The sequence below is a fragment of the Clostridium aceticum genome (assembly GCF_001042715.1).
GTDB lineage: Bacteria > Bacillota > Clostridia > Peptostreptococcales > Natronincolaceae > Andreesenella > Andreesenella acetica.
In genome coordinates this window covers 2,074,344-2,189,686 of record NZ_CP009687.1, presented here as the reverse complement: position 1 = coordinate 2,189,686, position 115,343 = coordinate 2,074,344, and the positions used below count along the sequence as shown (strand labels likewise).

Sequence of the window (115,343 nt, the reverse complement as noted above, 5' to 3'; positions counted from 1 at the left end):
AACTTTGAACTATTCTGTCATTATTATTATGTCAAGATTTTACTGTTGTGTCAAGTTATATAAGTTGCAATGAAATTTTTACAACACCCCACGGTGACAATTCTCACGCAGTCTGACAGTTCAACTGGCACGTATGTTTTTCATATACCTAAGAAACTCCCTCGTGACATAATGAAAATAATTCCTAACAAAAAAACTTGCAAGGATGTAGAAGAATTTGTAGAATACTGATACAATAGAAATAGATACATAATTTTCTTAGCAACCTTTATAGATGATCTTAACTTTTCTTTAATATAGATGTTTAAAACTATTTCATGCAATTAATATAGATCAAAAGAAAAAATTGTATAGACTGGAGAGATTGAGATGAAAAAATTGACATTAGTGTTTATAATAGGAATATTTACTTTAAGTATTGTTTGGGGAGCACTATCTTTTTTTCAAGCAGAAGAAACCTTGGCAGCCGTAGATATGGAACAAGTGATATCCCCTGAAGCGGAGATAATAGGAGACGATGAAGAAGCAGTAGACAATGAAGAAAAGGAGATCAAGAGGGAAGCAGATAACCCAAATGATAGCGAAGAAGTTGATACGGTAGAGGATGTAGACTTAAAAGAGGAAAAAAATCAAGACAAAAACAATACAGCAAAGGGTAAAAAAGTATTCCTTACCTTTGACGATGGACCAACTTCTTTGACGCCTGAGATACTAGATATTCTAAAAGAGCATGATGTACAAGCTACTTTTTTTGTTATAGGAAGACTAGCAGAAAAGGATCCTGATATGGTAAAACGAACCTATGCTGAAGGAAACATGATATTGCCTCACTCCTATACCCATGATTATGCTATCTATAGCACCTTTGAAACATTCTACGATGATTTCTATAGAGCTGAGGAAGTAATTCAGGATATACTTCAAATGCGGCTTCCTCCCATTTTTAGGTTTCCTGGAGGATCTTCTAACCATAGTTCCTTCGCCTATGGAGGACAGCAATTTATGCCTGAACTTACAAAAGACATCATAGAAAAAGGCTATTACTATATCGACTGGAATGTATCCTCTGGAGATGCTAGTCCTGACTATAAAAGTAAGGAGAAGATGCTGCAAAATATTTTTAATGGTTTACAGAACAGGGATGTTGCAGTTGTATTATTCCACGATGTAGCTCGTAATACTAAAATGGCACAAATTTTACCTGAAGTAATAAGTAGATTGCAAAATAAAGGTTATGAATTTAGGACTTTTAAAGATATCACTAAAGAAGAATTAGACAGGATGGTACAACTTAAAATTGCCAATAAACCAATTGTAAGATAAAAAATTAGACGAGTTCGTCTAATTTTTTTTTGTGAAGAAGTTGGTGAGAAATATATGGATCTGTCATATTGTACTTATCCGCTACGCTACAGGGTGACAATTCTCACGCAATCTGCCGTCCCCATGATTCCCCTCTTAAATTTCACTCTACTAAGGCTATATTTGCACCCATTAGTCTGGGAAAATTGTAGACTGTGTATATTAAAATTTTTAATCACATATCTATATAGTAAGTTCTAATAAAGTTGTAAAAATTTTATTGCAACTTATATATTAAATAAAGGAAAAGTCGATATGAAAAAGGGGGAGAAGGATGGTTGATTTTTTAGGATGGTTAAATATTTTTCTTATACTTTTTGCGATAGCTCTGTACCCAGTGAAAAAAGCAAGTATGATTTTCTTAAGAAAAAACATAATAAAATCGATAAAATGGATAAAATACTACAGAATAATGAGTACTTTGCACCCTTATGTAGGAGGACTGATTGTTTTAGTCGGATGTTTACACAGTTATTTAGCTATGGGAGGTTTCAAACTCCACAGTGGTAGCTTTATTTTAGGTACCGTGATCTTAATGGGCATGATTGCTATACTAGGGAGGAAGATTAAGGGTTTTAATAAAAGTTGGAGATTAACCCATAAAATATTAGGGGTTTTTGTTTTTGCTTTTATCATTAACCATCTTCTATAGAGGATAACTTGTGCAATTTTTTTAGCTATGTTTGAGAGAAAATTAAATATATTAAGTAAGGGTATATATTTAATTTTTATCACCACATTAAGTGATTGCACAATTCAAGTATTTAGTTATTTATGATAGATAGACAACATCAGGACCTAATTTTGATATACTAAGGGCTACATTTGCAGCCCACGGTTTTTGGGCGAAACCGTAGACCGTGTATATCAAAATTAAAGTTTGAACTTGCTTATCTATAAAAAGAGAGACAAGCGAAACATATTATAAGTAAAAGCATCATATAATGGTTGTACAAAAACAAATAGCTTAGGAGAATAAGCTTATGACTAGGAAAGAATCTTATGAAAAAAAAATGACGATACAAGAAATGAAAAACAAACAAAATCAATTTATTTATGAATCTATTTTAAGTATTGTAGAATTCTCTTTATTAATTGGATGCCTTTTTGGTTTATTGATGCTATTACTTGAGATATAAGATAAAAAATCCACTCATTGCCTATGGGTGGATTTAACTTTTTCGTAAAATAGTGCTGGGACATTATAAAATTTATTAGATTCTATGAAGGAATTCAAAGGAAAATGAAGAATAGTTATATAATAATTAAGCAGGCAGGTGAAGTTTGTGAAAACTAAAAGAAAAAAAAGAAAAAGTTTATCTATAGGTAAACTTATAAAAATATTTGCTGCCACCATTATATTAGGATACTTTTTATCAAGAGTCACTCCTTTTTTTAGTCAAGCAACTAATAAGACTTATATAGCAGAACATGGGAAAATAGAAACTACTGTATCCACTGAAGGTTATATTGTGAGAGACGAAAAGGTGATGAAAAACTTAGGAGAAGGAAAAGTAGTTCTTTATGTATCGGAGGGGGAAAAGGTAGCGAGAAACCAGAAACTAGCAGAAATACATTTAGGGGAAATAGATGAAAAAACAACCAGAGATTTGGAAATAATTAATTTAAGGATACAAAATATTAAAGATAAGGAATCAGAACAGCAGGTTTTTTCTAGAGATATAGAAAAAATTGATGCAGAAATTACAGCGATATTAGGAGAAATACAACAGTATATAAATGAGGGACCATATGAAAAAATTTCATTACTAAAGGAAAATCTGTCTACTTTAGTGGAAAAAAAGAGTATTATTAGTGGAGAAAGAAGTTTTTCCGGCAAAAACTTAGACCAGTTAGAAAGGCAGCAACAATCTTTACAGAGTAAAGTCAATGATTCTATTGAAATTGTCTATAGTGAGTTCCCAGGAGTTTTTGCTATAGGTAACGATGGGTTAGAGGAACTTTTAAATTTAAGAAACATAGAAAATATTACAGAGCAAGAATGGCAAACCATAAAAAATACTTATAAATCTAAAGGTGATTCTCTAGAACAAAACAGTTTAAGAATTATTGAGAATCATCGTTGGAGCATTGTTGCAAGGTTAAAGGAACTGGAGATAGAGGGCGTAGAAGAAAATAGGAGAATCATGATTCGGTTACGAGGAGATAGTAAAGAGTATAGTGCTGTTGTAAGAAAAATCCTACCGGTCGATGAAGAGGAAGTAATTGTTATACTGGATTTAACAGATTTTATAGAAGGCTTCTATAATAAACGTCTTATTGCCTTTGACATGATTAAAAGTAGTTTTGAAGGCATTATGATTCCTAACTCAGCTATTGTAGAAAAGGAAGGACAAGAAGGAATTTTTAGATTAGATGTTAATGGTTTTGCTAGGTTTGTACCTATAAAGGTGAAGGGAAGCAATCGTGAATATTCTATTGTACACTATGGATATTTTGATGATACTAGAAATAATGAAACAAAAAGGGTGAACACGATGAATTTTTATGATGAGATTGTAGTAAATGCTCAGCAGGTAACAGAGGGTGAAAAAATACGCTAAAATGATATGATGTAAGGAGGAATATCTTTGGCATTATTAGATATTGAAAATAACTTAAAAATAATAAAACAAAGAATTTCTGATGCTGCCACAAAGGCTGGGAGAAGTCCCCATGAGGTACAGTTAATAGCTGTTACCAAAACAGTAGAACCCGAAATAATTGAAAGGGCTATTGACTGTGGTGTTACAGATATAGGAGAAAACAAAGTTCAAGAAATTATAAGAAAGTATGAAATCATAGGGGAAAAAGTTAAGTACCATATGATTGGACATCTGCAAAAGAATAAAGTAAAATATATTATTGATAAAGTAGATATGATTCATTCTTTGGATTCTTATGATTTAGCTAAAGAAATAGATAAAAGAGCAAAAAAAATTCAAAAAGTAATGAAATGTTTATTGCAAATTAATATTTCTGGGGAGGAATCAAAATATGGAGTCAATCCTTTAGAGGCACAATCTTTGCTAAGGCAGATCAGTGAACTAAAGAATATACAAATAGTAGGTTTAATGACGATGGCACCTTATACCGATAATCCAGAGGAAGTAAGGAAATATTTCAAGGACTTAAAAAACTTGTCTTTAGAAATAGATCAGCTTAGCCTTAAAAACATAGATATGGGTCATTTATCTATGGGGATGTCCAATGATTTTGAGGTTGCTATTGGAGAGGGTGCTAACTTAGTAAGAATAGGCAGTAGTATTTTTGGAGAACGTAATTATTAAATTTGGGAGGGAGAAAAATGTCAGGGAAGTTGATAGATAAAGTAAAGTATTTTATGGGATTAGACGTTTTTGAAGAAGAAGAAGTAGAGGGTGAAGAGGAGTTAATGCAACAACAGGATGATATGACACCTATTGTCAGTAATAATAAAAAGAATAAAATATTAAATATACATACGACTACGCAAATGAAGGTGGTTCTTTATGAACCCAGTTCTTTTGATGAAGCATCAGGAATTGTTGACAGCCTTAAAAATCGAAAACCAGTTATTATCAACTTAGAAAGTGTTGAACCAGAACTGGCTAGAAAGTTTTTTGACTTTTTAAATGGGGCAATTTATGCCTTAGATGGGAATATACAAAAAGTATCTACAGGTATTTTTATACTGGCTCCTAATAATGTAGATATTTCGGGAAATATTAAAGAAGAACTAAAAAATAAAGGTGTATTTCCTTGGCAGAAGTAATGAAGGGAGTGTGATTTTATTTGTTTTCTACCTTAGATATAGTAGGGGCACTATATTATTTATCAAGACTGATTAATATCTTTATTTTAGTTAGAGTAATTTTTTCATGGGTAAATCCAAACCCACATAGTTCGTTGATACAGTTTATTTATGCAGTAACAGAACCTATTCTTTCACCTGTAAGAGAACTTATTTATAAACTAGGATATACTGGGATGATAGACTTTTCACCAATTGTAGCAATCTTATTAGTAAATATGGGATATTCTCTATTAGCAAGGTTGGTAATGGGACTGTGGTAAACAAAGAAACTTACATACAGCATATAAAAGATCAAGACTTAAAACAGTTATTAGTAAAGGTACTGGATCAAGTAGAAATTGTTCTAAAAACCCATGATGTTAAGTCAACTGATTTTTTAAATCCCTATGAGCTAAGGACCGTTACTCAGATGTTGTCTGATTTTCAGGATATTGGCTGGATTGCAACAGGAGGGCACAAAGAGGCGGAAAGAAAAGTATTAGTTATTTTTCAAGATTATTTAGCAGAGGAAACTATAAAAATGCCTTTAGGTGCTTTAGAACTCACAGGAAACATTCAATTCAAGACTTTAAATCATAGGGATTATTTAGGAAGTATTCTTTCCTTAGGAATAAGGCGTGAAAAAATTGGAGATATCATAATTAATCAAGATAAATGCCAAATAATTTTAAAAGAGGAATTGAAGGACTTTCTTCAACTCCACTTAAATAAAGTAGGAAATACGTCTATAGATGTTAAAGAAATAGATTTGAGAGAAATAAAGGCTTTGGAGATTAGCTATAAGGAGATAAGCGGGACTGTTGCATCTTTAAGATTGGATAGTATTGTCAGCCTAGGATTTAAGGTTTCAAGGGCTGAAGCTCAAAACCTAATAGCTAAAGAAAAAGTTTATATAAATTGGGGTATTGCTAACAAAAATTTCTTTGAAATAGGTAATGGAGATGTTATTTCGGTTAGAGGCAAGGGAAGAGTAATTGTGGAAGATCTTCAAGGTAAAACCAAATCAGGTAGGGTGCACATTAAACTGAAGAAACCAATATAATGATGGAGGTGATTTACATGCTTACGCCTTTAGATATCCAAAACAAGGAGTTTAAAAAGGGGTTTAGAGGTTATAAGGACAATGAAGTAGATGAATTTTTAGATGAAGTTATGGTACACTATGAAAAACTATTTAAGGAAAATGGTGAACTGAAGGATAAAATGGAAAAGTCACATCAACAGGTGGAACAATATAAAAATTTGGAAGAAACCTTAAAAAACACCTTGGTAGTGGCACAGAACACAGCAGAAGAAGTAAAAAGTAATGCTGCTAAAAAAGCTCAATTAATTATTGAAGAAGCTGAGATGCAGGCAAAAGAAATCATTAATGGCGCTAAGAAGGATGTAGAACATGTAAGACATGAATATGAAGAAGTTAAAAGACAAATGGAAATATTCAAAACCCGATATAAAACCTTATTACAGTCTCAATTAGAAGTTTTACTAGAAACAAAGGAAGAATTACAAGAGGGCTAAGAAGTTATGGTTCTTTTTATATTAGACAAAAAGTCTCGTTCTAAATCTTTGTGGAGAACGAGATTTTGGCTTTGTATAAACGATCATATAAAAACTTATACTTTAAGAAAAACTAAATAGAAAAATGACTTTGCAAATAAAAGGAGGTAAATAGATGAGCAAGATAGGAATTATTGGAGCAATGGATGAAGAAGTAGATATTTTAAAAGAAGAGATGGAGATTAAGGAAGTTAAGCATATAGCCAATATGGATTTTTATATAGGCACTTTGACAGGTAAGGATATTGTATTAGTACGATGCGGTATTGGCAAGGTAAATGCAGCAGTTTGTACTCAAGTATTGATTGGACAACTGGGGGCAGGTACCGTCATTAATACTGGTGTAGCAGGGGCCATTCATGGTGATTTAGAAGTTTTGGATGTAGTGATTTCAACAGAAGTACAGCAACACGATTTTGACGTTACTGGTTTTGGATATGGCATAGGAGAAATACCACGAATGGAAACCTCTATTTTCAAGGCAAGTGAGGTCTTGATGGAAAAAGCTTATGAGGCTGCAGCTAAGGTTTTGAAGGCTCAAAAGGTATTTAAGGGAAAAATTGTATCTGGAGATGTTTTTGTAAGCAGCAGTTCTTTAAAGGACCGCTTACAAGAGGTATTTCAAGCTTATTGTACAGAAATGGAAGGAGCTGCTATTGGACATACTTGTTACCTGAACCAGGTTCCCTTTGTTATTATAAGGGCTATGTCAGACAAAGCTGATGGCTCTGCCCATGCTAATTTTAGTGAGTTTGTCGAAGCAGCATCTGAGAACTCTAAAGAGATTGTGATGCATATGTTAAGACAAATGTAGTGAAAAGTAGTCAGTCCTTCTCATCATAAAGCCCTCCTTCCGATGATTAATATAGGCCTTCAAAGACGTAGATTATGCTTCCAAGGAAATAATAGAAATAAAATTTACTGAAAAGGATAAAATATATTAACAGAGGAGAATAAGCCATGCCTAGTAGTAGAAAAAAACCTAATTTAGGAGAAAAATTAGAGAACCTATCTCGAAAAATGGATAATATGCGGGTGGCGGAATACGTAGAATTAAACTCCAATCCTAAGAGACTTATTTTTATGAACTTTTTATTAGGAGTCGTTAGAGGTATAGGTATGGGCATAGGATTTACCCTACTAACAGGGCTTATTGTGGCTCTTGTGGCCTATGTTTTACGAGGATGGGTAAACCTGCCCTATATAGGGAGAATTATAGCAGATTTAATAAAAATTATTGAAAACTATAATTAACAATAGAGGAGGAGTGGCAACTTGGATATACAAAAACAAAATCATTTTAAACAGGTACTTTTGCAGGAAAGAAAAGCAGTTTTGGATACCCTAAAACGCATGGAGGAACATCAGCCCCATAGTGCCTCTATGCGGGAGTATACTGAAGAATTATCTGCTTATGATAATCATCCTGCGGATTTGGGAACTGAGATGTTTATGACTGCTATGCAAGGACATCTTGAAGATAATGAAAAGTATAGACTAAATGAAATTGATAGAGCTTTGGAAAGAATAGAAAATGGAGAATACGCCATATGTCGAGGCTGTGGCAAGGAAATTTCTGAGGAACGACTAGAAATTTTACCAGAGGCGGATACCTGTATGACCTGTGAAAAAGGAGAAGTAGCACTATATGATTCTGATGCTAACCGTCCTGTGGAAGAAAGGCTACTTAGGGCCCCTTTTGGAAGAACCCATAAAAATACAGATGACTATACTGGTTATGATGGAGAAGATGCCTACCAGGAAGTTGCAAAGTATAATGAAGTGAAGAATGATCCCTCTTTTTCTACAGGAGACAATCAAGGAGTATTCGATGATTTTGCTCCAGGAATTGTAGAGGATGTTGATAATATAACTGAAGATTATTATAAGCGACAGTTGCCTACTACGAGAAGAGAGAGAGAAGAAAGAGAGGGAGAATAGCACCCAGGGAGAAAGGTACTTTTTGTATCTTTTTTCTATTTATAGTGGTATAATCATTAAAGTGTTAAATGGAAGGGGGTTAGATGATGAACTATATAATATCCTTTGTTGTATTTATATTAGATCAATTAAGTAAGATATTGGTATTAAACTACTTAAAAGATGTTGGAGAAATTCCTATTATAAAAAATGTTCTGCATTTTACCTATGTAGAAAATAGAGGAGCAGCCTTTGGGGTTTTGCAAGGTCAGAGGTGGTTTTTTATCATTATGACTGTACTTATTGTTGGATTTATTGTAATTTATTTTAGAAAAAACAAAAACTATCCTAAGCCTATGATGTTGGGATTAAGCTTAATTGTAGGTGGTGCCGCCGGAAACTTAGTGGATAGAGTGTTGTATAACTTTGTAGTAGATTTTATCGATTTTAGGATATGGCCAGTATTTAATATTGCTGATTCAGCTATTGTTATAGGACAAATATTAGTCATCTATGTGATCTTAAAATATGATGATTTGAGCCAAAAGGAGATGTAAAGTTTGGACAGAGAAATATTTTTTGTATCAGAGGAAGAAGAAGGTGTTAGATTAGATCTATATATTTCAGAGCAGTATGAAGATCTAAGCAGAAGTTATTTACAGAAACTTATCAAAGAAGAACTAGTAAAGGTAAATAAGAAACTTGAGAAAAGTAAATATATCGTAAAAGAGGGAGATGAAGTAGAGGTTTTAGTACCACCCCCTAGAGAGCTGGATATTAAACCACAAAATATTCCTATTGATATTATTTATGAAGATGAAGATATGGTTATTGTAAACAAACCTCAAGACATGGTGGTTCATCCTGCTGTAGGTAACTATGAAAATACCCTAGTAAATGCTCTGTTATATCATTGTGAAGGCAAGCTGTCTTCTATTAATGGCGTGATTCGGCCAGGGATCGTACATCGTATTGATAAAGATACCTCTGGATTATTAATGGTGGCCAAAAACAACGTTGCCCATAGAAAATTGGCGGAGCAATTAAAAGAACATTCCATTACTAGAAGGTATCACGCTATTGCTTTAGGGAATATAAAAGAAAGTAAGGCTACCATAGATGCCCCAATTGGTCGTCATCCTACCCAGCGACTTAAAATGGCGGTGGTAGAGAATGGTAGAAATGCTGTTACCCATATACAGGTATTAGAAAGGTTTAAAGGCTATACATATATTGAAGCGAAATTAGAAACTGGACGGACCCATCAGATCAGGGTACATTTATCCTATATAAAGCATCCCTTATTAGGGGACGAAGTTTATGGTGGGAAGAGCACAAAATTTAATTTAGCTGGTCAGGTTCTTCATGCGAAGGTTTTAGGATTTATTCATCCTACAAAAAAAGAATACATGGAATTTGAAGCTCCTTTACCCCCTAGCTTTGAAAAAGTATTGCGTTTTATGAGAAATAGTCCTTTGGACTGAAGTGAGGTGTGAAAATGAAAAATCAAGTACATTTAATGGACGAAAAGGCTATAGGTAGAGCCATTACTAGAATTGCCCATGAAATACTGGAAAAAAATAAAGGGGCAAACGATATAATTTTGGTAGGCATTAAAACAAGAGGTGTACCTTTAGCGAAGCGTTTGGCTGAGAAAATTAAGCTGATAGAAGAAACGGCTGTTCCTGTAGGAATTTTAGATATTACATTGTATCGTGATGATTTGACTAAGGAAAGTATTGATCCTATTATCTACGACTCTAAAATTACTACAGATATTAATGATAAAAAGGTGATTTTAGTAGACGATGTGCTGTATACAGGAAGGACTGTGAGGGCAGCTTTGGATGCCCTGGTAGATATAGGACGCCCTAAGACAATACAATTGGCAGTTTTAGTAGATCGAGGTCATCGGGAATTGCCTATAAGGGCAGATTATGTTGGAAAAAATGTACCTACATCAAAAGATGAGGTAGTAAAGGTAAATCTTGAAGAAGTAGATAATCAAAACTTTGTTGTTATAGAAAAATTGTAGGGGCGGTCTTTGACCGCCTTTGTCTTTTAAATTTGTTTAAGATGAGAAATGGCTTGCTCAGTTCCATCCACCAGTAGTGTCGTATAATAATCATAGATCACCATACCAGGCTTAGCACCTTTAGGTTTCCGTACGTTTTTTCTAGCAGTATAGTCCACAGCCACCTTTGTAGCGTTTTTTGCCTTGCTATAGTAGGCAGCTAAAGTAGCTGCTTCTAAAACGGTTGTTTCGCTGCAGGGTTTTCCAGCCGTTTTCAAAAGTACGTGAGATCCCGGCATGTCTTTGATATGGAACCATAAGTCTTCTTTATCAGCAATTTTTAGTGTGATTTCATCGTTTTGCTTATTGTTTTTCCCTACTAAAATTTCAAGGCCATCAGAAGAAATATATTTTAGATAACCTGTTTTCTTAAAAGTGGCTACACTTTTTTTGGTTAATCTTTTTTTCAAGTAACCGGTCTCTATTAATTCGCTATGAATTTCTTCTAAGTCTGAAAGGTAGGTGGACTGATCTATATTGATAACAACCTGCTCTAAGTAGTCAATTTCTTCCTTAGCTTTTTTTAGTTGTTTATCAACTTCCAAAAGGGCGTTTTTTGCCTTATTGTATTTTTTATAATAGCTTTGAGCATTTTGAGAAGGCGTTAATCTTTTATCCAGTTGGATTTTTAGGATATTTTGATCCTCATCATAATAATTGACTACCTCTACAACTTCGTCACCTTTTTGAATTTGATACAAATGAGCGGTTAGGAGATCACCTTTAAGTCTATAGTCATCTGCTTTTTTTGCATTTTTCAAATCTTGATGGAGGTTTTGTACCTTATTATATAAGCGATCTAATTTTGTGGTAATACTTTTTCTTAAATCATAGGATTTTTGTTTAATCCGTTGATGAGCATCACGATTTTTATAAAAAACCTCTAACATTTCGCTGGCAGAGGAAACTTCTTGTTTTTGATAAAGAGAAAGATGTGTCATTTCTAAAATGCTAAAATCAACATACTTTTGACCATCAGTATCAAAAAATAAATATGGCCTATAGTCATGGGATTGAAGACTTTGAAATATGGAGGAAAAACCTTTGTATAGACAATGAAAATCATCTATAGATAACTGACCCAAAAGACCACTTCCTTCAATCATGGTAGCAAAACATATTTCTCTTGCTACTAAAGGAGAGACCCCGATAAAGGTACTATATAGACCTTTTTCTACAGAGAGTTGCAGATCATGAGAAAGAGCTGTTTGAAACTCTTCAAAACCCTTAATCTCCAAAGGGTTATATTTATCTTTTGAGGGGGGCATAGCATACTGCAATCCCGGAAGCACCTGACGGTAGCGACTTACATCGAAGGAGATCCTTTTAATACTGTCTAAGACTTTGTTGCTCTCACAGTCAATAAGAATAATATTACTATGACGTCCCATCATTTCAATAATCAGTTCCCTGGATTTTACCATGTTTAATTCATCTAGTGTTTCGATTTTAAATTTAATGATTCTCTCAAAGTTTGGCTGAGTGATGGCAACAATTTTGCCGCCTTGCAAATACTTTCTTAATAACATACAAAAGCTTGGAGGTGTTGTAGGATTTTCCTTATTGACATTGGTAAAATGCACTCTAGGATAATTACTATTAACGGATAATAGCAACTTTAAATTTTTTCCTTGCCCCCTTAATAATATGATAATTTCATCAGCCTCTGGTTGATAAACTTTCTCTATTCTATTAAAGCTCAATAAACTTTGAAATTCAGATAGTAAAGCATAAGTAACTAACCCATCTAAGGCCATAATAAAGCCCTCCTATTGATATAGTAATCATACATAATATAGCATAAAATAATAGTAAATGCAAAATTAACAAAGAAACTTATAGAATTTATAAAGGAAACTATTGCATTATACACTTATTATTAGTATGCTTTTAATATTAAAAGAAATTTTATGAATTACATATTTATGGTAAAAAGAAAAAAATCTTCTAGTTTTATTGTTGACATCTTTTACACAAAAATAAATTTAATAAAAAATGTTAACACTTTAAAATAAAGCGAGGTGTAAAAATGATGAATATTCCTTTTAAAAAATTACATGGTGCAGGAAATGATTTCATTATTATAAAATATGAAAGCTTTCCCTATGAAGAAAAATTTAGTGAACTGGCAATCCGAAGTTGCCATAGGCGCTTTGGTATAGGTGGGGATGGTTTGATGATGGTAGGCACATCACAGAAAGCTGATTTTAAGATGTACTATTATAATAGTGATGGATCTAAAGCCAATATGTGTGGTAACGGTATAAGATGTTTTGCAAAGTTTGTATATGACGAGGGTTTGGTGAAAACAAAGCAATTTAACATTGAAACCTTAGCTGGCATAAAAACTGTCCATATAAAAGAAACCAGCAGCAGGGTGGATACTGTTAATGTAAATATGGGAAAAATGATTTTTGAGCCTGAAAAAATTCCTGTCAAAACAGAAGAAATAACTAGTTTTATTAATCAAGAATTAAAGGTAGAAGATAAGACTTTTCTTATTTCAACAGTTTTAATGGGTGTGCCTCATACGGTGATTTTTACAGAGGATCTAAGTTTGGATATGGTAAAAACCATAGGACCCATTATTGAGAAACATTCTATATTTCCTGAAAATACCAATGTTAACTTTGCTAAAATACTGGATGCTACCCATATAGAAGTAAGGACTTGGGAACGTGGTGCAGGATATACCTTAGCTTGTGGCACCGGCGTTACTAGTGTATGTGGTATAGCCCATCACTTAAAGCTAGTAGAGGAAGAAGTGTGGGTAAACACAGAAGGAGGAAAATTAAAAATCACCATAGATAAAGAAGGAAATATTGATATGGAGGGACCGGCAGAGGATATCTGCTGTGGGGTATACTCTTTTAATCAGCGGGATTAGAAACTATGAACTTTTATAAAGTGAGGTTATAAAACGGAAGGATGAAATTTATGTTAAGAAGCATGACAGGGTTTGGACGAGGAGATGTACAACTCGAAGGAAAGCATTTTCAGATAGAGTTAAAATCAGTAAATCACAGGTACGTAGATATAAGTGTTAAAATGCCCAAAAGTTTCACTTATCTAGAGGAACAGATCAGAAAGATCATTAAAGAAAAAGTTTATAGAGGTAGAGTGGAGGTATTTATTGGCTATAAAAACATTGGTGAAAGTGACATAAAAGTAATCACAGATATTGCTTTAGCACAACAGTATGTAGAGGCGCTGAAGGAGATTCATCATCGTTTTGATCTAGAAAAAGATATAGCTGTATCTACAATTGCTAAGTTTCCTGATGTGCTGAAATTAGAAAAAAAAGAAGAAGACCAAGAGATGATATGGAATCTTTTAAAAGAAGGTTTAATGGATGCATTAAACAGTTTGTTAGAAATGCGAATTGAAGAAGGATGGAAACTTAAGGAAGATTTACTAAAACGCTTAGACATACTTCTAGATTTAATACAGAAAATAGAAGAAAGAAGTCCTGAAGTAGTAAAAGAACATAAAAAACGATTAACAAAACGTGTTAAAGAAATGTTGGAAGAAGAATTAGAGATAGATGAGGGCAGGATTGCTTTAGAAGTCGCCTTGTTTGCCGATAAAAGCAGTATTACTGAAGAAATTGTAAGATTTAATAGTCATATAATCCAATTTAAGAAATCAATGGAACAGCAGGAGGCAGTAGGTAGGAAATTAGATTTTATTATTCAAGAGATGAATAGAGAGATCAATACAATAGGTTCAAAGGCCAATGACTTAACTACTGCTAATATGGTAGTAGAGGTGAAAAGTGAACTAGAAAAAATTAGAGAGCAGATTCAAAATATTGAATAGGAGGCAAAACAATGAATATTAAACTAATCAACATTGGTTTTGGTAATATTGTATCCGCCAGTAGAATTGTAGCTATTGTTAGTCCAGAGTCGGCACCTATAAAGAGAATTATTCAAGAAGCAAGAGATCGAGGTATGTTGATTGATGCCACTTATGGACGTAGAACTAGGGCTGTGATCGTAACAGACAGTGATCATATTATTTTATCTGCGGTACAGCCAGAGACAGTTGCTCATAGACTAAGTGCCAAAGAAAATAAGGATACAGAGACAGTTGTTGAAGGCGAGTAGTGTAAGAAAGAGGAGATACGTATGAATAAAAAAGGATTGTTAATCGTTGTTTCAGGACCTTCAGGAGCTGGAAAGGGAACGATTTGCAAAAACTTACTTAAGTTAAATAAGCAAATAAAAATTTCTGTTTCTGCCACTACAAGAGATCCAAGAAAAGGAGAAGTGGAAGGAGAAAACTATTACTTTATCTCAAAGGACCAGTTCGAAGAGATGATTAAGCAGGATGCTCTTTTAGAGTATGCAAAGGTATACGATAATTATTATGGTACGCCTAAAGAATATGTACTGAAAAACCTAGAAAAAGGGAATGATGTTTTACTAGAGATTGATATAGTAGGTGCACTGCAGGTGAAAGAAAAGTTTAAAGATGGTGTATTTATTTTTATTTTGCCACCTTCATTAGAAGAGCTAAAAAATAGGATTGTTGCTAGGGGAACAGAAAGTCAAAAGGATATTGAAAAGCGCTATGGATGTGCGATAGAAGAAATAGAACAAGTAATAAAGTATGATTATGCTGTTTTAAATGATGATCTTCAAAGAGCTACAAAGGATGTAGAATCTATTATTACAGCTGAAAAATGCAGGGTAAGTAGAATTCATAAAAATATTAAATCTATATTTTAAGAGGAGTGATCGATATGTTATACCCATCAACCAATGATTTGATGAAAAAAGTAGATAGCCGATATACTTTAGTGGTGGCGGTAGCTAAAAGGGCTAGACAGCTTATAGATGGCAATGAACCTAAGGTGAGAGCGGCTTCATTAAGACCAGTTTCTATAGCAACGCAGGAAATTGTAGAGGATATGGTTACCTACGAACCTGCGGAAGATCATAAGGTTTAATTATAATGCTAAAGGGAAAAAACATTGTATTAGGGGTTACAGGTGGAATTGCTGCTTATAAAGCCTGTGATATTGTCAGTAGATTAAAAAAACTTCAGGCAAATGTGAATGTAATTATGACGAAATCTGCTATGGCCTTTCTTCAGCCCCATACCCTGCAAGCCCTTAGTCAAAATCCAGTGATTACAGAGCTTTTTGAAAGTCCTAGATACTGGGATATAGAACATATATCTTTGGCACAAAAAGCAGATATTCTTTTAGTAGCACCTGCTACAGCCAATATTATTGGTAAAGTAGCCCATGGCATTGCTGATGATATGTTATCTACCACCATTATGGCTTCTACTGCAAAGGTTGTTTTTGCTCCAGCCATGAATACGAAGATGTACCAGAACGTCATTTTTCAATCCAATATTGAAAAGCTAAAGACCCTGGGATATAGCTTTATTCCTCCAGCCTCCGGCAGATTAGCTTGTGGTGATATAGGTGAGGGAAAACTAGCAGAGGTTGATAAAATTATTGAATTTATTCTTGAAATTGCAAAAGAGAAAAGAGACCTAGAAGGAAAAAAAGTATTGATTACCGCTGGCCCAACGATGGAGGCCATTGACCCAGTGCGATTTATTACAAATCACTCCAGTGGAAAAATGGGTTATGCCTTAGCTGAAGCCGCTAGTAAAAGAGGTGCTGATGTTACTTTAATATCAGGACCAACAAAGCTTTCTCCCCCTTCTAATGTTGAATTTGTTCCTATAAAAAGCACCTTAGATATGTACGATGCTGTTATGAAGCATTTTCCTCATCAGGAGGTTATTATTAAATCTGCTGCTGTGGCGGACTATCGCCCCCAATATAGTGCAGAAAAAAAGATTAAAAAGCAAGAGGGCGATTTAACGCTGACCTTGGTGAGAAATCCTGATATTTTGTTTGAACTTGGACAGATAAAGAAAGAAAAAATATTAGTAGGCTTTGCAGCAGAGACAGATCATGTTATAGAATATGCAAAAGGGAAAATTTTAAAGAAAAATCTAGATTTTATTGTGGCAAATGATGTTACTCAAGAAGGAGCTGGGTTTGGTACAGATACCAACATTGTCTATTTAATTGATAAAAATGATAATATAACAAAGATTGATAGATCTTCTAAATTAGAAATAGCTCATCATATTTTGGATAAGGTGAAGCAACTGTTTTAACAAATGAAAGTCTGTATCCTGTTTTAAGAAGGTACTGAAAAAGTAACCGCTTATTTGGATACAGATTTTTTATGCAGGATTTTTTATTTTAATTAAAATTTGATATAATGGATATAAGAAAACTCTTCGTTATTTCAAGATCTTTCACTATGCTCAAGATGACAAATCCACAGGGTTTTTAGAAAAATTAGCTTAAGTTAATGCTTATGAGAGAACATTAAAATTTTTATATAGATAAACAACATTAGGACTTAATTTTGATATACTAAGGGCTACATTTGCAGCCCACGGTTTTGGGGTGAAACCGTAGACCGTGTATATCAAAATGAAAGTTTGAACTTGCTTAGCTATATCAGGAGGTGATGGAGTGAAGGAAAAAAAATATGTAGCTCAAGTAATAGTAAATCATACAAGTTTGCAAATGGATAAAATATTTGACTATAAAATTCCAGAACACCTGCTGGAGATAATAAAAGAAGGCATGAGGGTCATGGTTCCCTTTGGTATGGGGAACAAGAAGTTAGAAGCCTACGTATTAAATATAAAAACAGCAGAAGAAGAACTTCAATATCCTCTCAAAGAGCTTCTCTATCCTATAGAGGATGAGCCGATATTAAATAAAAAACAAATTAAGTTGATCGTCTGGTTAAAAAACAAGTATCTCTGTAAATATATAGATGCCATCCATTGTATCCTTCCTGCTGGTATTGTGAATATAGAGAAAAAGATCGTACATTTAATAGAAGAAGACTGGAAAAAAAGTATTAGTAGCAACGCTAAGAATCAGGTTGAATTTCTAGATACACTAGAGAGTCTAGGGGGTAAGAGTACCTTAGATAAGCTGTATAGCAGACTTTCTATAAAAAACTTAAGCACTGTACTAAAATTAATGGAAGAAAAAAATATGATTAAAATAGATTATGAAGTTTCTTCTAGGGTAAAAATACAAACCCAACAGTATGCAAAATTAAATTTAAAGGAAACAGAAATAGAAAACATAATAAATTCTTTGAAAAATGCAAAAAGGCAGCAAGAAATCATATTATTTTTAAAACAGCATAAAATGTGTACTGTCAAGGAACTAATGGATCAATTGAAAGTCACCAGAGCACCACTAAATACTTTAGTGGAAAAAGGTTATGTGGTAATCATAGAGAAGGAATATAAGAGAGATCCTTATAAAAATGTAGCCTTTGAAAATTTGCCTAAAATGGCGGCAAATCTAGAACAAAATAAGGTGATTCAGGAAATTACAGCAGATATTCATCAGGAGAAAACAAAAACCTTTTTGATTCATGGGATTACCGGTAGTGGAAAAACAGAAATTTACCTACAACTCATGGAAGAAGTTTTAAAAAAAGGAAAGCAAGGGATTATTTTAGTACCTGAAATAGCCTTAACTCCTCAGACGGTAGAAAGGTTTTACGGAAGATTTGGAGATGGTATTGCGGTACTCCACAGTAACCTGTCAGAGGGAGAACGATTTGACGAATGGAGAAAAATTATTGAAGAAAAAGTAAATATCGTGATAGGAGCCAGATCTGCTATTTTTGCTCCTTTTAAAAACCTAGGAATGATTATTATAGATGAAGAGCATGAACATACCTATAAATCAGAAACCAATCCTAAGTATCATGCTGTTGAAGTGGCAAACTATCGAAGTAGAGAAGAAGATGCTATTGTTGTTTTGGGTTCAGCGACACCTTCTATGGAGAGTTATTATAAAGCAAGCAAAGGAGAATTTTCTTTGTTCACGCTGACAAAACGAGCCACCAATGCTCTATTGCCGGAAGTTGAAGTAATAGATATGAAAAACGAATTAGATGAAGGTAACAAAGGAATCTTAAGCAGACGGTTGTATTTTTTGATACAAGAAAATTTGAAAAACAAAAAACAAACCATATTATTTCTGAATCGAAGAGGATATGCTACCTTCATCTCTTGCCCTCAATGTGGTTATGTAGTAAAATGTAGACGCTGTGATATTACGATGACTTATCACAAAACCATGAAGAATTTACAGTGTCATTACTGCGGAGAAAAGGAGGATATACCTAAAGTTTGCCCCTCCTGTTCAGATCCTGAAATAAACTATTTTGGCGTAGGAACACAAAAAATAGAGAGCTTAATAGCATCTTATTTTCCCGAGGCGGTTATTTCAAGGATGGATATGGATTCAACAAGTGTAAAAGGCTCACACCAAAGAATTTTAGAGGATTTTAAAAAGGAAAAAATAGATATACTTATAGGTACCCAGATGATTTCCAAAGGACTGGACTTTCCTAATGTAACATTGGTTGGTATTATTGCTGCTGATGCAACATTAAACTTACCAGACTTTAGAGCCTCAGAGAGAACGTTTCAATTGGTTACGCAGGTAGCAGGAAGGGCTGGTAGAGGATTAGAGGAAGGAAGAGTAGTCCTTCAAACCCATAGTCCAGAACACTATAGCATCTTTACAGCATCAAAACATGACTACAATAGTTTTTATAAGGAAGAACTGAATCTTAGAAAAGAATTTCTTTATCCACCTTTTGTACAACTGATTCATATTAGTTTTAGTAGCAAAAATCTAGATGAAGTATACACAATTTCGCAAAAAATTACGAATAATATAAAGTATATACTAAAAGCCAAAGGTTACACAGAGTATGATGAAGTTGTATTGGGACCTAATCCTGCTATGATTGCAAAAATTAAGGAAAAATATAGATACCAAATACTATTAAAGGATCATGGGGTACCCTATACATTATTAAAATCTATTGTAAAATATTTATTAATAGATCATAGACAAAAATTTGTTTCTTCAAAGGTTACGGTTGGGATTGATATCGATCCTTTATATATTATGTAGATATGATTAGGAGGAAAATTATGGCGATTAGAATAATTAGACAAGATGATGATCCTGTTTTAAGGAAAATATCAAAAAAGGTAGAGAAAATTGATGAAAAAATCCATATACTATTAGATGATATGATAGAAACCATGTATGATGCCGATGGGGTTGGCTTAGCTGCTCCACAAATAGGGATTTTAAAGCGGATAGTTATTATTGATGTGGGAGAAGGACTTATAGAACTGATAAACCCTGAAATCGTAGAAGAAATAGGGAATCAGTGTGAAACAGAAGGGTGTTTAAGTTTACCTAACAGCTCAGGAGAAGTTATACGACCTAAAAATGTAAAGGTAAAGGGGTTAAATAGGGAAGGTCAAGAAGTTTTTATAGAAGGAAGTGGCTTATTGGCCAGGGCTTTGTGTCATGAAATTGATCATCTAAATGGAATTTTGTTTATAGATAGAATGAAAAATGAATAGGGGTGATGACGGTGAGGATCGTTTTTATGGGTACACCAGACTTTGCAGTACCGTCTTTAGAGGCATTAATAGAAGAAAATTATAATGTTGTAGGGGTTTTCACTCAACCAGACAGGCCAAAGGGAAGAGGGAAGAAGCTGGCGATGCCTCCAATAAAGGAAAAAGCATTAGAGCATAACTTGCAGGTATTCCAGCCTAGTTCGTTAAAGGATATAAAGACAGTAGAGCTTATCAAGGAAATGAATCCTGATGTAATTGTGGTGGTGGCTTACGGTCAAATATTGACAAAAGAAGTGCTGGAAATTCCAGCTTTGGGTTGTATTAATGTACATGGTTCCCTTTTGCCAAAGTATCGAGGGGCAGGACCTATACAGTGGGCCATCATTCATGGAGAAAAAACAACAGGGATTACCACCATGTATATGGAGGAAGGTCTAGATACAGGAGATATGATCTTGAAGGAAGAAGTTTCTATAGGTGAAAATGAGACTGCAGGAGAGCTATACCATCGTCTGGCACTTGTAGGCGGCGATCTTCTTAAAAAAACGTTAATACAAATAAGGCAAGGAAACGCACCTAGAGAAAAACAAAGAGAGGAATTGTCCAGCTACGCCCCTATGCTGACAAAGGAATTAGGAGAAATTCAATGGCATAAAACAGCTGAGGAAATTCATAATTTAATAAGAGGGACAATTCCATGGCCCATGTCTTATACCACTTACTTAGGGAAAACAATGAAGATTTGGAAAAGCAGTGTAATGACTGATGAGATAAGTCATGAACCGGGAAAAATTGTAGAAGTACTGAAGGACAAAATCTATGTAGCCACGGGAAAAGATCTATTGGTCATAGAAGAGGTACAGTTTAGTGGAGGAAAACGCCTAAGTGTTAAAGATTTTTTAGTAGGAAACACCATAGAAAAAAACGTCGTATTGGGTAGAGGATAGTATGGAGTTAAAAAAAGGTTTTACAAAAGATGCTTCAGGAAAAGCGTTTACTCTTTTATTAGCGATTATGTTGATGTTTGTACTAACCCTGCTGGGTCTATTGTTCTGGCTAGCCTTCAAAGGAAGCACACTTTTTTATCAACTGATTATTTTAAGTAGTATGGTATTGCTAATAATATTTAGCCTATCCATAGCTCTAACGATTTATGCCGTCATCATGCTATGGAAGAAAAAGACAATACCTTTTGTTATTAAAAGCGTGATGGAGATGTTTATAGGGTTTTCTTATCCTTTTATCATGATTTTAGGAAGAACCTTAAAGTATGACAAAAACATGATTAGAAGAGCCTATACAGACTTAAACAATCGATTAATTTTAAGTGGGGTATATGATTTTAAAGGAGAGGATATATTAATTCTAACACCTCACTGTATTCAAAAGTCTTTTTGTCCCCATAAGATTACAAATGATATCTATAACTGTAAGAGATGTGGCGAATGTGATGTAGATGATCTTATGGCTTTGAAAGAAAAATACCATTTGCACTTTCATCTTGTTACAGTAAATTCGCCTGAAAGCCCACGGTTTCAATCGTGGGATGAAAGGCGTTTCTTTTAATCTTCTTGTTGCAGTTTCAGTTTAAAACTGATACTATAAATATATGGGACAAGATTATAGAAGAACACAAACAACAGTATCTTTAATAAACTATCATTTTGTTTTCTGTCCAAGGTACAGACGTAAAGTTCTAGTTGGAGAAGTTGAAATAAAATTTAAACAGCTTCTCAATGAGATTTGTAAAGACATTGAAATAGAAATTTTGGCAATAGAATGTGATAAAGACCACTGCCATCTTTTTGTCAATGCACTTCCTCATTTAAGTCCAGCAGACATAATGGCAAAAGTGAAAGGAGTGACTTCTCGATTATTAAGGCAGGAATTTAAACATCTGCGACATTTGCCAAGTCTTTGGACAAGAAGCTATTTTGTATCTACCGCAGGAAATGTATCAAGTGAAACTATAAAACGATATGTTGAAGAACAAAAAACAAGGGGGTGAAACAATGCAGATAACAGTAAAATTTAATATTATTTTGACAAAAGAACAAGTACAACTAATAGAATCTATATCAAAAGAATATATCCATACTGTTAATAGCCTTGTTTCATCTACGCTCCAATCAGAAGAAAGAGTAAAGCTATCATCTAAAGATGTTTTTGCAAATATGCCAAGTGCAGTGAAAAATCAATCTATTAGAGATGCCAAAAGTATCTGTACTAAGTACAAGAAAGCTATCAAGGCTAATTCCAAACTGCCTACTGATAAACAAAAAGTAATCAATGTAGCTACCCTTAAAAAACCTGTCTGTATATGGAATAATCAAAATTATTCACTTAAAGACGGTATTCTTAGTTTTCCCGTTATTATAGATGGGAAATCGCAGCGTATTCAAACTAGAACTATCATGACAGACTATCAGCTAAAACAACTAGAAGGTCATTTGGGAGCATTGCGTATAACTAAGAAAAGCAATAAATATATCGCTCAAATAAGTGTTGAAAAAGTATCTCATATAGTTAAAGGTGATGTTGTAATGGGTGTTGACTTAGGCCTAAAAGTTCCTGCTGTAGCTGTAACCGATTCAGGAAAAACGTTTTTTTTTGGAAACGGTAGGCAAAATAAATACGTCAAACGTAAATATAAAGCGAAACGTAAAAAACTTGGAAAAGCCAAGAAGCTTAAAGTCATTAAAAAGCTTGATGATAAAGAACAACGTTGGATGACAGACCAAGACCACAAAGTAAGTAGAGAAATAATTAATTTTGCAGTAAATAATAATGTTTCTGATATTCGGCTTGAAAAATTAACGAATATCAGAAACACGGCAAGAACAAGCCGTAAAAACGAAAAAAATCTACATACATGGTCATTCTATCGTCTAGCTCAATTCATAGAGTATAAGGCACTATTGAAGGGGATAAAGGTTGAATATGTTGATCCTAAATACACTTCTCAAATATGCCCTGAATGTAAGAAACTAAATAAAGCAAGAGATAGAAAATATAAATGCTCCTGTGGTTTTAAAACACATAGGGATAGAGTAGGTGCTATAAATATAATTAATGCACCTGTAGTAGATGGTAAAAGTCTACTAGCCTAGGGTACTATATGTACTGCTCTAGGAGGGGTAATGGCATACCCTAAGCTTGAGGTCATACTCCGATAGCAGAAATGTACTTCGGTTTAATCACTCAAGAATCCCACTGCTTTAGCTGTGGGAGTGTCAAAGGAGGGACTTTGGCAAGAAAAACGATTGTGGATTTAAGACCTAAGGCGGTAATTGCTATTGCCTGTGAGAGGGATTTGTTCAGCGGCTTGATGGATGTAAAAAAAATCCCTATACTGGCTATTATAAACAAGAGACCTCAAGGACCTTGTATTAATACGCAGGTGGATATAAAAGAAGTGGAGGAGGCAATTGCACACTTTATAAAGGAGTGATGTTCTATGTTATATGGTTTGGGTGATACGACAATAGTATTTTTGATTCCAGCAATTATATTCGCTTTATATGCACAAAGTAAGGTGAAGTCAACCTTTAGTAAATATTTGCGGGTGCCTACCCGTAAAGGCTATTCTGGCTATGATGTGGCCAGAAATCTTTTGGATCAAAATGGTCTAAAAGATGTACCTGTTGAAATGGCCAAAGGTTATTTATCCGATCACTATGACCCAAGAAAAAGAATTTTGAGGTTATCCAGAGAAGTTTATTATGGAAACTCTGTTGCCTCTGTCAGTGTAGCAGCCCATGAAGTAGGTCATGCTATACAACATGCTAGAGGATATGTGCCCTTAACCTTTAGAAATGCTATTTATCCAGTGGCAAGCTTTGGTTCTTCAGCGGCATGGATTTTTGTATTTGGTGGTTTTATTTTTAATACAGTAGGTTTAATCGATTTAGGTATATTCCTCTATACAGCAGCAGTATTGTTTCAAGTAGTAACATTGCCAGTAGAATTCAATGCCAGTAGCAGAGCCTTAAGGCTATTGGATAGCAATGGTTTTATTACAAGCCAGGAAATCGGATCTTCTCAAAAGGTGCTGAAGGCTGCAGCACTAACTTATGTAGCGGCAATGGCAACTGCTTTGGCACAATTGTTTAGGTTAATAGCTATTAGAAATAGGAGAAGTTAGTAAAGGCGTGAAAACGCCTTTACTTTTTTGGTAAAAATAAATATAAAAGGATGTATCATTACAAAATTTATTTATATTAATTTTGTAATGATATATAATAAGTAAAAATAGGAGGTTGCTTAGATGAATGCTAGAGAAAGTGCATTAAAAGTTTTATATAAGATTGATGTAGATCAAGCTTATTCTAATATTGCATTAAATCATGAATTGAAAAGCCAACAATATAATAAGTTAGATAGAAATTTCATTACAGAGTTGGTGTATGGAACTTTGGAAAATTTTATATTTGCTGATTATATTATTCAACAGTTTTCTACAGTGAAGTTAAATAAAATGGACCCGTGGACATTAAATCTACTTCGCCTTAGTATTTATCAAATTTTCTTTTTAGACAAGGTGCCAGATTTTGCTGCAGTAAATGAATCAGTGGATTTATCAAAGAAGTATTGTAAAAGAGCATCGGGATTTATTAATGGTGTATTAAGGAGTATTATTAGAAGTAAAGAAAAGATAAAAATGCCTGATAAGAAAAAGGATTTTTCCAAATACCTATCCATCAAATATTCTCACCCTCAATGGATGGTAGAAAGATTTTTGAGCTACTTTTCTGAAGATTTTACTGAGGACCTTTTAAAAACAAACAATGAAACCCCTAAACTCTATATAAGAGTCAATACATTAAAAATTACTGTAGAAGAAGTTTTGCAGCTGCTTTTAAAAAATGAAATAAAAGTAGAAAAAAGTCCTCTTATTCCAGAAGCTTTAATTGTAGAGGGTGGATTTAGTGAGCTGGAGACATTAGAGATCTATAGAAAAGGTTTTATACATATTCAAGATTTTAGCTCTATGTTGGTAGCAAAAATTTTAGACCCTAAAGAGGACCAATTTATTATAGACGTATGCAGTGCACCGGGGGGAAAAACCACACATATAGCTGAACTAATGAAAAATAAAGGAAAAATTTTAGCTAGAGATATTCATCAGCATAAACTAAGTCTTGTAGAAAAAAATGCTAAAAGATTAGGTGTAAATATCATCAAAGTAGAAAAATTTAATGGTAAAGATTTGGACCATGAACTGCTAAATACAGCAGATAAAGTACTGGTGGACGCCCCTTGTTCTGGTCTAGGGATCATTAGAAGAAAGCCTGAAATCAAGTATCGTAAGGAAGCTGATGTTATTGATGTTATTACAGAAATGCAATTAAAAATTCTTATAAATGCTTCCAAGTATGTAAAAAGTGGTGGGGAGTTACTGTACAGCACTTGCACCATTGATCCTAATGAAAATCATAAAGTTATAGAAAAATTTCTAAACATATCTTCAGAGTATGAGTTGATAGATATAAGCCAACAGTACGCATCCATGCTTCCAGGAAGTCATGAAGAGAAAATGATACAGTTATATCCTAATGTTCATGGCACGGATGGTTTTTTTATTTGTAAATTGAAGAAAAAATAGTTTTGTTGTAAAATGTAATGTTAGGAGGTATATGTTTGACAAAAATAGATTTACTAAGTTTAAGGATCGATGAAATAGAAGATCTGCTGGAAAAAATGGGAGAGAAGAAGTTTAGGGGAAAGCAAATTTTTCAGTGGGTAAATAAAGGCATAAAACAGTTTGATGACATGACCAATATTGGAAAAACCCTAAGAGAAAACCTACAGCAAAATACTTTTATTACCCATATAAAAGTTGAGAAAAAGATGGTTTCAAAAATAGATGGGACAACAAAATACTTATTTATTTTAGAAGATAAAAATGTTATAGAAGCAGTGGTAATGAAGTATAAACATGGTCTTACTGCCTGTATATCTTCTCAAGTAGGCTGTACTATGGGATGTAGTTTTTGTGCATCTACCATTGGTGGGCTGGTGAGAAATCTAAGAGCAGGAGAAATGATGGATCAAATTCTGCAAATGCAGCAAGACTTAGGTGAAAGAATTTCTAACATTGTTTTAATGGGTAGTGGCGAACCATTGCACAATTATAAGGAAGTGATTAAATTTTTAGAAATCGTCAATAGTGAAGAAGGACTCAATATTGGCAATCGGCACATTACATTGTCTACATGTGGTTTAGTACCTGAGATAAGAGATTTAGCGGACCTAGAAATTCCTATTAACCTAGCCATATCTCTTCACGCACCTAATGACGAAATTAGACAAAAAATGATGCCTATTGCAAAAAAATACACCATCAAAGATCTTATGGGAGCATGTAAGTACTACTTACAAAAAACCAACAGAAGACTCACCTTTGAATATGCATTAGTGAAAGAAGTGAATGATGAAGAAGTTCATGCAAAACAACTGGGTCAATTGTTAAAGGGATTGTTATGCTATGTAAACCTGATACCTGTTAATATTGTAACAAAGGGGAAATTCCAAAAACCTAGGGAAGATCAGGTGAAAAGGTTTCAAAAAGTTTTAAAGATGCAAGGGGTTGAAGCTACTATACGGAGAGAAATGGGTGCAGATATCAATGCAGCCTGTGGCCAGCTGCGAAATAACTACTTAAGTAAAGAAATGGAAAAGTAGAAAATCAAGAATGTAAATTTATGGAGGGTTTGGGATAAACATGTCGAATATGTATTTGGATGGGAGGGGAGTCAAGTGACAGTAGCGGCAATTACTGATATTGGAAAGGTAAGAGAAATTAATGAAGATAATTATTGTATTTATGAAAAAGATATCAAACTATATATGGTGGCGGACGGTATGGGAGGACATAAAAGTGGGGAAGTGGCTAGTTTTATAGCGATAAATACAATAAAAGAGCATATTAGCCAGTTTATCACAGAAGAACTGGAGAAGCCATCCGTGGAGGGGATTATCTTTGAGGCTTTTCACAGGGCAAACAAAGAAATATATAGCAAGTCAATAGAAGACTTTAATTGCGAAGGTATGGGGACTACTGCTACCATGGTTTTAATGATGAAAGATAAGGTGTATATAGGGCATATTGGTGATAGCAGGGCTTATATTTTGAGAAATGGAGAGCTAGAACAAATAACGCAAGACCACTCCTTAGTGGCAGAATTAGTGAGAAATGGAAGTATAACAGAAAGAGAAGCGATGAAACATCCTCAGAAAAACATTATTACTAGATCGTTAGGTGCTGATAAAAAAGTAAAGGTAGATATTTTTTCTATAGATTTCTATGAAGGAGACCTTCTTTTATTATGTACGGATGGTCTGACAAACTTTGTTGACAACTACGAGCTCCAAAATATCTTACTAGAAATGAAGGATTGTGTGGAAGGGTGTAACAAGCTAGTTTCCTTAGCAAATCAACGAGGTGGGTACGATAATATTACAGTAGTTATTGCAAAAAACAGTCCCACTGGTTTAGAAGGTAGGTGAAAAGTATGATTGGCAAAATACTAGGTGGTCGATATGAAATTGTTGAAAAAGTCGGAGGCGGCGGTATGGCTTTAGTTTATAAGGCCAAGTGCAACTTATTAAATAGATACGTAGCGGTAAAAATATTAAGATCAGAATTTACTAGTGATAAAGACATTATAGAAAAGTTCAAGAGGGAATCTCAAGCCGCTGCAAGCTTGTCCCATCCGAATATTGTAAATCTGTATGATGTTGGAGAAGAAGATGATATTTACTATATTGTTATGGAGTATGTCAAGGGAAAAACTTTAAAGGAAGTAATAAAGGAAAAGGGCATATTAACTTTGCATGAAATTATTAATTATACAAAGCAAATAGCTTCAGCCTTGCAACATGCCCATTATAACCATGTAGTTCATAGAGATATTAAACCCCATAATATTCTAGTCACAGAAGATAATAGAGCAAAGGTAACAGATTTTGGGATTGCTATTGCTGCCACTTCTTCTACCATTACCAATATGGGTAGTGTTATAGGCTCTGTTCACTATTTTTCACCAGAGCAGGCCAGAGGTGGGTATACAGATGAAAAATCCGACTTATACTCATTGGGGATTGTTATGTACGAAATGGCTACAGGAAAAGTACCTTTTGAAGGGGAAAGTCCTATAGCAGTAGCATTAAAGCATATTCAGCAGGAGCCGGTTCCTCCCTCGGAGATTATTCCAGAAATTTCTAAGTCTTTAGAGGAAATTATACTAAAACTGATGCAGAAGGATCAAGCCTCCAGGTATCAAAATACACAAAGTTTAATAGAAAATTTAGGTAAATTAAAGGAAGATGTTGTTAGTAGTGAGATGACGATGATGATCAATCATGAAGACTCACCTACGCAGATCATACCTCGTATTAAGGAAGAAGATATTGAGACACCTAAGGCACCATTGCCTAAAAATAAAAAAGGTAATAATAAGCTAATGATTGCTGCTGCAGTTGCGGCTGCTTTAATTGCAGCATTGTTATTTATGTTTGGACTTTTTTATGTGAGTAACTTAAACTTTTTCAGAACAGAAGATGTGCAGGTTCCAAGTTTAGTAGGCAAGGATATTCTCGAAGCTAGAGAAATGGCTAGCCAATTAGGCTTAGAATTAAGTGAAAGGTCTATAAATAGTACGGAAGTACCAAAAAATGAAATTATTAATCAGGAAACTGATGCTGGTATGAAGGTAAAGAAGGGCTATCCCATCAGAGTAGTGGTAAGTGCAGGTCCAGATATGGCACAGGTGCCGGACTTGCGATTTAAAGAGGCAGCAAACGCCCCCTTGATGCTAAGAAATGAGGGGTTGAGTGAAGGGCGTGTTACAGAAAATTTTAGCGAATTTCCTATTGGTGTTGTAATAGAGCAAAATCCTAGAGCAGGGTCTTCAGTACCGGCAGGATCTACGGTGGATTATGTTATCAGCAAAGGGCCTCAAGTAGTTACTTTTCCAATGCCTAATGTAGTAGGCAATACTAGGGAAAGTGCTGAAGCCACATTAAGACAGTTGCAATTACAAATAGGTGCTATTACAGAAGCACCTAGCAACGAACATGCAGAAGGTCGTGTGATCTTCCAAAGTATTCCTCCAGAAACGCCGATAGCACAAAATGCAGTGGTTAATTTAACGATAAGTACAGGACCAGAAGTAATCGATGAGCCGGAGGATGTAACACCACCAGAAGATGAAACACCAGAAACACCAGAGGAGGACCAAAGCGCGTCAGCAACTTTATCTACTCAAAATGTAAGGATACAATTACCAGGTCATAGCGGGATTGTGGAAATTGCCATCAAGAGGGTATCTGATGGAGAAGAGGTATATAAAAGAAAGCACGACTTGGATAAAGACGGGCATACGGTAGTAGTCCCTCTCACTGGTTATGCAAAACAAGAATTTGAACTGTTTGTAAATGCCCAAAAACATAAGAATAATATTGTACTAAGATAAACTTTTAGGAGGGAATGAATGAAAAGAGGTCGGTTGATAAAGGGAATAGGCGGGTTTTACTATGTCGATGTCGATGGGGAAACCTATGAATGTAAAGCTAGGGGTATATTTAGGCAGATGAAGATTACACCTTTAGTAGGAGACTATGTAGAAATCTCTATTACAGATGAACAGAAGAAATTAGGAGTTATGGAAAAAATAATGGAAAGAAGTACGGAGTTAATCCGTCCTACTGTTGCAAATGTAAATCAAGCGATCATCGTCTTTGCTGTTACTCAACCAGAGCCAAATATCATGCTGCTAGATCGTTTTTTAGTGCTGGCAGAAAGTGAGGAATTAGAAGTTGTTATTTGTTTTAACAAAGTAGATTTGCTAGCTGAGGAAGACTATCTTCCGATTGTAGATAGATATCGTGCTATTGGTTATAAGGTATTGTTAACTAGTGTTAAGAGGGATGTAGGCATAGCTGATTTAAAGGAGGTACTGATTGGAAATACCAGTGTTTTTGCAGGACCATCAGGGGTAGGAAAATCCACATTGTTAAATAAAGTGCATCCAGAACTGCAATTGAAAACCGGTGAAATCAGTGTGAAGACAGCCAGGGGTAAACATACCACAAGACACGCGGAGTTAATTGCTATTGAAAAAAACAGTTGGGTGGTAGATACTCCAGGGTTTAGTGCTCTAAGTCTAGATTTTATGGAAGCAGAAGACTTAGCTTTATACTTTCCGGAATTTAATGAATATAGGGAGGAATGTAAATTTTCCTCCTGTCAGCATATTGATGAACCAAAATGTGGTATAAAAAACGCTTTGCAGAAAAACCTGATAGCAGAGGAACGTCATAATAGTTATCAACAATTTTTACAGGAAATTAAAAGCAATAGGAGGTTTTAACAAATGATAAAATTAGCCCCTTCTATACTAGCAGCAGATTTTGCAAATTTAGCTAATGAGGTAAAAAGGGTAGAAGAAGTTGGATGTGATTTATTGCATATTGATGTAATGGACGGACACTTTGTGCCCAATATTACATTAGGGCCCCCCATCGTGCAAAGCTTAAAGGAGAAAACCAAAATGCCCTTTGATGTGCATTTAATGATAGAAAATCCAGATCAGTATATTGGGGACTTTGTCAAGGCAGGGGCAGATATTATATCCGTTCACAGTGAGGCATGCAGACACTTGCACCGTACCATACAACATATAAAAAGCTATGGTATTAAAGCTGCAGTGGCCCTTAACCCTGCCACACCATTAACAGATATTGAATATGTATTAGAGGATCTAGATATGGTACTGATTATGACAGTAAACCCTGGTTTTGGGGGACAGTCTTTTATTCCTGGTATGCTGAATAAGATTAAAGAATTAAGAGGGATGATTAACAAAAAAAAACTAGATTTAGATATTCAAGTAGATGGAGGCATTAAGCCAGACAATGTTGGCTTAGTGACTGAGGCTGGAGCCAATGTTCTTGTTGCAGGATCTGCTGTTTTCAACAGTGTAGATATGGAAGCCACCGTAAAAGAAATCAGAAGAAATGCTAAATAGTGAGGAAGATTATGGAGATTGTTATTATTGCTAATGGAAATATTGACAACTTGGCCTATATTGAAAACATCATCAAAAATAAATACCTTATATGTGCTGATGGTGCGGCTAAGTACTTAAGAAAAATAAATGTTGTCCCTAATTTATTGGTGGGAGACTTTGATTCTATCGATTCTGAAGATTTACTATGGATGAAGGAAAATAAAGTACAATATGAGAAGTTCCCCTCTAGAAAGGACCAGACAGATACAGAACTGGCATTGGAATATGCCTTTCAATTAAACCCTAAAAGTATTACCATGATCGGAGCCCTAGGATCAAGGCAGGATCACAGTATAGGCAATATCATGCTGTTATGGAGAATTTTGCAGCAGGGAGTAGAAGGAAAAATAGTAGATGAAAACAGCTATATTACCATTACCAATAGCAGAATTTATGTACAAGGAGAGATAGGAGAGCACATTTCCATTATTCCTTTGACCAATCCTGTTAAAGGTGTTACTCTTGAAGGTTTAGAATACCCTCTAAAGGATAGAGACATAGATCAAGGCAGTACTTTAGGAATCAGTAATGTCTTTATACAAAAAGAGGCTGTGATCTCTCTTAAAGAAGGTGTGTTATTAGTTATAAAATCAAAAGAATGAATACTTAAATTAAGTATAAAGAATAAAAAAATGCTATTGAATTTTTCATGATTCAGTAGCATTTTTGTTTTTTTTGAATATGATATTAATAATAATGAACTTAGGCAGGTGATTCGATGTTTCGAAGGAAGCGAAGAACGTCTTTATCAAAACTCATTGGTTTAGTGATATTTATAGTAGGTTTTTGTATATTTCTTTATGTAATCCCCTTTACATTATGGATTTTTATATTTGCTTTTATGTGCATGATTGTAGGAATTGTGATTTATCACTTTTAAAGCAAAAAAAGCCTACCCGATTTAGGTGGCTTTTTTTATTTATATAGCTCTTTCTACTTTACCAGAACGTAAGCATCTTGTACATACGTTAATTCTTTTAGGCGTACCATCAACGATAGCTCTTACTCTTCTTAAGTTAGGTAACCAAGTTCTTTTGCTATGACGGTTGGAGTGGCTGACCTGATTGCCATGTACTTTTCCTTTTTCGCATATTTCACATACTCTTGCCATTATGAACACCTCCTTCAAGCTCATGTTCAAGCTTTAAAAACATTATAATATTAACATATTACTAGGGATTTTGCAATGAAAATATGAAAATAATTCAATAAAAAATGTAAACTTGTTTTTTATTGAACTATTTTATAGATTCATATACAATAGTTATATACATTTTATGTACAATTTGAGGAATTACATACATTATTCTATACTATAAGGAAAAAATATTTGAAATATTATTTTATAGATAGAAATATCGAAGGAGGGTAACTAATGCCAGGAAAATTAACAAATGACATTGGCACAATTGTTATTGATGATCATGTATTAGCTTCTATAGCCGGTGCTTCAGCTATGGAGTGTTATGGATTGGTAGGGATGGCGGCAAAATCTGCTGCAGGAGGCTTAGTGGAACTTTTAAAAAGAGAACATTCCAGTAAAGGGGTGAAAGTAGTTACAGAAAGTGATGAAATTACTATTGAGCTATTCGTTATCGTGGAGTTTGGTACAAGGATCTCTGTTGTAGCCAACAATATCATTGAAAAAGTAAAGTACAATATAGAACATCTAACAGGTATGAATGTAAAAAAAGTAAACATCAATGTACAAGGAGTCAGAGTCCAAAAGTAACTTAAGGAGGTACGAAACTTGAAAGTTGAATACATAGATCAGCAATTACTAAAACAGATGCTTATCGCTGGAGCACAATCTTTAGAAGCTAACAAAGAAGTAGTAAATGCACTAAATGTATTTCCAGTTCCTGATGGAGATACAGGAACAAATATGTCTTTAACGATGCAGTCGGCAGTAAAAGAAATTAAAAGTAATAAGGGAGATACTTTGGAAGAAGTAGCTTCCTTAGCAGCTAATGGCTCTCTTATGGGGGCCCGAGGGAATTCAGGGGTTATTTTATCGCAATTACTCAGGGGTTTTGCAAAGGGCATAAAGGGGAAAGAAAAACTTACAACAAAAGATTTGGCTATCGCTCTAAAGACAGCTTCTGATACTGCTTATAAAGCTGTTATGAAGCCGGTAGAAGGCACTATACTAACTGTAGCCAGGGAAAGTGCTGAAAAGGCAGTAATCATCGCTAAAAAAGAAAAAGATATCATTGTTTTTATTGAAAAGATAATTGTTGAGGCAGAAGAAATTTTGAAAAGAACACCTGATATGCTAAAGGTACTAAAAGAAGCAGGCGTGGTAGATTCAGGAGGAAAAGGACTGATCTATATTTATCTAGGGGCATTAGGTGCCCTCACTGGAAATATTCCAACAACGGAAGACTTAGAAATTATACAACAAACGGTTCAGCATGAAGATCATGTAGAAGGCGCTATAGAATTTGGCTACTGTACAGAATTTATTATTACCGTTGCAGAGGCTAATATAGAAGAACTGAAAAATGCCATCAAGGATTATGGAGATTCTATGTTGGTGGTGGGAAATGAAAATGTTGTAAAGGTACATATCCATACAAATCATCCAGGAGAAGTGTTAGAACATGGTTTGAAACTAGGGGATTTAAGAGATATAAAAATAGATAACATGAGACTACAGCATAGAAATGAAAACTTTGAGGAAGTGGCAGAGATAAGATCTAAAAAACAAAACAAGCAGTATGGTTTTGTTACCGTAACGATGGGGCAGGGCTTAACAAATATATTTAAGGATTTTGATGTTGATTATGTGATCGAAGGGGGGCAAACGATGAACCCCAGTACACAGGACTTTGTAAAAGCTATTAATACGATTGATGCTGCAACCATCTTTATATTACCTAACAACAGCAATATTATTATGGCGGCAAATCAAGCAAAAACTATTTCAAATAAAGATATTAGGGTAATCCCAACAAAGTCTGTGCCCCAAGGAATTACAGCGTTAATGGCATTTAATTTAGAAAACTCACCAGAGGATAATGAAGTTGAAATGCTAGAAGCTATTCAAAATGTAAAAACAGCACAGGTTACCTATGCTGTCAGAGACACTAGTTATAATGATATTGCTATTCGTGAAGGAGATATACTAGGAATTGGAGAAGGTGAGATTCAAGGAGTAGGTAGAGAGTTATTAGATGTTTCCATTGAACTTTTAAATAAAACTGTGACAGAAGAGGATGAAATTATTACAATTTTTTATGGTGAGGACACGGAGGAAGAAGCTGCTAGTCTCTTAAAAAACCGAGTAGAAGAGCTTTTTCCCGACTGTGATGTGGAATTATATTACGGAGGGCAGCCTTTGTATTACTATATATTTTCTATAGAATAAGTTAAGGACTTATGATAAGGAAAGTCGGTTTGGAGTGAACAAGAGAATGGAAATGCTTAAAAAAGATATTCAGTATATCAAAGGGGTTGGTCCTAAGAGGCTGTCTTTACTAAAAAAATTAAAAATCTATAGTGTCGAAGATATGCTCTACCATTTTCCTCGGGACTATGAGAACCGTAGCATTTCTAAAAAAATCGTTGAATTGCAACCAGGAGATCAAACGACGGTGTATGGTTTTGTGGTGGGGAAGTGTCAATCTACTTATGTTAGAAAAGGATTAAATATCAATAGATATTTGTTAAAAGATGCTACAGGCTCTATGACTATCACTTTTTTTAATCAGTCCTATATGAAAAATAAATTTAATCATAAGGATTATTTAATGCTTTATGGTAAGGTAAAAGGGTGTCCAAAAGGTTTGGAGATGGTAAATCCTACTTATGAAGTAATTACACCCAATGAAACACCTATAAAGGAGGGTATTGTACCCATTTATCCATCTACTGAAGGACTTAATCAAAAACAGATGATGCATATTCAAAGAAACATCGTTGAAGCATTAGAGAACCTAGATGATTATCTTCCAGAGGATATGATTAAAAAAAATAAGTTGTGCAGCTTACAATTTGCTTTAAAAAATATACACTTTCCTACTTCACTACAGCAGATGAAGATTGCAAAGTATAGATTAGTTTTTGAAGAGCTATTATTACTACAATTAGCATTAATAAAAATAAAGAAGAAGACAATAAAGCAACAAAAAAGCATCCCTCTTACGATGAAGGATGGCATCGCTTCTTTTATCCAAGGGCTTCCTTTTCGTCTTACTTCGGCACAACAAAACGTGATAGGTGAGATTTTAAAGGACTTAGAAAGGGAAGTTCCTATGAACCGATTGGTCCAAGGAGATGTAGGTTCTGGTAAAACGATTGTAGCTATTATTGCATTATATAAAGCTGTCATGAATGGTTGTCAAGGTGCCTTCATGGTGCCTACAGAAATATTAGCAGAACAGCATTATACTTCTCTAAAACAACTTTTAGAGCCTATGGGAATAAGGATTGGTCTACTAACCGGTAGTTTAACAAAAGGAAGAAAACAGCAATTATTAAAAGAAATACAAGAAGGTCAAATTGATATTATTATAGGTACACATGCACTTATTCAAGAAACTGTAAATTTTCACAGACTAGCCCTAGTCATTACTGATGAACAGCATCGCTTTGGAGTTGCCCAAAGGGCGATACTTGCGGAAAAGGGAGACAATCCTCATATTTTAGTTATGACAGCCACACCTATTCCTAGAACGTTGGCACTGATTTTATATGGAGATTTAGATATATCTATCATTGATGTGTTGCCTCCAGGGCGAAAAGAAATTAAAACCCATAGCTTAATTATAGAAGAAAAGGAAAGAGCTTATGCTACTGCTAAAAAAGAACTAGCCTTAGGTAGACAAGCCTATGTGGTATGTCCTTTGGTGGAGGAGTCAGAGGCAATAGAAGCTAAGGCTGCTACAGAGATAAAAGAAGAACTGGCTGCTACTTATTTTGTTGATTATGAGGTGGGGCTACTACATGGTAAAATGAATTCTAAAGAAAAAGAAACCGTAATGAAATTATTCTTGGAGAATAAAATACATGTATTGGTATCCACTACCGTCATAGAGGTAGGGGTAAATGTGCCTAATGCTACCATGATGATTATAGAAAATGCTGAACGCTTTGGTTTGGCTCAGCTACATCAATTAAGAGGTAGAGTAGGAAGAGGAGACTTCCAATCCTACTGTTTGTTAATACATAATAATAAAAGTAAGATAGCAAAAGAAAGAATGAAGATCATGGAAGAGACTACAGATGGTTTTATTATATCTGAGAGGGATCTAGAAATTAGAGGACCTGGAGAATTTTTTGGTGTAAGACAGCATGGATTACCGGATTTAAAAATAGCGAATTTATTTAAACATATAAAGGTTTTGAAAAAAGTACAAGGTCAAGTAGAGGAATTGCTGCAAGAAGATCCGTATTTGATGTTGGAACAATATCCTTTATTAAGAGAAAAGCTAGAGGAAAAATTTAATGGTTTTCAAGGTACTTAACTGATAAAAGGGACAGCTGAGATTGTTCCTTTTATTGTTAGTATAAAAGTAATAAGAAAGTTGTACAATGTGAAATATGGAGGAAATACGGAAGGGAATCTCCTATATATTAGAAAAATATTTTGTTAACCAATAGTTGGTATGTTAAAATATAGATATAGCTGCCTAAGGAGGAAATTTATGAGAGTTATTGCTGGAGAGGCTAGAGGTCTTAGACTTTTTACGCCAAAGGATTTACAGATTAGACCTACCTCAGACCGTGTGAAGGAGTCAATTTTTAACATTGTACAGAACTATTTATATGATAGCATCGTTATTGACTTGTTTTCTGGTACGGGAAACCTAGGTATAGAAGCTTTATCAAGAAAAGCTGAAAAAGTATACTTTGTAGATAAAAACCAAGAAAGTATAGATATTATCAAGAAAAATTTACAAAAAACAAATTTGATTACTAAGTCGGAAATATTACAATCAGATGTAATTTCTGCCATCAATAGACTAGCCGGTAGAAATGTACAAGCTAATATTATTTTTATGGACCCGCCCTATAAACAAGGACTGGCAATTGCTGCCTTGGAAGAAATAGCTAAAAACAAGCTATTGCAACCTTCTGGTATGATTATTGTAGAACATGATAAAGATGAGGATATGCCTGAAGAAATAGGTTCTATTTTACAATTTCGCAGCAAAAGTTACGGAAATACAAGCGCTACTTTTTATAAACTAAAGGAGGAAGTTTAATGAAAATAGGTATTTATCCTGGAAGTTTTGATCCAATTACTAATGGACATTTAGATATCATTGAAAGAGCGTCCAAGTTGTGTGATCAAGTTGTTGTATCTGTACTTCAAAATCCTAGTAAAAATCCATTGTTTTCACTAGAAGAAAGAGTTGCTCTAATAAAGGAAGCTGCAGCCGCTTACGAAAATGTTACAGTAGATTGTTTTTCTGGGCTATTGATAGATTATGCTAAAAAAAATAATGCTAATATCATTATTAAAGGTTTAAGGGCCGTATCTGATTTTGAATATGAATTTCAGATGGCACTGATGAATAGGAAACTAGCACCAGATGTAGAAACAATTTTTTTAATGACTAGCAGCAAAAATTCCTATCTTAGCTCTAGTTTAGTAAAGGAAGTGGCTAAATTTGGAGGATGTATAGAGGGTTTGGTTCCAGAATCGACAAAGGAAGCAATCTTTCAAAAAATTTAAAAATGTATTTTTAAAAAACAGGGGGGAATGATTGTGGATGTACTGAAATTGTTGGAAGAATTAGAAGAAATTATAGAAAGTGGATCGTCAATACCCTTTGCTCATAAAGTGCTGGTGGATAGAGATGAAGTATTGGAAGTGATTAAAGAAATAAGAATACATCTGCCAGATGAAGTGAAGCAAGCTCAATGGATCAAAGAAGAAAGACAGAGAATTCTGGTGGAGGCTCAACAGGAAGCAGATACTATTATTGAAGAAGCTAATGAACATGTTATAGCTATGGTGGAACAGGATGAAATTACAAAGATAGCTCGTAGTCAGGCAGAGGAAATTATTGCTGAAGCACAAATGGGAGCGAAAGAAATGCGTTTAGGTGCTAGAGATTATGCCGATGAAATACTATCTAATGTTGAAGGTGTTTTAGATGGGCTAATGGAAACTGTAAAAACTAATAGAGATGAGTTAAAAGGGATGAAGTAATCTACTTCATCCCTTTTAAGCTTTATTTTTAAAATGATGGGTAATTAAACCCCCAAAACCAATGAATAAAGAGATGAATAGGATGCCAATAAAGAGTAAGATAAAAATTTCTACTGAAAACTTTAAATTGCTAATGATTTTTTCATATAAGGATAACCCTTCACTATAATAAGAAGTAGGAATGGTAAAAGTAAAGAATGTTGTAAATATAGGATAAACTAAATAAACAAGAATATAAGAAAAAATGCCGTGCAGCAGTTTTGAAAATATGTAAAGATAGAGATTGATATCAGTAGTACTCAAAATACTAATAGATTGAGCGTGGATTGAAAAACCACTCCAACCAATGATAAAAGCAGTGGCAGCAATACGATGGATGAGAGCTGTGTTTAAAGTGTCTGCCACCATCTTAGACCCTATTGTTATTTCAAAGAAACCTGTAATGATAGCTCTAATAATAGAAAAATCTATATGGAGGGGTTGAAGTAAAAAGTATAGACAATTCGCCACGATATCGATTAAACCAATAATATCAAGGATATTAATAATTACAGAAAATAAAACAATGAAGCCTCCTACCATCAACATGGTGTTGATAGATTCTCTAACGGCATTACCTAGTAAAATTCCGAAGGGAGGATTTTTTTTGCGTGCAATATTTAACTGCATAAAAGCCTTCTTAATTAAATTTCTATGTGTTGATGGCGAAGAAGGAGAGAAGTTTTCACGATAGCCTCTTTTATAAAAACTAAAAAAAAGGCCGACAATGACAGCTGCTACGTAGTGACAAATAGCTAAAAGCATACCTACTTCAGAGGATTTAAACATACCGATAGAAACAGCACCAATTAAGAATAACGGTCCTGAAGTACTACAAAAGGCAACAAGGCGCTGTGCTTCTATCTGTGACAGTAGACCTTCTGAACGTAGTTTTGTAGTGATTTTCACCCCAACAGGATAACCAGAAGTGACGCTCATAGCAAAGGCAAAAGAGCCTTCTCCCGGAACATTAAAAAGAGGACGCATAATAGGCTCCAACAGCGTACCAATAAACTTAACAACCCCCAAGCCCACCAGCAATTCTGATCCTATAAAAAAGGGAAGTAAAGCAGGTAAAACAACCGCAAACCACACCTTAAGACCCTCGTAAGCAGCCTTTACAGACTGATTTGGAAAAATAATAATACAAACCACTAAAACTGCAACCACCAATATAATTAGGTAATCCACTAAAAGCTTTTGTAGTCTTTTTCTTTGGGCTTTATAGCGGATGAAAAATATACCTACTGCTAGTACTAGTAGTATCATAAAAACACCAAACATAGTATTCCCCCTGTTAAAGTAAATAGTTAAAAAAAACTACCTATGATTTTAAAGGTAGCATCTTTTGATAAGCTGGAGATAAAACCTTAATAATAAATATATATTTGTTATTAAAAGTATATATTCTTTTATTATGATAGCTCCATGAACTTTAACAGACTAGATAATTGCACAACTCAAATTATTAATTATATTTCCTCGTAATAAGGACTTATATAAAAGTCCAAAGGTCCAGCAGCGTAATCATCAGGATTCATTGCTAGAGCATATAGATTGGTGGCTCTTATATCTGTTGCTAACATTTTTTTTGCCAGCTCATTTTGAGGATGATATTGATTAATCTTATTAATAATAGGTATAGTAGATTTGCTTTTACATTTTTTTAAAATCTCCCTACCTTTATTGTTTAAAGCAAGGATACGAAGATACTGAGGCCCTCCATGGAGGGTAAAGTCTATGATATCTGTTTTTTTTAGATTTAGCAACACATGCATACAAATTCTTTGAAGACGGGTTAATGTATATCTTTTGCTTTTCACACAATGATATAGTTCTGTTAAAGAGTTACAACTGTTACTGCACTGAAGAATTTTGTTTTCTAAGCCCTCCGTTATATCAAAGTAAAGGGAAAGACCTTCTTTGCTTTCTCGTCTTAAAAGGGTCAAAATCGTCTTTTCAAAGTCCTCTTTAAAGATAGGTGCTATTTTACCTTCGATGCCTTTTTTTAAAATCCTGAAGGAGGAGGGGGGCATAACATTTTTTAGTTCTTTTAGGTCTTTTTTATTGTGAAGGTGCTCTCTAATAGCAGTGGCACTAGCTATCCTACCATTAAGATCTGTTGAATGATAGGCAGCCTGAACTCTAGGAATTGTATAGGGTAAAATAGGACTATTCAGTTTCTTTAATACCTTCATGTATTCTATAGCTAAAATATTGTTAGGACTATTCATAATAGTTTCTATGGTTTGCAGGTCTGAACTTTTTAGTTTGAAACAAGTATCGATAGTTAGATAATCAACTAAAGCCTTTGACCTAGCTGAAGGAAAAGAAAGACCCTCCTTTAAATAACCTTTGAGAAGAATTTTGAATTCAGTGGGAGATAACAACAATACTTCAGCGATCACTTCTAGTAAGAGGATTTTTCCATATTCGCTTCCAAAGCAAAGGGAATTTACTACACCCATAGAATGTAGCAGACTGACTGAGCCAAAGGCAAATAACTCCGCTGTAGCACAAGCATAGGGGGTAGGAAGCTCAACTACTAAATCAACGCCAGACTGTATTGCCATCTTAGCCCGTTCCCACTTATGTATTAAGGCGGGTTCACCCCTTTGGAGAAAGTTTCCGCTCATTACGGCTACAGTATGGGTACAGCCAGTAAGAACCTTAGACTCATTTAAATGATGTAGATGTCCATTGTGAAAAGGATTGTATTCAGTAATTAAACCTAATACCTTCATAAAAACCTCCATTATTTTATTGAAATTGTTAAGGTTGCTATATATAGTTTTTCTATAAATGATAAGAAACTATGTACTTAATAAAATATAACATGAATGTCTATGTATGTATAGTTTCTAATAAATTAGGTTATTTTAGTAAATGTAATCAACAGACAGCAGATATTTGAAGAAAAAATAGACCGAAATTCATAAATTTTAATAAAAAATCATGGAAAAACTTGAAAAAGCATTAAAAATTTATTATGATTGTAATGTTAAGAGATTTTTTGATAATGATTTATCAAACTATGTTTTACCTAGTATTACCTAATTAGATAAGGAGGTATTAAGTTAAATGAAAGTATTAGTTATGAATTGTGGTAGTTCGTCACTTAAGTATCAGCTTATTAATATGGAAAATGAAGAGTTACTGGCAAAAGGAATAGCAGAAAGAATAGGAATAGAAGGTTCTTTTGTAAAACATGAGACAACAGGTAAAGAAAAAGTTGTCATTGAGGAACCTTTAAATGATCATAAAGCAGCTATAAAAATTGTTGTAGATGCTCTAACAAATAGTGAATATGGTGCAATTGCATCTATGGAAGAGATCACTGCTGTAGGTCACAGAGTTGTTCATGGAGGAGATAAGTTCTCAAGCTCTGTAATCATAGATGAAAAAGTGCAGAAAGCCATAGAAGAGTGTGCAGAATTAGCACCATTACATAATCCTCCAAACTTAATGGGAATTAATGCGTGTAAAGAAATCTTACCTGAGGCACCTATGGTAGCGGTATTTGATACTGCTTTCCATCAAACGATGCCAGCGACTTCCTACATGTATGCTCTACCTTATGAGCTATATGAAAAATATAAAGTAAGAAGATATGGTTTCCACGGAACTTCTCATAAGTATGTTTCAGATAGAGCTGCTGAAATGTTAGGAAAACCACTGGAAGATTTAAAAGTAGTTACATGCCATTTAGGAAATGGAGCTAGTATTGCTGCGGTAAAACATGGACAATCTGTTGATACCAGTATGGGCTTTACACCATTAGAAGGATTAGCTATGGGAACAAGATGCGGAGATTTAGACCCTGCTATTATTGATTACTGGATGAATAAAGAAAACTTAACCATAGCAGAGGCAACCAATGCTATGAACAAAAAATCTGGTGTACTAGGTGTATCAGGAATCAGCAGTGACTTTAGAGATATTGAAGAAGCTGCAGAAAAAGGAAACGAGAGAGCACAATTGGCGCTAGATTTATATTATCAAAGAGTGAAAAAGTATATAGGAGCTTATGCTGCTGAGATGGGTGGCGTAGATGCAGTAGTGTTTACTGCTGGCTTAGGAGAAAACTCTTTTATAGCTAGAAAAGAAATTTGCAAAGGTCTTGAATTTTTAGGTATCAAGATCGATGATGAGAAAAACAATGTACGTGGAAAAGAAACTGTTGTTTCAACTGGCGATGCTGCAGTAAAGGTACTATTAATTCCAACGAACGAGGAATTAGTGATCGCAAGAGATACAAAGAACCTTGTAGGATAAAAGAACCCTGTAGGACAGTAGAGGTAAAAAGGTAGGGAAGAAAGCTCTCTACCTTTTCATCATGAAGAAAATAGTTATTCGCCTCCAATGTATTAAAGTGGCAGGTAAATATTTTAGACTTCTTCAACGTATCAAGATAAAATGCTTGACAAACATTCAATTGATTTGTATAATCATTTTTGTTGATATATTTGTAAAAGGTATTTCCAATGAAATTTTCTGAAATCTTCAAAGGAAAACTTTTGTATACTTAATAGAGGTGAGAATGTTGAAATTTGATTTAAACACCATAAAAAGAGGGGAACATGAGGAAGTACATTTAGATTTTACTGTTGACCTTGACAATATAAACTATTATGGTGATGTTCTTAAGGTGATTTCTCCTATTCATGTTTTAGGAAAAGTATACAGTGTTGGAAAAAAGATTTTTTTATCCTGTAATCTTGAAACAGAACTTCAGGTTCACTGTGGAAGATGCTTAAAACCTTTTACTTATCTACTAAAAACCAATATTGATGTTGAGTTAGTTGGGCAAGAAAAGTTTAAGGAAGAGGAAGACTTAGACGATACAATTGTTTATAATGATAATGTGATTGATTTCAATGAAGTCATAAAAGAACAAATCATCATGAATCTTCCTATGAAGGTAGTATGTAGTGAAAACTGTAAGGGATTGTGTAAAACATGTGGTGAAGATTTGAACATAGAACAATGTCAATGCAATCAAGAGAATGAAGATGATATAGATCCTCGACTTGCTAAATTGAAAGAACTGTTACAACAAGATTAAGGAGGTGTTAAACATGGCGGTACCAAAGCGTAAAACAGGTAAATCAAAAAGAAATATGAGAAGAGCAGCAAATTCTAAATATGTTGCACCAGGGTATGTAAAGTGCCCACAGTGCCACGAACCTAAATTATCACATCGTGTATGTCCTGAATGTGGATACTACAAAAACAAAGAGGTAATTACAGTAAATGAATAGTAACCATAAAAAATAGTAATGAAAAATCATTACTATTTTTTTGTAGATTAAAAGCAATAGGGTGGCAGAGATAAATCCTATAAATTTTTTTTGAAAAAACTTTAAATTTTTAAAATAAGCATTATAAATAATCCAATTTTTTAAATAATAAAGATAAAGTTCTTGATTTTTCATAGGGAATAATATATACTAATTATTAGTATCAGGTACTAAATTTTGGTACTAATTAATGAGGTGATGAGAATGAGAGGGACAGGTAAGCTTACTAAATCTGCTCGACAAAAGAAGTTGCTAGAACTGATTAAGGAGCATCCCTTTTTAACCGATGAAGATTTATCCACTAAATTTAGTGTTAGTATACAGACCATAAGATTAGATCGATTAGAACTAGGCATACCAGAGCTTAGAGAAAGAATAAAGAATGTAGCAGAAAAAAACTATAAAAAAGTGCGAAGTATTGTTGGAGCTGAAATCGTAGGAGAATTAATTGATTTAAACTTAGGAGAGAGTGGCATATCTGTGTTGCAAACTACGCAGGAGATGGCCTTCAGTAAAACGAATCTTGTAAGAGGACATCATATTTTTTCTCAAGCTGAGTCTTTAGCCATGGCAGTAATTGATGCAGAACTTGCACTGACTGGTGTGTCAAATATTAAGTACTTAAACCCTGTAAAGGCTGGAGATAAATTAGTAGCTAAGGCAGAAGTTGTAAGAGTTAGAGGAAATAATCATTTTGTACATGTGCGAATCAAAGTAGATCAAGTACAGGTGTTTAGAGGGAAATTCATTTTAGTAGTTATTGAAGAGGGAGGGGTAGAATGAAATTAGTTGTAGATGCGATGGGGGGAGATCATGGTCCTGCTGTTACAGTGTTAGGAGCTATTGAAGCTGTAAAAGAGCATCCTATAGACATTATCTTAACTGGGGATAAAGATCAAATTGAAAAGGAATTAAAAAAGTATCAATATCCCAAAAATCAGATAGAGATTCTTCACTGCAGTGAAGAAATTACTAATGAAGATAAACCTGTTGCCTCTATAAGAAAGAAAAAAGATTCCTCTATGGTGGTAGGGCTAAACCTAGTGAAGGAGAAAAAAGCTGATGCTATCATTTCTGCAGGAAATACGGGGGGCATTATTAGCAGGTGGATTATTTATATTGGGCAGAATCAAAGGTATTGACCGTCCTGCATTAGCTACTACTTATCCTACAGTAAAGGGAGCTTCTATACTAATAGATAGTGGTGCCAACACTGATTGTAAACCAAGAAACTTTTTAGAATTTGGTGTTATGGGAGAAGTTTATGCTTCAAAGGTGTTAAACATACAAAACCCCAAGGTATGCACTGTAAATATCGGTATCGAAGAAACTAAGGGAAATGATGCTACAAAAGAAGCCTATAAGCTTTGCCAAAAAGCAAATTTCAATTTTGGAGGTAATGTAGAGGCCAGAGATATTCCTTCCGGTTATGCAGATGTTATTATCTGTGATGGATTTACTGGCAACATTATATTGAAGTTGACAGAAGGCATAGCAGGAACAATATTTGGACTTTTAAAAAAAGAGTTTACCAAAAACACATTACGTAAACTAGCTGCTGGGTTTTTAAAATCAGGACTTAGAGATTTTAAAAAAAGATTTGACTATACCGAATATGGCGGAGCCCCTTTTTTAGGTGTAGAGGGGAATTTAATTAAGGCTCATGGAAGCTCTAATGCTAAAGCTATTAAAAACGCCATCAGACAGGCCAAAACTTTTGTAGAAAATAACGTAGTAGAAGAAATTGCTAAGGAAATTAGCGGGCTAGGAGAGGATCAATTTGACTAAAAAATTTGCTGTGGGGATAACCGGCATAGGAAGTTATCTACCGGAGAAAATAGTGACCAACAGTGACATAGAGAAGATGGTAGAAACCTCTGATGAGTGGATTGTGGCACGAACAGGCATTAAACAAAGAAGAGTTGTTGATGAAAGCACAGCTACCTCTGATGTGGCTACAAAAGCTGCAGAAAAAGCCATAAAGGATGCTGGGATAGATGCTGAAAAAATAGACTTGATTATTGTAGCAACTGCCACAGCAGATATGGCTTTTCCTTCTACGGCCTGTATCGTTCAAAGAAATATTGCTGCCATAAATGCAGCTGCTTTTGATATTTCAGCGGCTTGTACAGGATTTGTCTATGCTCTTACAATGGGAGAGCAGTTTATAAAGACAGGTTTTTATAAAAATGCATTAATTATCGGCGCTGAAGCTATGTCAAAGGTTGTTGATTGGCAGGATCGTAATACATGTATATTATTTGGTGATGGAGCAGGAGCAGTAATGCTAGAAAGAACTGAAGAGGGGATGGGAATATTAGCCTCTTATTTAGGAGCAAATGGAGAAGGTGGAGATTGTCTAACCATACCAGCAGGTGGTTCTAGACTGCCGGCAACTTATGAAACCATAGAAAGTAGGCTACACTGTATAAAAATGGATGGCAGCGAAGTGTTTAAATTTGCTGTCAGGGTGATGGCAAGTGCAGCTCTTAAGGCTCTTGAAAAAAGCAATCTAAGTTTAGAAGAAATCGACTTTTTAATACCTCACCAAGCAAATATTAGAATTATAGAAGCTGCAGCAAAAAGACTTAAGCTCCCTATGGAAAAAGTTTATGTTAACTTAGATCAATATGGCAACATGTCTGCTGCCTCTGTGCCGGTAGCTTTGGACGAAGCTGTGAAAAAAGGCCTTATAAAAAAGGGAGATAATGTTGTTATGGTGGCTTTTGGTGGAGGACTGACATGGGGGTCTACCGTATTAAAGTGGTGCAAGGAATGATTAGGAGAGGATGATATAGATGTTACGTACAGATTTGTGTGAGGTTTTAAATATTAAATATCCAATCCTTCAAGGGGGAATGGCATGGGTTGCTACAGCAGAGCTAGCGGCAGCTGTATCTAACGCTGGTGGATTAGGAATTATTGCAGCAGGCAATGCTCCTAGTGAGATTGTAGAACAAGAAATCCAAAAGGCAAAAAACTTGACAACTAGACCTTTTGGTGTAAATGTAATGCTGCTATCTCCTTTTGTTGAAGACGTAATGGAAATTATCTATAAACATAAAGTTCCTGTTGTTACCACAGGGGCAGGGAATCCTGGCAAGTACATTAAGAAATTAAAGGAGATAGGAACAAAAATTGTTCCTGTGGTTCCTTCTATAGCTCTTGCAAAGAGAATGGAGAGTTTAGGGGTAGACGCTGTCATTGTTGAGGGCACTGAAGCAGGAGGTCATATTGGAGAGTTGACTACCTTCGCTCTAGTACCTCAGGTGGTGGATGAGTTAAACATCCCAGTAATCGCTGCTGGAGGCATTGCAGATGGCAGGGGTTTAGTAGCGGCTTTAGCCTTAGGAGCACAGGGGGTGCAAATGGGTACAAGATTTATTTGTTCTAATGAGTGTACTGCACACGACAAATACAAGGAAATGGTGATGAAGGCCAAAGATAGAGATGCAATTGTAACTGCTAGAACTAGCGGACACCCTGTAAGAGTTTTAAAAAATAAGTTTGCCAAAGAAATTGCAAAGTTAGAAAAAGAAAATATTTCTCTAGAAGAGTTAGAGAAAATAGGTATAGGCAAACTAAGGTTGGCAGTAGTAGAGGGAGATGTTGAAAATGGTTCTGTGATGGCAGGACAGATCGCTGCTATGGTAAAAGATATTAAACCTTGTGGAGAAATTATAGATGAGGTAATTCGTGATGCAAAGGTACAATTAGAAAGATTAAAGGGTTTAAGCAAGGAGGGTTTATAATATGGGAAAAACTGCCTTTGTATTCCCAGGTCAGGGTGCACAGTATGTAGGCATGGGAAAAGACATTGCAGATAACTTTAAGGCCGCGGGACTTGCTTATGAAGAAGCTAGTGATGCCTTAGGATTAGATATGAAAAAGCTCTGTTTTGATGGTCCAGACGAAGACTTAGTGAAGACAGAAAATACACAACCTGCTATACTGACAACCAGCATAGCTATACTGAAGGTGTTAGAAGAATTTGGTGTTGAATGTGAAATGACAGCGGGATTGAGTTTGGGTGAATATGGTTCCTTGGTGAAATCAAATGTCTTTCAGTTTGGTGATGCAGTAAAATTGGTGAAAAATCGAGGTAAATATATGCAGGAAGCGGTTCCTGCGGGAATCGGTATTATGGCTGCTATTTTAGGGCTAGAAAAACAAGCGCTAGAAGAGTGTATCAATAGCTGTAAACAGTATGGCATTGTAGAAGCTGCTAACTATAATAGTCCAGGTCAAATTGTAATTTCTGGTGAGGTAGAGGCGGTGAAGATGGCAGTAAAAAAGGCAGTAGAACTAGGTGCTAAAAAGGCAGTTGTGCTTCCAGTAAGTGCTCCTTTTCATTGTAGTTTGTTGAAGCCAGCTGGTGAAAGATTAAAGGCAGATTTACAAGGCTTAAAAATTGATTCTCCTAAAATTCCTGTTGTAACCAATGCAGAGGCAAAAATATTGAACTGTAAAACACAAGTTATACCATCGCTAGTGGAACAAGTAAGCAGCTCTGTATTATGGCAAGATTCCATTGAGCTAATGATAAAAAATGAAATAGATACCTTTATTGAAATTGGGCCGGGCAAAACCCTGGCAGCTTTTATAAAAAGAATAGCGAAAAACTTTGATGCAAAGGTAAATCTTTATAGTATAGAAGATATGAAGAGCTTAAAAGAGCTAATTCCAAATTACTAAGGAGGGGTCAAATTGAACCTTAAAGGTAAGAACGCTATTGTTACAGGAGGTTCTAGGGGGATTGGCAAAGCCATTGCTCTAGGACTAGCAGAACATGGCGCCAATGTTATGATTAACTATACCAGCAATAAAGAGGCTGCCGATGAGGTAGTAAAGGAAATAGAAGCTTATGGTGTGAAGGGTTTGGCAATTCAGTGTAATGTAACCAATAGTGATGATATAAAAAAAATGGTAGATCTGGCAGAAGAAAACTTTGATACGATAGATATTTTGGTAAATAACGCTGGAATCACAAAAGATAATTTACTTCTACGTATGAAGGAAGAAGAATGGCAGCAGGTGATGGATGTAAATTTAAAAGGCGTTTTCCTATGTACAAAGGCTATTATAAGAAAAATGATGAAACAAAAACAGGGTAAGATTATCAATATATCCTCTGTAGTGGGAGTGGTAGGAAACGCTGGTCAGGCTAATTATGCAGCTTCAAAGGCTGGTGTTATAGGTTTCACTAAGTCTATTGCTAGGGAAGTTGCCAGCAAAAATATCCATGTTAATGCCATTGCACCAGGGTTCATTGATACAGACATGACAGCTGTATTGACTGAAGATGTAAAAAGTGCTTTAATTGAAGGTATTCCATTAAAAAGATATGGGAAACCAGAAGACATAGCAGCTCTTGTGGCATTTTTAAGTAGTGATTTATCAAACTACATTACTGGTCAAGTAATTAACGTAGATGGCGGTATGGCAATCTAAGGTGGTAAAAAATTAAAAACATTATTCAAGGAGGAATTTATGATGGTATTTGAAAAGGTAGTAAATATTATTAGAGAACAATTAGGTGTTGAGGATAGTCAGGCAATTACGAAAGAAACTTCATTAATGGCGGATTTAGAAGCAGATTCCTTAGATGCTGTGGAAATTATTATGGCAATCGAAGACGAATTTGGTGTTGAAATAGCAGATGATGAAGCTGAAGGTTTTAAGAATATTGGTGACATTGTAGCTTATGTAGAGAAAAATTTATAAAAAAACTGGGATTCCCTATAAAAGTACAGATATACACAGGTAATTTATTAGTATTTAAAAGTGTAGTTATACCACTACATATCTGTAGGTTTTAGGTTAGGTAGGAAAAGGAGGACCATATGAAAAGAAGAGTTGTCGTAACAGGGTTAGGGTGTATCACTCCTATAGGTAAGGGTAAGGAGGAGTTTTGGAAAGCACTTACTGCTGGGGTTTCTGGAATAGACTATATCACAAAGTTCGATACTACAGACCACCCTACAAAAATTGCAGCAGAGGTGAAGGATTTTCAACCTGAAGATTATATAGATAAAAAAGAAGCAAGAAAAATGGATCGATTCACTCAATTTGCTATTGCTGCCTCGCAATTGGCAGTTCAAGATGCTCAGTTGAATATAGAAGAAATTGAATCAGAAAGATTTGGTGTTATTTTAGGTTCAGGTATAGGTGGAATAGAAACCTTCGAAGAACAGAATCTAAAGTTTTTGGATAAAGGGGTAAAAAGAATCAGTCCTTTTTTCATACCAATGATGATCACCAATATTGGTTCTGGACAAGTGTCTATGTTTTTTAACGCAAGAGGCCCTAATAGTACGGTGGTTACTGCCTGTGCATCCTCTACTAATGCTGTTGGAGAAGCCTTTAGGGTGATTGAAAGAGGAGATGCCGATATTATGATTACCGGTGGGACAGAAGCCTCTATTACACCACTTGCTATGGGAGGATTCTGCTCATTAAGAGCAATGTCTACCTTTAATGAAGATCCTAAAAAAGCCAGCAGACCTTTTGATTTAAACAGAGATGGCTTTGTAATGGGAGAAGGTTCTGGTATGTTGATCTTAGAAGACTTAGAGCATGCTATAAAAAGAGGTGCAAGAATTTATGCTGAAATTGTAGGCTATGGCATGAGTGCTGATGCTTACCATATTACAGCTCCAGATCCGGAGGGAAAAGGTGCAGCTAGGGCTATGGAAAATGCTCTTAAAGATGGTAACATACCTTATAACGAGGTAGACTATATTAACGCTCATGGAACCAGTACCCCATACAATGACAAATTTGAAACGATAGCAATTAAGAAAGTCTTTAAAGAACACGCAAAAGAGATGTGTGTTAGCTCAACAAAATCCATGACGGGACACTTGTTGGGAGGAGCTGGTGGTGTAGAAGGTATGGCATGTGTACTTGCAATTTATCATAGCATTGTACCTCCTACAATAAACTATGAAACCCCTGATGAAGATTGTGATTTGGATTACGTGCCTAATGTAGCTAGGGAAAAAGAAGTTAATTATGCATTATCTAACTCCTTTGGCTTCGGTGGACATAATGCAACCATTGCTTTTAAAAAGTATCATCCTTAAGCATTAAAAAATAATTATAGAAGTCCTAGGATTTCTATAATTATTTTTTGCATTTTAAAGATTTTGATAGTAAAATGTTATTGAATTTAATGAATGGGGTTATGATTTGCTTCAGTGCAGTAAAGTGAATAAGATTTTCGTTTGGATAAAGATATTTTGGTTATTTGCATATAAGAAGCCATTATATTTTAAACTACAGATATAGATAAGCAAGTTTAAACTTTAATTTTGATATACACGGTCTACGGTTTCGCCTTAAAACCGTGGGCTGCAAATGTAGCCCTTAGCATATCAAAATTAAGTCCTGATGTTGTTTATCTATAGAACAAAAATATACTAAGCAACTATTGGAGGGAAAAGGATGCCACACATAAATAGTCATACGGAACAGTATATTTCAAAATTACAAGACACATTAAACTATAAATTTAAAAATATAGATACATTGAAAGAGGCTTTAACCCATAGTTCTTATGCCAACGAGTCAAAAAACAAAAAAATAAAATACAATGAACGACTAGAGTTTTTAGGTGATTCTGTTTTAAGTTTAGTAATAAGTGAATATATTTTTTTAAAGTACAAGCACTTACCAGAAGGAGAACTAACGAAGGTAAGAGCGAATGTTGTTTGTGAAGCTTCTTTAGCAGCACAGGGTAGACAAATAGATATAGGGCAGTACCTATTCCTTGGTAGGGGTGAAGAGTTTACAGGAGGTAGACATAGAGAGTCTATTTTAGCAGATGCCTTTGAGGCTGTTATTGGTGCTATTTATATAGATGGCGGCATTGAAAAAGCTAAAGCTTTTATTTTAAGTCACTTTCTAGAAAGTATAGACCTTGCTACCAAAGGTACATTGTTTAGGGATTATAAAACACATTTACAAGAGCTATTACAAAGTAAAACCTCACAAAAAATCAGTTATAATGTTGTCAAAGAGCATGGACCAGATCATAATAAGAGTTTTGATGTAGAAGTTCTAATAGGAGATAAAGTCATCGGTCGAGGTAGTGGAAAGAGTAAAAAGGAAGCAGAACAAAGGGCGGCTGAGGAAGCAATTAAGCGAGGTTAAAGACGATGTCAAAAAAAAATTATATTATTCCTATTTTTATTCCACATCAAGGTTGTCCTCATGATTGTAGTTTTTGCAATCAAAAGAGGATCGCTGGAGAGATAGACGAGGTTACACAAAAAGACGTTGATCAACTTATACATCATTATTTGCAGTTGTTTCCTAAAGATGCTGTAAACAAAGAAGTAGCTTTTTATGGTGGAAGTTTTACAGGAATCCCCATAAAAAATCAACTTCAATTATTAAAACCAGCTTTTGAAATGAAGAGATTAGGAAGGATTCACGGTATAAGAGTTTCCACAAGGCCTGACTATATTGATGAAGAGAGACTGGATTTACTAAAAAGATATGGTGTTTGTACTATTGAGCTAGGGGTTCAATCTACTGACGATAGGGTGCTTGATTTAAACCATAGAGGTCATAAAAGAGAAGATGTTTTTTACGCAGCAGGGTTAATTAAAAAATATGAATTTAAACTAGGTCTTCAAATGATGGTAGGCTTATTGGGGGATGATAGAGACAGCATACAAAAAACTGCTAAAGATATTCTCTCACTAAAGCCGGATTTTGTTAGAATTTATCCTACCATTGTTATTAAAGACACTCATTTAGAAACCTTATATCGCCAAGGAAAGTATGCACCTTTTTCCTTTGAAGAAACAGTGGTTATATGCAAAGACCTTTTATTACAGTTTGAAGAAAACCATATACCGGTGATTCGTTTAGGTCTTCAAAGTACTGAAGATCTTGCTGACGGCAAGGCTATTGTGGCGGGACCATACCATCCTGCCTTTAGAGAAATTGTTGAAGGTGAGATTTATAAAGAGATCATAGAGAAGAAGCTTAAAACCGTTGAAAGAGATACAGGAACTAGTCTAATCATTTACTGTCATTCCAGTATTGTTTCTAAAGTAGCTGGCTTTAAACAATCTAATAAAAAATATTTGATCAACAAGTATGGTTTGTCTAAAGTCATTATTAAGCATTGTCTCGACATGCCAAAGGGAGAAGTAAAAGTATTGTCAATATTTGATGAAAATCTTTAAATCTTTATAGAGTCATCTGTATATTTTATGATAAAATAGCTTTATGATTATTTTGTGGCAAGTTTGGGAGGGAGATTGTTTGTACTTAAAAAGATTAGAAGTTTATGGCTTTAAGTCCTTTGCAAATAAAACAGAAATGAGTTTCGAAGAAGGGGTTACTGCTGTAGTGGGGCCTAATGGTAGTGGAAAAAGTAACATTTCCGATGCGATCAAATGGGTTTTAGGAGAACAAAGCGTTAAGTCTTTAAGAGGTAGCAAAATGGAAGATGTTATTTTTTCAGGTACCAGTAGTAGAAAGCCTTTAGGTATAGCAGAGGTTTCCTTGACATTAGACAATAGTTCTCAAGCTTTGCCAGTAGCCTATGAAGAAGTAACTATTACAAGGAGAATGTATCGTTCCGGAGAAAGTGAGTATTATCTTAACAAATCCTCATGTAGATTAAAAGATATTAGAGAATTGTTTATGGATACAGGTATAGGAAAAGAAGGATACTCTGTTATTGGTCAAGGTAAAATTGACGAAATATTAAGTAGTAAATCAGAAGACCGAAGGCAGTTGTTTGAGGAGGCAGCTGGAATCGTCAAGTACAAGCATCGAAAGCACGAGGCTCAAAAAAAGCTGGACAATACAAAGGATAACTTAACAAGACTTACAGATATACTACAAGAGCTACAAAATCAGTTGGAACCTTTGAAAAATCAAAGTATAAAGGCTAAAAAATATGAGGAATTAAAAGAAGCCCTATTAAAATTGGAAGTAAATTTGTTTATAAGAGAAATCGATAAAACAGATATAGAATTGAAACAAACCCATCAACAGGTGGAAATGTTAAAAAAGTCCTTGTCCCTTCAAACAAAAGAAAAGGACACTCATACATCGCAATTAGTAGAAGTGCAAAAAAAAATAGATTTAAGAGAAGATGAAGTTCAGATGTATCAGGATGAATTTTATCATACGCAAAACGAAGTTGGTAAGAAGGAGGGGCATATTAACTTAAATCAAGAAAAGTTAGTGCATTTAGCTGAAAATACAGGGCGATTAAAGGGAGAAATAGAAGAAATTCATAGGAATACAGTCAAAAACACAGAGGAATTAGAAGCTAAACTTGAAATATTCAATAAAATGAACACAGAGACTGAGGGTATGAAGAAGGATTTGGAGAAAAAGGTTTCTGAGTATGAAAAAGCAGTTCAGTTAAGTTTATTAAAAGAAGAAGATATGGAGAATTCTAAATCCTATATTATTGATGCTTTAAATGATATTGCAGATAAAAAGAGTGAAGAAAATAGTTTTAAAACCCTAATGAATACAATGCAGCAACGTATAGAACAAGTAGAGCAGGATGAAATTGATTATAAAAGAAAAAAAGAAGAGGGAAAAGAAAAAGCCGATGCATTAGAGGGAAAGTTAAGGGAAATTACAAATGCTTTAAATCACAGGAATGAAGAAATGAATAACGGAACTGCTGAAAAAACTAAACTTGAAGAGAAGAAAAGCCTAGCATATAAAGAACTTGAAAGAATTAAAAGTGAAATAAACCATAAGAGCTCTAAGAAAAGCATCATTGAGGAAATGGAAAAAGGTCACGATGGATACAACAAAAGCGTCAAAAACATTTTGCGAGCTTGTGAGAAGGATTTGACACTGGGAGAAGGTATTTATGGCGTTGTAGCCAACTTGCTTAAAGTATCAAAAGGTTATGAGATTGCTGTTGAAACTGCTTTAGGTCCAGCGATTCAAAACATCGTTACAAGAAATGAGGAAGACGCTAAAAGGCTGATTCGTTATTTGAAAAAACATAACTTAGGAAGGGTTACTCTTTTGCCATTAACCTCTATACAAAAAAAGCATATAAGCCAAGAGGAGTTAAGCATTTTAAAAAGACTTTCCAATGTGGAAGTTGCTATAGATAGAATAGTATTTAATAGTGACTTTACTAATGTTTTTTCTAGCTTGCTATCTAGAGTGTTGATTGTTCCAAATCTAAATACTGCTACTGAAGCTGCCAAAGCACTGCAGTACAGGTTTAAGATTGTAACAATAGACGGAGATGTGATGAATGTAGGTGGTGCCTTAACTGGAGGAAGTTCAGCTTTTAGAGGAAATAGTATTTTAGGACGAAAAAGAGAGTTAGAGGAATTAACGGAATCAATTGCAGCGTTAAAAAAAGAAGAGAAAGACCTTCAAACTAAGTATGATGAATGTGTGGAGATAATTGAGGGTCTAGATAAAAGGTTAAAACTTTTATCCAAAGAGCACCAGGAGGATCAAATACAACAGGCAACATTGAAAAGCAAAGTACAACAGGCACAAGAAGAAAGGAAACAAATTGATGGATTTATTAAACAAATAGAAAGAGAAACGACAGAGCTTATAGCTGCTAAAAAAACTACTTCAGATCAATATGCTAAAGTACATCAAGAAATTTGCGAAATGGAGGAGAAAATTTCCCATACAAAACATACATTGCAGGATGGAGAGAAGGAGTTACTAAAGGAAAAGCAACAAAGAGAAATGTTAAATAATGAAATTACTAAGATTAAAATTAGTCTTGCTTCTACGAAGGAGCAAAAAAAATCCATCTCACAAGACATTGAAAAGATTCAAGCAGCACTTAAACTTAATGAAATACAGTTGTGTGAAAAGGAAGAAGAAATTGCTAAGAATACTAAGGAGGATCAATACCTACAACAGCAGCTTAATGAAAATAAAATCCATTTAGAAACACTACAAAAAAACCTAGAAATACTTCAAAAAAAGCTAGAAGAATTAAAAAATGATAAACAAAATTTATTAGAGGTGCAGGACCAGGGAAGAGAAACAGTAAGTCAAATTGAAGCGGTAATAACAGACTTAAATGAGAGTGTCTATAAACTAGATATGAAGTCTACTAGGTTGGAAATGCAGCAGCAAACCTTCTATAATAAGCTATGGGAGGAATATGAGCTAACTTATATCAATGCAAAGGAAATAAAGCAAGAAATTTCAGAGCATCTTAATATTACAAAAGAGATCAAAATGTTAAAGGATGAAATAAAGGAACTAGGACCTATTAACCTTCAAGCTATTGAAGCCTATGAAGATGTAAAAGAAAGACATGAATTTTTAGGACAGCAAAAAGATGATCTACAAAAAGCGAGGGAAGCATTAGTAAAAGTCATCAAAGATATGGAAGATACCATGCAGAAGCAGTTTTTAGAAGAGTTTAATAAGATTAAGAAAAACTTTAACGAGGTATTTGTTAAGCTCTTTGGTGGAGGTAAGGCAGAGTTGATCTTGCAAGAGGATAAGGATTTATTGAACTGTGGTATTGAAATCATTGCACAACCCCCGGGAAAAAAGCTTCAAAGTTTGTCTCTACTATCTGGAGGCGAGAGGGCTTTGACAGCGATAGCATTGCTATTTGGCATATTGTTGGTGAAACCCACTCCCTTTTGTGTGTTGGATGAAATAGAAGCAGCACTGGATGATGCCAACGTCAACAGATTTGCAAAGTTTTTACAGGACCTTTCCCATCATACCCAGTTTATTGTTGTAACTCATAGAAAGGGTACTATGGAAAATGCAGGTGCACTGTATGGGGTTACGATGGAGGAAGAAGGCATATCTAAAATCGTTTCTGTAAAACTAACAGATGAAATTAAAAAGGAAATAGCTAGTTAGGAGGAATTTTTATGTTTAAAAAACTATGGAATAAGCTACTCAACAAGACCGATGAAGTGGAAGAAATAAAAGAAGAAATAGAAGAAGAAATAGAAGAAGAAATAGAAGAAGAAATAGAAGAAATAGAAGAAGAAATAGAAGAAGAAATAGAAGAAGAAATAGAAGAAGAAATAGAAGAAGAAATAGAAGAAGAAATAGAAGAAGAAATAGAAGAAGAAATAGAAGAAGAAATAGAAGAAGAAATAGAAGAGGAAATAGAAGAAGAAATAGAAGAGGAAATAGAAGAAGAAATAGAAGAAGAAATAGAAGAAGAAATAGAAGGAGAAATAGAAGAAGAAATAGAAGAGGTAGTAGAGAAGGTTAGTCTATTTGCAAGGCTTAAAGAGGGGCTATCAAAAACGAAAAAAGGCATTACTGATAAGATTGATGTATTGATTAAATCTTATCAAAAAATAGATGAAGAACTCTTTGAAGAGCTAGAAGAGATACTTATTACAGCAGATCTTGGTGTAAATACAACAATGGAAGTAATTGATGAGTTAAGAGATACTGTTAAAGAACGAAAAATTACTGATCCTCAGGATATTAAAAAGCTATTACAAGAAAAGCTGGGGGAGATTTTAGATCGATTGGCTTCAAGTGATTTGAATATTGAGCCTACCCCTTCGATTATCCTAGTGGTAGGGGTAAATGGTGTTGGAAAAACCACATCTATTGGTAAGATTGCTCATAAGCTAAAAGGTGAGGGAAAAAAGGTGCTATTGGCAGCGGGGGACACTTTTAGGGCTGCTGCCATTGATCAGTTGAAAATATGGGGGGATAGAGTAGGTGTAGATGTAATTAAACATCAAGAGGGTTCAGATCCTGCTGCTGTTATCTACGACGCCATCCAAGCTGCTAGGGCTAGAAATGTAGATGTATTAATATGTGATACTGCTGGACGCCTTCATAATAAAAAGAATCTTATGAATGAGTTAGGTAAAGTATTTAAAGTAGTAGAAAGAGAATTTCCGCAAGCAACGAAGGAAGTGCTATTGGTGCTGGATGCTACTACAGGACAAAATGCTATACAGCAAGCTAAAACCTTCAAGGAAGTAGCAAATATTTCTGGCTTGGTTTTAACAAAGCTGGATGGTACTGCAAAGGGAGGCATTGTTATTGCTATTAGTAAGGAACTAGACATTCCTGTAAAGCTAATAGGTGTAGGAGAAAAAATGGAGGATCTACAGGAGTTTTCTTCTGAAACCTTTGTGAAGGCATTGTTTGGAGAAGAGTAAAAAAAATGTCAATAAAAAATACTTGACAGCTGGCGTAATTTAGTATAAAATCCTAATGTAAAGCAAATATACTTTACATTAAAGGTATGAGGTGAGCTGTGATGATAGAAAAAAAACTAGAAATATCTATGCTTTATGATTTTTACAGTCAACTTCTTACAGAAAAACAAAGAGATATGATCGACCTGTACTATAATCAGGATCTATCCTTGGGAGAAATAGCTGAGGATCTCCATGTATCAAGGCAGGCAGTTTATGATACGATTAAAAGAACAGAAAAAATCCTTTATGATTATGAGGAAAAATTAAAACTCCTTCATTTATTTCATTCTAAAATGATCAATATAGAAAAAATTCAAGAAAAAGTATTTGCCTTAGAAAAGAAAATTGATGCCAGTGCATCGACAGAAGAGTTAAAAGAAGAAGTGAGTGCTATAAAATTGTTATTTGGTGAATTGTTAAATAACTGAGTCCCCAAGGTAGGTGAAAAAAATGGTTTTTGAAGGATTAGCAGAGAAGCTTCAGAATACCTTTAAAAAGTTAAAGAGTAAAGGGAAGCTTACAGAAAAAGATGTATCGGATGCTATGAGAGAAGTGAAATTAGCTCTTTTAGAGGCAGATGTAAACTTTAAAGTTGTGAAGGATTTCGTGCAAAAAGTAAAGGAAAGAGCTATAGGCGCAGAAGTTTTAGAAAGTCTTACACCGGGACAACAGATTATAAAGATTGTTAACGAAGAGTTAACGGAACTGATGGGACAAACTCAAAGTAAACTCACCTTTGCTTCTAAACCGCCAACAGTAATTATGTTGGTAGGATTGCAGGGTGCGGGTAAAACAACCACTTGTGGTAAATTAGCAGGATTGCTAAAAAAACAAGGAAAAAGACCATTGTTGATAGCGGGAGATATCTATAGACCAGCGGCTATTAAACAGTTACAGGTAGTTGGAGGTCAAGTAGAAGTTCCTGTATTTACGATGGGAGACAAGGTGAGTCCTGTAGATATTGCAAAGGCAGGTTTAGAGCATGGTGTGAACCATGGCAATGATGTTATCATCATCGATACCGCTGGTAGACTCCATATTAATGAAGAACTAATGGAAGAATTACAAAATGTAAAATCAACTATCAAACCTCATGAGATTTTACTGGTAGTAGACTCTATGACTGGCCAAGATGCTGTAAATGTTGCTGAAGAATTTAATGGCAAGTTAGGAATAGATGGTGTAATTTTGACAAAGCTGGATGGCGATACCCGAGGTGGTGCTGCTTTATCTGTTAGGTCTGTTACCCACAAACCTATAAAATTTGTTGGACTAGGAGAAAAACTTGAGGATTTAGAACCCTTTTATCCTGATAGAATGGCCTCTAGGATCTTGGGCATGGGGGATGTTTTGAGTCTTATAGAAAAAGCTCAAGCTTCCTTTGATGCAGAAAAGGCAAGGGACTTACACAATAAAATTAAGACCCAACAATTTACCTTTGAAGATTTTCTAGAACAGTTACAACAGATGAAAAACATGGGTCCCTTGAGTCAGATTTTAGAGATGATTCCAGGCGTTGGCGGTAAGCAATTGAAAAATCTTGAAGTAGATGAAAAAGAATTGTTGCATATACAAGCCATTATCCAATCTATGACAAAGGAAGAAAGAATTAACCCATCTATGATTAATGGTAGTAGAAGAAAAAGAATTGCTCTTGGTAGTGGCACCACAGTACAGCAGGTAAATCGCTTAATGAAGCAGTTTGAGCAAACTAGAAAAATGATGAAGCAGTTTACTGATATGGAAAAGTCCGCAAAAAAAGGAGGGAAATTCAAATTTCCTTTCTTTGGAAAATAAGTAGTTGAATATTTAAAGGAGGTGAAAAAATGGCAGTAAAAATCAGACTTAAAAGAATGGGTTCTAAGAAAAAGCCTTTTTACAGAATCGTAGTTGCTGATGCTAGAGCTCCTAGGGATGGTAGATTTATTGAAGAAATAGGATTCTATAATCCAGTTTCTCAACCAAAGGAATTTAGAATAGATAATGATAAAGCAACAAAGTGGTTAAATGATGGTGCACAACCAACTGACACTGTGAAGGACTTATTCAAAAAGAATGGGATTATTGAATAATAACCTTTAAACTAGGGGGTATACACATGGGTCAATTAGTGGAGATAATTGCTAAGGCACTAGTAGATCATCCAGAAGAAGTTACTGTTACAGAGGTAGAAGGTAACCAATCAATTATTGTAGAACTTAAAGTAGCCCCAGAAGATATGGGAAAAGTCATTGGTAAGCAGGGAAGAATTGCAAAGGCCATTAGAACAGTGGTTAAAGCTGCTGCTACTAAAGACAACAAAAGAGTTATCGTAGAAATTATTTAACCCACAAGGATTAGGTAGACCTAATCCTTGTTCAAATTTACTCTTTACACTAGTTTTAAGAAATGTTTTTTAAGTCAATACTAATGTTATATTAACTTAAAGGGTGTAAGCTTATGAAATATTTAAAAGTTGGTAAAATATTAAATACCCATGGACTAAAGGGTGAAATGAAAATATTTTCTTTGACAGATTATGATGAACGATTTGAGGAGCTAAAATGGGTCTACATAGAAGGCTATGAAGAAAAGTTTTATATTGACAAAGTAAAATACCGGCCAAAAGATATCCTATTATCCTTTAAGAACTATGAAGATATTAATCAAGTAGAAAAGTTTAAAGGAAAGTATCTGCTTATCAATGAAAGTCAAAAGAGAGATTTACCAGAGGATACTTATTATATCGCAGATATTGTTGGATTAGAGGTATACACCCTAAGTGGTGATTACTTAGGAAAAGTGGTTCAGGTATTGCAAGCAGGCTCTAATGAGGTGTATATCATCAAGGATGAAAATGGTAAAGAAGTAATGATTCCTGCTGTGAAGGAATTTATGCCGGAAATTTCTTTAGAGAAGGGTAAAATCATCGTTACTCCAATTGAGGGAATGATAGAATGATTATAAAAGTATTAACGTTATTTCCTGAAATGTTTCAAGGTCCTTTGAATGTAAGTATTATAAAAAATGCACAGGAAAAAGGCTTGCTAGACATAGAGTATATTAATATAAGAGACTTTACCGATAGCAAACATAAAAAGGTAGATGATTACCCTTACGGTGGGGGTGCTGGCATGGTGATGACACCCCAACCTATATTTGATTGTTACGAGAGTACCATAAAAACCCTACATAGTTCTTCAAAACCTAGAACAATTTACTGTTCTCCAAAGGGAAAAACCTTTCATCAGGAAATGGCCATAGAAATGGCAAAGGAAAAAGAATTGGTTTTCATTTGTGGTCACTATGAAGGCGTTGATCAGAGAGTGATTGATGAACTGATAACGGATGAAATTTCTATTGGGGATTTTGTGTTAACCGGCGGAGAACTACCAGTGGCTGTTATAATCGACACCATTGCTAGGTTGATCCCGGGGGTTTTAGGACAGCAGGAAAGTTTTCAAGAAGAGTCATTTTATTCAGGACTGTTGGAGTATCCTCATTATACTCGGCCTCAAAATTTTAGGGGTTTAACAGTACCTTCAGTGCTATTTTCGGGAAATCATAAGGAAATTGAAAAATGGAGAAGAAAAAAATCTCTAGAAATCACCCTTCATAGAAGACCTGATTTAATAGAAAAAGCTGAACTTACTGAAGAAGATAAAAAAAATATAAATGCTTTTAAAAATCATTGTTAGTAACTATTGAACTATTATATTAGTTATGATATAATTGTCAAGGTTAGTACGGACGGTCCTCTATGCAAATCATATGAACGTCTAGGAAGGAAGGAGGTACAACTATGGATTTAATCAGAGCAATAGAAAAAGAGCAATTAAAAAGCGAAGTAGTAGATTTTAATACTGGTGATACAGTAAAAGTGCATGTAAGAATCAAAGAGGGTAACAGAGAAAGAGTCCAGGTTTTTGAAGGAATTGTTATCAAAAAGCAAGGTGGAAGCGTTGCAGAAACCTTTACTGTGAGAAGAATTTCTTACGGTGTTGGTGTAGAAAGAACTTTCCCAGTACACTCTCCTAAGATTGAAAAGATTGAAGTAATCAAGCATGGTAAAGTAAGAAGAGCTAAGCTGTTCTACTTAAGAGACAGAATTGGTAAAGCTGCCTTTAAGATTAAAGAAAAGAAAAAGTACTAGAAAAAAAGGGACTGTTTACAGTCCCTTTATTTTACATAATAATAAATGAGAAATAATATAACATAAGAAAAATACATACACTAACTCAAAACCGCTAATTCTTCACTGATTTTAAAAGGAGAGATAAAATGAATATCAATTGGTATCCTGGTCATATGAAGAAGACTAGGGAGCTGCTAAAGGAACAGTTAAAACTAGTAGATGTGGTATTTGAACTATTAGATGCAAGAATTCCTTTAAGTAGTAAAAATCCTATTATAGACGAAATCATTGGCAATAAACCTAAAGTAGTTGTTTTAAACAAGTCTGACCTTTCAAATGATGCTGTTACTAAAAGATGGATAGATGCTTATAAATCTAAAGGTTTAAAAGCAATTCCTATGAATGTCATCGAAGGAAAAGGAATAAGAGAAGTTACTATAGAAGCTGAAAATGTTGTGAAGGAAAAAATGGAGGCTTTAAAGCTGAAGGGACGTAAAAGTAGAGCTATACGAATTATGATCGTAGGGATTCCTAACGTAGGAAAATCCTCTATTATCAATAGATTAGCAGGAAAGAAGAGTGCTAAAACAGGAGATCGACCAGGGGTTACAAAAGGGAAGCAATGGATTAGACTAAGGGGTAACATGGAACTTCTAGATACTCCTGGAATACTATGGCCTAAATTTGAAGATGAGGAAGTTGCTCTTAATTTGGCTTTTACTGGAGCAATTAAAGATGAAATTATGGATACGGAAACCTTAGCCTTAAAACTAATAGAAAGACTATGGGTCAAAGAAAAAGAAAAGTTAATAGAAAGATATAAATTGGAAGAAACATTAGCCTTACCGATAGAGGTAATGGACAGGATCGCTAAAAACCGCGGCTGTATTATCAGTGGCGGAGAAATAGATTATTCTAGAACTGCGAATATGGTGTTGGATGAATTTCGTGCAGGAAGAATTGGTAAAATTTCTTTAGAAGAACCAATATAGCCATAAAGCAAGTAAGGGGGATAGATAGTAAAATGGAATTAGAAATTGAGAATAGTATATGGAATGAAGGTTATGAGAAAATAGCCTGCTGCGATGAAGTTGGAAGAGGATGTTTATTTGGCTCGGTATTAGCAGCAGCAGTTATTTTTCCAAAGGGTCTTAGGTTAGAGGGTGTAAAAGATTCTAAAAAACTATCTCCTAAAAAGCGAGAGGCGATGTATATTATTATTTCAGAAAATGCTTTAGCGATAGGCATAGGCATTGTTCCACCAGAGATAATAGATAAAATTAACATAAAAAATGCCACTAGACTAGCTATGAAGGAGGCTATGCTAAACTTAAAGGATAAGAAGGGCAATGTAGTAACTCCTGATTACATGCTTATTGATGCTGAAGAAATCGACATCAATATTCCTCAGAAGCCTATTATCAAAGGCGATGATTTAGTTCACGGAATTGCTGCAGCTTCCATCGTGGCTAAAGTCACAAGAGATCAGCTATGTATGGATTGGCATAAGAAATATCCTGCCTATGGCATTGACCAGCATAAGGGTTATGGAACGAAAGTTCATAGGGAAGCTCTTATGAAATACGGAGCTACAGATATGCATAGAAGGAGTTTTTTAAAAAAAATATTGCTTTAAATTGGGGAGAGGCTGCTATGAGGAAAAAAACAGGCCGCTACGGGGAACAATTAAGCAAAAAATATTTAATAGACCAAGGATATTTTATATTGGATAGTAATTATAGAACAAAGTTAGGTGAAGTAGATCTTATTGTACAGCGTAATGATATTGTTGTATTTGTAGAGGTGAAAACTAGGAATACGATGACATTTGGTCTGCCTAGAGAGGCTGTTCATTATAAAAAACAAACTACATTAATAAGATTAGCGGAACAATATATACAGTATAAAAAAATTAAAAATATGGGGTTTCGTTTTGATGTGATAGAGGTTCAATGGAATAATAATAAAGGTCAATACGAAGTAAATCACATTGAAAATGCTTTTTAAAAAACTAATTTTAGAATAATGCAAAATATATAAAGGAAAAAATTTCTATATATAGAATATCTTACTAATACCAATTTGTTTTGATGGGAAGTGTTAGTAAGATGCTTGCAAAAGTTAAAACCTGTTGTATTTATGGCCTTTTAGTTGCGGATATTGAGGTGCAGGTAGATTTAGCCAATGGGTTACCAGTGATGAATATCGTGGGGCTTCCGGATCTTGCCCTGAGGGAATCAAAGGAAAGGGTTAGAGCAGCTATAAATAATAGCCAGCTGGATTTTCCTTTAAAAAGAATCACTGTAAATCTGTCTCCAGCAGATACAAAAAAAGAAGGAACACATTTTGATCTACCTATTGCTCTAGGCATATTAGCGGCTTCAGGGCAAATAGATTTGAAGGACTTTTCAGAGGCTGTAGTATTAGGCGAGTTGTCTTTAGATGGACAGGTTAATCCTGTAAATGGTGTTTTGCCGATGCTGTTGGAAATGTATAAAAAGGGTTTTACTAGGGTAATATTACCATCTGGAAATATTGAAGAGGCTAAACTCGTAGAAGGTATAAAATGTATTGCAGTAGATTCATTAAAACAACTAGTAGATTTCATTAATCATGAGATTCAGCTGGAAGCTTTTATGGGGACGATTTTGCATGACTGGCAGCAGCAGGATTTTTATCAAGATTTTAAAGATTTAAAAGGACAGGAAAGCTTGAAACGTGGTTTGGAGATCGTATCAGCTGGAGGACATAATCTTTTAATGATTGGCCCTCCAGGTTCTGGGAAAACTATGGCGGCAGCAGCGTTGCCTTCTATACTACCGAAGCTTACTTTTGAAGAGGCGATGGAAATAACAAAAATCTATAGTGTTGCTGGGCTGCTAGTATCAAAACAGGGGCTAGTAACACAGAGACCCTTTAGAGGGCCTCATCATACTGCTTCAATGGTTGCACTCACAGGGGGTGGACGAATCCCCAAGCCAGGAGAGGTATCATTGAGTCATTATGGTGTGCTTTTTTTAGATGAATTGCCTGAGTTTAATAAAAATGTGCTAGAGGTTCTAAGGCAGCCATTGGAGGAGGGATGTATTACTATATCTAGAGCCAGTGGTACCTTCACTTATCCAGCGAAATTTATGTTAGTCTGTGCTATGAACCCTTGTCCTTGTGGATACTATGGAACAGATACTCCACAACATCAGTGCACCTGTAGTCCGCAGCAAATACGCAGATATGTTGCAAAAGTATCAGGTCCTCTACTTGATAGACTAGATATTATTGTAGAAACCAATAGGGTTTCCTATAAGGATTTAACCAGCAGTAAAAAAACGGAAACTTCTAAAGAGATTAGAGAAAGAGTAGAAAAGGCTCGTCAAAGACAACTAGAAAGATATAAAAATGCAAAGTTTAACTTCAATAGTGAGTTAACAGCCTCAGCCATCAGAAAGTACTGTCAGTTAGATGATTCATCACAAAGTTTGCTTAATTATGCTTTTGATAAAATGGGTTTAAGCGCTAGAGCCTATACTAGAATGATAAAAATTACTAGAACGATTGCAGATTTAGAAGAAAGCGATGAAATAAAAGAACATCATCTGGCAGAGGCTCTTCAATATAGAAAAATTACCAATATGGCGTGGAGGTAAAGTATGATCAATGAGAGAAATCTACTGATATGGCTTAACTTCTTGGGCAGCATTACTTATGAAATGGTATCAACCCTAATCAACTATTTTGGCAGTCTTGAAGAACTTTGGTATGCAAAGGAAGAAAATTTATATCAAGCGATGAACAATCACCGTATAATAGCAAAAAAAATGTTGAAAACTAGAAATGAGCAGTTTTTACAAAAGTTGATAGAGGGAGTAGAGCACAGTGATTTTGAGGTGATAACTATTTTAGATAAGGATTATCCTAAAAAATTAAAATGTATATATAATCTCCCTTATGTAATATATATGAAAGGAAAGAAAAACTTTGATAAACCACTTATTGCAATTGTAGGGGCTAGAAAGTCAACTGCTTATGGCAGATGGGCTGCTAAGAAGTTTGCTGTGGAGTTGGCAGAGTGGGGTGTAGGTACCGTTAGTGGGTTAGCTTTAGGAATCGATGCAGAAGGACACAAAGGAACACTACAAGAAAAAGGCTATACTGTTGGCGTGTTAGGGTGTGGAATCGATCAATGTTACCCCCAATCCAATTATCACTTATACAAAAAAATGGAGGAGGAGGGTTGCATCTTATCGGAGTATGGTCCTAAAGTACAACCACTAAAACATCATTTTCCTGCAAGAAATCGAATCATCAGCGGGCTTTCCGATGGGGTAGTTGTGATTGAAGCGGGGGAAAAAAGTGGCACCCTAATCACAGTAGATCATGCTCTTCAGCAAGGAAAGGATGTATATGCCTTACCAGGCAATATTAACAATAATCAGAGTAAAGGAACAAACAAGCTAATAAAAGAAGGAGCTAAGATTTTATTAGGGATAGAGGATATTATAGAAGAAATTAAATGTAACTATACTTTAACAAACCTTAGGAAAAAACAGGAGTTACAGGAAGTGTTGAGTAACGAAGAAATGAACATATTTCAGATGATCAAAGAAGAACCCCTTCATATAGATAGGATAGCTTATAAGAGTGGTATAAGTATTTCACAGCTTAATACTATATTAACAATCTTAGAATTAAAGGGTTTTATATGTCAGTTGCCGGGAAAAACATTTACAGCTAATAAATAAATTGATATAATGGATTGAATTAATTTTGTCGAATTATTCCAAAAACAAAGATGCACTGGAGGTGAGGTGATTGACAAAGTCATTGGTAATTGTAGAGTCACCTGCAAAAGCAAAAACAATTAAAAAGTTTCTAGGGAACAATTATGTGGTTAAGGCTTCTGTTGGCCATATTATAGATTTACCGAAAAGTAAGCTAGGTATCGATATAGAGAATAACTTTAATCCTCAATACATCACGATAAGAGGTAAAGGTCCAGTTTTAAAAGAAATCAAGGCAGAGGCAAAAAAAGCTAAAAAAATATATTTAGCAACAGACCCTGACCGAGAAGGAGAAGCAATTTCTTGGCATTTGTCCAATGCACTAAATATTCAAGAAGACATTCCTTGTAGAATTGAGTTTAATGAAATTACTAAAAATGCTGTAAAAAATGCTATAAAAAAACCTAGAGTGATTGATAAGAGTCTAGTGGATGCACAGCAGGCTAGGAGAGTTTTGGACCGTTTAGTAGGTTATAAGATTAGTCCTCTTCTCTGGAGGAAAATGCGTAAAGGTCTAAGTGCTGGTAGAGTTCAATCGGTGGCGACAAAAATCATCAAAGACAGAGAAGAAGAAATTAAGAGCTTTATTCCAGAAGAATATTGGAGCTTAGTTCTTAAAGTACAAACAAGTCAAAAAGAAAAGTTTGAAGTAAAGTTTGCCAGCGATGATTTAGGGAATAAAGATATTAAGTCTCAAGATGAAGTAAATAGAATTATTACTTTAATAGAAAATAAAGACTTGACAGTAACGGTAGTAAAGGAAAGTACTAAAAAAAGGAACCCAAATCTCCCCTTTACCACCAGTACTTTACAGCAGGAAGCCTCTAATAAGATGGGATTTTCTACAAAGAAGACCATGTCTATTGCACAGCAGTTGTATGAAGGGATCGACCTTGAAAAGGAAGGTACTGTTGGATTAATTACCTACATTCGTACCGATTCTACTAGATTATCGGAAGAGGCTACAAAAGGTGCACAGCAATATATATTAGATGATTTAGGTGAAAAGTACTTAAATCAAGCTCCTAAAACAGCTGGGAAAAAAAATCAAGAGATACAGGATGCCCACGAGGCTATCCGTCCTACAGATGTCAATAGACATCCAGATAGCATCAGGGCTTCTTTGTCTAAGGATCAGTATAAACTATACAAGTTGATTTGGGAGAGATTTTTATCCAGCCAGATGACAGCAGCAGTTTACGATACTTTAAGTATTGAATTAAAGGTGGAGAATGTGACCTTTAAAGTTACTGGTTCTAGATTAAACTTTGATGGATTTTTAAGGGTATATTCCTTTGCCTCAGTTTCAGAAGAATTGAACTTACCCCTATTAAAAGTAGGGGATGTAATAAATATCCTTAATATTATTCCTAACCAACACTTTACGCAGCCTCCGCCAAGATATACAGAAGCTTCTTTAGTAAAAACGATGGAGGAATTAGGGATTGGACGTCCTAGCACCTACTCCCCTACTATAAGTACGATTCTTTCTAGGGGTTATGTAGAAAAGGAAGGAAAACATCTGGTACTAACAGAATTAGGTGCACTGGTTACTGAGATTCTTGAAGAATACTTTACAGATATTATTGATATTAACTTTACGGCAGATTTTGAAAAAAGTCTCGATAATATTGAAGAAGGAAAAGAAGATTGGCGTCAGTTGATCAAGAACTTTTATGTTTTCTTTGAAAAAATGTTGATTAAGGCAGACGAAGGTATTGAAGAAATTGATTTGGTAGAAGAAAGTGATGAAGATTGTGATGCTTGTAATGCTAAAATGCTGATAAAGTATGGCCGCTATGGGAAGTTTTTAGCTTGTTCTAACTATCCAGACTGTACATTTACTAAACCTATTGTTCATAAGATAGGGGTTAAATGTCCAAAATGTGAAGATGGGGAAATCATAGAACGAAAATCAAAAAAAGGAAGAACTTTTTATGGTTGTAGCGAGTTCCCTAAATGCAGATTTGTTTCATGGAGTAGGCCTATCAATGAAAAGTGTCCAGATTGTAATAGTCTGCTCACCCATAAGATCAATAAAAAGAGTGAGAAAATTATGTGTACCAATAAGGAATGTAAATATACAAGGGAAGTAAATTCCTAACAAGATTTATATAGTTATTTAAGTACCTATTTTATTGTTTGGTGGTGAAATAAGAAAATGTTAAAGGGTACAACAATTGTAGCAGTAAGAAAAAATGATAAAGACTGTGCCATAGCAGGAGATGGGCAGGTTACATTAGGAGAAAGAACTGTTATTAAGCACCATGCAAAAAAGGTAAGGAGAATTTATAAGGATGAAGTTCTTATAGGTTTTGCCGGGTCTGTAGCAGATGCCTTCACACTAGCAGAAAAATTCGAAAATTTTTTAGAAAAACATGATGGGAATTTAAAAAGAGCAGCGGTTGAATTAGCACAAAGTTGGAGACGTGACAAAATGTTAACAAAATTAGAGGCTATGTTAATCGCATTAAATAAAACCACCATGCTGGTGATCAGTGGTTCGGGAGAAGTGATAGAACCTGATGAGGATGTGATTGCTATAGGCTCAGGAGGTTCCTATGCCTTAGCAGCTGCAATAGCATTGAAAAAAAATACGGATTTATCTAGTGCTGAAATTGTAAAAAAATCATTAGAAATTGCTGCGGATATATGTGTCTTTACAAACAATCAAATTACCGTAGAGACCTTATAAAGGTGGTAGAGCGAGGTGAGAAATATGAAGGAGTTTACACCACGACAAGTTGTAGAGGAATTAGATAAATACATTATAGGACAACAGGAGGCTAAAAAGGCAGTAGCTATTGCCTTGAGAAATAGAATAAGAAGAAGTAAAATTTCTATAGAGTTTCAAGAAGAAATTAAACCTAAAAACATTTTGATGATAGGGCCAACAGGTGTAGGGAAAACAGAAATTGCAAGAAGGTTGGCTAAACTAATAGATGCTCCTTTTATCAAGGTAGAAGCCACCAAGTTTACAGAAGTAGGTTATGTAGGCAGAGATGTGGAATCTATGATTAGGGATCTTGTAGAGGCTTCTATAAGGATTATTAAAGGAAAACATATAGAAAAGAATTATGAGAAGGCTAAAAAGTTGGCAAATCATCGATTGCTGGATTTACTAGACCCTACACCTCGAAAAGAAACTTCCTTTAAAAACCCATTTGACATGTTGTTTAAAACTAGTCATAATGAAGAAGAATCCACCAGTGAAAAAGAACATGAGGTTGATTTAAAACTAAAGAGACAGCAAATTGAAAAGCAACTAACAGAAGGATTGTTGGAGAATGAGTTGGTAGAAGTAGAAATAGAAGATCGTATGCCTAATACATTTGAGATATTTGGTGCTGGTAATGAAGAGATGAATATCAACCTTCAGGATATGCTAGGTGGAATTATTCCTAAAAAAACAAAAAAGAGGAAGGTTACTGTATCTGAAGCTAGAAAAATATTGATAGAAGAAGAAGCACAAAAACTGGTGGATATGGATGAAGTAATAGCAACTGCCATTAATAATGCGGAGCAACAGGGGATTATCTTTATTGATGAAATTGATAAAATTGCTGGTGGACATGGAGGATCTGGTCCAGACGTATCTCGTGAAGGGGTTCAAAGAGATATTTTACCTATTATCGAGGGGTCTACTGTGATGACAAAGTACGGTCCTGTAAAAACTGATCATATTCTTTTCATTGCTGCTGGAGCTTTTCATATAGCTAAAGTTTCAGATTTAATACCAGAATTGCAGGGGAGATTTCCTATAAGAGTAAACTTAAGCAATCTAACCATAGAAGATTTTAAAAAGATACTAACCCAGCCGCAAAATGCTCTGTTGACGCAATATAAGCTGTTATTGGAAACAGAAGGTATAAAAATCCATTTTTTAGAGGAAGCTATAGATGAGATTGCTATGGTTTCTTATATGACAAATGAACAAGGTGACAATATTGGGGCTAGAAGATTACATACAATCACAGAGAAATTGTTAGAAGATATTTCTTTTGAAGCTCCAGAACTATCTGAAAAAGAAATAACAATTGATCAACAGTATGTAAAAAAGAAACTAAATAATACAGTAAAAACCTTTAGTGAAGATAAATATATTATTTAATGAACAAGGAGGAAGTATAATGGCAAGTAACTTACTAGAGAAGACTAGGAGAATTAATAAGATACTACAAAAATCTGGGGAATATGCGGTATCCTTTAATGAACTTTGTAGAATATTGAGTGAAATTTTAGATGCAAACGTATATGTTGCTAGTTCTAAAGGAAAGGTTTTGGGGGTCAGTTTAACAGATGCTTCTGACTGTCCAATTATTGTTGATGAAAAGACGGGAACAAAAAGGTTTCCTGAAGAATATAATGAGCAATTACTGCAAATTACAGAAACGCAGTCTAATATCACACAAGATGAATTACTGAAGGTATTTATATACGATATTGAGAGTTATAATAAGTTAGTAACCATTGTCCCTATTAATGGTAGTGGAAAACGATTAGGCACCATGGTTTTAGCAAGACATGAGGATAAATTTCAAGATGAAGATTTAGTCATGGCAGAATATAGTGCCACCGTAGTAGGATTAGAGATACTAAGAGCTAAAACAGAAGAGATAGAAGAAGAAGCTAGAAAAAAAGCTGTGGTACAGATGGCAATAGATACTTTATCTTACTCTGAATTAGAAGCGGTAGAGCATATATTTAATGAGCTGGATGGCAACGAAGGTCTTTTAGTAGCCAGCAAAATTGCTGATCGTGTAGGTATTACTCGCTCAGTAATTGTTAATGCCTTAAGAAAGTTTGAGAGTGCAGGTGTAATTGAGTCAAGGTCCTTAGGTATGAAGGGAACTCATATAAGAATCTTGAATGATAGGCTGCTAGAAGAATTAAGGAAAATAAAACGATAGTTTAAATAGTAATGTAATATTGTGTAGAAAGAAGCTGTTATAAAAACAAATGGCTTCTTTTTATTTTGCAAAATATGACAGGATTAGGCAGAAAGTCCCAAAAACTATTAACTTTAATTTGCTGCTTGTATATTGGTAGTTCCGCTGTTAAAATAAATAAAGTACATAAATTTTAAAACCTTGAAAATTAGACATTTTTCTACAAAATAGTATTATATAATAGTAGGAAAAACTTATGAATTGGGAGGATTTAGGAAAGTTTCAGTAAAGTTACCAGCACATTTTCAGGAAAAAAACAAAAAAAAGCCATGAAAGTTGGAGGGATTTTGACAAGTATTGTAGAAAGTAGTCATAATAGAGGATATTGTAGAAAAACTACAAGCTAAAAAGCATTACAATTTAAAAAACGTTACAAATTAAGGGAATACATAGAAGTCAGTTCAGTTACCTTATTAAGTAAATTTGAACTACGTCTGAATAATGTGCTAACTTTTAAAGGAGATGTAGATATGAGGGCTTTATTTAAAAATGTAGATATAATGACAAAAACATTAAATGCTTCATGGAAAAGAGATGAGGTTATATCAAATAATATTGCAAATGCAGATACCCCTAACTTTAAGAAGTCTCATGTAGTTTTTGAAGAACTGCTTCAAAATCAATTAAAGGGACGGGGGATTGCAGGGAAAACAACCCATCACAATCATATTGAAATTGGCAGAGGCAATATCAACAATTTGACCCATAAGATTGTTACACCGCAAAACTATCAAACCCGTCGAGATGGTAACAATGTAGATATAGACGTTGAAATGGCGGAGTTAGCTAAAAATACCATTACTTATAACACGGTTTCAACACAACTAAACAATGACATAAAAAGGTTAAAAACAGTGATTAACGAAGGAAGGAGGTAGGGTATGTCGATATTTAATGCGATTAATATAAGTGCATCAGGTTTAACGGCTGAAAGATTAAGAATGGATGTAATATCTAAAAATATTGCCAATGCAACCACGACAAGGACAGTAAATGGAGGACCATATAGAAGACAGGTGGCTGTTTTCAAAGCAAAGGATACTCCTTCTTTTTCACAAGTTTTCAGCCGGACTATGGGAACAAAAAACAGTAATTTAAAAGGAGTAGAAGTTGTAGGGATACGCAATGATCAAACACCCTTTAAAAAAGTTCATGATCCTGGTCATCCAGATGCAGATGAACAAGGTTATGTTTTAATGCCCAATGTAGAAACAGTTACAGAAATGGCAAATATGATTTCTGCTTCACGAGCGTATGAGGCCAATGTTACTGCACTAAATGCAACAAAAAATATGGCGTTAAAAGCTCTGGAATTAGGAAGATAGTGGAGGAGTAGTATAGATGCAGGTAAATCGGTTGAACATAGAAAATAATAAAGTATTAAATAATAATTTAGGTTTATTTAATGATGAGGGCAATACAACGCATACCTCTTTTAAAGAATTTTTAGTCGGTGCAATTGGCGAGGTTAATAAATTAGAGAAAAACTCTCAAGATTATTCAATCAAGCTAGCATCTGGTGATCTAAATAATATTCATGAAGCTATGATTGCAGCACAAAAAGCAGAAGTGTCTCTTCAGTTTATGATGGAGATTAGAAGCAAAGTACTTGATGCTTATAGAGAGATTATGAGAATGCAGATTTAATCATAGCTGAAAAGAGGTGAATATATGGCTGAAGGATTGCAGCAAATAAGAAATCAATTTAACGAGTACTTACAAGGGTTGGAAAAAAAGCAAAAAATTAAAATAGTTGTTTCAGCAGCACTAATTTTACTTACTTTAACGGCAATTATTTACTATTTTACAAGACCACAGTATGTTGTGTTATATAGCAATCTTGATGCTAAACAGGCAGGAGAGATTATGAATACGCTAGAGGGCAGCGGCATAAGAGCAAAGCTTGGGGAAACTAGTAGTACCATACTGGTACAAAAATCAGACTACCAAAGGTCACAGGTAGTGGTTGCTACTGAAGGACTGCCCCAAGCACGTTTTTCTTACGAAGACTTTTTTTCTGGCAATAATTTTATGAAAACCAGTGAAGAAAAGTCAAAAGAGTTTACTGTTGCACTAGGAAATGAACTTAGTAAGATCATTGAGGAAATTCCAGGAATCAACAAATCATATGTGACACTGTCTATACCAGAAAACACAGGATTTATTCGTAATAATCAAGATCAAGGTGCTACTGCATCAGTCTTTTTAAACTTAGATTATAATGCTGCCTTAGATCCAAACAGTGTAACAGGAATTACTCATTTAGTTTCCAATGCTGTACAAGGTTTAAGTCCAGAAAATGTAACGGTGCATGGACCAGATGGACGGGTGCTGAATGCTACATCCTCCAATTCGCCAGAAATCTTTGGGCCAAGTGATCAGTTGTCCTTACAACAGGCAGTAAAGGATGATTTAGAAAAGAGCATTACTGATTTTCTTTCTACAGTCTATGGCTATGGAAATGTAGTAGTGATGACAAATGTGAAGTTGGACTTTAATAGTGAAATTACTGAAATACAAGAATTTTCTCCTCCAATTGATGGGGAAACAGAAGGTATAGTGAGAAGTATGCAGGATTTACAGCAAAGAGTAGTAAATTCAGCAGCGGGAGGAGCTCCAGGAACAGATACAAACACAGAAGATATTCCTCAGTATGTTGTAGAAGACCAAGAAAATTCTTTATATTATGAAGCAAACAGAACGATTAATTATGAAATTAATGAGTTGCGGAAAAAAATTGTAAAAGCTCAAGGACAAGTACAGGATATTACTGTGGCAGTGTACCTAAATAGAAATGCTATAAATGGTGGAGAGCTTACTGATGAAGAAAGAAGGGAATTAGAGAACATTATTTCTGCTGCAGCTGGTCTAGATACCAGAGTAGTACGGGTAGCAGTGCAAGAGTTTAACAATGCTTTAGAGGATCAAATACGTCTGGCTATGGAGGGAGCCGCCACTGGGGGTCAAAGGATACCACTTTGGGCACTAGGATTGGCAGCTGCTGCCCTATTAGGTGGAGGACTGTTTTTAATTGTTAGAACAAATAGAAGAAAGAAAAAGGAATTAGAAGAGGTCATAGGAGAAATTCCTAGCGAGCCACAGGAATTAATGCAGGAGATAGATTTAGAGCTATCGGGCTCTCAGGTGAAGCAGCAACTGGAGAGGCTAGTAAACAAAAAACCTGATGCTGTGGCACAACTTCTTAGAAATTGGCTTAGTGAAGAGTAGAGGTGAAATAAGGGAATGGCTAAAAGAGGGACAAAAGGAGAGCTAACGGGTCGTGAAAAAGCAGCGGTTCTACTAATAAGTTTGGGGCCTGAATATTCAGCACAGATTTTCAAACATTTAAATAATGAAGAGATTGAGGAGTTGACCTTAGAAATAGCCAATATGAGAAAGGTGTCTCCTGCAGAAAAAGAAAAAATCATGGAGGAATTTTATGAAATTTGTGTAGCCCAAGAGTATATCTCTGAAGGTGGTATTGGCTATGCTAAGGAAGTTTTGGAAAAGGCATTAGGCTCACAAAAAGCAATGGATATTATTAATAAGCTTACAGCTTCCTTACAGGTGAAGCCTTTCGACTTTGCGAGAAAAGCAGATCCAGCACAGCTATTAAACTTTATCCAAAATGAGCATCCACAAACTATTGCTTTAATATTATCCTACCTTCCATCCACGCAGTCTTCACAAATTTTATCAGCACTTCCACAGGCAAAGCAAACGGAAGTGGCCCGCAGGATAGCAACGATGGACCGAACATCTCCTGATATTATTAAGGAAGTAGAGATGGTTTTAGAGAAAAAGCTTTCTACACTAGTAAATCAAGATTATACATCAGCAGGCGGCATCCAATCTATCGTAGATATACTTAACTCTGTTGATAGAGGAACGGAAAAAAATATTATGGATACACTGGAGATACAAGATGCAGAGCTGGCAGAAGAAATCAGAAAGAGAATGTTTGTATTTGAAGATATTATTAGCTTAGATAGTACTTCTATCCAAAGGTTTATTAGAGAAATCGATAATAATGACTTAGCTGTTGCTTTAAAAGGTGCAACGGAAGAAGTGGCCAATGTTATTTACACTAATATGTCTAAGCGTATGGCAGAAATGATCAAAGAAGATATGGAATTTATGGGACCAGTAAGGCTTAGAGATGTGGAAGAAGCACAGCAAAAAATTGTTAATGTTATAAGGAAGCTAGAGGAAACAGGAGATATTATCATTGCCCGTGGTGGAGGAGATGAAATCATTGTATAGAGTTTATAAATCTATGGAGGTTATACTAGGAGAAAAAAAAGAGCTTGAGTTTCAAAACCAAAGTATAGCAAAAAAATCAAATCCTCTTTTAATAAAAACCACCAAGCCTAAGGAAACACCAGAGGAAATTGCGCAAAAAAAGGCAAAGGAAACGCTAGAGGCAGCAAGTGTAGAAGCACAAAAAATAATAGAAAACGCTGGGAAAGAAGCCGAAATGATTATAGCGGAAGCCTACGAAGATAGTAAAAAAATTTTGGAGGCTTCTAAAAGCGAAGGATATCAAGAGGGATTTCAACTAGGGCAACAAGAAGGATATCAGGAATACCAACAACTCATTGATGAAGCAGTAGCTTTAAAACAGGAAATTTATCATGTCAGAAAAAAGTTAGCAAAAGAATTAGAACCAGAAATTATTGATCTGACAATCTATTGTATAAAAAAAGTGATGGATCATGAGTTAGAAAAAAACAATGAGATTTTGCTTAACCTTGTGCAAAAAGGATTAGAAAAGTGTACTTTTACAGAGTCTCTAATCATTCGAGTGAGTGAGGAAGAGTACGAAATTTTAGATTCCTATAAAAATAGAATCTATATGATGTTAGAAGGCATTGATACCTTAGAGATTAAAAGTGATGCTGCTCTGAAAAAAGGTAGTGTTATCATAGAAACACTGTCAGGGAAAGTTGACTCTAGTATTGATGTGCAGATGAAACAGATTGAGACACTGTTTGAAGAACTATTGAGAAGTGAGGAATTTGATGAAGGAGATCATGCTTAATAAGTATAAAAGTTCCTTAGAGATTTTAGATCTGATAAAATATACAGGTCAAGTATCTCAGGTAATCGGCTTAACCATTGAATCTATAGGACCAGCTGTAAAAGTAGGAGAGGTATGCAAAATATATACACTGAAAAATGACTGTCCTATTATTGCGGAGGTTGTAGGCTTTAAAGAAAAAAAAGTACTATTAATGCCCTTAGGAGAAATGGAGGGGATTGGTCCTGGCAGCAAAGTAGAAGCTTTGGGTACTTCTCTAGAGGTGAAGGTGGGTAGTTCTCTATTGGGTAGAGTCTTGGATGGACTGGGAAATCCCATAGATAATAAAGGACCATTAAATCAAGCAACTGCCTATCCTGTAGTAGGAAAACCCCTGAACCCTTTAGATCGAACAAGAATTAGTGAACCTTTAACTTTAGGAGTAAAGACGATTGATGGATTATTAACCTGTGGTAATGGTCAAAGAATAGGAATTTTTGCAGGTAGTGGTGTAGGTAAAAGTACTTTGTTAGGTATGATCGCTAGAAATACTCAAGCTGATATCAATGTGATAGCACTTATTGGAGAGAGGGGTAGAGAAGTAAAGGAATTTATAGACAATGATCTTAAGGAAGAAGGTTTAAAGAGATCTGTTGTTATCGTTGCTACTTCTGATCAACCGCCTTTAGTACGGATGAAGGGAGCTCTTTTGGCCACTGCTATTGCAGAGTATTTTAGAGACCAAAAACAAAATGTTTTGCTATTGATGGACTCGCTAACGAGATTTTCAATGGCCCAAAGAGAAGTGGGACTAGCTATAGGAGAACCCCCAGTTACCAAAGGGTATACCCCTTCAGTGTTTGCTGTATTACCTAAATTGTTGGAACGAACGGGGACTTCTGATAGAGGTGCGATTACAGGTTTATATACAGTTCTTGTAGATGGAGATGATATGAACGAACCTATTGCTGATGCAGTAAGGGGTATTCTTGATGGACATATTGTGCTTTCAAGAAAGTTAGCGAATCAAGGCCACTATCCAGCTATTGATGTGATTTCCAGTGTCAGCAGGGTTATGCCTAACATCGTCCCAAAGGATCAAATAAAAATTGCTAATGAGATAAAACAAATTTTAGCAATTTATAAGGATGCTGAAGACTTAATCAACATAGGGGCCTATGCTAAAGGTAGTAATAAAAAAATTGACTATGCAATTGAAAATATAGCTGCAGTAAATAACTTTTTACAGCAGGATGTAGATGAAAAGATTAACTATAGTGAAGTATTAAATTTAATGCGTCAACTAATATAGTAAAGAGGGGATTCTGTTGGCAGAAAACTTTGTTTATCGATTTAACCATATTTTAAGAATAAAAGAAAAAATTGAAGAAAGTAAAAAATATGAGTTTGCTGATCTTCAGAAACACTTAGAAAAAGAAAAATCTGATTTAAACAAACTGATGGAAAAAAAACAGTTTGTTATTGAGCATTGGAATGAGAAAACACAACAAGATAGCATAGTAACAATAAAGACATTGCAGGACTGTTCAAACAACTTTCAGCTGGTGAATAATATGATTGAAAAGCAAGCCATCAAAGTTAAAAGTTATGAATGGAAATTAAATCAAGCAAGAGTGGAACTAGTAGAAGCAAAAAAACAAACAAAAATATATGAAAAATTAAAGGAAAAGGATCGTGAGGTATTTATAAGTGAACAACTAAAAAACGAAGCAAATTTAATAGATCAATTGGTTACTTATAAAAGCACAGCGAACAAAGGAGGTTAAAATGACAGATAGCCTTCAAGAAATCGAAAAAAAAAGCCACATTAAATCAATTATTGCCATTATTGTTATAGCCTTCATGCTTATTCCAATAATGACGATAACTATTCTTTACTTTACTAATGAAAATCTGAGGTATACAATGAATGACTATTTATCCTTACTGCCTAGTAATGTGGGTAATTATTTTAAAGGAATGCCGACAAAGGAAGAAAAGGAGAATGTAAAACAACAAATAGCAAAGCATTATATTACGCTAGAAGAGGATCGATTGGTAGATAAATTACTAATTATCAAAGGAGAAGATAAAAGCCTTTATGACGAACTATTAATACTATTGAATCGTGAAAATCCAATGAAGATGAGAGGTGTACGAGAAAGCTTAAGAAGAACACAACTAACCTCTAATCTCCTGCAAAGAATATTGGGTGAAATTGATGAAGAAAAGGATGAAAGAATCAGTGAGTTGGCTAGGTATTATTCTTCTCTAAGTATAACAGATGCCATAGCAGGAGTAGAAAGGGATTTTCATAGTGGTCAATTAAATAGAGAAGAATTAGCACTGTTGCTTGAAGGTATTTCCTTAGATCAAAGTGCAAGATTTTTGCTTTATTTGGATCCAGCGATAACAGAAACCGTTGGATATCAATTAAGAGAAGCAACAAGAAGAAATATTGAAAAGAAGATGCAGGAAATAAGAAACAAAGAAAAAGAATTAGAAGATTTAGCAAGTATTTACGAAAAAAAATCTCTTGAAGAACAGTTGCTTGACTTAGGCAATGATAACAAATTTAGAGTACAAGACTTAGCAGTTCTATTCAAAAACATGAGTATAAAAACTGGAGGACAAATTTTGGCTTCTGTAGAGGAACAAGCCTTTATCACAGAGCTATATCAGCAAATTCATACGCTGGAAGTGCTTAATAACAGAGAGGCTAACTTACCTGTAAACTTAGCGGAAGCTGTACAAATATATAACAACTATGAAACTAAGGTAAGAGAGCTAGTAGAGGTTTACCAAAGGATGTCGGTGGAGGAGCTAACGGATGTTGTAGAAGAAATGATGGCCACCAATCGCACCTACAGCAGTTACTCAATTGGAGATGAAAATATTACTTTCACAGAAGAACAATTGGTAATTGATGTACTAAATCACTTGAAACCTAATAAGGTAGCACAATTATTAGAAGGATTAAGTACAGAAAGATCTATAGATTTATCACAAAAGTTTATAGTAAATGCCTCCAACTAAAGCTAAAAAATGAGAAAACAGATAAAGGTGCAAATCCATATGCTTTATTTTAAGTAAAAAGAGTAGTGAAATAGAATTGCACTTTAGAAAGGGGGTGAAAAAGTGATAGAGTTCAACAAAATAGCAAATGCAATGAATGCAAAAGCTAGCAAAAATTCCATGCAAGTATTAGGCAGTGACAAAGATAAAAAAGATTTTTTTGAGATCCTTAAAAATGAAAGTCAAACAACTATTGAAGGTGTTAATACTTCACTTCATGGGCTTAAAAGAAACATGCATACCAAGGATATGAAATTTATACAAAATTTAAATGGTCACTCTGCAAATGTTAAAAAAGCATCAGAAAGTGAAAACATAGTAAGTAAAGAAGTAAGCAAAGAAGTAAGCAAAGAAAAAATAGAGAACGAAGAGAAAACAGAGAATGAAGAAAAAATAGTAAGTGAAGAAAAGTTAAAAAATCAAGAGCAGTTAGGAAATGAAGAAAAGCTAGAAGAAGCAGAGAAGGAAGAAGATACTCAACTACAAAACCCTATGGTCTATGAGCTAATAAAAGAGTTGTTTTGCTTAATACAGCAGGAAAATCTTTTAGAAGAAAGCCAATTGAAGGTGTTTCAAGAAGACTTGACAGTATCAGATCTTACAGAAAAGTTAGGAGAGTTGTTGAAGGTACTAGAAATAGCAGAAGATGGTGAGGGTAATAACAAGCATATATTTAGTAAGATAGAAGAAATTAAAGCAGAAATTGAAGAAGTAACTATTCACGGAGATCTTTTAAAGCCTAAAGAGCCTAACTTTATTGAGATGCCAGAAGCTCAAAAAGAAGATGAACACATAGATGAATACATAACTATGAGTACTGAACATCTTAATACGAAAGAAGTACCAAAACAGCAAAAAGGTTTCATAGAAGAAGAAGAGAAAATCTCTTCTCCAAAGCTACAAGAAACTGTGGATACCCATCAGCATTTAGAGACTTTGGGTTTGGAAAAGGAGCTACAAACAAAATTTATACCAATACCTTATGAAACAGTAGCTGTTGAAGAGTTATCTAGCAATGTTTTTTTAGAAGAGATCAGCTATAAAGTTCTAGCTTCATTTAAAAACGGTAAAAATCAAATAAATCTACAGTTACTTCCAGAAAACCTTGGGAAAATCACTATAGACTTATCCAGTAATAATCAAGAGATAAAAGCTAAGGTCTATGTGGAATCCTTACAAGTAAAGGAAGTTATTGAAAGCAACTTAAATGATTTTAGAGAGTCCTTAAAAGAAAAGGGGATAAATGTTTTAAGTATAGAGGTTACAGTAGGACAAGATTCAGATCATTCTCAGCAAAATAAAACTTCTCCTCAGCACAGGACAAAATTTAGAAGATCCAAGGCTGCTAGTCTTGATGGGGTAGCAGGTACCCAAGAGTTAGAGACTATAAGAAGTATCAATCCATATATTGTTACTACAGATTTTGATAAATTTGGATAAGGAGGGAAAGAATTTTGAGTAATGTAAATGATGCAACAAAAACGGAATATTATTATAGGCAACATGATAGCACTAAAAAGAACCAGAAATCCAATGATCTTGATAAGGATGCTTTTTTGAAACTTCTAGTTACACAGCTTCAAAACCAAGACCCACTAAATCCTATGGAAGATAAAGAGTTTATTTCTCAAATGGCTCAATTTAGTTCTTTAGAGCAGATGCAAAACATGAATCAAAATTTACAAGATACAAAGACAACTTTAGCAGAGCATATGACAATGATGAACAATAATATTGTAAAAAGCCATACCTTTATGAGTGAGACATTAGATAACATTAACAAAACACTTGAAAAAATAGCAGATGCTTTACTGCCCAACAATGAAGAAGTTGAAGATATAAATGAAAGTGAAGGTGTTAATGAAGAAGAAATAGAAACAGAAGCTCCTTAGAAAATAGTAAAAATAAGGAGGCATAAATATGATTACATATAAAATTAGCAACAAACCTCTATTGACTGAAAACAACACAGCAAAACCTAAGAACTTGAATGTTGCAACAGGCTTTGGTGGGGTTTTACAGCAACAAATCACTAAAAATAATGAACTAAAATTTTCTAAACATGCTACAGAACGATTGCAGCAGAGGAATATACACTTAACCAAGCAAGAAATGATAAAATTGGATCATGCTATGGATACTGTTGCAAAAAAAGGCATCAAAGAAACTTTAATCATTATGGATCATAGAGTCTTTATTGCCAGTGTGAAAAACAAGACAGTGATTACAGTAGCCGTAGAGGAAGAACTTAAGGAAAATGTATTTACCAATATAGATGGGGCTATAATCATTTAAGCCGGACCAATAATGGAGGCTGATCACTTCTGAATGACTGATGAAGTGCAATACTAAAAAAACAATAAGGGGGCATGAATTATGATGAGATCGATGTTTTCTGCTGTGTCAGGTCTGCGGGTTCATCAAGCAAGAATGGATGTAATTGGTAATAATATTGCCAATGTTAACACTATAGGTTTTAAGGGATCTAGAATGACATTTCAAGAGGTAATGAGTCAGACCATTAAGGGAGCATCATCTGCTAGAGATGGTAGAGGTGGTACCAATCCACAGCAGGTTGGGCTAGGTATTGATGTTGCTGCGATGGATACTTTTCATATTCAAGGTACAATGGAAAGAACAGACTATATGACAGACGTTATGATCAGCGGCGATGGTTTTTTTATTGTCTCAGATGATGCGGATTTTTTAAATCATTATTATACAAGAGCAGGAAGTTTTACCCTAGATGCTGATGGAACCTTATTAACCCCTGATGGGCTAAAGGTATTAGGTTTTAGAGCAAACCAAGAAGGTATTCTTCAGCCTAATTTATCAGATTTGGCGATTTCAAAATCAGCTACATTTGACCCAATGGCAACAAGCAGAATAGGAATGCAGGGGAACTTAGATTCTAAAACAAAGCGGGTAGATTTAGATGATGTTTTGGCGGTGGCAGGTTTAGGGGTGGATGACGACGCAGTTTATAAAGCTGTCTTAAAGGATCCCGAAGCGCCGGCAGGACCAGATAACCCTGTGATCTACCAGCTTAATCCAGAGTATACTGATATGGTGGCTAGAGAGACAACGTATGAAGTCTTTGATGGTTTAGGAGGTATTCATAGAATCAAACAGGTTTATATAAGGATTGAAGATGATGATGATGATAATAGTCGTTTTCAGATAGAGACCTTTTATTTAAACAAAGATGGAGGGATGATTCATGCCACAGCTGGTGCTGATATGCCAGCACCAGGAAATAATATATTAACCTTTGATGCTAGGGGAAAGCTAATAGATCCTCAACCTATGCAGCTAACAATCGGTGCAGGACTAACCAATGGGGCAGGACAAACTACCTTTACAGTGGATAATAGAAATCTAAGTATGTTTGCCAGCTCATCAACTGCCCATGCCAGTGAAAAAAATGGTTTCCCATTAGGTACACTAGAAGATTTTTCCATTGCTCCCACAGGAGAAATTACTGGAATATTTTCCAATGGTGAAAGAAAGTTATTGGGTCAAATTAGACTTGCGAATTTTAGAAATCCAGCGGGCTTAGAAAAAGTTGGGTCTAACATGTACAGAGCTACTTCCAATTCAGGGATGCCGATGGAGGATAATCCAGGGGTAGGAGGATTGGGTACATTAAGTCCTGGTAACTTAGAAATGTCCAATGTTGATTTATCGAGGGAAATTGTTACGATGATTGCTACACAAAGAGGTTTTCAGTCTAATTCAAGAATTATAACCACCAGTGATGAAATGTTGCAGGAGATAGTGAACTTAAAAAGATAGTTTTTAACCATGAGTAGAGGAAACAAATACTCTGCTCATGGTTAAATAAATACTTTAAAAGAAGAAGAGGTTATTTATGATAAGGCTAAAGCGATTAAATCATAGCGAAGTTGTGTTAAACTGCGACATGATAGAGTTGATTGAAGAGACACCAGACACTGTTATTACTTTGGCAAATGGTCATAAGATTGTAGTAATAGACACAGCAAATCAAATTATTGAAAAAGTCATAGCATTCAAGAGAAGAATACATGATCATTCTCAAGATTAAGTTAGGTAAAAGAAAAGAGGTGTAGATTTGGATTTAGCAACGATTGCTGGAATAATTGTAGGGTTAATATTTGTTTTTATGGGTATTATGGGAGGCGGAAGCGTCATAACCTATCTTAATGTTGAATCGCTTTTAATTGTAATAGGAGGGACCATATCTGCTACCTTTGTTGCTTACCCTTTAGCGAAGGTATTGGAAGCAATGAAAATAACATCCAAGGCATTTTCTAAGGAAGTTGTAGAACCTAGGGAAATTATTGATAGTATTAACGGATTAGCTAATACTGCTAGGAAAGAAGGACTGTTGGCTTTAGAAGAAGCGGCAGAGGGAGTAGGAGATGAGTTCTTACGAAAAGGTGTTATGTTAATTGTAGACGGAACTGACCCAGAATTGGTAAGGAATTTATTGGAAACAGAGTTAGTCTTCGTAGAGGAAAGACACAAGGAAGGTCAAGGTATACTAGAGACAATGGGTTCCCTGGCTCCTGCTTTTGGTATGATTGGAACATTGATAGGGTTAATCAACATGCTTAGAACCTTAGATGATCCCAGTACCATAGGCCCCAGTATGGCGGTGGCACTGATTACAACTTTTTATGGTTCTTTATTAGCAAACTTAATATTTATACCTTTAGCAAACAAATTGAAACTTAGAAGTAAAGAAGAAATTTTAAGAAAAGAAATTATGGTTGAAGGGTTGCTATCTATTCAGGCTGGAGAAAACCCTAGAATCATTGAAGAAAAATTAAAAGCCTTTTTACCACCTAAAATTAGGAAAGAATTGCAACAAAAAGAGGAAGGTGTGGAGGCCTAATGGCAAGAAAAAGTCGTAGTGAAGACAGTGCTCCAAAGGGTTCGCCAGAGTGGATGACCACTTACGGTGATATGGTAACATTACTATTGTGTTTCTTTATATTGTTATTTGCCTTTTCTGAAATTGATGTCCAAAAATTTGAAGCAATTATTCAATCCTTTCAGGGGTCCCTAGGGGTTTTAGATGCTGGTAAAACAATAGAATCTAGTGACTACATCTTCAGTGCTTACGATGATGAATTGACTACAAAGCAAATAGAAGAACTGGAGGACTTTAGAAAGCTTCAGGAACGATTACAGGAGTTTTTGGAAAACAGAGAATTAGAAGGTAATGTATTAGTTACAATGGAAACAAGAGGATTGGTATTGCGCTTCCAGGATAATGTGTTATTTGATTCAGGAAAAGCTATTATTAAAGAGGATTCAAAGGAAATTCTTGCTGCTATAGCAGAATTTTTAGAAGAACCCGAGTTTGAGGAAAAGTTTGTTAACGTAGAAGGTCATACAGATACAGATCCACTGAGACCTAATGCTAAATACGAAACAAACTGGGAGTTATCGGTGGCAAGAGCTGCAAATGTAGTGAGATTACTTATAGAAGATATAGGTTTGCAACCAGCTAGATTTTCAGCTTCAGGATATGGAGAATATCAACCGGTAGCTTTAAATGATACACAAGAAAACAAGGCAAAAAATAGACGGGTGGACATTGTGATTTTAAGGTCTGAATTAACTACTTCTGCACCCTACAACCTATAAACTGGGGGTATACAGTATGAATGTAAAAAAAATAGTGCTATATTCAGTAATTGGTTTTATACTATCTGGGATTTTTTTTGGTACGATAGCATATTTTGCTTTTTTTAGAACAACACAGGAAACGACTACCAATATAAAAACCTATGAGTTTTATATGGGGTCTTTTTCAGCAAATTTAAGCCATCAACGAAGTTTTTTTAAAGGTGAGATTGTTATTGAAACAACCGATAGAAAACTATTACCCAAATTTGATGAAAAAAATGCTGAATTAAGAGATAGTATTATTGAAACTATCATTGCAAAAAAACCAGAGGATATTTTGAGTCCTGAAGGTCAACAGCAACTACGGGAAGAGTTGTTGCAGGTAATAGGACAGGTAATGGCATCCGATAAAATCACCAATCTGTACTTTACTGACTATATTGTTCAATAGGAGGTGATTTTGTGTCAGATGTTTTATCTCAAAATGAAATAGATGCTCTTCTTCTAGCTTTAAATAGTGGTGAACTAGATGCAGAGGAAATTAAGGAGGAAAAACAGGAAAGAAAAGCAAAAACTTATGATTTTAAGAGTCCTAAAAAACTAGCTAAGGATCAGCTACGGACTTTACAAATCATTCATGAAAACTTTTCTAGAACTTTAAATACATTTTTATCAGGGTATTTAAGGAGTTATGTTAACACAGAAGTTTCTTCCGTGGAAGAATTGTCTTACTACGAATTTAGTAACTCTATCGTTAACCCTGCGGTGCTATCCATTGTAAATTTTCATCCTTTAACTGGACAAATCATTGTTGATCTTTCATCATCTATTGCCTTTACTCTTATAGATAGAATTTTAGGTGGAAGTGGTAAAAGTTATGAAGAAAGTCGTACTTTTACTGAAATAGAAATTACCCTTATTAAGAAATTTATGAGGCAAGTAATAGACTTAATGATTGATCCATGGGAAAATGTTATAGAATTGCAGCCATCTTTAGAAAAAATAGAAACAAATTCTCAGTTTGCTCAAATCGTTTCTCCAAATGAAACAGTTGCGCTAATAACACTAAATATAGCAATCGGAGACGTTGTAGGCATGTTGAATCTATGTATACCTCATATCGTTATAGAACCTATTTTAGCAAAACTAAGTACAAAATTTTGGTTTTCTAGTGTGAGTAAAGCTGTTACAGAGGAGGATAAACAATCACTAAAAAAACGTGTTGAAAAAAGTAAGATACATGTAACTGCTAGATTAGGGTCCACCTTCATAACAGTAAAAGATTTTTTAGAGTTACAAATTGGGGACGTAATTGTTTTGGATCAATTAGCAAATGAAGAGGCAGAAATCCTAGTAGGAGATAAACGAAAATATTTAGGTATACCAGGGACGATAAAAAACAAGATAGCGATGAAAGTAACAAAAATTGATAAGGGAGGAGATGAACTAGATGAGTGATATGTTATCTCAAGAAGAAATTGATGCTCTCCTTAGTGGCAGTGATATTAGTTCAGTGGATTCAATGGAAGATACTGTATCTATTTTTACAGATATGGAGAAAGATGCAATTGGAGAAATCGGTAATATTAGTATGGGAACTGCTGCTACAACTTTATCTACTCTATTAGGACATAAAGTAGTTATTACAACCCCAAAGGTTTCTGTTATAACAATGGAGGAACTTGCTCAACAATATACTATACCTTTTGTAGCAGTAGATGTTAGGTACAAAGAAGGCATTGAGGGAACCAATCTTTTAATAATAAAAACAGATGATGTGAAAATAATTACTGATTTGATGATGGGGGGAAGTGGTACAGTTACTGAAGATCCTTTGTCAGAACTGCACCTAAGTGCTATTGGAGAAGCCATGAATCAAATGGTAGGATCTTCTTCCACCTCTCTTTCAGAGATGTTTGCTAAAAAAATAGATATACATCCTCCAAGGGCTTTTGAACTGGATTTTCAGTCAAATGATATTAATAGTATTCTTAGCGAACAAAAAGAAAGCGTTATAAAAATTGCTTTTAAAATGGAAATTGAAGGTTTGATTGATAGTGAAATCATGCAGTTAATTCCCTTAGACTTTGCAAAAGAAATGATTGATATTCTTATGCCATCTAGCAATAGTACGAGTATGCAAGAGCTTGCTCCAACAGAGGAACCATACCACACAGTTCCTAGCAATGACTCTTTACAAATGAAAAGTAATGAACAAACCTCTAATATGGCACTAAACAATAGCGTGCAACAAGAGAGTACAAGACCACAGCAAGACAACAAAGTAAATGTTCAACCTGTTACTTTTCAAGCCTTTGATCAAGTATCTCACAAAGGAATACCTGAGAATATTGCTTTAATTCAAGATGTTCCCCTTCAAGTTACTGTTGAACTTGGGAGAACTACGAAAAGAATTAATGAAGTACTGGAGTTTGGTCCAGGAACGATTATAGAACTGGATAAATTAGTAGGGGAACCTTTAGATATATTGGTAAATGGTCAATATGTTGCAAAAGGAGAGGTTGTAGTGATTGATGAAAACTATGGGATAAGAATAACTGACATTGTTCATCCCAATAAGCGTTTCGATAAAATATAGATGTATAAAAATTTCTAATAGTATATGAGTAAATTAGATTGTCACAGTAGTAATATTAATATAAAATGAAAGTAACGTTTAATAATATTTGTATATGCTAAACAAGTATTTAAAGATGATCAAGGAGGAAAAGGATATGTCTAATGGTATTTTAATAGTTGATGATGCTGCATTTATGAGAATGATGGTGAAAGATGTGCTTACAAAAAATGGATTTGAGGTCATTGGTGAGGCTGAAAATGGACAAAAGGCGGTTGAGAAATATAAAGAATTACAACCACAACTAACGATTATGGATATCACCATGCCAGAAATGGATGGTATTCAAGCAGTAAAAGAAATAAAAAAGATAGATAGTAATGCCAAAATTATCATGTGTTCAGCCATGGGTCAACAAGCTATGGTTATTGAAGCTATTCAAGCAGGGGCAAAAGACTTTATTGTTAAGCCTTTTCAAGCTGACCGTGTTATTGAAGCCGTAAAAAAAGTTATTGGTTAATATTATTCAACCTTAGTTAGGAGATATAATGATCAACACTATTTATACTTTTTTTGCCATAAGTACCATAGCTGTTTTTGTGATTTTTCTTGCCTACTATACAACTGCTTTTATTGGTAAAAAGTCTAGTTTGTACTTTGAGGGACGGACAGCTAAAGTGCTAGAACGTACAATTTTATCTACAAATTTAAGTTTGACAATTGTTCAAGTTATAGACAAGGTTTATATTTTAGTTTTGTATAATAAAAGTGTAGAAGTCTTAGACATTCTAAGTATTGAAGAATGGAATGTTTTTAAAAAATCGCAAAATCAGACTCCGCAAAATAATATACAGTTTTTAAAAAGTCCCAGCTATTTTACGGGAAAAATCAAAGAAAAACTTGCAGTGATGGTGGAAAGAAACAATAAAAAAGGTGATAGAAAGTAGAAACTAATGAAAACAAATATAGGGACGAAACAATATAGCAATAATAAAAAGTTCATACTTTGCATGATGATATTACTTGTTTTTTTGATAATCAGTACGATACGTGTAGATGCTCAACCTGATTTACCGATACCAAGGATAGGACTAACGATGGAAGAGGCAGAAAACCCTCAAGAAGTAGTAGCAAGTATTCAAATTTTGTTTTTGCTAACAATTTTATCTCTTGCTCCAGCAATACTCATAATGATGACTAGTTTTACTAGAATTATCATTGTATTATCCTTCTTAAGAAATGCCTTAGCCACACAACAAACACCTCCTACCCAAGTGCTGATTGGATTAACTCTATTTTTAACTTTTTTTACTATGGCACCCATTGCATCCGAAATCAACCAAAATGCATTACAGCCTTATCTGCAAGAGGAAATAGGTCAGACAGAGGCTTGGACTACTGCCATGGAACCGATCAGGGAGTTTATGCTAAGACAAACCAGGGAAAAAGATTTGGCTCTGTTTGCAGAAATAGCCAATATAGATGGTCCCGTAGAAATTAGTGAAATTACCAATACAGTTTTGATACCTGCTTTTATTATAAGTGAGTTAAAAACTGCATTTCAACTAGGATTTGTTTTGTTTATTCCCTTTATTGTAATTGATATGGTGGTGGCAAGTACCTTGATGTCTATGGGAATGATGATGTTGCCTCCAGCTATGATTTCTTTGCCATTTAAACTATTATTGTTTATTATGGTAGATGGTTGGAACATACTAATACGTTCCTTAATAACAAGTTTTAGATAGAGGTGACAATATGAATGAAGCAATGGTTATCGAACTTGGACAACAGACAATGTTTACTATTTTGCTAATGTCAGCTCCAATGCTGGGCATAGGTCTTATTATAGGTTTAGCAGTAAGTATTTTTCAAGCCACAACACAAATACAGGAAGCTACACTAGCTTTTATTCCTAAAATCATCGCTGTTTTAGGATCTGTTGTGATTTTTGGACCATGGCTGCTTTCGACAATTATTAATTTTACAGTAACATTATATACAAATATGAGCAACTTTATACAGTAAAGAGTGATAACTTGTGGATAATATTTATGATCTTCTTTTGTTGAATATAGATTTATTAATACTGATTTTAATAAGAGTTACTGGAATTTTTGTAATAGCACCTGTATTTGGAAGAAATAATTTACCAATGATGATGAAGATTGGAATCTCTCTTTTAATAGCATTTATATTGTTACCAATTCTTGCAACGACATCATCTCTTCACCATAATAACTTTGTAGAGCTAGCTATTAGTACTGCCAATGAGTTTTTGATAGGGGTTATCATTGGGTTTATAGGTTTTTTATATTTCAGTACTTTATATCTAGCGGGGACCATTATTGATACTCAGATGGGTTTCAGTATGGTGAATGTACTAGATCCTCAAACCAATACACAAATACCAATCATGGGAAATTACTATAATATTCTTTTTACTCTACTATTCTTGCTCTTTGACGGACATCATTATCTTATACGTGCCTTAGTGTACAGTTATGATATGCTGCCGGTAGGAGTTACCTTTACCGTAGGGGAAGAAGGGCTTTATGCATTGACATCTATTATGACAGAGGTATTTATGTTAGCCTTTAGGTTTAGTGCACCAGTTCTAGCTATGATTTTTCTTGCCAATGTGTTATTAGGAATTCTAGCTAGAACAATGCCTCAAATGAATGTTTTTATTGTAGGAATGCCTTTAAAAGTTATGGTTGGTTTATTAACAGTTTTAATTACTTTGCAATTTGTTGTACCTTTTTCAGAAAAACTATTTGACAGCATGTTCTACAGCCTAAGGGCTTTTATTGATATCATATCTAGAGGATGAGTTTATGAAATTTCATATTAATCTACAGTTATTTACAGAAGAAAAGACAGAAAAAGCAACTCCTAAAAAGGTAAAAGAATCAAGAGAAAAAGGACAAGTATTACAAAGTAAAGAAGTAAACTCTGCGTTGGTTTTATTGGGAGCTTTTTTAACACTAAAATTATTGTCAAGTTATATAGGGGCATCGATGAAGGAGTTTGCCATCTATGTGTATGATCAATACTTAAACTTAGATTATTTATTTTCTATAAAAAACATCAATCGACTAACTTTAATTACACTTTATAATATTTTGAAGATCAGTATACCTATTGCTATTGTGTGTTTGCTGATTGGAGTGATTTGTGGCTATATGCAGGTGGGTTATTTGTTTACTACAAAAACCTTGGCGGTGAAGTTTAGCAAACTAAATCCTATAGAAGGTTTTAAGCGGATGTTTTCTATGAAATCCCTTGTAGAATTAGTTAAATCCTTCATTAAAATCATTTTTATTGGATATATCGTCTACCGCTATGCTGTAAATCAACTAAGTACTATTTTTAATATGATGCTGGTGGATGTTGGCGTTATTGTAGAAACTTTGATTCATATAACCATCAATATTGGTTTAAGAGCCGCTATTGTTTTACTGGTAATTGCGGTGTTAGATTATTACTATCAGAAATATGACTATGATAAAAATCTTAAAATGTCTAAACAAGAAATTAAAGAAGAATATAAACAAACAGAAGGTAATCCACAAATTAAGTCAAAGATTAAAGAAAAGCAACGACAGATTGCTATGGGGAGAATGATGCAGGAAGTGCCGAAAGCTGATGTAATTGTTACGAACCCAACGCATTTTGCAGTTGCTATACAGTATGATCCTAAGCAATTCGAGGCTCCGAGGGTTTTAGCCAAGGGGCAGGATTTGATCGCTCAAAATATTAAAAAAATTGCTACTGAAAACAACTTACCTATTGTTGAAAATAAGCCACTGGCTAGAACACTGTATGATACAGTTGAAATTGGTGAGTTTGTACCACCAGAGTTATATCAAGCAGTAGCAGAGATATTAGCTTATGTATATCAGATGAACAATAGAACCTAAGGAGGGACACATTTGAAAAACGGAGATATTCTAGTAGCATTAGCAATAATTGCCATTGTCGTTATTATCATTATTCCTATCCCTCTAGGCGCTGTTGATGTATTATTGAGTTTTAATATATCCTTAGCACTATTGATTTTATTAATCGCTATGTATAATGAAGAAGCTTTGCAATTTTCTATATTTCCATCCATCTTGTTGATTACTACCTTATTTCGGCTGGCTTTAAATATTACCACTACTAGATATATATTATCAAGAGGTACTGCAGGAGATGTTATCACTACCTTTGGGGACTTTGTTATGGGAGGAAATGCAATTGTAGGGTTTATTGTATTCCTCATCATTGTTATCATACAATTTTTAGTTATTACGAAGGGTTCTGAAAGGGTAGCTGAGGTGGCTGCAAGATTTACTCTAGACGCGATGCCAGGAAAGCAAATGGCAATAGATGCTGATTTAAATGCTGGACTTATTGATGATAGTGAAGCTAGGCAAAGGAGAACAAAGATTCAAAGGGAAGCAGACTTTTATGGAGCTATGGATGGAGCCAGCAAATTTGTTAAAGGTGATGCTATAGCTGGAATTATCATAACCATCATTAATATTGTGGCCGGCTTTATCATTGGGGTATCTATGCAGGGTTTAGACTTTGGGGGTGCCATACAAAAATATACATTATTAACAGTTGGTGATGGACTAGTAAGTCAAATTCCTGCTCTTTTAATATCTACTGCTACTGGTATTGTAGTTACAAGAGCGGCATCAGAGGGAAGTTTAGGTACTGACTTAATTAAGCAGCTTTTTAATAAGTCAAAGATTATGTTTATTATTTCGGGAGTTTTGTTACTTTTTAGTTTTACAGGATTGCCGGTTATACCTTTTATGTCACTATCGGCTGTGTTTCTTTTTCTAGGTTTAACTTTGAAGAAAAATGCATCAATAGAAGAAGGTGAAGAAATCCCTGATGAAGTAGAGGAATCAGTAGAAGAAAAAAGAAAGCCAGAAAATGTCTTACCACTTTTAAATGTGGACCCGATAGAATTAGAATTTGGTTATGGTATTCTTCCCTTAGCAGATGCTAGTCAGGGGGGAGACTTATTTGATAGGTTGGTCATGATTAGAAGACAATGTGCTTTAGAATTGGGGATTATTGTTCCTATGATAAGGTTGAGAGATAATATTCAGTTAGAACCGAATCAGTATATTATCAAAATAAAAGGGATTGAAATGGCTGTTGGCGAAATTATATTTGATCATTACTTGGCTATGAACCCTGGTATGATCGATGAAGAAATAGAAGGTATTGATACGATAGAGCCTGCCTTTGGACTTCCTGCTAAGTGGATCAATGAACAGGAGCGTGAAAAAGCAGAAATATTAGGTTATACAGTTGTAGATCCTCCATCTATTATTGCTACACATCTAACGGAGATTATAAAGAAACATTCCTTCGAACTACTAGGTAGGCAGGATGTTAAAAAACTGATTGACAATGTCAAAGAAAATCATCCAGTTTTAGTTGAAGAACTGATCCCCAATCAATTAGGGTTAGGGGAAATACAAAAAGTGCTGGGTAATTTGCTTAAAGAAGGGGTATCCATTAGAAATATGGTGACGATTTTAGAAACTTTGGCTGATTATGCTACCATCACAAGAGATACTGATATGCTTACAGAATATGTGAGACAATCTTTAGGGAGGGCTATTACAAAACAATTTATTGTATCTCACCCTGCTAAGGTGATTACAGTTACAAAAGAACTAGAGCAAAAAATAATGGACTCTATACAGCAGACAGAAGGGGGTACTTATATTTCTATGGACCCTGATGTGATACAAAGAATAATAAACAGCCTTTCTCAACAAATACAAAAGCTAATTTCTACAGGAGAACACCCTATTATTGTAACAGCTCCTATTGTAAGACTCTATTTTAAGAGATTGTCTGAGCAGCTTACTTCAGATTTAATCGTGCTATCTTATAATGAAGTAGATCCTTCTGTAGAAATTCATTCAGTAGGGGCGGTGAGTATATAAATGAAGGTAAAAAAATTTTCTGCCAGTAATAATCAGGAGGCATTACTAAAGGTAAAAAACGAGTTAGGTCCTGATGCAGTTATTTTATATCAAAAAAAAGTAAAACCGAAGGGGCTTTTCGGGATTTTTAAAAAACCTATTATCGAGGTGGTAGCGGCTAGAGAAGAAGTTTCTTCTTATGCACCTAGTAGTTTCAATCATTTTCTTGAGGCTAAAAAAGATTTAGATAAAAAACCTAAAAAAAATAAAGAAAAGGAAGAAGTGAGCAAAAATATTTCAAAGGAAATGGAACAAATAAAAGATATGTTACAAACAGTTGTTTCTCGAATGAATCAACAAGACTTACCAATTCTTTTGAAAAGTTTACAGGACCAAGATGTTTCCAAGTTGTTTTATAACCTAAAGAATCAGGGGCTTGATGAGTCCCTGGTAGAAGAAATTCTTAATAAGTATATCACAATGCAAGGATTAGTGGATAGCAATAGACAAAACAGAGAATTTATTGAAGAACAAATAAAAGAAGTTATTATGAAATATGTAGTACCACAGCAACTAGGGCATAATGTTAAAACAAAATTCTTTGTAGGACCTACGGGTGTAGGAAAAACAACTACCATAGCGAAGCTAGCAGCTCATTATACTTTAAATGAGGGAAAGACTGTGGGTTTGATCAGTGCTGACACCTATAGAATTGCAGCAGTTGAGCAGTTGAAGGTCTACAGCGATATCCTTAATATACCTTTAAGGGTAATTTATCATTCAGAAGAGATACATAGAGCAATAGAAGATTTAAAGGATCGAGATATTATTATGATAGATACTGCTGGTAGAAGTCATAAAAATACTCAGCAAGTAATGGAACTAAAAACTCTATTAAATGAAGTTCAAGAAAAAGAAACTTATCTTGTAATAAGTTGTACATCTAAAGATAGTGATATTAAGGAAATAGTTCATACTTATAAATTTTTAAAAAACTATAATATCATTTTTACAAAAGTCGATGAAGCTACTGCTTTTGGTACAATTATAAATACCGCAAAAGAAACACAAAGACCTATTTCCTATATGACAACAGGGCAAAGTGTTCCTGACGATATTGAAGAAGTAAGTGTTGAAAAAGTCGTTAGCCTTCTAACGAAGGAGGCCGCTGAATGATGGACCAGGCCACAAAATTAAGAGAGTTAATTAAAAAAAAGAATGTTATTTCCAATTCTTCGATACAACATAATGAAGAAAGTCAAAAGCATGCTAGAGTAATTTGTATAACCAGCGGGAAAGGTGGCGTTGGAAAAACAAACTTCACTGTAAATTTAGCGATAGCTTTATCCAAGCAAAATAAGCGGGTTGCTATCATAGATGCGGATCTTGGTTTAGCAAATGTTGATGTGATGTTGGGTGTGATACCTAAATTTACTTTACTGGATGTTGTAAAAAACAATAAGAATATTACAGACATTATGAATACCGGTCCTAATGGAATTAAAATTATTTCTGGCGGTTCAGGAATATTGGATTTAGTAGACTTGTCAGAAGAACACTTAAATATATTAATTCACCAATTTAATAAAATTAATGACTTTGCGGATATCATTCTGATTGATACTGGTGCTGGATTATCTAAGTCTGTAGTTTCATTTGTTTTAGCTGCTGAGGAAGTGATTGTTGTTACTACATCAGAACCTACATCTTTAACAGATGCCTATGCTATGATAAAAACCATAGGACTTCAAGATAAAAACAAAAATATTAAAGCTGTTATTAATCGCGTTGAAAGTATAAATGAAGGCACCGTAGCTTTTGAGAAGCTAAAAAACGCCGCAGAGAAATTTTTAGATATAGAAATTGAAAAATTAGGTTTTATCGTAGATGACTATAGTGTTAGCAGAGCTGTTAAATTACAAAAACCATTTATTTTGCAGTATCCTGGCAGTGCAGTCAGTAAAGGTATAGAAACAATAGCATTGAAGCTAATGAATCATAGTATAGAAGAAAAAAATACTTTGAAGTCAGATAGTTTTTTTAGCAAAATACTTAACTTACTCAGGTAGGGAGATGTGTGAATGAATTTATCAAAGACACTTAAAATAGGTGACAAATTGGAAATTGAGCCTATCAGAAGCAGAGAAAACAGTGCTATTTCAAAACCTATAGTAAGTCAACTCATCGATATGAAGGATGATGCAATATATATTTCTAGTCCTATAAAACAAGGAATGAAGTATCCTTTGCAAGTGGGTCAAAAAATTATGATCTTCTTTCTTCAAGATGAAAAAGGTATTTATAGTTTTAAAGGAGAAATAACACAAAAAATAGATGTGCAATTGCCTATATATGTTATTAAGCCTATAAGTTCTCCTGAAAAAACACAAAGACGATATTATTATAGGCTGAAAATTTTAACAAAGGTACTTATTAAAGGTATCGGTGAAACAGAGGCAGTAGAAGCTTTTACTAAAGACATCAGTGGTGGAGGAATAAAAGTTGTTTCAAAAAAAGTTTTTCATGAAGAACAAAAAGTTGAGTGTACTATTAATTTAGAGAAAAATCAGACGGTTACTATAGTGGGTGAAATAATAAGGACAGTAAAAAACCCTACTACCAATGAGTATGAATTAGCTATAGGTTATATTGATATAGCAGACAGCACAAGGAATGATATTATCTCTTTTATATTTAGAAAACAGAGGGAACTTTTACAAAAAGGATTGATATAATATGTCTTCGATAGGAAAAAAAATAAAGACAGTTGTAGTAGATGATTCACCTTTTATGAGAAAGATTATAACCGATGTTTTGCAAAGTGATCATGAAATCCAAGTAATAGGTGTAGCTAAAAATGGTAAACAAGCAATAGATACCATTATAGAACTAAGGCCAGATGTAGTTACCCTGGATATAGAAATGCCAATCATGGATGGTTTAGAAACACTGAAGCTTATCATGCGTGAACATCCAGTATCAGTAGTTATGTTAAGCAGCTTGACGCATCAGGGTGCTGAAGCTACTATGAACGCACTAGCCTTGGGGGCAGTTGATTTTATCCAGAAACCATCAAGCCTATTTAGTTTCAATGGAGAAAATCTAAAAATAGAAATGATAGAAAAAATTAAAGCTGCCTATAAGGCAAAAGTAGTTGACGAACATAAGTGTTTTAGCAAAGTTGATGTAGAAAAACCCAAAGTAATAACTAAAGATTTTATGCATAGTTTAAAAACTAAAAACATTATAGCTATGGGGACGTCTACTGGTGGACCAAGAGCTTTACAAAGTATTATTCCTCAAATTCCTAAAAACTTTCCTGGAAGTTTCTTAATCGTTCAACATATGCCAGCAGGCTTTACCAAATCTTTAGCAGACAGACTGAATGGTATTTCATCTGTTACTGTAAAAGAAGCAGAAGATGAAGAAGAAATTCTTCCATCCCATGTATATATTGCTCCTGGAAGTCATCATTTAAAAGTAAAGAAAAACAGCACAGGTCAACTTCTGGTTAGCTTATCTCAGGAACAACCAGTATCAGGACATAGACCAGCTGCGGATGTATTGTTTCAGTCATTAGCAAAAACCACCTTAAAAGATATGAATATCATAGGTGTAATTATGACAGGAATGGGCTCCGATGGTTCAAATGGGCTAAAAGAGCTTAAGTCAAAAAAATTAGCACATATTATCGCTCAAGATGAAGAAAGTTGTGTTATCTATGGAATGCCTAAAAGTGCAGTGAAGGCAGGGATAGTAGATGAAATAGTTCCATTAGAAAAGATCATAGATCGTATAGTAAATAGGGTGGGGGTGTCGTGATATGGATATGAGTCAATATTTAGACATTTTTATGGAGGAGTCAAAGGAACACTTGCAAAGTATGAACGAGATTTTGATGAAGTTGGAAAACGCTCCACAAGATCTTAATCTATTAAATGAAATTTTTAGGATAGCTCATACTTTAAAAGGTATGTCTGGTACGATGGGCTTTAATAATATTTCAAGCCTAACTCATGAAATGGAAAATGTTTTAGATAATATAAGAAATAGAAAAATTGATGTGAATAGCAAGGTAATTGATATACTATTTGAATGTTTTGATGAACTAGAAAAGTATATTAATCAAATAGAACGTAATAGTAGTGAAGGAGAATCTACCTCTCATACATTAATAAAAAAGCTACAACAGTTAATGAATCATGAAGTTGAAAATGCTGAAAATTTGGCAGAGAACTTAGTTGCAGCATCTTTATCACTAGAAAAAGATATTACTATAGATAAATATGTAAGTAATACAATAGACAGGGCAATCAATGAAGACTTTAATGTATACTTAATTAGGCTATCTCTGGATAAAAAATGCATGCTGAAATCTGCAAGAGCCTATATTATCATTAATACTCTTGAAAAACTAGCAGAAATTATTCAATCTACTCCTAGTATAGAGGATATTGAAGATGAAAAGTTTGATCTTGATTTTGAATTAGTTATTATTTCAAAGTATGATAATGAGTATATTTATAATGAACTCAGCAGCATATCAGAAGTAGAGTCGATAGAGCTAGTAGATTTAAAAAGTAAGAATTATAGTGTTGTATCATTAGAAGAGGAAAGCAAACCGATAGATGCTTTTGAGCAGCAGCAATCAGTGGTAACCAATGTATCTGCTGATAAATCAGAAGATGTCACCAACAAAAAATCTAAAACAGGAAAAACTGTCAGGGTTGATATTGATCGTCTGGATAATTTAATGAATTTAGTTAGTGAGCTAATTATTATAAAAACCAGATTGGAAGATATTGATGATTCACAAAAAAAACATGGTATGAATGAGGCTACAGAGCACTTAGAAAGGATTACCACCAGCCTACATGATGCAGTTATGAAGGTAAGGATGGTGCCCATTGAAAGAGTGTTTAATCGCTTTCCTAGGATGGTTAGAGATCTATCAAAGGAACTGAATAAAGAGATATCTTTAATCATGACTGGAGCAGATACAGAAGTAGATAGAACTGTTATAGATGAAATAGGAGATCCTCTAATTCATCTTATTAGAAACTCAATTGACCATGGCATTGAAGATATCGAAACTAGACTAAGCCATAATAAAGATAGAAAAGGAACGGTAAAGCTTATAGCATATCCTGATGGGAATAGCGTTGTTATTGAAGTAGAGGATGATGGTAAAGGAATAGATACTGAAAAAGTGAAGGCTAAGGCTATCGAAAAAAATATTGTTTCACTACAACAGAGTCAATTAATGGACGAAAATGAAATCATCCAATTGCTATTTGCCCCTGGTTTTAGCACAGCGGAAAAAGTTTCCGATTTATCAGGAAGAGGGGTAGGCTTAGATGTTGTTAAAACAAAAATTGAAGCTTTAGGCGGTACAGTAGAAATTGATTCTTTCAAAGGAAAAGGTAGTAAATTTATCATTAGACTTCCTTTGACATTGGCCATTATTCAGGCTTTATTAGTAATTACCGGTGAAGAAAAGTATGCTATACCATTAAATAACATCAAAGAGATTACTACGATTGCCGCCAACAGTATTAGAAAAGTTCAAGGGAATGAAGTAGTTTTATTTCGAAATTCAACCCTTCCAATTTTGAGGCTTTCTAGATTACTAAGTGTTCCTAATACAAAAGATGAAAAAGAAGAATATACAACTGTCATTGTAAAAAAAGGTGATAAGGTTACGGGAATTGTTGTAGATGAACTGATTGGTCAACAGGAAATTGTGATCAAATCCCTAGGAAAGTTCTTATCAAATACAAAGGCGATTGCAGGAGCAACGATATTAGGTAACGGTTCTGTAGCTTTGATTATAGACACAAATTCATTTTTTTAGAGAGGTGAAATCGATTGGATAATCATATAGATACAATTAATCAGTATGTTGTTTTTCAACTGGATGAAGAATACTATGGAATTGCTATTAATCTTGTTGAAACAATTGAAAAGGTTTTAGAAATTACACGTTTGCCTAATGCTCCTTATTATGTAAAAGGAGTGATTAATTTAAGAGGAGAAGTTATTCCTGTAGTTGATCTAAGAAAAAGATTTAAAATGGAGGAAAAATCTGTAACAGAAGAATCAAGGATTATTATTTTATCGTTGGATGAGATGATTGTAGGTATATTGGTGGACAGTTCTTCAGAAGTGATAACAATAGAAAAAGAAGATATTGAGAATACCAACAATATTGTCAATGCTTTTGAAGATGATTATATTAAAGGTATAGGAAAAGTTGAAGGGAGAATCATTATTATCTTAGACATGCTTAAGATACTAAGTCAAGAGGTACAGGAGGCCTAAAAGGGGGTGGAATGAAGATGGTGAATTTAGAAAATTTAAACAATCTGCATCTAGATGTTTTAAGAGAAATCGGCAATATTGGTGCAGGAAATGCTGCTACTGCATTAGCCAATATGTTAGACAAAAAAATTGATATGGAGGTTCCAAATGTTAAGCTTTTAGATTTCAACGATGTAGCTACAACTTTAGGAGGAGAAGAGAGTGTTGTAGCAGGGATTTATTTTAATCTACATGGAGATTTGGATGGGAACATTATGTTTTTACTAGACATCGTTTCTTCTAAAATACTGACTGGCATATTGATGGGAAGAGAAGACTATTCAAGAGAACTAGACGAAATGGATTATTCAGCACTTCAAGAGGTAGGTAACATATTATCAGGTTCGTATATCGCGTCTCTTTCTACCCTTACTGGCCTAAACCTAACACTTTCTATACCCTCCCTCTGCGTAGATATGGCAGGTGCCATTTTAAGTGTTCCAGCAATACAGTTTGGATTTGTAACAGATAAAGTCTTGCTAATTGAGACAAAATTAAGGGATGGTAATGACTTAGTAAAAGCAAATTTTTTCTTAATACCTAATGCAGAATCCTTTGGTACTTTATTAAAAAGTCTAGGAGTGTATGAATAAATGCAAAAAACAATTAAAGTTGGGATGGCAGACTTAAAAATTACAAAGTTTCCAGAGGTGTTAACTACGCTAGGCTTGGGCTCATGTGTAGGAATTGCATTATATGATTTAAAAGTCCAAACCATTGGTTTAGCCCATATTATGCTGCCCAATAGTAACCAGATAAAGAATAACAGTAACAAAGCAAAATTTGCTGATACTGCAATTAATATCCTAGTAGAAGAAATGATAAAAGAAGGAAGCAGTAAGAGTAGGATTGTTGCTAAAATAGCTGGTGGTGCTCAAATGTTTTCTTTTGGAGGAAATAGCGATGTGATGAAAATCGGATATAGGAATATAATTGCTTCGAAAGAAATGCTGCAAGAATTAAGAATTCCTCTTTTAGCTGAAGATACGGGAGGAAATCACGGAAGAACCATAGAGGTCTATGGAGATACTGGAAAACTATTAGTGAAGACAATAGGACATGGAGTAAAAGAAATTTAGGAGAATATAAGCCAGGAGGTTTTTCGATGGAATACCATAGCCTATGGCAAAAATACAAAGCAAACAATGATTTAGAAGCTAAGAACCTTTTAATTGAAAAATATATTGAACTAGTAAAGATGATTGCTGGTAGACTATGTACTACGTATGGTTCCAACATAGAATATGATGACCTGGTAAGCTATGGTATATTTGGGTTATTGGATGCTATAGAAAAATTTGACATAACAAAACAGGTGAAGTTTCAAACTTATGCACAAATACGGATCAAAGGTGCAATTATTGATCAGTTAAGAAACTTAGATTGGGTTCCAAGATCAATAAGACAAAAATCTAAATTGGTGGAGGAAGCTTATAGCAGTTTGGAAAGCAAGCTAGGGAGAAATGCTACAGATACTGAGGTAGCAGCAAAGTTAAATATGTCCTTAGAAGAGTTATATGGGATTTTACAACAGATCAATAGTTTTAACATAGTATCTTTAGAGGAAAAACTTTACAACGGAAATGTTACAGAATATTTAAAAACTGATGAAATTTCACCGGAGGATGTCGTTTGTAACAAAGAAGTCTACGATTTATTGCAATATAATATAGATAGATTACCAGAACGTGAAAGGCAAGTAATTTCTTTATATTATTATAGCGAAGTGACCTATAAAGAAATTGGAGAAGTCTTGGGGATATCTGAGTCAAGAGTTTCGCAATTGCATTCCAAAGCTATAAGTAGATTGAAGTCGAAGATTACTTGAATTATAATGGCAATCTTAAAGGGGTGTGGAGCTTGTGGGAAAAAAAGAGATAATTGTAGAAGGAAGAAACTATGAAGAAGTAGTAAGTAAAGGTTTAGAAGAACTAAAGTTAAAATTAGAAGAAGTAGAAGTGGAAATTTTAGAAGAAAAAACTTCTTTAATTCTAAAAAAGAAATCTATACGACTAAAGATTACTGAAAAGCAAGAAAATGTTGAGGAATCTTTACACGAGTTAGATATTGAGAAAACGATAGAAAAAGGACAGCATCAAGCCATAAAACCTTTAACAACATGCGACGATGAAGACTTTTTTCGTATTGATTATCTCGCTGATGGAGTATACTTGAGTGTTACAAGTTCCACAGGAAAAAATCTTCAAGAAAAAACAAAAGAAATATTAGCTTATTTAGAAAAAAAGTCTGTTATAGAGTTAAATATAGAAAGTATTCATCAATGTTTGGCAGAAAACCTAGATGAGCCAGTAAAAATCGCTCCCCATCAGAAAGAGCATTTGATAGATGGAAGCGTTGTTATAGACATTTCTAAAGATAAACTTCAAGCCTATGTTGCCATAATCAAAGCTGATGGAGGAAAAGAGATTAGTTTTGAAGAAGCTAAAGAAGCTCTTAAGGAAAAAGGTGTGGTATACGGCATTAATGAAACAAAATTACACACGATGATTGATCACGGTGTTTATGATGAAAAAATACTAATTGCTGAGGGTAAAAAGCCTAAAGCAGGGGAAAATGGTAGAGTAAAATATCATGTTGATATCCATAAGCAACATAAACCTCAGATCCTAGAAGATGGAACAGTGGATTTTAAGAAATTAGATATAATAGCAAACGTTGTACAGGGACAGTTATTAGTAGAAATTATCCCTCCTACTGATGGGGTCCAAGGTATAAATGTTTTTCAACAAGAAATACCTCCACAAAAAGGCAAACCAGCTAAAATAGCTTTAGGAAAGAATGTTGTAGGAGATGAAGGGGGCTTAAAGATTTACGCTCAAGTTGAGGGTCAGGTTTTCTTAAGAGATGGAAAATTACAGGTAAGCCAAGTGTATGAAATTCCAGGAGATGTAGGACACTCTACAGGAAATGTCAAGTTTAATGGGACTGTATTAGTAAAAGGTAATGTTAAATCTGGATTTGTTGTTGAGGCAGATGGTGATATACAGGTAAATGGTGTAGTAGAGGCAGCAACACTGATAGCAAAGGGAAGTATTATTCTGAATAGAGGAATTCAAGGTAGTAATCAAGCTTATTTAGAGTGTGAGAATTTAGTAGCTAAGTACATTGAAAATACGAAGATTAAGAGTTTAGCAAATATTGAGTCAGATTGTATACTTCATAGTGATGTCATAGCAAAGAAAAATATTACTGTTATTGGAAAACGAGGATTAATCGTCGGAGGACAAGTGAGGGCTGGAGAAGAAATAAGGGCAAAGGTAATAGGTTCTCATATGGGAACCAATACGAAAATTGAAGTAGGTATAGACCCAGACGAAAAATCAAACTATGAAACAATGAAGTTAGAAGCCAGTGAAATCGAAAAAAACCTAGCAAACTTAAGAAAAACAATTGCACTCTTAAAGAAAATAGAGCAAAGTTCAACCTTGGAAGATAGTAAAAAAGAAATTTTAGTTAAATCAGTAAAAACCTATGAGCATCTAAAAGAAAAACATGAGTCTATCACTAATCAATTGAAGGCTTTTGAGCTAAGAGGACAAGATTTATCGAGAGGAAAAGTACATGCTTCTATGAAAATTTATCCTGGTGTGAGGGTCAGTATATTAAACGCAGCAAGACATATCTATGATGAATTATCTATGTGTACTTTGTATGTAAAAGAAGGGGAAATTGCTATTGGCCCCCATGAACAATAGGTGGTGAGAATGTGTCTATTAAACCCATTGATTATCATTTGACCCTCAACAATACCTTGATGGAATCTAAAGAAAAACAAAATGACTTTAATAAAATAAAAGATACAAATGCTTTTTTGCAAAACACCGAAAAACATCAAATAGAACAAAATAAAAATAAGGTAAAACATAGTGAGCATACAGAAGGAAAAAAAATTGCTAAGGATCAAAAACAACATTCACAAAATAAGGAAGATAAAAGAAAAACATCTAAAAAATCATTAAAAAAAGCAACGGAGCAAAGTGATAAAACAATAGGTCCTAAAGAGACGGGCCAGAAATTAGATGTTTTTATTTGAATTTAAGGAGTGCATCATGAATTATAATACGATTATTATTATAACGGGTATCATTGTTATTATTGTAGCTTTATGTATCTTATTAAGACAAAAAAACAACACTTATTCTAAAGAGGTTCTTCCCTCACTTTCTTTAAGTGAAAGAGATTTAAAAAAGCTCAAGGTTTTACTGGAGGAAGGCCAAGGGAAATTGAGGGAGGAAATACATGTTCTTACAAATGAAGTAAGCACATTAAAGAAATATATAGCAAGTATGTCTGAATGTAGGGAAAAGAGTGAAAAAAGTCATAGTGAACCTTTTCAGGAAGATCCTCAGCAGGAGGGTTTCAATCATAGCCTAAACTATAATAAATTTGTTGAAAAAAACAAAGATATTATTGACGTATACAAAGAAAACAACAATCTTGAGGAAACTGCTAAAATATTAAACAAAAGTATTCGAGAAGTTGAAATGGTTATAAAATTAGTAAAATGAGGTGAACTTATTGAAATATTTTTCTATTCAAAGTTTAGTGATAGGAATAGGAATAGGAATGATTATAACAGCTATAATGAATATGGTATTTATTACCCAACCTATACATAGTTTAGAAAACCAAAACAACGAAGCTTTTATTAAGGCTACAAGCAACGAGAGAATTTCTGAAAAAAGCCAAACTAAAAAAAATCAACATGGTGAAACCAATGAAGCTAATGAAACGTCAACTGAATCCACAATAAATATGATAGAGGAAGCTAATGTTACTCAAAGGGTATATCAATACTAGAATATAAGAAAGTCGAATCAATTACTGAATTTTGCCAATCTTTAATTTACTTTAGAGAAAACTGAATAAAGATATATATTAAATTTTCATTGCTACACTAAATAATTGCACAAATTAAGATAATTATGATTTTATTAATAAAAAATGCATTTGTTGACAATAATATAATAAATTTTAAAAATTTAGGTTGATAAATGTTTTTCATTATGTTAGAATACAAAAGGTGATAAAACACACATCTTTTAATCAATCCAGTAGTGCCTTAAGTGGTTCTGGGTTGAGATGATTAAGATGGAGGAAAAACTAAAGGAGGTAGTAAAATGTCAGTAATTTCAATGAAACAATTGTTAGAAGCAGGTGTGCATTTTGGCCATCAAACTAGAAGATGGAACCCTAAAATGGCGGAGTATATTTTTACAGAGAGAAATGGAATCTATATCATAGATCTTCAAAAAACTGTAAAAAAAGTAGAAGAGTGTTATGACATTGTAAAAGAAATAGCTTCAGAAGGAAAAACCATTCTTTTTGTAGGAACAAAAAAACAAGCACAAGAAGCTATCGAGGAAGAGGCAAAAAGATGTGGTATGTACTATGTTAACCAAAGATGGTTAGGTGGTATGTTAACAAATTACAATACTATTAAAAATCGTATTGATCGTCTTCGTCAATTGGAAACTATGGAGCAAGATGGTACATTTAATGTGTTACCTAAAAAAGAAGTTATCAAACTTAGAGCTGAAATGGAGAAACTAGAGAAGTTCTTAGGCGGTATCAAAGATATGAAAGAAATGCCTAGTGCGCTTTTTATTGTAGATCCAAGAAAAGAAAGAATCGCTATCAAAGAAGCTCATACATTAGGTATACCTGTAGTATCAATTGTAGATACTAATTGTGACCCTGATGATGTTGATTATGTGATTCCAGGTAATGATGATGCAATTAGAGCTGTAAAGCTACTTACTGCTACTATAGCAAATGCTGTTTTAGAAGGAAGACAAGGATTCCAAATCGAAGAATAGTTAATACTAACAATGAGAAGGTAAGGGCTTAGGGAATATTCCCTTACGTCCTTACCTTTAAAAATATTATAGGGAGGCGTTATTAATGAATATTACCGCAGCAATGGTAAAAGAATTGAGAGAAAAAACTGGAGCTGGTATGATGGATTGCAAAAAGGCTCTAACAGATGCAGCAGGAAATATGGACAAGGCTGTAGAAATTTTAAGGGAAAAAGGACTTGCTGCTGTTGCTAAAAAAGCAGGAAGAATAGCGGCAGAAGGTTTAGTAGAATCTTACATACATGGTGGCAGAATTGGCGTATTAGTAGAAGTAAACTCTGAAACAGATTTTGTTGCTAAAAATCAAGAGTTTAAAGAGTTTGTTAAGGATGTAGCTATGCAGATTGCAGCATCTAATCCTTTGTATGTTAGCAAAGAAGAAGTACCTCAGGATGAAATTGAAAAAGAAAAAGAAATCTTAAGAAAACAAGCCTTAAACGAAGGCAAGCCTGAAAAAATCGTAGACAAGATGGTAGAGGGTAGAATTGAGAAGTACTATAAGGAAGTTTGTTTATTAGAACAACCCTTTGTAAAGAACCCAGACATCACTGTTGGAGGCCTATTAACAGAAAAAATCTCTAAAATTGGGGAAAACTTAAGCATTAGAAGATTTGTGAGATTTGAAGTTGGAGAAGGTTTAGAGAAAAAAGAAGAAAACTTTGCAGAAGAAGTAGCAAAACAAATGGGTCAATAGTTTGATGGGGAGAACACTTTTGTGTTCTCTTTTAAAATAAATATTTTCCATAGATTCAGGTATTTTTTGTGTTAAATAAAGATTTTTAGTGAAAACTATAGATAAAATAGAGGATTTTTTTATTCATTGTAGAAATAATTAGATTGGAGGCTGCTATATGAGGACACCTCTATACAAAAGGGTTCTATTAAAACTTAGCGGAGAAGCATTAGCAGGAGAAAAAGGTTTTGGGCTAGATACAGAAACCATCAATAAAATAGCTTTGCAAATTAAAGCTATATCAGAACAAGGTGTACAAGTTGCGATTGTAGTTGGAGGAGGAAACTTTTGGAGAGGAAGAAGCGGCGAAGGTATGGATCGAACAACCGCTGACTATATGGGTATGATGGCTACCGTCATTAATTCTTTAGCACTGCAGGATGCTTTAGAGAATATTGATATTGTTACAAGAGTACAAACAGCCATTGAAATGCGTCAAATTGCAGAACCCTATATCAGAAGAAGAGCTGTTAGACACCTAGAAAAGAATAGAGCAGTGATTTTTGCAGCTGGCACAGGTAATCCTTACTTTTCTACAGACACTACAGCAGCCCTAAGGGCAGCAGAGATCGAAGCAGATATTATTTTATTAGCTAAAAAAGTAGATGCTGTATATGATAAAGATCCACATATCAACCCAGATGCTAAAAAATTCGAAGAATTAACTTACTTAGACGTTTTAAAGTTGGAATTAAAGGTGATGGATTCTACAGCAACTTCCTTGTGTATGGATAACAAAATACCTATTAAGGTGTTTAGTTTAGATGAACCAGAAAACATTATAAAGGTAATCCATGGAGAAAAAATAGGTACCTACATACATGGTGAAATTTAATAATTTTTTTATAAGGGAGGAGAAAACATGAACTTAGAAGCACATAAAAATTTAGAGGAAAAGATGAACAAAACCCTCAGAGTTTTAAAAGAAGACTTAAATGCCATAAGAGCTGGCAGAGCAAACCCATCCATGTTGGACAGATTGAGTATTGATTACTATGGAACTGTTACCCCTATTAAACAAATTGCATCTGTGGCTGCTCCAGAGCCAAGATTAATTACGATTCAGCCTTATGATCCATCTGTTATGGCTACCATTGAAAAAGCCATACAACAGTCGGATTTAGGTATTAACCCTTCTAACGATGGTAAAGTGATAAGATTAAATATCCCACAACTTACAGAGGACAGAAGAAAAGACCTAACAAAGATTGTTAAAAAGACAGCTGAAGACAGCAAAGTGGCTATCAGGAATGAACGCAGAAATGCAAATGATGATTTGAAAAAAATGCAAAAAGATGGAGAACTTACAGAGGATGATTTAAAGGCAGCTCAAGATGAGGTGCAAAAAATTACTGATAAATTTATAAAGAAGATTGATGAATTAGCAGAAGCAAAAGAAAAAGAAATTTTGGAGGTATAAGATTGAATATACTACCAGATGTTCTAGGCTATAAGCTTGAAGAAGCTATGTTTCTACTGGAATCTAAATCTTTTGAAGTTCTTGTGAAAGAAAGTATTTTCAAAGTCCAGAATCAAGAAGGCCGTGCTAGAGTTATACGGTCAAGAAAACTGTCAGACGCTGAAATAGAGCTTATCATATCCTACTTTTAGGCCCCCTTTTGGGGGTTTAAAAATACTTGAGGTGAGTAAATGAACAAAACAAGTGACATCATTGAAGATAAAGATGCAAAAATATTTTATAATCATCAAGAAAAAGTCCCTCAACATGTTGGTATTATTATGGATGGAAATGGAAGATGGGCTAAAAAACGAAACCTTCCAAGAACGCTAGGGCATCGTGCAGGTGTAAACGCCATAAGAGAAGTGATCAAAACAGCATCGAATATAGGTGTAAAATACTTAACTTTATACGCCTTTTCAACAGAAAATTGGAAAAGATCTACAGACGAGGTATCGGCTTTAATGAAATTATTGATAGAGTACTTAAAAAAGGAAGTAAGTGAATTACATAAAAACAATGTAAAAATTAATACAATTGGAGATCTTACAAAGTTTCCAAAGGCAGTAAGTGCTGAAATCGATAGGGCGAAGGAACTAACAAAAAATAATGAGGGCTTATGTGTTAATATTGCATTAAACTACGGAAGCCGTGATGAAATGGTTAGGTGTGTCAAAAATATAGCTGAAAAGTTATTAAGTGAAGCGTTAGAGATGAAAGATATAGATGAAAATCTAATAAAAATACATTTAGACACAGGGGATTGTCCAGATCCAGATTTATTAATTAGGACAAGTGGTGAATATAGATTGAGCAACTTTCTTTTATGGCAGGTTGCTTATACGGAGCTGTGGTTTTCAGATGTATATTGGCCAGACTTTACGGGGGCTCACTTATTAGAAGCCATTGAGGACTTCAAAAACAGGCAAAGACGATATGGTGGAGCTTAAAAGGGGTGATTTCATGTTGAAGAGAATAATCAGTGGTTTTGTAGGGATTCCCGTACTAGTTTTTATTGTCCTACAGGGAGGACTTCTTTTATATTTAGCCACCATGTTGATATCATTGATAGGATTAAATGAATTTTATCATGCCATGACCATTAAAAGCTATCGGCCTATGAAATATATAGGCTATGGGTTAACAATTCTTTTGCTAACTGCTTTTTATTTTGCTATAGATATGAACTATTTACTTTTTTTTGTTTTTATAGCCATTCTCTTATTCAGTATATTGTTATTGCATAGTCAAAAATATACTATTGTTGATGCTGGTTTATCTTTTTATGGGGTTACTTATATTGTATTCCTTTTAGGACATATTATTCTAACAAGCAATCTTAGAAACAGCAATATTATTTGGCTAATATTTATTATTGCTTGGTCCACCGATACATTTGCATACTTTGGAGGATATTTTTTCGGCAAAAGAAAACTATGCCCTAGAATCAGTCCCAAGAAAACAGTTGAAGGAGCCATCGCCGGGACTTTGGGAAGTATGCTTTCATGTGGTATATTTGCCTATGTATTTTTCATAGAATATATCGTAATGATTATTTTTCTAGGGATGATTGGAAGCATTATTTCTCAAATGGGAGATTTAACTGCTTCTCAGATTAAAAGATATACAGGGGTTAAGGACTTTGGCAACCTAATACCAGGTCATGGTGGGGTTTTAGATCGATTTGATAGTATTATATTTACTGCTCCTACGGTTTATTACTTTTTCATTTTACTTATAGGTATACACTTGTAGACTTGTTTTTTAGTATTCAGGATATTTATTTTTCTCTTTGGTTAAAAATCATAGGAGGAACTGTAAATATAATCCTTGGTTTAATAAAATTTAATAAAATTTACAGGAGTATATCTATATAAAATAGCAATCTTAAATAAGCATAGCCTTAAAGCAATGCTTATTTTATTGAGTATGAGGTGAAGGGATGACAAAAAAACTTAGTATTTTAGGATCTACAGGATCTATTGGAAAACAGACATTAGAAATTATTGAAGAACATCCAGAAAAGTTTAAGGTAGTAGGATTAGCTGTGATGCAGAATATAGATGAACTTGAAATGCAGATTCAAAAATTTCAACCGAAGCTGGTTGCTGTTTTTGATGAAGAAAAAGCACAAATACTAGCCTCTAGAATTTCGGCAAATATAAAAATTTGCTCTGGGATAGAAGGATTAATTGAAGTTGCTACCCATGACAAAGCTGACTTGGTATTGAATGCAGTGGTGGGTAGTATAGGCTTACTACCGACTCTAGAGGCTATTAGAAGCAAGAAAACAGTTGCATTGGCAAATAAAGAAACACTAGTAGCGGCTGGAGAGCTGGTGATGAAGGAATGTCTTAAAAATAATGTAAAGATTCTTCCGGTAGATAGTGAACACTCTGCTATATTTCAATGTCTAAATGGGGAAAAAATCACTGATATTTCCAAGATTATACTAACGGCTTCAGGAGGACCTTTTAGAGAATGGTCTTATGAAGAAATTCAAAGTGCTACCTTTAAGGAAGCACTAAAGCATCCTAATTGGGATATGGGAAAAAAAATTTCCATTGATTCTGCAACGCTAATGAATAAAGGACTAGAGGTTATAGAAGCGAAATGGTTATTTCATGTAGATGTGGATAAAATAGAAGTAACGATACATCCACAGAGCATTATCCACTCTATGGTAGAACTAAAAGACTTCTCTATTCTTGCACAATTAGGAATACCGGATATGAAATTACCTATTCAGTATGCGCTTTCTTATCCAGAGAGAATAAAAGGAGAAGTAAGAAGGCTAGACTTTAAGAAGGTCAATCAATTAACTTTTACAGAACCAGATGTAAAAAGATTTCCTTGTCTGGCTTTAGCCTATAAGGCGATAGAAATAGGCGGTACAATGCCTTGTGTTTTGAACGCTGCTAATGAAATATTGGTGGATTATTATTTAAAAAATAGAATAGGTTTTTACGACATAGCAGAATACATAACAAGAATTATGGAGGTGCATCAATCCTTCCCTTATAGTACCACTGAAGAACTACAAATGTTAGAACAGTGGGTGAGAAGTTGGATTGTCAATGAATTAAGATAGGAAGGTGTTTAATGTTGAAAACAGCACTAACGGCGATTTTTGTATTTGGTTTATTGGTCTTTATTCATGAGTTGGGACATTTTAGTGTTGCTAAAATGGTAGGTATTAAAGTCCACGAGTTTGCCATAGGTATGGGGCCTAGACTCTTAAGGTATAAGCGAGGAGAAACCGATTACTCTATAAGAATTTTACCTATAGGTGGGTATGTGAAGATGGAGGGAGAAGACGAGGTTTCTAATGATTCAAGGAGCTTTAGCAAAAAAACCGTGGGAGAAAGGATTGCAGTAATTTTTGCAGGCCCTTTCATGAATTTTATTCTATCGATTCTTTTATTTGCTATTATTTTCTACAATGTGATGGGGACACCTACCACTAGAATACAACAAGTCATGGAAAATTCTCCTGCAGCAATGGCAGGAATTCACGAAAACGATAAAATTCTATCCGTTAACAATGTAGCTATAAGAGACTGGGATCATTTGGTGGAGGAAATAAACATTTCCCAAGGTGAAACACTAGAGGTTGAACTAATGAGGGGTAATGAGAAAATTCAAAAGATGGTAAAACCAGAAGCAGATGAAAGCACCGATAGATTTATGATTGGCATAGTACCAGTTACGGAAAAATCTGTAACCTTAGCATTGAGAGGCAGTTATGAACAAACAAAGATGATTTTTACAGAAATGCTAGCTTTTTTTGGACGATTGTTTAGAAGGCAGGCTACATCAGCAGAAGTAGTTGGACCTGTAGGCATTATAAGCTTAGTGGGTCAAGCCAGCAGAGATGGCTTCTATAATGTTTTGTATCTAGCAGCACTAATAAGCATTAACCTGGGGATCATCAACCTACTGCCTATTCCCGCTTTGGATGGAAGCAGAATTTTATTTCTCATATTTGAACTTTTTAGAGGTAAACCAGTTGATCCAGATAAGGAAGCCTTTGTTCACATGGTGGGCTTAGCATTATTGATGTTATTGATGATAATTATTACCTATAAAGATATATTAACCTTTTTTAGTAGTTAAGCAGATGTATAGCCTGAAAAATTCTAGAAATCCAGTCATATAATTTAACCGAGGTGGTAAGATTTGAGAAGAAGTACAAAGGAAATTACATGTGGCAATATTTTTATTGGTGCTAATCATCCCATATCTCTTCAATCTATGACAACAACAGATACAAGGGATATTACCTCCACTGTAAAACAAATTCATAGGCTAGAAGAGGCAGGTTGTGATATTGTTAGAGTTGCTGTTCCAAATATGCAGGCAGCAGAAGCATTAAAAGACATTAAGGTGCAAACCTCTATCCCTATTGTAGCAGACATCCACTTTGATTATCGTCTGGCTTTAGAATCTTTAAAGCAGGGAATCGATGGATTGAGATTAAATCCTGGCAATATAGGAGATAAAAGTCGGGTAAAGGAAGTAGTGAAACTTGCTAAGGAGAGAAACGTTAAAATTAGAATAGGTGTAAATGCCGGGTCTTTGGAAAAAAATCTTTTACAGAAGTATGGACATCCTACAGCGGAGGCAATGGTAGAAAGTGCTTTAGCTCATATAGCTATTCTTGAAGAGATGAATTTTTATAATATCGTGATATCTTTAAAGGCCAGTGATGTACATCTAACAGTAGATGCTTATAAAAAAATGGCTGAGGCGGTGGATTACCCATTGCATTTAGGTATCACTGAAGCTGGTACAATATGGGGAGGAACCGTAAAATCATCTATTGGAATTGGAGCATTGCTGTTGATGGGGATAGGAGATACGATTCGTGTTTCACTAACAGGAGATCCGGTTGAAGAGATTAAAGTAGGTAAGGAAATATTAAAATCACTAGGACTAATAAAAAATGAAATTACCATGATATCTTGTCCTACCTGTGGCAGATGTCAAATTAATTTAATTGATCTAGCAAATGAAATAGAAAAAAAAATAAGCCATCTCAAAAAACCACTAAAGGTAGCCATCATGGGTTGTGCTGTAAATGGTCCAGGAGAAGCTAGAGATGCCGATATTGGGATTGCTGGTGGAAGTGAATCAGGACTACTATTTAAAAAGGGTAAAATTATAAAAAAAGTTCCAGAGAAAGAAATTATACAAACCCTCATGGAAGAAATAGAAAATATGTAGCAAAGGAGTATCTTTATGAAGGTGTCTGCTATTGTTCCTGCCTATAATGAAGAAATGAGGATAAAAAATGTATTAGAACCTTTAAGTAAATCCTCAATGATTACAAATGTTATTGTGATAGATGATGGATCAAGGGATCATACTGCTTTAATTGCTACTGAATACAATAATACAACTGTAATACAATTACCTGAAAATAGAGGAAAGGCTGAAGCAATAAAGCGGGGACTTGAAGGTTGCGATGGTGAGATCATACTCTTCTTAGATGCTGACTTAGTAGGCTTAACTGAGGAGCATATAGAAGATTTGATCCTGCCACTGCTTCAAGAAAATATAGAGATGACGGTAGGTATATTTGAGTCCGGGAGGACCATCACCAATCTAGCACAAAAGATTGCTCCCAATCTATCGGGGCAGAGGGCTTTTAAGCGACATTTAGCAAGAGATATTCTTAATTTAAATATGAGTGGCTATAGTCTTGAAGTAGCCCTTTCTAAGTATATTAAAGAAAACTGTATTACAACAAAACAGGTGATGTTAAAGGATATAAGTCATGTAATGAAAGAGGAAAAGCTAGGCCTCACCAAGGGAATGGTTTGGAGGCTAAAGATGTATAAGGATATATTGAAATACTGGTTAAATTAGAATAAGGGGGAACCAAATGGATCCTTTAAAACAAATAAATTTTTATGACTTTGCTAATGCTTTTGGGATCAAACCAATAGCTTCAATAGAAAAAACATTTCTAGCAGGACTGAAGTTTTATAAAAAAAGCAAGAAATTAGCTATAAACTTAAAAGCTTCTGAAATTATTCATCAAGAAGAATTATACTTTTTAACAAAACAGTTAAAGAAAAATATTGCAGATATAAAAGATGTGGAGATTCATGTAAACTATCATGTTCAATTTCAGTCTTTAGAGGAGTTAATAAACTTAAACTGGAAAAATCTTTTGTTTCTTCTCAAAAAAGAGATTCCCTCTATCAAGGCAGTCGAAGGACAATTGACCTGGGAAATAAAAGACGATATATTCTCTATTAAAATACCAGAAACTTTTCTTACCCAGAAGGCGAAGGAACGTAATATAGAAAAAAAAATACAGGATTATTTTAAAAAACAGTTTGATACATCTATAAAATGTGTAATTTTTTCTCATGCTGAAAAGGATTTTGATTTATCCATTTACGAAGATCAAAAAGCAAAAGAAAATGTTCTTTTGCTAGACAAAATGAAAAAAGAAGTTTCTCTTCAAGAAAAGAGTCAACAGAAACCTAACGAAAAAGTTTCTAGCCGACCTTCTTCTATTCTTTTAGGAAAAAACTTTTCTGGTAATGTCATCAAGTTAAGTGACTTAGGAAATGACTTGGAAGTGGTAGTAGTAGAAGGAGAAGTTTTTCATATTGAGGATAGACTATTGAATAGTGGTAAAACCTTAGTTACTTTTCATATCACTGACTATAGCAGCTCTATTACAGTTAAGGTTTTTGAAGGGAAAAATCAGTCCCCTAGCATGAAGGAAACCTTAAAGAAAGGTCAATACATTAGAGTAAAAGGTGAACTTTTCTATGATAAGTATGTAAGGGAAAATGTAATTATGGCTACAGATGTAGTATCTGTAACAAAAGAGGAGAAAAAAGACTTAGCTGAGAAAAAAAGAATCGAATTACATCTACAT

General features: G+C 34.5%; 127 protein-coding genes and 1 pseudogene (1 of these 128 only partly in view). 124 read left to right on the top strand and 4 right to left on the bottom strand.

What is annotated here, in order from left to right; all coding sequences use genetic code 11:
• Positions 1-369: 369 nt before the first annotated feature.
• The 15 genes from CACET_RS10350 (at position 370) to pyrR (ending at position 10,670) form a co-directional block, all read left to right on the top strand.
• On the top strand, positions 370-1,323 hold the full coding sequence (locus CACET_RS10350) for a polysaccharide deacetylase family protein (RefSeq protein WP_052661461.1): 954 nt from the start codon (positions 370-372) through the stop codon (positions 1,321-1,323).
• 313 nt (positions 1,324-1,636) lie between these two features.
• The gene (locus tag CACET_RS10345; protein WP_044825117.1) at positions 1,637-2,014 is read left to right on the top strand and encodes a hypothetical protein; all 378 of its coding nucleotides are present in this window, start codon (positions 1,637-1,639) and stop codon (positions 2,012-2,014) included.
• Positions 2,015-2,345: 331 nt separating this feature from the next.
• Positions 2,346-2,501: a hypothetical protein gene (locus CACET_RS20475; RefSeq protein ID WP_158386031.1), complete on the top strand. Its 156-nt coding sequence runs from the start codon at positions 2,346-2,348 to the stop codon at positions 2,499-2,501.
• Positions 2,502-2,648: 147 nt separating this feature from the next.
• Complete coding sequence (locus tag CACET_RS10340; protein ID WP_044825118.1) at positions 2,649-3,926, top strand: biotin/lipoyl attachment domain-containing protein; 1,278 nt, start codon at positions 2,649-2,651, stop codon at positions 3,924-3,926.
• Positions 3,927-3,953: 27 nt separating this feature from the next.
• Positions 3,954-4,652, top strand: a complete 699-nt coding sequence (locus tag CACET_RS10335; RefSeq protein WP_144414755.1) for a YggS family pyridoxal phosphate-dependent enzyme — start codon at positions 3,954-3,956, stop codon at positions 4,650-4,652.
• A 17-nt stretch (positions 4,653-4,669) separates the two neighbouring features.
• The gene (locus CACET_RS10330) at positions 4,670-5,116 is read left to right on the top strand and encodes a cell division protein SepF (protein ID WP_044825120.1); all 447 of its coding nucleotides are present in this window, start codon (positions 4,670-4,672) and stop codon (positions 5,114-5,116) included.
• A gap of 20 nt (positions 5,117-5,136) precedes the next feature.
• The gene (locus tag CACET_RS10325; RefSeq protein ID WP_044825121.1) at positions 5,137-5,418 is read left to right on the top strand and encodes a YggT family protein; all 282 of its coding nucleotides are present in this window, start codon (positions 5,137-5,139) and stop codon (positions 5,416-5,418) included.
• Positions 5,412-6,200 (top strand): YlmH family RNA-binding protein, encoded by a 789-nt coding sequence (locus tag CACET_RS10320; RefSeq protein ID WP_044825122.1) that lies wholly within the window; start codon positions 5,412-5,414, stop codon positions 6,198-6,200. Before CACET_RS10325 ends, CACET_RS10320 begins: the two co-directional genes overlap by 7 nt.
• A 17-nt stretch (positions 6,201-6,217) precedes the next feature.
• Entirely contained in the window at positions 6,218-6,676 is a 459-nt protein-coding gene (locus tag CACET_RS10315; RefSeq protein ID WP_044825123.1) for a DivIVA domain-containing protein, read from the top strand.
• A 154-nt stretch (positions 6,677-6,830) separates the two neighbouring features.
• On the top strand, positions 6,831-7,529 hold the full coding sequence (locus CACET_RS10310) for a 5'-methylthioadenosine/adenosylhomocysteine nucleosidase (protein ID WP_044825124.1): 699 nt from the start codon (positions 6,831-6,833) through the stop codon (positions 7,527-7,529).
• A 146-nt stretch (positions 7,530-7,675) separates the two neighbouring features.
• Positions 7,676-7,969, top strand: a complete 294-nt coding sequence (locus CACET_RS10305; protein ID WP_044825125.1) for a DUF5665 domain-containing protein — start codon at positions 7,676-7,678, stop codon at positions 7,967-7,969.
• A gap of 21 nt (positions 7,970-7,990) precedes the next feature.
• Entirely contained in the window at positions 7,991-8,656 is a 666-nt protein-coding gene (locus tag CACET_RS10300; RefSeq protein ID WP_044825126.1) for a TraR/DksA C4-type zinc finger protein, read from the top strand.
• Positions 8,657-8,742: 86 nt separating this feature from the next.
• Positions 8,743-9,192: a signal peptidase II gene (lspA, locus tag CACET_RS10295; protein ID WP_044825127.1), complete on the top strand. Its 450-nt coding sequence runs from the start codon at positions 8,743-8,745 to the stop codon at positions 9,190-9,192.
• 3 nt (positions 9,193-9,195) lie between these two features.
• On the top strand, positions 9,196-10,119 hold the full coding sequence (locus CACET_RS10290) for an RluA family pseudouridine synthase (protein ID WP_044825128.1): 924 nt from the start codon (positions 9,196-9,198) through the stop codon (positions 10,117-10,119).
• A gap of 14 nt (positions 10,120-10,133) precedes the next feature.
• Positions 10,134-10,670 carry a bifunctional pyr operon transcriptional regulator/uracil phosphoribosyltransferase PyrR gene (pyrR, locus tag CACET_RS10285; RefSeq protein ID WP_044825129.1) on the top strand — a complete coding sequence of 179 codons (537 nt, stop codon included), beginning with the start codon at positions 10,134-10,136 and terminating at the stop codon, positions 10,668-10,670.
• Between the two features lie 26 nt (positions 10,671-10,696).
• Here pyrR and CACET_RS10280 read toward each other — a convergent pair whose 3' ends face one another.
• Positions 10,697-12,466: an Rqc2 family fibronectin-binding protein gene (locus tag CACET_RS10280; RefSeq protein ID WP_044825130.1), complete on the bottom strand. Its 1,770-nt coding sequence runs from the start codon at positions 12,464-12,466 to the stop codon at positions 10,697-10,699.
• 275 nt (positions 12,467-12,741) lie between these two features.
• Here CACET_RS10280 and dapF point away from each other — a divergent pair, with 275 nt between their 5' ends.
• From dapF to CACET_RS10175, 21 genes are all read left to right on the top strand, one after another.
• Complete coding sequence (gene dapF, locus CACET_RS10275) at positions 12,742-13,596, top strand: diaminopimelate epimerase (protein WP_044825131.1); 855 nt, start codon at positions 12,742-12,744, stop codon at positions 13,594-13,596.
• A gap of 41 nt (positions 13,597-13,637) precedes the next feature.
• Entirely contained in the window at positions 13,638-14,528 is an 891-nt protein-coding gene (locus tag CACET_RS10270; protein ID WP_341409824.1) for a YicC/YloC family endoribonuclease, read from the top strand.
• An 11-nt stretch (positions 14,529-14,539) separates the two neighbouring features.
• Complete coding sequence (remA, locus tag CACET_RS10265) at positions 14,540-14,818, top strand: extracellular matrix/biofilm regulator RemA (RefSeq protein WP_044825133.1); 279 nt, start codon at positions 14,540-14,542, stop codon at positions 14,816-14,818.
• A gap of 21 nt (positions 14,819-14,839) precedes the next feature.
• Positions 14,840-15,442, top strand: a complete 603-nt coding sequence (gene gmk, locus CACET_RS10260; protein WP_044825134.1) for a guanylate kinase — start codon at positions 14,840-14,842, stop codon at positions 15,440-15,442.
• A 14-nt stretch (positions 15,443-15,456) separates the two neighbouring features.
• Entirely contained in the window at positions 15,457-15,663 is a 207-nt protein-coding gene (gene rpoZ, locus CACET_RS10255; RefSeq protein ID WP_044825135.1) for a DNA-directed RNA polymerase subunit omega, read from the top strand.
• A 5-nt stretch (positions 15,664-15,668) separates the two neighbouring features.
• A complete protein-coding gene (gene coaBC, locus CACET_RS10250; protein WP_044825136.1) occupies positions 15,669-16,859 on the top strand; it encodes a bifunctional phosphopantothenoylcysteine decarboxylase/phosphopantothenate--cysteine ligase CoaBC in 1,191 nt (396 codons plus the stop codon).
• Positions 16,860-17,226: 367 nt separating this feature from the next.
• Positions 17,227-19,716: a primosomal protein N' gene (priA, locus tag CACET_RS10245; protein WP_052661462.1), complete on the top strand. Its 2,490-nt coding sequence runs from the start codon at positions 17,227-17,229 to the stop codon at positions 19,714-19,716.
• Positions 19,717-19,736: 20 nt separating this feature from the next.
• Positions 19,737-20,180 (top strand): peptide deformylase, encoded by a 444-nt coding sequence (gene def, locus CACET_RS10240; RefSeq protein ID WP_044825137.1) that lies wholly within the window; start codon positions 19,737-19,739, stop codon positions 20,178-20,180.
• Positions 20,181-20,191: 11 nt separating this feature from the next.
• The gene (gene fmt, locus CACET_RS10235) at positions 20,192-21,127 is read left to right on the top strand and encodes a methionyl-tRNA formyltransferase (protein ID WP_044825138.1); all 936 of its coding nucleotides are present in this window, start codon (positions 20,192-20,194) and stop codon (positions 21,125-21,127) included.
• Position 21,128: 1 nt separating this feature from the next.
• Positions 21,129-21,746, top strand: a complete 618-nt coding sequence (locus tag CACET_RS10230; RefSeq protein WP_053072942.1) for a DUF116 domain-containing protein — start codon at positions 21,129-21,131, stop codon at positions 21,744-21,746.
• A 43-nt stretch (positions 21,747-21,789) separates the two neighbouring features.
• Entirely contained in the window at positions 21,790-22,188 is a 399-nt protein-coding gene (gene tnpA, locus CACET_RS10225) for an IS200/IS605 family transposase (protein ID WP_044826404.1), read from the top strand.
• A 4-nt stretch (positions 22,189-22,192) separates the two neighbouring features.
• Positions 22,193-23,290 carry an RNA-guided endonuclease InsQ/TnpB family protein gene (locus CACET_RS10220; protein WP_201774978.1) on the top strand — a complete coding sequence of 366 codons (1,098 nt, stop codon included), beginning with the start codon at positions 22,193-22,195 and terminating at the stop codon, positions 23,288-23,290.
• Between the two features lie 71 nt (positions 23,291-23,361).
• The gene (locus CACET_RS10215) at positions 23,362-23,631 is read left to right on the top strand and encodes a DUF116 domain-containing protein (protein WP_082058290.1); all 270 of its coding nucleotides are present in this window, start codon (positions 23,362-23,364) and stop codon (positions 23,629-23,631) included.
• Between the two features lie 6 nt (positions 23,632-23,637).
• Positions 23,638-24,324, top strand: coding sequence for a zinc metallopeptidase (locus CACET_RS10210; RefSeq protein WP_044825998.1), 687 nt, complete (start codon positions 23,638-23,640; stop codon positions 24,322-24,324).
• Positions 24,325-24,447: 123 nt separating this feature from the next.
• The gene (rsmB, locus tag CACET_RS10205; protein WP_044825997.1) at positions 24,448-25,785 is read left to right on the top strand and encodes a 16S rRNA (cytosine(967)-C(5))-methyltransferase RsmB; all 1,338 of its coding nucleotides are present in this window, start codon (positions 24,448-24,450) and stop codon (positions 25,783-25,785) included.
• 35 nt (positions 25,786-25,820) lie between these two features.
• Positions 25,821-26,864 (top strand): dual-specificity RNA methyltransferase RlmN, encoded by a 1,044-nt coding sequence (gene rlmN, locus CACET_RS10200; RefSeq protein ID WP_341409796.1) that lies wholly within the window; start codon positions 25,821-25,823, stop codon positions 26,862-26,864.
• A gap of 75 nt (positions 26,865-26,939) precedes the next feature.
• Positions 26,940-27,689, top strand: a complete 750-nt coding sequence (locus tag CACET_RS10195) for a Stp1/IreP family PP2C-type Ser/Thr phosphatase (protein WP_044825995.1) — start codon at positions 26,940-26,942, stop codon at positions 27,687-27,689.
• Positions 27,690-27,694: 5 nt separating this feature from the next.
• Entirely contained in the window at positions 27,695-29,656 is a 1,962-nt protein-coding gene (gene pknB / locus CACET_RS10190) for a Stk1 family PASTA domain-containing Ser/Thr kinase (RefSeq protein ID WP_044825994.1), read from the top strand.
• Positions 29,657-29,674: 18 nt separating this feature from the next.
• Positions 29,675-30,553 carry a ribosome small subunit-dependent GTPase A gene (gene rsgA, locus CACET_RS10185; protein WP_044825993.1) on the top strand — a complete coding sequence of 293 codons (879 nt, stop codon included), beginning with the start codon at positions 29,675-29,677 and terminating at the stop codon, positions 30,551-30,553.
• A 3-nt stretch (positions 30,554-30,556) separates the two neighbouring features.
• Positions 30,557-31,210: a ribulose-phosphate 3-epimerase gene (rpe, locus tag CACET_RS10180; protein WP_044825992.1), complete on the top strand. Its 654-nt coding sequence runs from the start codon at positions 30,557-30,559 to the stop codon at positions 31,208-31,210.
• 11 nt (positions 31,211-31,221) lie between these two features.
• A complete protein-coding gene (locus CACET_RS10175) occupies positions 31,222-31,854 on the top strand; it encodes a thiamine diphosphokinase (RefSeq protein WP_044825991.1) in 633 nt (210 codons plus the stop codon).
• Between the two features lie 317 nt (positions 31,855-32,171).
• On the opposite strand, the gene rpmB is transcribed toward CACET_RS10175, so the two are convergent.
• The gene (gene rpmB, locus CACET_RS10170; RefSeq protein WP_044825990.1) at positions 32,172-32,363 is read right to left on the bottom strand and encodes a 50S ribosomal protein L28; all 192 of its coding nucleotides are present in this window, start codon (positions 32,361-32,363) and stop codon (positions 32,172-32,174) included.
• A gap of 264 nt (positions 32,364-32,627) precedes the next feature.
• Here rpmB and CACET_RS10165 point away from each other — a divergent pair, with 264 nt between their 5' ends.
• The 6 genes from CACET_RS10165 (at position 32,628) to CACET_RS10140 (ending at position 38,414) form a co-directional block, all read left to right on the top strand.
• Entirely contained in the window at positions 32,628-32,984 is a 357-nt protein-coding gene (locus tag CACET_RS10165) for an Asp23/Gls24 family envelope stress response protein (RefSeq protein ID WP_044825989.1), read from the top strand.
• Positions 32,985-33,041: 57 nt separating this feature from the next.
• Positions 33,042-34,622, top strand: a complete 1,581-nt coding sequence (locus CACET_RS10160) for a DAK2 domain-containing protein (RefSeq protein ID WP_044826009.1) — start codon at positions 33,042-33,044, stop codon at positions 34,620-34,622.
• Positions 34,623-34,668: 46 nt separating this feature from the next.
• On the top strand, positions 34,669-36,720 hold the full coding sequence (recG, locus tag CACET_RS10155) for an ATP-dependent DNA helicase RecG (protein WP_144414754.1): 2,052 nt from the start codon (positions 34,669-34,671) through the stop codon (positions 36,718-36,720).
• A 180-nt stretch (positions 36,721-36,900) separates the two neighbouring features.
• On the top strand, positions 36,901-37,461 hold the full coding sequence (gene rsmD / locus CACET_RS10150; RefSeq protein ID WP_044825987.1) for a 16S rRNA (guanine(966)-N(2))-methyltransferase RsmD: 561 nt from the start codon (positions 36,901-36,903) through the stop codon (positions 37,459-37,461).
• Positions 37,461-37,934 (top strand): pantetheine-phosphate adenylyltransferase, encoded by a 474-nt coding sequence (gene coaD / locus CACET_RS10145; protein ID WP_044825986.1) that lies wholly within the window; start codon positions 37,461-37,463, stop codon positions 37,932-37,934. The genes rsmD and coaD overlap by 1 nt, the downstream gene beginning before the upstream one ends.
• A gap of 27 nt (positions 37,935-37,961) precedes the next feature.
• A complete protein-coding gene (locus CACET_RS10140) occupies positions 37,962-38,414 on the top strand; it encodes a hypothetical protein (protein WP_044825985.1) in 453 nt (150 codons plus the stop codon).
• Positions 38,415-38,429: 15 nt separating this feature from the next.
• On the opposite strand, the gene ylbJ is transcribed toward CACET_RS10140, so the two are convergent.
• Entirely contained in the window at positions 38,430-39,737 is a 1,308-nt protein-coding gene (gene ylbJ / locus CACET_RS10135; RefSeq protein ID WP_242846956.1) for a sporulation integral membrane protein YlbJ, read from the bottom strand.
• 188 nt (positions 39,738-39,925) lie between these two features.
• The gene (locus tag CACET_RS10130; RefSeq protein WP_044825984.1) at positions 39,926-41,197 is read right to left on the bottom strand and encodes a nucleotidyltransferase; all 1,272 of its coding nucleotides are present in this window, start codon (positions 41,195-41,197) and stop codon (positions 39,926-39,928) included.
• Between the two features lie 337 nt (positions 41,198-41,534).
• On the opposite strand from CACET_RS10130, the gene CACET_RS10125 reads away from it, so the two are divergent.
• The 82 genes and pseudogenes from CACET_RS10125 to CACET_RS09720 all read left to right on the top strand — a co-directional run.
• Positions 41,535-42,728 (top strand): acetate/propionate family kinase, encoded by a 1,194-nt coding sequence (locus CACET_RS10125; RefSeq protein ID WP_044825983.1) that lies wholly within the window; start codon positions 41,535-41,537, stop codon positions 42,726-42,728.
• Between the two features lie 265 nt (positions 42,729-42,993).
• On the top strand, positions 42,994-43,518 hold the full coding sequence (locus CACET_RS10120) for a YceD family protein (RefSeq protein WP_044825982.1): 525 nt from the start codon (positions 42,994-42,996) through the stop codon (positions 43,516-43,518).
• A gap of 13 nt (positions 43,519-43,531) precedes the next feature.
• Entirely contained in the window at positions 43,532-43,714 is a 183-nt protein-coding gene (rpmF, locus tag CACET_RS10115) for a 50S ribosomal protein L32 (protein WP_044825981.1), read from the top strand.
• A 243-nt stretch (positions 43,715-43,957) separates the two neighbouring features.
• Positions 43,958-44,536 (top strand): transcription factor FapR, encoded by a 579-nt coding sequence (fapR, locus tag CACET_RS10110; protein WP_044825980.1) that lies wholly within the window; start codon positions 43,958-43,960, stop codon positions 44,534-44,536.
• Positions 44,533-45,541 (top strand): annotated as a pseudogene (gene plsX / locus CACET_RS10105) (phosphate acyltransferase PlsX). Before fapR ends, plsX begins: the two are co-directional and overlap by 4 nt.
• The gene (locus CACET_RS10100) at positions 45,534-46,532 is read left to right on the top strand and encodes a beta-ketoacyl-ACP synthase III (RefSeq protein WP_044825978.1); all 999 of its coding nucleotides are present in this window, start codon (positions 45,534-45,536) and stop codon (positions 46,530-46,532) included. Before plsX ends, CACET_RS10100 begins: the two are co-directional and overlap by 8 nt.
• A gap of 19 nt (positions 46,533-46,551) precedes the next feature.
• Entirely contained in the window at positions 46,552-47,505 is a 954-nt protein-coding gene (gene fabK, locus CACET_RS10095; RefSeq protein WP_044825977.1) for an enoyl-[acyl-carrier-protein] reductase FabK, read from the top strand.
• Between the two features lies 1 nt (position 47,506).
• Entirely contained in the window at positions 47,507-48,448 is a 942-nt protein-coding gene (fabD, locus tag CACET_RS10090) for an ACP S-malonyltransferase (protein WP_044825976.1), read from the top strand.
• A 12-nt stretch (positions 48,449-48,460) separates the two neighbouring features.
• Complete coding sequence (fabG, locus tag CACET_RS10085) at positions 48,461-49,204, top strand: 3-oxoacyl-[acyl-carrier-protein] reductase (RefSeq protein ID WP_044825975.1); 744 nt, start codon at positions 48,461-48,463, stop codon at positions 49,202-49,204.
• Between the two features lie 42 nt (positions 49,205-49,246).
• On the top strand, positions 49,247-49,477 hold the full coding sequence (gene acpP / locus CACET_RS10080) for an acyl carrier protein (RefSeq protein WP_044825974.1): 231 nt from the start codon (positions 49,247-49,249) through the stop codon (positions 49,475-49,477).
• Between the two features lie 119 nt (positions 49,478-49,596).
• Positions 49,597-50,838 (top strand): beta-ketoacyl-ACP synthase II, encoded by a 1,242-nt coding sequence (gene fabF / locus CACET_RS10075; RefSeq protein ID WP_044825973.1) that lies wholly within the window; start codon positions 49,597-49,599, stop codon positions 50,836-50,838.
• Between the two features lie 361 nt (positions 50,839-51,199).
• Positions 51,200-51,907 (top strand): ribonuclease III, encoded by a 708-nt coding sequence (gene rnc / locus CACET_RS10070; RefSeq protein ID WP_044825972.1) that lies wholly within the window; start codon positions 51,200-51,202, stop codon positions 51,905-51,907.
• Positions 51,908-51,912: 5 nt separating this feature from the next.
• The gene (locus CACET_RS10065) at positions 51,913-52,953 is read left to right on the top strand and encodes an elongator complex protein 3 (protein ID WP_044825971.1); all 1,041 of its coding nucleotides are present in this window, start codon (positions 51,913-51,915) and stop codon (positions 52,951-52,953) included.
• Between the two features lie 79 nt (positions 52,954-53,032).
• A complete protein-coding gene (gene smc, locus CACET_RS10060; RefSeq protein WP_044825970.1) occupies positions 53,033-56,617 on the top strand; it encodes a chromosome segregation protein SMC in 3,585 nt (1,194 codons plus the stop codon).
• A gap of 11 nt (positions 56,618-56,628) precedes the next feature.
• Entirely contained in the window at positions 56,629-57,894 is a 1,266-nt protein-coding gene (ftsY, locus tag CACET_RS10055; RefSeq protein ID WP_048407536.1) for a signal recognition particle-docking protein FtsY, read from the top strand.
• 101 nt (positions 57,895-57,995) lie between these two features.
• The gene (gene ylxM / locus CACET_RS10050) at positions 57,996-58,364 is read left to right on the top strand and encodes a YlxM family DNA-binding protein (protein ID WP_044825968.1); all 369 of its coding nucleotides are present in this window, start codon (positions 57,996-57,998) and stop codon (positions 58,362-58,364) included.
• A 22-nt stretch (positions 58,365-58,386) separates the two neighbouring features.
• On the top strand, positions 58,387-59,733 hold the full coding sequence (ffh, locus tag CACET_RS10045) for a signal recognition particle protein (protein WP_044825967.1): 1,347 nt from the start codon (positions 58,387-58,389) through the stop codon (positions 59,731-59,733).
• Between the two features lie 29 nt (positions 59,734-59,762).
• Positions 59,763-60,008, top strand: coding sequence for a 30S ribosomal protein S16 (gene rpsP, locus CACET_RS10040; RefSeq protein WP_044825966.1), 246 nt, complete (start codon positions 59,763-59,765; stop codon positions 60,006-60,008).
• Positions 60,009-60,034: 26 nt separating this feature from the next.
• Positions 60,035-60,262: a KH domain-containing protein gene (locus CACET_RS10035; protein WP_044825965.1), complete on the top strand. Its 228-nt coding sequence runs from the start codon at positions 60,035-60,037 to the stop codon at positions 60,260-60,262.
• Positions 60,263-60,375: 113 nt separating this feature from the next.
• Complete coding sequence (gene rimM / locus CACET_RS10030) at positions 60,376-60,876, top strand: ribosome maturation factor RimM (RefSeq protein ID WP_044825964.1); 501 nt, start codon at positions 60,376-60,378, stop codon at positions 60,874-60,876.
• Positions 60,873-61,613 carry a tRNA (guanosine(37)-N1)-methyltransferase TrmD gene (gene trmD / locus CACET_RS10025; protein WP_044825963.1) on the top strand — a complete coding sequence of 247 codons (741 nt, stop codon included), beginning with the start codon at positions 60,873-60,875 and terminating at the stop codon, positions 61,611-61,613. Before rimM ends, trmD begins: the two co-directional genes overlap by 4 nt.
• Positions 61,614-61,717: 104 nt before the next feature.
• Positions 61,718-62,068 (top strand): 50S ribosomal protein L19, encoded by a 351-nt coding sequence (rplS, locus tag CACET_RS10020; RefSeq protein ID WP_044825962.1) that lies wholly within the window; start codon positions 61,718-61,720, stop codon positions 62,066-62,068.
• Between the two features lie 128 nt (positions 62,069-62,196).
• Positions 62,197-63,042: a ribosome biogenesis GTPase YlqF gene (ylqF, locus tag CACET_RS10015; protein ID WP_044825961.1), complete on the top strand. Its 846-nt coding sequence runs from the start codon at positions 62,197-62,199 to the stop codon at positions 63,040-63,042.
• A gap of 32 nt (positions 63,043-63,074) precedes the next feature.
• On the top strand, positions 63,075-63,686 hold the full coding sequence (locus tag CACET_RS10010; protein WP_044825960.1) for a ribonuclease HII: 612 nt from the start codon (positions 63,075-63,077) through the stop codon (positions 63,684-63,686).
• A 17-nt stretch (positions 63,687-63,703) separates the two neighbouring features.
• On the top strand, positions 63,704-64,057 hold the full coding sequence (locus CACET_RS10005; RefSeq protein WP_044825959.1) for a YraN family protein: 354 nt from the start codon (positions 63,704-63,706) through the stop codon (positions 64,055-64,057).
• A 101-nt stretch (positions 64,058-64,158) separates the two neighbouring features.
• Positions 64,159-65,694 carry a YifB family Mg chelatase-like AAA ATPase gene (locus CACET_RS10000; protein ID WP_044825958.1) on the top strand — a complete coding sequence of 512 codons (1,536 nt, stop codon included), beginning with the start codon at positions 64,159-64,161 and terminating at the stop codon, positions 65,692-65,694.
• A gap of 3 nt (positions 65,695-65,697) precedes the next feature.
• The gene (gene dprA / locus CACET_RS09995) at positions 65,698-66,789 is read left to right on the top strand and encodes a DNA-processing protein DprA (protein ID WP_044825957.1); all 1,092 of its coding nucleotides are present in this window, start codon (positions 65,698-65,700) and stop codon (positions 66,787-66,789) included.
• A 70-nt stretch (positions 66,790-66,859) separates the two neighbouring features.
• Positions 66,860-68,932 (top strand): type I DNA topoisomerase, encoded by a 2,073-nt coding sequence (gene topA, locus CACET_RS09990; protein WP_044825956.1) that lies wholly within the window; start codon positions 66,860-66,862, stop codon positions 68,930-68,932.
• 57 nt (positions 68,933-68,989) lie between these two features.
• Entirely contained in the window at positions 68,990-69,523 is a 534-nt protein-coding gene (hslV, locus tag CACET_RS09985) for an ATP-dependent protease subunit HslV (RefSeq protein ID WP_044825955.1), read from the top strand.
• A gap of 24 nt (positions 69,524-69,547) precedes the next feature.
• Complete coding sequence (gene hslU, locus CACET_RS09980; RefSeq protein ID WP_044826007.1) at positions 69,548-70,939, top strand: ATP-dependent protease ATPase subunit HslU; 1,392 nt, start codon at positions 69,548-69,550, stop codon at positions 70,937-70,939.
• Positions 70,940-70,958: 19 nt separating this feature from the next.
• Positions 70,959-71,738 carry a GTP-sensing pleiotropic transcriptional regulator CodY gene (gene codY, locus CACET_RS09975; RefSeq protein ID WP_044825954.1) on the top strand — a complete coding sequence of 260 codons (780 nt, stop codon included), beginning with the start codon at positions 70,959-70,961 and terminating at the stop codon, positions 71,736-71,738.
• Between the two features lie 509 nt (positions 71,739-72,247).
• Positions 72,248-72,655, top strand: coding sequence for a flagellar basal body rod protein FlgB (gene flgB / locus CACET_RS09970; protein WP_044825953.1), 408 nt, complete (start codon positions 72,248-72,250; stop codon positions 72,653-72,655).
• A gap of 3 nt (positions 72,656-72,658) precedes the next feature.
• Positions 72,659-73,102, top strand: a complete 444-nt coding sequence (gene flgC, locus CACET_RS09965; protein ID WP_044825952.1) for a flagellar basal body rod protein FlgC — start codon at positions 72,659-72,661, stop codon at positions 73,100-73,102.
• A gap of 16 nt (positions 73,103-73,118) precedes the next feature.
• The gene (fliE, locus tag CACET_RS09960; RefSeq protein WP_044825951.1) at positions 73,119-73,424 is read left to right on the top strand and encodes a flagellar hook-basal body complex protein FliE; all 306 of its coding nucleotides are present in this window, start codon (positions 73,119-73,121) and stop codon (positions 73,422-73,424) included.
• A gap of 24 nt (positions 73,425-73,448) precedes the next feature.
• Complete coding sequence (gene fliF, locus CACET_RS09955) at positions 73,449-75,005, top strand: flagellar basal-body MS-ring/collar protein FliF (RefSeq protein WP_044825950.1); 1,557 nt, start codon at positions 73,449-73,451, stop codon at positions 75,003-75,005.
• Positions 75,006-75,020: 15 nt separating this feature from the next.
• Positions 75,021-76,040, top strand: coding sequence for a flagellar motor switch protein FliG (gene fliG, locus CACET_RS09950; RefSeq protein WP_044825949.1), 1,020 nt, complete (start codon positions 75,021-75,023; stop codon positions 76,038-76,040).
• Positions 76,033-76,818: a FliH/SctL family protein gene (locus tag CACET_RS09945; RefSeq protein ID WP_044825948.1), complete on the top strand. Its 786-nt coding sequence runs from the start codon at positions 76,033-76,035 to the stop codon at positions 76,816-76,818. The genes fliG and CACET_RS09945 overlap by 8 nt, the downstream gene beginning before the upstream one ends.
• Positions 76,799-78,109, top strand: a complete 1,311-nt coding sequence (gene fliI, locus CACET_RS09940) for a flagellar protein export ATPase FliI (protein ID WP_044825947.1) — start codon at positions 76,799-76,801, stop codon at positions 78,107-78,109. Before CACET_RS09945 ends, fliI begins: the two co-directional genes overlap by 20 nt.
• A gap of 16 nt (positions 78,110-78,125) precedes the next feature.
• Complete coding sequence (gene fliJ / locus CACET_RS19465) at positions 78,126-78,584, top strand: flagellar export protein FliJ (protein WP_052661528.1); 459 nt, start codon at positions 78,126-78,128, stop codon at positions 78,582-78,584.
• 1 nt (position 78,585) lies between these two features.
• Positions 78,586-79,833, top strand: a complete 1,248-nt coding sequence (locus tag CACET_RS09930) for a hypothetical protein (RefSeq protein WP_044825946.1) — start codon at positions 78,586-78,588, stop codon at positions 79,831-79,833.
• 102 nt (positions 79,834-79,935) lie between these two features.
• Entirely contained in the window at positions 79,936-81,312 is a 1,377-nt protein-coding gene (locus CACET_RS09925; protein WP_044825945.1) for a flagellar hook-length control protein FliK, read from the top strand.
• 14 nt (positions 81,313-81,326) lie between these two features.
• Entirely contained in the window at positions 81,327-81,764 is a 438-nt protein-coding gene (locus CACET_RS21305) for a flagellar hook capping FlgD N-terminal domain-containing protein (protein ID WP_044825944.1), read from the top strand.
• A 28-nt stretch (positions 81,765-81,792) separates the two neighbouring features.
• Positions 81,793-82,167 carry a TIGR02530 family flagellar biosynthesis protein gene (locus CACET_RS09915; RefSeq protein WP_044825943.1) on the top strand — a complete coding sequence of 125 codons (375 nt, stop codon included), beginning with the start codon at positions 81,793-81,795 and terminating at the stop codon, positions 82,165-82,167.
• Positions 82,168-82,248: 81 nt separating this feature from the next.
• Positions 82,249-83,667, top strand: a complete 1,419-nt coding sequence (locus CACET_RS09910) for a flagellar hook protein FlgE (RefSeq protein ID WP_044825942.1) — start codon at positions 82,249-82,251, stop codon at positions 83,665-83,667.
• Positions 83,668-83,743: 76 nt separating this feature from the next.
• Entirely contained in the window at positions 83,744-83,938 is a 195-nt protein-coding gene (locus tag CACET_RS09905; RefSeq protein ID WP_044825941.1) for a flagellar FlbD family protein, read from the top strand.
• Positions 83,939-83,965: 27 nt separating this feature from the next.
• The gene (locus CACET_RS09900) at positions 83,966-84,751 is read left to right on the top strand and encodes a motility protein A (RefSeq protein ID WP_044825940.1); all 786 of its coding nucleotides are present in this window, start codon (positions 83,966-83,968) and stop codon (positions 84,749-84,751) included.
• Positions 84,751-85,509: an OmpA/MotB family protein gene (locus tag CACET_RS09895; RefSeq protein ID WP_044825939.1), complete on the top strand. Its 759-nt coding sequence runs from the start codon at positions 84,751-84,753 to the stop codon at positions 85,507-85,509. Before CACET_RS09900 ends, CACET_RS09895 begins: the two co-directional genes overlap by 1 nt.
• A gap of 16 nt (positions 85,510-85,525) precedes the next feature.
• Positions 85,526-85,942 carry a flagellar basal body-associated FliL family protein gene (locus CACET_RS09890; protein WP_044825938.1) on the top strand — a complete coding sequence of 139 codons (417 nt, stop codon included), beginning with the start codon at positions 85,526-85,528 and terminating at the stop codon, positions 85,940-85,942.
• 11 nt (positions 85,943-85,953) lie between these two features.
• The gene (gene fliM, locus CACET_RS09885) at positions 85,954-86,949 is read left to right on the top strand and encodes a flagellar motor switch protein FliM (protein ID WP_044825937.1); all 996 of its coding nucleotides are present in this window, start codon (positions 85,954-85,956) and stop codon (positions 86,947-86,949) included.
• Positions 86,942-88,090, top strand: coding sequence for a flagellar motor switch phosphatase FliY (gene fliY / locus CACET_RS09880; protein WP_044825936.1), 1,149 nt, complete (start codon positions 86,942-86,944; stop codon positions 88,088-88,090). The genes fliM and fliY overlap by 8 nt, the downstream gene beginning before the upstream one ends.
• Before the next feature lie 136 nt (positions 88,091-88,226).
• The gene (locus tag CACET_RS09875) at positions 88,227-88,589 is read left to right on the top strand and encodes a response regulator (RefSeq protein WP_044825935.1); all 363 of its coding nucleotides are present in this window, start codon (positions 88,227-88,229) and stop codon (positions 88,587-88,589) included.
• Between the two features lie 28 nt (positions 88,590-88,617).
• Positions 88,618-89,016: a hypothetical protein gene (locus tag CACET_RS09870; RefSeq protein ID WP_044825934.1), complete on the top strand. Its 399-nt coding sequence runs from the start codon at positions 88,618-88,620 to the stop codon at positions 89,014-89,016.
• Positions 89,017-89,022: 6 nt separating this feature from the next.
• On the top strand, positions 89,023-89,817 hold the full coding sequence (fliP, locus tag CACET_RS09865; RefSeq protein ID WP_082058285.1) for a flagellar type III secretion system pore protein FliP: 795 nt from the start codon (positions 89,023-89,025) through the stop codon (positions 89,815-89,817).
• Between the two features lie 10 nt (positions 89,818-89,827).
• Positions 89,828-90,097 carry a flagellar biosynthesis protein FliQ gene (gene fliQ / locus CACET_RS09860; RefSeq protein WP_044825933.1) on the top strand — a complete coding sequence of 90 codons (270 nt, stop codon included), beginning with the start codon at positions 89,828-89,830 and terminating at the stop codon, positions 90,095-90,097.
• A gap of 13 nt (positions 90,098-90,110) precedes the next feature.
• Entirely contained in the window at positions 90,111-90,902 is a 792-nt protein-coding gene (gene fliR / locus CACET_RS09855) for a flagellar biosynthetic protein FliR (protein ID WP_044825932.1), read from the top strand.
• Between the two features lie 4 nt (positions 90,903-90,906).
• Positions 90,907-91,992, top strand: a complete 1,086-nt coding sequence (gene flhB / locus CACET_RS09850; RefSeq protein WP_052661527.1) for a flagellar biosynthesis protein FlhB — start codon at positions 90,907-90,909, stop codon at positions 91,990-91,992.
• A gap of 12 nt (positions 91,993-92,004) precedes the next feature.
• Positions 92,005-94,032, top strand: coding sequence for a flagellar biosynthesis protein FlhA (gene flhA / locus CACET_RS09845; RefSeq protein ID WP_044825930.1), 2,028 nt, complete (start codon positions 92,005-92,007; stop codon positions 94,030-94,032).
• The gene (gene flhF, locus CACET_RS09840) at positions 94,033-95,187 is read left to right on the top strand and encodes a flagellar biosynthesis GTPase FlhF (RefSeq protein ID WP_044825929.1); all 1,155 of its coding nucleotides are present in this window, start codon (positions 94,033-94,035) and stop codon (positions 95,185-95,187) included. It abuts the gene before it with no gap.
• Entirely contained in the window at positions 95,184-96,080 is an 897-nt protein-coding gene (locus CACET_RS09835; protein WP_044825928.1) for a MinD/ParA family protein, read from the top strand. The genes flhF and CACET_RS09835 overlap by 4 nt, the downstream gene beginning before the upstream one ends.
• A 12-nt stretch (positions 96,081-96,092) precedes the next feature.
• The gene (locus tag CACET_RS09830) at positions 96,093-96,746 is read left to right on the top strand and encodes a flagellar brake protein (RefSeq protein ID WP_044825927.1); all 654 of its coding nucleotides are present in this window, start codon (positions 96,093-96,095) and stop codon (positions 96,744-96,746) included.
• Between the two features lies 1 nt (position 96,747).
• Positions 96,748-97,833 (top strand): protein-glutamate methylesterase/protein-glutamine glutaminase, encoded by a 1,086-nt coding sequence (locus tag CACET_RS09825; protein ID WP_044825926.1) that lies wholly within the window; start codon positions 96,748-96,750, stop codon positions 97,831-97,833.
• Position 97,834: 1 nt separating this feature from the next.
• On the top strand, positions 97,835-99,865 hold the full coding sequence (locus CACET_RS09820) for a chemotaxis protein CheA (protein ID WP_044825925.1): 2,031 nt from the start codon (positions 97,835-97,837) through the stop codon (positions 99,863-99,865).
• Between the two features lie 14 nt (positions 99,866-99,879).
• A complete protein-coding gene (locus CACET_RS09815; RefSeq protein WP_242846955.1) occupies positions 99,880-100,332 on the top strand; it encodes a chemotaxis protein CheW in 453 nt (150 codons plus the stop codon).
• 11 nt (positions 100,333-100,343) lie between these two features.
• Positions 100,344-100,964 carry a chemotaxis protein CheC gene (locus CACET_RS09810; RefSeq protein WP_044825924.1) on the top strand — a complete coding sequence of 207 codons (621 nt, stop codon included), beginning with the start codon at positions 100,344-100,346 and terminating at the stop codon, positions 100,962-100,964.
• On the top strand, positions 100,965-101,450 hold the full coding sequence (locus tag CACET_RS09805; RefSeq protein ID WP_044825923.1) for a chemotaxis protein CheD: 486 nt from the start codon (positions 100,965-100,967) through the stop codon (positions 101,448-101,450).
• 26 nt (positions 101,451-101,476) lie between these two features.
• On the top strand, positions 101,477-102,199 hold the full coding sequence (locus tag CACET_RS09800) for a FliA/WhiG family RNA polymerase sigma factor (protein ID WP_044825922.1): 723 nt from the start codon (positions 101,477-101,479) through the stop codon (positions 102,197-102,199).
• A gap of 34 nt (positions 102,200-102,233) precedes the next feature.
• Positions 102,234-104,087, top strand: coding sequence for a DUF342 domain-containing protein (locus CACET_RS09795; protein ID WP_052661526.1), 1,854 nt, complete (start codon positions 102,234-102,236; stop codon positions 104,085-104,087).
• Between the two features lie 59 nt (positions 104,088-104,146).
• Complete coding sequence (locus CACET_RS09790) at positions 104,147-104,425, top strand: hypothetical protein (protein ID WP_144414753.1); 279 nt, start codon at positions 104,147-104,149, stop codon at positions 104,423-104,425.
• Positions 104,426-104,441: 16 nt separating this feature from the next.
• Positions 104,442-104,900 (top strand): hypothetical protein, encoded by a 459-nt coding sequence (locus CACET_RS09785; RefSeq protein WP_044825920.1) that lies wholly within the window; start codon positions 104,442-104,444, stop codon positions 104,898-104,900.
• 10 nt (positions 104,901-104,910) lie between these two features.
• Entirely contained in the window at positions 104,911-105,192 is a 282-nt protein-coding gene (locus CACET_RS09780; RefSeq protein WP_044825919.1) for a DUF2756 domain-containing protein, read from the top strand.
• A 320-nt stretch (positions 105,193-105,512) separates the two neighbouring features.
• Positions 105,513-106,211, top strand: coding sequence for a 30S ribosomal protein S2 (gene rpsB, locus CACET_RS09775; protein WP_044825918.1), 699 nt, complete (start codon positions 105,513-105,515; stop codon positions 106,209-106,211).
• An 85-nt stretch (positions 106,212-106,296) separates the two neighbouring features.
• On the top strand, positions 106,297-106,944 hold the full coding sequence (gene tsf / locus CACET_RS09770) for a translation elongation factor Ts (RefSeq protein WP_044825917.1): 648 nt from the start codon (positions 106,297-106,299) through the stop codon (positions 106,942-106,944).
• A 157-nt stretch (positions 106,945-107,101) separates the two neighbouring features.
• On the top strand, positions 107,102-107,818 hold the full coding sequence (gene pyrH, locus CACET_RS09765; protein ID WP_044825916.1) for a UMP kinase: 717 nt from the start codon (positions 107,102-107,104) through the stop codon (positions 107,816-107,818).
• A 27-nt stretch (positions 107,819-107,845) separates the two neighbouring features.
• Positions 107,846-108,403, top strand: coding sequence for a ribosome recycling factor (gene frr, locus CACET_RS09760; protein ID WP_044825915.1), 558 nt, complete (start codon positions 107,846-107,848; stop codon positions 108,401-108,403).
• A 2-nt stretch (positions 108,404-108,405) separates the two neighbouring features.
• Positions 108,406-108,594, top strand: a complete 189-nt coding sequence (locus CACET_RS09755; protein WP_044825914.1) for a hypothetical protein — start codon at positions 108,406-108,408, stop codon at positions 108,592-108,594.
• Positions 108,595-108,633: 39 nt separating this feature from the next.
• Positions 108,634-109,392, top strand: a complete 759-nt coding sequence (locus tag CACET_RS09750) for an isoprenyl transferase (protein ID WP_044825913.1) — start codon at positions 108,634-108,636, stop codon at positions 109,390-109,392.
• Positions 109,393-109,405: 13 nt separating this feature from the next.
• A complete protein-coding gene (locus CACET_RS09745; RefSeq protein WP_044825912.1) occupies positions 109,406-110,197 on the top strand; it encodes a phosphatidate cytidylyltransferase in 792 nt (263 codons plus the stop codon).
• A 187-nt stretch (positions 110,198-110,384) separates the two neighbouring features.
• Positions 110,385-111,533 carry a 1-deoxy-D-xylulose-5-phosphate reductoisomerase gene (locus CACET_RS09740; RefSeq protein WP_044825911.1) on the top strand — a complete coding sequence of 383 codons (1,149 nt, stop codon included), beginning with the start codon at positions 110,385-110,387 and terminating at the stop codon, positions 111,531-111,533.
• A gap of 11 nt (positions 111,534-111,544) precedes the next feature.
• Positions 111,545-112,558, top strand: coding sequence for an RIP metalloprotease RseP (gene rseP / locus CACET_RS09735; protein ID WP_044825910.1), 1,014 nt, complete (start codon positions 111,545-111,547; stop codon positions 112,556-112,558).
• Positions 112,559-112,621: 63 nt separating this feature from the next.
• A complete protein-coding gene (gene ispG / locus CACET_RS09730; protein WP_044825909.1) occupies positions 112,622-113,668 on the top strand; it encodes a flavodoxin-dependent (E)-4-hydroxy-3-methylbut-2-enyl-diphosphate synthase in 1,047 nt (348 codons plus the stop codon).
• A 15-nt stretch (positions 113,669-113,683) separates the two neighbouring features.
• The gene (locus CACET_RS09725) at positions 113,684-114,313 is read left to right on the top strand and encodes a glycosyltransferase family 2 protein (RefSeq protein WP_044825908.1); all 630 of its coding nucleotides are present in this window, start codon (positions 113,684-113,686) and stop codon (positions 114,311-114,313) included.
• A 16-nt stretch (positions 114,314-114,329) separates the two neighbouring features.
• Positions 114,330-115,343 carry the 5' portion of a PolC-type DNA polymerase III gene (locus CACET_RS09720; protein WP_082058283.1) on the top strand. 3,282 nt of this gene lie beyond the right edge of the window, so only the first 1,014 of its 4,296 coding nucleotides appear in the window; it begins with the start codon at positions 114,330-114,332; the stop codon falls past the right edge of the window.

Excerpts from the sequence above, each read along its gene's own strand:
- CACET_RS10350 (WP_052661461.1), top strand. The coding sequence starts at position 370 with ATGAAAAAATTGACATTAGTGTTTATAATAGGAATATTTACTTTAAGT.
- CACET_RS10345 (WP_044825117.1), top strand. The coding sequence starts at position 1,637 with ATGGTTGATTTTTTAGGATGGTTAAATATTTTTCTTATACTTTTTGCG.
- CACET_RS20475 (WP_158386031.1), top strand. The coding sequence starts at position 2,346 with ATGACTAGGAAAGAATCTTATGAAAAAAAAATGACGATACAAGAAATG.
- CACET_RS10330 (WP_044825120.1), top strand. The coding sequence starts at position 4,670 with ATGTCAGGGAAGTTGATAGATAAAGTAAAGTATTTTATGGGATTAGAC.
- CACET_RS10315 (WP_044825123.1), top strand. The coding sequence starts at position 6,218 with ATGCTTACGCCTTTAGATATCCAAAACAAGGAGTTTAAAAAGGGGTTT.
- CACET_RS10310 (WP_044825124.1), top strand. The coding sequence starts at position 6,831 with ATGAGCAAGATAGGAATTATTGGAGCAATGGATGAAGAAGTAGATATT.
- CACET_RS10305 (WP_044825125.1), top strand. The coding sequence starts at position 7,676 with ATGCCTAGTAGTAGAAAAAAACCTAATTTAGGAGAAAAATTAGAGAAC.
- lspA (WP_044825127.1), top strand. The coding sequence starts at position 8,743 with ATGAACTATATAATATCCTTTGTTGTATTTATATTAGATCAATTAAGT.
- pyrR (WP_044825129.1), top strand. The coding sequence starts at position 10,134 with ATGAAAAATCAAGTACATTTAATGGACGAAAAGGCTATAGGTAGAGCC.
- CACET_RS10280 (WP_044825130.1), bottom strand. The coding sequence starts at position 12,466 with ATGGCCTTAGATGGGTTAGTTACTTATGCTTTACTATCTGAATTTCAA.
- dapF (WP_044825131.1), top strand. The coding sequence starts at position 12,742 with ATGAATATTCCTTTTAAAAAATTACATGGTGCAGGAAATGATTTCATT.
- CACET_RS10270 (WP_341409824.1), top strand. The coding sequence starts at position 13,638 with ATGAAATTTATGTTAAGAAGCATGACAGGGTTTGGACGAGGAGATGTA.
- remA (WP_044825133.1), top strand. The coding sequence starts at position 14,540 with ATGAATATTAAACTAATCAACATTGGTTTTGGTAATATTGTATCCGCC.
- gmk (WP_044825134.1), top strand. The coding sequence starts at position 14,840 with ATGAATAAAAAAGGATTGTTAATCGTTGTTTCAGGACCTTCAGGAGCT.
- rpoZ (WP_044825135.1), top strand. The coding sequence starts at position 15,457 with ATGTTATACCCATCAACCAATGATTTGATGAAAAAAGTAGATAGCCGA.
- coaBC (WP_044825136.1), top strand. The coding sequence starts at position 15,669 with ATGCTAAAGGGAAAAAACATTGTATTAGGGGTTACAGGTGGAATTGCT.
- def (WP_044825137.1), top strand. The coding sequence starts at position 19,737 with ATGGCGATTAGAATAATTAGACAAGATGATGATCCTGTTTTAAGGAAA.
- CACET_RS10230 (WP_053072942.1), top strand. The coding sequence starts at position 21,129 with ATGGAGTTAAAAAAAGGTTTTACAAAAGATGCTTCAGGAAAAGCGTTT.
- tnpA (WP_044826404.1), top strand. The coding sequence starts at position 21,790 with ATGGGACAAGATTATAGAAGAACACAAACAACAGTATCTTTAATAAAC.
- CACET_RS10220 (WP_201774978.1), top strand. The coding sequence starts at position 22,193 with ATGCAGATAACAGTAAAATTTAATATTATTTTGACAAAAGAACAAGTA.
- CACET_RS10215 (WP_082058290.1), top strand. The coding sequence starts at position 23,362 with ATGTACTTCGGTTTAATCACTCAAGAATCCCACTGCTTTAGCTGTGGG.
- CACET_RS10210 (WP_044825998.1), top strand. The coding sequence starts at position 23,638 with ATGTTATATGGTTTGGGTGATACGACAATAGTATTTTTGATTCCAGCA.
- rsmB (WP_044825997.1), top strand. The coding sequence starts at position 24,448 with ATGAATGCTAGAGAAAGTGCATTAAAAGTTTTATATAAGATTGATGTA.
- pknB (WP_044825994.1), top strand. The coding sequence starts at position 27,695 with ATGATTGGCAAAATACTAGGTGGTCGATATGAAATTGTTGAAAAAGTC.
- rsgA (WP_044825993.1), top strand. The coding sequence starts at position 29,675 with ATGAAAAGAGGTCGGTTGATAAAGGGAATAGGCGGGTTTTACTATGTC.
- rpe (WP_044825992.1), top strand. The coding sequence starts at position 30,557 with ATGATAAAATTAGCCCCTTCTATACTAGCAGCAGATTTTGCAAATTTA.
- CACET_RS10175 (WP_044825991.1), top strand. The coding sequence starts at position 31,222 with ATGGAGATTGTTATTATTGCTAATGGAAATATTGACAACTTGGCCTAT.
- rpmB (WP_044825990.1), bottom strand. The coding sequence starts at position 32,363 with ATGGCAAGAGTATGTGAAATATGCGAAAAAGGAAAAGTACATGGCAAT.
- CACET_RS10165 (WP_044825989.1), top strand. The coding sequence starts at position 32,628 with ATGCCAGGAAAATTAACAAATGACATTGGCACAATTGTTATTGATGAT.
- CACET_RS10160 (WP_044826009.1), top strand. The coding sequence starts at position 33,042 with ATGCTTATCGCTGGAGCACAATCTTTAGAAGCTAACAAAGAAGTAGTA.
- recG (WP_144414754.1), top strand. The coding sequence starts at position 34,669 with ATGGAAATGCTTAAAAAAGATATTCAGTATATCAAAGGGGTTGGTCCT.
- rsmD (WP_044825987.1), top strand. The coding sequence starts at position 36,901 with ATGAGAGTTATTGCTGGAGAGGCTAGAGGTCTTAGACTTTTTACGCCA.
- coaD (WP_044825986.1), top strand. The coding sequence starts at position 37,461 with ATGAAAATAGGTATTTATCCTGGAAGTTTTGATCCAATTACTAATGGA.
- CACET_RS10140 (WP_044825985.1), top strand. The coding sequence starts at position 37,962 with ATGATTGTGGATGTACTGAAATTGTTGGAAGAATTAGAAGAAATTATA.
- ylbJ (WP_242846956.1), bottom strand. The coding sequence starts at position 39,737 with ATGTTTGGTGTTTTTATGATACTACTAGTACTAGCAGTAGGTATATTT.
- CACET_RS10130 (WP_044825984.1), bottom strand. The coding sequence starts at position 41,197 with ATGAAGGTATTAGGTTTAATTACTGAATACAATCCTTTTCACAATGGA.
- CACET_RS10125 (WP_044825983.1), top strand. The coding sequence starts at position 41,535 with ATGAAAGTATTAGTTATGAATTGTGGTAGTTCGTCACTTAAGTATCAG.
- CACET_RS10120 (WP_044825982.1), top strand. The coding sequence starts at position 42,994 with ATGTTGAAATTTGATTTAAACACCATAAAAAGAGGGGAACATGAGGAA.
- rpmF (WP_044825981.1), top strand. The coding sequence starts at position 43,532 with ATGGCGGTACCAAAGCGTAAAACAGGTAAATCAAAAAGAAATATGAGA.
- fapR (WP_044825980.1), top strand. The coding sequence starts at position 43,958 with ATGAGAGGGACAGGTAAGCTTACTAAATCTGCTCGACAAAAGAAGTTG.
- fabK (WP_044825977.1), top strand. The coding sequence starts at position 46,552 with ATGTTACGTACAGATTTGTGTGAGGTTTTAAATATTAAATATCCAATC.
- fabD (WP_044825976.1), top strand. The coding sequence starts at position 47,507 with ATGGGAAAAACTGCCTTTGTATTCCCAGGTCAGGGTGCACAGTATGTA.
- acpP (WP_044825974.1), top strand. The coding sequence starts at position 49,247 with ATGGTATTTGAAAAGGTAGTAAATATTATTAGAGAACAATTAGGTGTT.
- fabF (WP_044825973.1), top strand. The coding sequence starts at position 49,597 with ATGAAAAGAAGAGTTGTCGTAACAGGGTTAGGGTGTATCACTCCTATA.
- rnc (WP_044825972.1), top strand. The coding sequence starts at position 51,200 with ATGCCACACATAAATAGTCATACGGAACAGTATATTTCAAAATTACAA.
- CACET_RS10065 (WP_044825971.1), top strand. The coding sequence starts at position 51,913 with ATGTCAAAAAAAAATTATATTATTCCTATTTTTATTCCACATCAAGGT.
- ftsY (WP_048407536.1), top strand. The coding sequence starts at position 56,629 with ATGTTTAAAAAACTATGGAATAAGCTACTCAACAAGACCGATGAAGTG.
- ylxM (WP_044825968.1), top strand. The coding sequence starts at position 57,996 with ATGATAGAAAAAAAACTAGAAATATCTATGCTTTATGATTTTTACAGT.
- ffh (WP_044825967.1), top strand. The coding sequence starts at position 58,387 with ATGGTTTTTGAAGGATTAGCAGAGAAGCTTCAGAATACCTTTAAAAAG.
- rpsP (WP_044825966.1), top strand. The coding sequence starts at position 59,763 with ATGGCAGTAAAAATCAGACTTAAAAGAATGGGTTCTAAGAAAAAGCCT.
- CACET_RS10035 (WP_044825965.1), top strand. The coding sequence starts at position 60,035 with ATGGGTCAATTAGTGGAGATAATTGCTAAGGCACTAGTAGATCATCCA.
- rimM (WP_044825964.1), top strand. The coding sequence starts at position 60,376 with ATGAAATATTTAAAAGTTGGTAAAATATTAAATACCCATGGACTAAAG.
- trmD (WP_044825963.1), top strand. The coding sequence starts at position 60,873 with ATGATTATAAAAGTATTAACGTTATTTCCTGAAATGTTTCAAGGTCCT.
- rplS (WP_044825962.1), top strand. The coding sequence starts at position 61,718 with ATGGATTTAATCAGAGCAATAGAAAAAGAGCAATTAAAAAGCGAAGTA.
- ylqF (WP_044825961.1), top strand. The coding sequence starts at position 62,197 with ATGAATATCAATTGGTATCCTGGTCATATGAAGAAGACTAGGGAGCTG.
- CACET_RS10010 (WP_044825960.1), top strand. The coding sequence starts at position 63,075 with ATGGAATTAGAAATTGAGAATAGTATATGGAATGAAGGTTATGAGAAA.
- CACET_RS10005 (WP_044825959.1), top strand. The coding sequence starts at position 63,704 with ATGAGGAAAAAAACAGGCCGCTACGGGGAACAATTAAGCAAAAAATAT.
- CACET_RS10000 (WP_044825958.1), top strand. The coding sequence starts at position 64,159 with ATGCTTGCAAAAGTTAAAACCTGTTGTATTTATGGCCTTTTAGTTGCG.
- dprA (WP_044825957.1), top strand. The coding sequence starts at position 65,698 with ATGATCAATGAGAGAAATCTACTGATATGGCTTAACTTCTTGGGCAGC.
- hslV (WP_044825955.1), top strand. The coding sequence starts at position 68,990 with ATGTTAAAGGGTACAACAATTGTAGCAGTAAGAAAAAATGATAAAGAC.
- hslU (WP_044826007.1), top strand. The coding sequence starts at position 69,548 with ATGAAGGAGTTTACACCACGACAAGTTGTAGAGGAATTAGATAAATAC.
- codY (WP_044825954.1), top strand. The coding sequence starts at position 70,959 with ATGGCAAGTAACTTACTAGAGAAGACTAGGAGAATTAATAAGATACTA.
- flgB (WP_044825953.1), top strand. The coding sequence starts at position 72,248 with ATGAGGGCTTTATTTAAAAATGTAGATATAATGACAAAAACATTAAAT.
- flgC (WP_044825952.1), top strand. The coding sequence starts at position 72,659 with ATGTCGATATTTAATGCGATTAATATAAGTGCATCAGGTTTAACGGCT.
- fliE (WP_044825951.1), top strand. The coding sequence starts at position 73,119 with ATGCAGGTAAATCGGTTGAACATAGAAAATAATAAAGTATTAAATAAT.
- fliF (WP_044825950.1), top strand. The coding sequence starts at position 73,449 with ATGGCTGAAGGATTGCAGCAAATAAGAAATCAATTTAACGAGTACTTA.
- fliG (WP_044825949.1), top strand. The coding sequence starts at position 75,021 with ATGGCTAAAAGAGGGACAAAAGGAGAGCTAACGGGTCGTGAAAAAGCA.
- fliI (WP_044825947.1), top strand. The coding sequence starts at position 76,799 with ATGAAGGAGATCATGCTTAATAAGTATAAAAGTTCCTTAGAGATTTTA.
- CACET_RS09930 (WP_044825946.1), top strand. The coding sequence starts at position 78,586 with ATGACAGATAGCCTTCAAGAAATCGAAAAAAAAAGCCACATTAAATCA.
- CACET_RS09915 (WP_044825943.1), top strand. The coding sequence starts at position 81,793 with ATGATTACATATAAAATTAGCAACAAACCTCTATTGACTGAAAACAAC.
- CACET_RS09910 (WP_044825942.1), top strand. The coding sequence starts at position 82,249 with ATGATGAGATCGATGTTTTCTGCTGTGTCAGGTCTGCGGGTTCATCAA.
- CACET_RS09905 (WP_044825941.1), top strand. The coding sequence starts at position 83,744 with ATGATAAGGCTAAAGCGATTAAATCATAGCGAAGTTGTGTTAAACTGC.
- CACET_RS09895 (WP_044825939.1), top strand. The coding sequence starts at position 84,751 with ATGGCAAGAAAAAGTCGTAGTGAAGACAGTGCTCCAAAGGGTTCGCCA.
- CACET_RS09890 (WP_044825938.1), top strand. The coding sequence starts at position 85,526 with ATGAATGTAAAAAAAATAGTGCTATATTCAGTAATTGGTTTTATACTA.
- fliY (WP_044825936.1), top strand. The coding sequence starts at position 86,942 with ATGAGTGATATGTTATCTCAAGAAGAAATTGATGCTCTCCTTAGTGGC.
- CACET_RS09875 (WP_044825935.1), top strand. The coding sequence starts at position 88,227 with ATGTCTAATGGTATTTTAATAGTTGATGATGCTGCATTTATGAGAATG.
- CACET_RS09870 (WP_044825934.1), top strand. The coding sequence starts at position 88,618 with ATGATCAACACTATTTATACTTTTTTTGCCATAAGTACCATAGCTGTT.
- fliP (WP_082058285.1), top strand. The coding sequence starts at position 89,023 with ATGAAAACAAATATAGGGACGAAACAATATAGCAATAATAAAAAGTTC.
- fliQ (WP_044825933.1), top strand. The coding sequence starts at position 89,828 with ATGAATGAAGCAATGGTTATCGAACTTGGACAACAGACAATGTTTACT.
- flhB (WP_052661527.1), top strand. The coding sequence starts at position 90,907 with ATGAAATTTCATATTAATCTACAGTTATTTACAGAAGAAAAGACAGAA.
- flhF (WP_044825929.1), top strand. The coding sequence starts at position 94,033 with ATGAAGGTAAAAAAATTTTCTGCCAGTAATAATCAGGAGGCATTACTA.
- CACET_RS09835 (WP_044825928.1), top strand. The coding sequence starts at position 95,184 with ATGATGGACCAGGCCACAAAATTAAGAGAGTTAATTAAAAAAAAGAAT.
- CACET_RS09830 (WP_044825927.1), top strand. The coding sequence starts at position 96,093 with ATGAATTTATCAAAGACACTTAAAATAGGTGACAAATTGGAAATTGAG.
- CACET_RS09825 (WP_044825926.1), top strand. The coding sequence starts at position 96,748 with ATGTCTTCGATAGGAAAAAAAATAAAGACAGTTGTAGTAGATGATTCA.
- CACET_RS09820 (WP_044825925.1), top strand. The coding sequence starts at position 97,835 with ATGGATATGAGTCAATATTTAGACATTTTTATGGAGGAGTCAAAGGAA.
- CACET_RS09810 (WP_044825924.1), top strand. The coding sequence starts at position 100,344 with ATGAAGATGGTGAATTTAGAAAATTTAAACAATCTGCATCTAGATGTT.
- CACET_RS09805 (WP_044825923.1), top strand. The coding sequence starts at position 100,965 with ATGCAAAAAACAATTAAAGTTGGGATGGCAGACTTAAAAATTACAAAG.
- CACET_RS09800 (WP_044825922.1), top strand. The coding sequence starts at position 101,477 with ATGGAATACCATAGCCTATGGCAAAAATACAAAGCAAACAATGATTTA.
- CACET_RS09790 (WP_144414753.1), top strand. The coding sequence starts at position 104,147 with ATGGAATCTAAAGAAAAACAAAATGACTTTAATAAAATAAAAGATACA.
- CACET_RS09785 (WP_044825920.1), top strand. The coding sequence starts at position 104,442 with ATGAATTATAATACGATTATTATTATAACGGGTATCATTGTTATTATT.
- rpsB (WP_044825918.1), top strand. The coding sequence starts at position 105,513 with ATGTCAGTAATTTCAATGAAACAATTGTTAGAAGCAGGTGTGCATTTT.
- tsf (WP_044825917.1), top strand. The coding sequence starts at position 106,297 with ATGAATATTACCGCAGCAATGGTAAAAGAATTGAGAGAAAAAACTGGA.
- pyrH (WP_044825916.1), top strand. The coding sequence starts at position 107,102 with ATGAGGACACCTCTATACAAAAGGGTTCTATTAAAACTTAGCGGAGAA.
- frr (WP_044825915.1), top strand. The coding sequence starts at position 107,846 with ATGAACTTAGAAGCACATAAAAATTTAGAGGAAAAGATGAACAAAACC.
- CACET_RS09750 (WP_044825913.1), top strand. The coding sequence starts at position 108,634 with ATGAACAAAACAAGTGACATCATTGAAGATAAAGATGCAAAAATATTT.
- CACET_RS09745 (WP_044825912.1), top strand. The coding sequence starts at position 109,406 with ATGTTGAAGAGAATAATCAGTGGTTTTGTAGGGATTCCCGTACTAGTT.
- CACET_RS09740 (WP_044825911.1), top strand. The coding sequence starts at position 110,385 with ATGACAAAAAAACTTAGTATTTTAGGATCTACAGGATCTATTGGAAAA.
- rseP (WP_044825910.1), top strand. The coding sequence starts at position 111,545 with ATGTTGAAAACAGCACTAACGGCGATTTTTGTATTTGGTTTATTGGTC.
- CACET_RS09725 (WP_044825908.1), top strand. The coding sequence starts at position 113,684 with ATGAAGGTGTCTGCTATTGTTCCTGCCTATAATGAAGAAATGAGGATA.